The sequence below is a fragment of the Salinirubellus litoreus genome, assembly GCF_037335815.1.
GTDB lineage: Archaea > Halobacteriota > Halobacteria > Halobacteriales > Haloarculaceae > Salinirubellus > Salinirubellus litoreus.
Window position 1 is genome coordinate 447,422 of sequence record NZ_CP147841.1, and the last position, 113,912, is coordinate 561,333.

A 113,912-nucleotide genomic window follows, 5' to 3' on the forward strand; every position below is an offset into this window, starting at 1 on the left:
TACAGGCCAGCCAGACGCCGTCCTCGGCGCACTCCGGGGCCGAGTTCGCCGTTGGGAGTTCGAGGTCTGCCATTGACGGCGCGACGGGGAGCGCGGGCAAAAACCGGTCGGTTGTCCCGCCGGACACGGACCCCGAGGAGGACCTCGAACGGTCCCCCTCCCGTCGGGTCCGCGCTTGCGGGGACGATACCGGGCGAGTGGCACCTCCAAGTCCGGGTGACTTCTGCGAGCGGCCGGTCCCGTATCCGGCGACCCGCTACCTCGAACAGTAGCCGTGCTTCCGGATACACTCGCGCATCTCCTCCTCGGTGGCGTGCTTGTGGAGCGTCGTCGGCGTGTCGCAGTAGAAGTGCTCGCCGTCCCACCGGAGCGTCACGTCGTGGTCGCTGCCGAGGAACTCGGTTCGGACGACGATGCGGTTTCCCTCCCGGAGGCGCTCCACGAGCTCGTCCGTGGCGCAGTCGCCGGCGTCGATGACGGTCGGAGACACCATGTCAAGTGCTATCGTGGAGGTGCCACATGAGCGTTCGCCTCGACAACAGGTGAGCTTTATACGTCCCCGGCACGGCGAACTCCGTCGAGGAGCGCCCGAGACCGGCACACGGTCGGCGGCGGCTGGTCGGGCTCGGGTTCCGAACCCCGCCAGGTACGGCGTCGCTATCCGCCCGGCCGCTCGCTCACCGAAGGACTGACGCGGGCGGTCGCGTGGGGGACGTCACCGGGGACGACGTGAGAGACGGGTCGACCCCGAGGCGGTGTCGGAGCGTCACGCCCGGGGCTCGATCGGTGTCTAGAGCGAACCCGTACCGAAGTCGTCGATGCGCTCGTGGACGTAGGCGCACCACTCGTCGAGCGTCGCGTGCATCAGTTCGCGGGCCTCCTCGACCGGCGTGGCGGTGTACTGGTAGACGTGGCCCCCCGAGTCGAGTAGCCGACGCTGGCGGGACGCGAGGCCCTTCTCCCGGAGCGTCGCCAGCGAACGGTTCACGTTCGAACGGTCGCGATCGACGACGTCGGCGAGCTCCGCCACCGTGCTACTGGGCGCATCGAGTAACGCGAGGTAGGTCCGGGCCTCGTGGCGCTGGATGCCGAAGACGCACACCATCACCTCCTCGAACCCCGGCTCGTCGCCGAGCATGAGGTCGCGGAAACGCCCCGGGTCCGGGTCCGTGTTCATGCACTCGCGTTCGGAGCCGAGCGGCAAAATACCGATGGTGCCGCCCGCCCGCGTCACATGACCGTGCATTCGTGTGACATGGGCGCACAGGCGCACGAACGGGCCAGCGATATCCCACCGGGAACCCATCTCGAAGACGTCATGTCGACCGATACCGAGACACAGAGGGCGAGGGCGGTAACGGAGGGAACCGGCAGCTGGCGGGGTGCCGTCGTGGCCGGGATCGCCGGGGGCGCCGCCATGGGCGTCCTGATGAGCCTGATGAACTCGACCGTGCTCGCGGTGGCCATCCCGGGACTGTACGGCCTCGCGCCGCCGGCGAACGGGATCGCCGGCTGGTTCGTCCACCTCTCGCACGGTGCCGTACTCGGGGTCGTCTTCGCCGGACTCCTCTCGGTCCCGGCGCTCCGTGAGGTGACCGGCTCGGCGCTCCGGACCACGATCGCGGGTCTCGTCTACGGCGTCGTCATCTGGATCGTCCTCGCCGCGCTCGTGATGCCGGTGTGGCTCGGGGCCGTCGGCTTCCCGTCGCCGCCCCCGTTCCCGAACTTCGCCGTCCCGAGCCTCCTCTGGCACCTCGTCTACGGCGCGGTGCTCGGTGCCGTCTTCCCCGCCGTCGAGGGGCTGTAGCGGGTACCGGGAACCGGAGCACCGAACACCCTTGTACCGGGACCCCTTCGGGGGTCCCATGCCGACGGAGACCCGCCAGTGGCACCTGGCGGCACGGCCGACCGGCGAACCGACGCGGGACGACTTCGAGCTGCGGGAGACGACCCTCGACGAGCCCGGGCATGACGAGGTGCTCGTCCGTACGCTCTACCTCTCGGTCGACCCGTACATGCGCGGCCGGATGCGGGACGCCGAGTCCTACGCCGAGCCCTGGGAGGTCGGCGACCCGATGCGGGCGGGCGCGGTCGCGGAGGTCCTCGACTCGAACCACGAGGGGGTCGAGCCGGGCGACGTCGTCAACGGCGAACTCCCGTGGGCCGAACACGCGGTCGTCGACGGCGAGGAGCTCCGGACCGTCGACGACTCGCTCGCGCCCGTCTCGACCGCGCTCGGCGTCCTCGGGATGCCCGGCGCGACCGCGTACTTCGGGCTGACCGACGTCGGCGAGCCCGTCGCCGGTGACACCGTGGTCGTCAGTGGTGCCGCGGGGCCGTCGGTTCCGTGGTCGGGCAGGTCGCCCGCATCGGCGGCTGTGAGGTCGTCGGAATCGCCGGCAGCGACGAGAAGTGCGACTGGCTGGTGGAGGAGTTAGGCTTCGACGCCGCCGTCAACTACGACACCGAGGACGTCCGCACGCGCCTCCGCGAGGAGACCGACGGCGTCGACGTCTACTTCGACAACGTGGGCGGCCCGATCACCGACGCCGTCTGGCCGCTGCTCTCCGTCGGCTGTCGGGTCGTCGTCTGCGGACAGATCTCGCTCTACAACGCCACCGAGACGCCCACCGGCCCCCGAAAGCTCGGCCAGCTCATCCGGACCCGCGGGAAGGTCGAGGGCGTGCTCGTCCGTGATTACCCCGACTGGTCAGAGGCGTTCGAGCGCATCGCCGGCTGGATCCGCGAGGACGAACTGCGCTACCGGGAGACGGTGACCGAGGGGTTCGGGAACGCCCCCGACGCGTTCCTCGGGCTGTTCGAAGGGGAGAACATCGGCAAACAGGTCGTGCAGGTCGCGGAACGGGAGTGAACTGGACGTAGGTCGCTCGCCGGGCCCCGTATCCGGCACGCTGGCGTGCCTGCCGGTCCCGAGAATCGCGATCATCCCCGGATAGTCGCCGGGGCCTACCCGTGTTCCGAGGCTGTCTTCCCGATCTCGGCTCCCGTGACGGACTGTTCGGGGACTCCCGTCACTCCACACAGAGCTCCCCGATCGTCCGACACAGCACCTCGACGCCGTCGACGAGCGCGTCGACCGGTGCCCACTCGTCGACGGTGTGTGACTGCTCGCTCACGCCCGGCCCCCAGATGATCGCCGGGATCCCGGCGTCGTTGACGAAGTTCCGCTGGTCGGTCGCCGCGTCCTTGCCGTGGGGGTCCGTCTCGATGCCCGCGACGTCGTGGGCGTGTCGGCGGACGACCGTCGCGATCTCGTGGTCCGGGTCGATCTCCGCGGCCTCGTAGGTCCGCGTGCGCTCGATCGACACCTCGAACCCCTCCTCGCGGAGGCCGTCGAACAGCGTCTCCATCTCCTCGTCGAGGCCCTCGACGGATTCGGAGGGGAGGAACCGGCGGTCGAACGTCAGCTTCGCGTAGTCGGGGATGACGTTCTCCTTCGTGCCCGCTTCGAGCATCGTCGGCGTGCACAGCGACTCCCCGATCAGCGGGTGCTCGCGCTCGGCGATCTCCTCCCGGTAGGTGTCGATCGGCTCCTGGAACGCGAACAGCGCGTCGAGGACGTTCCGCCCGAGTCCGGGCCGACTCGCGTGCGCCGCGTCGCCGCGGACCTCCACCTCGTACCACGCGAGGCCCTTGCCGACGGTGTCGACGACGAGCTGTGTCGGTTCGAGGACGATCCCCCAGTCGCCACTCACCTCCTCGAGCATCGTCTCCGTCCCCGGCTCGGCGGTCTCCTCGCCCATGGCACAGGTCAGGACGACCCGCCCGTCGACGCCGCTCTCGTGTGCTGCCCGCAGGGCGAGCATCCCCGCCGCCACGCCGCCCTTCATGTCGCTGGCCCCGCGCCCGTAGACGCGGTTGCCCTCGCGCTCGCCGCCGAACGGGTCGTGCGTCCACTGCTCGGCGTCGCCTGGGGGGACCACATCGACGTGACCGTTCAGGATCAGCGTCCCCGCGCCCGGGTCGCCCTCGCCGACCTCGGCGATGACCTGCGGTCGCTCCGCGTCGGGGCGCTCGAAGAGGCGCGCGTCGATACCCCACGAGTCGAGACGGTCGACGATGAATTCCGCAATGGGTTTCTCCCGTCTCGGTGGGTTCTGCGAGTCGATGGCGACGAGGTCGGCGAGCAGCGCGGCCGCCTCGTCTCCGCTCACTCCGTGCTGGATGCGGTTCGGGTTACTCACACCCGGGCGGTGCGGGGGAGTCGTATAAAACACACGGGCAACGTGGCTGGCGTCTACGCGCCGGAGAGGAACGTCATCAGTCCCTTCTGTGCGTGGAGGCGGTTCTCGGCCTGGTCCCAGACGATGGCGTTCTCGGATTCGAGCGCCGCGTCGGTGACCTCCTCGCCGCGGTGGGCGGGGAGACAGTGCATCAGGTAGCGATCCCCGAGGAGTTCGGGCGTGATCTGGAAGCCGTCGAAGTCCTCGAGCTTGGTCGCGCGCCGCTCCTCCTGACCCATGCTGATCCAGACGTCCGTGTAGACGACGTCGCTGTCCGCGACGGCGGCCTCGGGATCGGTGGTCGTCTCGGGGGCCTCGCCGAGCTCGGCCGCCCGGTCGAGTACCTCGTCGGTCACCTCGTACCCGTCGGGCGTCGCCACCGTGAGGTCGATGTCGGTCATCGCCGCCCCGAGGACGAACGACTGGCAGACGTTGTTTCCGTCGCCGACCCACGCCACCGAGGCGTCGAACTCCTCGAACCGCTCGCGGATCGTCAGCAGGTCGGCGAGCGTCTGACACGGGTGGGCGTCGTCGGTCAGCCCGTTGATGACGGGGACCTCCGCGTACGACGCGAGCTCCTCGACGTCCGAGTGATCGAACGTGCGGGCCATCACGAGGTCGACGTACCGCGAGAGCGCCCGCGCGGTGTCCTTGACCGGTTCGCCGTGGCCGAGGTGGATGTCGTCCGGCCCGAGGAACACCGCGTGTCCCCCGAGCTGCGTCATCCCCGTCTCGAAGGAGACGCGAGTGCGGGTCGAGGGCTTCTCGAAGATCATCCCGAGGGACTGGCCCTCCAGCAGCGGGTGGAGTTTGCCCCGTTGCTGGCGCTCTTTGAGCTCCGTCGCGCGCGTCAGCACGTCGTGGAGCTCCTCGCGGGAGAGGTCGTCCACGTCGAGGAAGTTCCGGACCCCGCCGGCGGGGGCGGTGTCGGTGTCGATGCTGGTCTCGGTGCTCGTGTCGGTCCCGGTTTCGTCGCTCATATCAGCCTCCCGGCCGCGTCCGTGAGGACGGCGACCGCACGGTCCAGGTCGGCGAGGGGGAGCCGCTCGTCGGGCGCGTGGTCGAGATCCGAGTCGCCCGGGCCGTACGTGACCATCGGGCAGTCCCACTCGCCCGCGTAGATGTTCATGTCGGCGGTGCCGGTCTTGCGGACGAGCCGGGGGTCGAGCCCCTGCTCGCGGATGGCGACCCGGAACGCCCTCGCCACTTCGGTCCGCGGGGACTGCATCGTCGGGCGGACGCTGTCCTTCCAGTTGACGGTGCCGACCTCGGGGTCGAGTTCGCCGTCGGCGACCTCGCGGACCTCCTCGACGGTCATCGAGGGCGGGACCCGGAAGCCGACGTCCATCGTCGCCTCGACGGAGAGGCCGTCCTCGCTCGGGCCCCCCTCGAACCGCGTCGGCTTCGCCGTCACGCGCTCGAACACCGGGTCCCACTCGTCCTCGGGCTCGAACTCCTCGACCACGCGGTTCCACCAGTCCATCGCGTCCTGGATGGCGTTGTTCTCCGGGCGGGAGGTGTGGCCCGATTCGCTGGTCGCGAGGTACGTCCCCGAGAGGATCCCCCGGTAACCGAGCGTGATCCCGTCGGTGCCCGAGGGCTCGCCGTTCACGAGCGCCCCCGGTGCGTCGCGGTCCTCGACCAGGTGTCGGGCACCCCGCGAGTCGACCTCCTCGCCGACGACGCCGACGAACGATACACCTGTGCGGACCGCGGCGACCGCCATCGCCGCGAGCGGCCCCTTCGCGTCGACGCTCCCACGGCCCCAGAGGGCCGGGCCGCTCTCGCCCTCCTCGACCCGGACCGGGATGTCCCCCGGCACGGTGTCTATGTGCGAGGTGAGGAGGAGAGCGTCGTCGGCCGGCGCGCGGACGTTGCCGACCTCGTCGAGGTAGACGTCCCGGTCGTGGCCCTCGAAGAACTCGACGAGCGCCGCCGCGCAGGCCGCCTCCTCGCCGGTGGGCGAGGGGGTGGAGACGAGCCGTTCGAGCAGCTCGCGGGCCTCGGTGTCGGCCTCGACGAGGCTCGCGTCGCTCACGTCAGAACCTCCGCCAGGGCGTCGACGGCCCGGTCGACGTGCGCCTCCTCGATCACGAGCGGCGGGAGCAGACGGACGACCGTCCGGCCCGCCGGTAGCGCGAGCACCTGGTGGTCGATGGCGAGGTCGCGAAGCGCGCGGTTCGCCCCCCGCTTCACCTCGATGCCGACCATCAGGCCCGACCCGCGGACGTCCCGCACCGAGTCGCCAAGGGCGGCTTCGAGTTCCTCGCGAAGGTAACTACCCATCTCGTGGGCGTGAGCGGGGAGGTCCGACTCGACGAGCTCGTCGAGCGTGGCGTTCGCCGCGGCCGAGATGACGGGGCCGCCGGAGAACGTCGACCCGTGTGGGCCGGGATCCTCGGTGATCCACTCCCGGCAGAGCGTCGCGCCGAGGGGCAGGCCGTTCGCCAGCCCCTTCGCCGTCGTCAGCATGTCCGGGACGACGTCGTGCCGTTCGGCCACCCACATCGTCCCGGTCCGGCCGAGCCCGGTCTGTATCTCGTCGAGGATCATCGCCGCACCGCTCTCCTCGGTGTGCTCGCGGACCACCCGCAGGTACTCGCCGGAGGCGGGGTTGATGCCGCCCTCGCCCTGCAGGGGTTCGAGAATCACCGCGGCGGTCTCGTCGTCGACGGCTTCGGCGAGCGCCTCCGTATCGCCGTAGGGGACGAACTCGACGTCGCCGACGAGCGGCTCGAACGGCTTCTTGTACTTGTCCTTCCAGGTCGCCGAGAGCGAACCCATCGTCCGGCCGTGGAACCCCTGCGTCGTGGCGATGATCTTCGAGCGGCCCGTCGCGGACCGGGCGAACTTCAGCGCCGCCTCGTTCGCTTCGGTCCCCGAGTTGCAGAGCCACGTGTAGTCGACGTCGCCCGGCGCGAGCGCCGCGAGCTTCTCGTGGAGCTCGTCTCGCGCGGCGTGGGGGTACGACGCCTGGACGTAGAACAGCTCTCCGAGCTGGTTCGACGCCGCCTCAACCACCGCCGGGTGGGCGTGGCCGAGCGGTGTGCAGGCGTAGGAGGCCCCGAAATCGAGGTACTCCGTGCCGTCCTCGGCGTAGAGGTGGGCCCCCTCGCCGCGGTCGATACGTATCGGCTTCTCCGAGACGATGAAGTTGCTCATTGTACTGCCTCCGGGTGGATGTGTGTGCCGCCGCCTTCGAGCGCCGCGCGGACGGGCCGGTCGGCGTTCGCGTCCGCGACCACCACCTCGCGTGCTCCCCGCTCCAGGGCCTCCGTGGCCGCCATCACCTTCCGACCCATGAACCCCTCCGCGGCCGCTTCGAGTTCCGCGTACTCCTCGGGCGTCCCGATCGACTCGATCAGCGTCGAGGGGTCGTCGGGGTTCCGGTAGACGCCCGCGACGTCGGTCAGCGAGACGAGTGTCGCGCCGAGTTCGCCCGCCACCGCCGCCGAGGCGCGGTCGGCGTCCGTGTTCACTGCGGTGTACCGCGGGTCGGCGTCCTCGCCCTCGTCGCCGAGCATCGGCGGCGAGGCGACGGGGACGTACCCCTCCTCCAGCAGCGCTTCGAGGAGGTCGGCGTTCACCGCCCGGATGGTCCCCGAGTGGTCGCCGCGGCGGATCTTCTTCTTGCCGTCCTCGACGACCCGCACGGCCGACTTGCGGGGGCCGGCGAGGAGCGCGCCGTCGACGCCCGAGAGCCCGACGGCGTCCGCGCCCGCGTTCCGCAGGCCCGTCACGAGGTCCGTGTTCACCAGACCCGCCATCGCCATCTTGAACACGTCCATCGTCTCCTCGTCGGTGAACCGGCCGACGACGCCGCCGGGCGTCTCGACGTACTCGGGGTCGATCCCCATCCGTTCGAGCGTGTCGTCGACGGCGGTCGAGCCGCCGTGGACGACCGCCACCGGCTCGCCCTCCTCGGCGAGCGCGGCGATGTCCGCGAGCGCGCCCGCCGGTTCGACGGCGCGCGCGCCGCCGATCTTGACGACGACCGTCACACGGGACACCTCCGGATGGACGCGACGCTCGACCGACCAGCCGAACGGCCGGGAGGCGCGCCCGTGCGCCGACCCGGGGAAGGGCAGGGCTGTCCGGGCTGGCGGGCGGGACTGGAAGGGGCCGCGGTCTCGACGAAGGCGGGCGAAGTAAGCACCGCAGGCCGAAGGCCGAGGAGCGCAGCGAGCCCTCCGAGTCGAGACCGCGGGGGCTTCCGAGATGTTTCTGAAGTCGTCGTCATGGTCTGTGTATCGAAAATCTGCGTCGTACTCATGGTAAAACTCCACTAGGGCGCTCCGATGGGATGGAACCCCGTGAACTCCAGTCCCGCGCGTTCGTCGAACCCGAGCGCGACGTTGGCGGCGTGGACGGCCTGTCCCGCCGAGCCCTTCATCATGTTGTCGATGGCCGAGAACACCACCACGCGCTCGTTGCGGGGGTCGAGTTCGAACCCGACCTCGGCGAAGTTCGACCCGGCGACGGCCTTCGGCTCGGGGTAGCGGTAGACGGTCCCCCCGCCGGCGGCCATCCGGACGAACGGCTCGTCGTCGTACTCCTCGCGATAGGCCCCCCAGAGGTCGCCCTTCGAGACGGGTGAGTCGGGGAAGACGTGGCAGGTCGCGCTCGCGCCTCGGATCATGTCCACGGCGTGGACGGTGAAGGAGACGCGCGCGCCGAGGTACGCCTCGATCTCCGCCTCGTGGCGGTGGCCCGTCGGCGCGTACGGCCTGACGATCCCCGAGCGTTCGGCGTGGTGGCTCGCGGCGGAGCCCGTCGCCCCGCCCTCCGAGGAGCCGACCTTCACGTCCACCACTATCCGCTCGTCACCGGAGAGGATGCCGTCCTCGTACAGCGGCAGTAGTCCCAGGAGCGTCGCGGTGGCGTTACACCCCCCGGCGGCGATCAGGTCCGCACCGGGGAGGTTCTCGCGGTTGAGTTCGGGCAGCGCGTACTCCGCTTCGTCCAGTAGTTCGGGCCGCTCGTGGCCGTCGTACCACTCCTCGTAGTACCGTTCCTCGGGCAGACGGAAGTCCGCGGAGAGGTCGACCACGGTGTCGGCGGCGTCGCGGAACGCGTCGATCCGGCCCATCGAGACACCGTGTGGCGTCGCGGCGAACAGGACGTCGACGCTCTCCAGGTCCTCCGGGTCCGTGAACCGAACGTCGAGGTGCCGGAGGTTCGGGTGGACGTTCCCGAGGGTCTTGTTGGTGTACGACCGGCTCGTCGCCTGGACGAGCTCGAACTCGGGGTGGCCGTCGAGCAGGCGGCAGAGCTCGCCGCCGGTGAACCCCGACGCGCCGACCACCGCGGCCCGCGTCATCTCAGGCGGTCACCCCGGGGGCCTCCGCGGCCTCGACCTTCGCCTCCAGCCAGTCGACGACCGCCGCGGGGACGTCCACGTCGGTCACCGAGTCGAGCGCCTTGAACTCGACCGTGTGGTTCACCTCGTGGACGGTGTAGTCCTCGCCGGTCTCCATCAGATCCACGCCGAGGAGGCCGCCACCGACGGCGGCGCTCGCCCGCTCGACCAGGTCGCGCATCTCGTCGGTCACCTCGATGGCCTCGACCTCCGCGCCCTTCGCGGCGTTGGTGAGCCAGTGGTCGGAGGTGCGGGCCATCGCCGCGACCGGCTCGCCGTCGGTGGCGACCACGCGGATGTCCCGGCCGGGCTTCTCGACGAACTCCTGGATGTAGAACACCTTGTGCTCGTAGTGCCCGAGCGTCTCCTTGTGTTCGAGGATCGCCTCGGCGGCGTCACGGGAGTCGATCTTCGCCATCAGGCGACCCCACGAGCCGACGACCGGCTTCAGGACACACGGGTAGCCGAACGCCTCGATCGAGTCGAGCGCCGACTCCTTGGTGAACGCGACCTCGGTGTTCGGCGTCGGCACCCCGGCTTCCGAGAGGACGAGGCTGTTGCGCGCCTTGTCCGCACAGATGGCCGCGGTCTCCGGACCGTTCACCACCGGGATCCCGTAGCGGTCGACGAACCGCGTGATGTACCGCGAGCGGGAGGTGGCGAGACACCGATCGACGACGAGGTCACAGCCCTCGAACGACTCGGGGGCGTCGTGGATGCCGAACCGCTCCTTGCGGACGTCGATCTTCGTCACCTCGTGGTCGCGCTCGCGCAGTTCGGACAGGAGGAGCTTCTCGTCCCGGCGGATGCGCGAGTAGAGCACTCCCACATTCATACTCGTTCACCCGTGTCCGCGCAGGCGTGTGTACGTGTGTGCCCCTGGCCGGCCGTCGTCATGCTCACTCGCCCCAGTCCTCTTCCAGCTCGGGTGCCGTCTCGAGTTCGACGGGGTCGGCCCCCACCACCTCGAGTTCGGCACCGCAGGTCCCACAGTCGACGATCTCTCCGACTTCGAGGTCATCGTGCAGGGTCAGCTCGGCCCCGCACTCGATGCACTCTGCCATTGTACCCCCCACTCGGACCCTCTGGCACTTAAGCGCTTCGAACTTGTCAGAAGAATTTATAGAACAGACGCCACTCTGAGCGCCTCGAAGACACCACAACAGCGTATTCCGAACAGCGTTATCGGAATTCTGGTATTTCGTCCCCGGGCGGGGACGGGAGTCCCGGCGGGCCGCGGGCCGCGTCCGGGGCGCGAAGTCGCTCAAACATACCCGCTCACCTCGCGGTCGAGGCGGTCGGCGGCGTCCACGAGCGCCCCGTGGCGCTCGGCCAGCGTCTCGGTATCCGCCTCGTGGCGTTCTTCCGCCCGGTCGAGCGCGCCGGCCACGGCCTCCGGAGCGGGACCGCCGAACGAGTCCCGCGACGCGACGCTCTCGGTCGGATCGAGCGCCGTCTCGACCGCCTCGGGGTCGACGTGCGATTCGAGGGGCCCGCCGAGTACCTCGCGGGCGGCGGCGTCGAGCGCCGCGTAGTCCGCGCCGCCCGCGTCCACCGACTCGGCCGCGAGCGCGACCACCTCGTGGGCGGTCCGGAACGGTACCCCCGAGGACGCGAGCAGGTCGGCGATGCCCGTCGCCGTCGAGAACCCCTCGCCGGCAGCCTCCGCGAGCGCCCGCTCGGGCCAGTGGGCGGTCGCCACCGCACCGGCGACGACCGCCGTCGCCTCCGAGACGGCGTCGATGGCCGAGAAGGCGTGGCCGTGCGCCCGCTGGAGGTCGCGGTTGTACGCGCGGGGGAGCCCCTTCAGCGTCGTCAGCAGGCCGTTCAATCCCGCTGCCGCGTCGCCCGCGGTGGCCCGGACCAGCTCCATCGTGTCCGGGTTCACCTTCTGGGGCATGATCGAGGAGGTCGAGGCGTAGTCGTCGTCGAGTTCGACCAGCCCCCTGTTCGAGAACACCACGAGATCCTCGGCGATCCCCGACAGGCCGGTGGCGAGCGAGGCGACCGCCGCGGTCGACTCGACGAGGAAGTCACGCGCCGACGACGCGTCCATCGAGTTCTCGATCACGCCGTCGAATCCTAACAACTCGGCGGTCCGCTCGCGGTCCACGTCGAAGGTCGTCCCGGCGAACGCCGCCGCACCAAGGGGGGAGCGGTTCGTCCGGTCGTAGGCGTCGAACAGCCGCCCGGTGTCGCGCCGGAGCGCCGACTCGTAGGACAGGAGGTAGTGACCCACCGTCGTCGGCTGGGCGGGCTGGAGGTGGGTGAACCCGGGCATCACGGTACGGGGGTGCTCCCCGGCCACCTCCGCGAGCACTTCGCGCAGTTCGAGGGTACGCTCTACGGCGTCGAGGAGGTCCTCGCGCAGGCGGTAGCGCAGGCAGGCCGCCACCTCGTCGTTGCGCGAGCGGGCGGTGTGCATCCGTCCACCCACGTCGCCGACGCGCTCGACGACGGCCGTCTCGATGGCCGCGTGGACGTCCTCGCCGTCGGGGAGGGCGGCGTGTCCCGCCTCCTCCACGTCGGCGAGCGCGCCGAGTATCTCGCCCGCCGAGACCTCGTCGACGATGCCCTGTTCGGCGAGCATCACGACGTGTGCGCGGTCGACCGCGAGGTCGGCCTCGAAGATGCGCTCGTCCGATTCGAGCGAGGAGAGGAACCCACGGGCGGGGCCGCCGCTGAAGCGTTCGCGGCGGACGACGTCCGATCCGCCCGTCGCGTCCGACCCGCTCCCGGACTCCTCCTCGCTCATCTCACTCGTCCCCTGTACCGCCGTCGGTGACGGCCTCCGCGGACTCGCGCGCCTTCGCCGCGTCGAACACCTTGTTCGCCAGGCGCTCCTGGAAGCCGTGGTACTTCGCGACGCCCGTCGCGTCGTTCTGCTCGATGCCTCCCATCACGTCCTCGGTGTTGAACGAGGCGGCCTCCGCGGAGTAGACCGCGTACGGCGACTCGCGCCCGACGACGCGGGCCTGCCCACCTTCGAGACGGATCGTGACGGTGCCGGTCACGCGCTCCTGTGTCTCGTCGATGAACCCCTCCAGGGCGCGGACGAGCGGCGCGTTCACCAGCCCCTCGTAGCCCTTCTCGGCCCACTCCTGGTCGACGTAGGTCTTGAACTGGCGCTCCTCCTTCGTGAGGACGAGCGACTCCAGTCCCTCGTGTGCGGCCAGGAGCACCGTCGCGGCGGGGTGCTCGTAGTTCTCACGGACCTTCAGCCCGAGCATCCGGTCCTCCATGACGTCCGTGCGGCCGACGCCGTACGCTCCAGCCGTCTCGTTCAACGTCTCGACGAGGTCGACCGGCGAAGTCGCTTGCCCGTCCAGCGAGACGGGGTAGCCGTCCTCGAAGCCGATCTCGAGTTCGAGCGTCTCGCCCGACGGCGCGCTCGTCCACTCGTAGATCTCCTCGCCGGGGACGTAGGACGGCTCCTCGAGCTCCTTGCCCTCGACCGAGCGGCTCCAGAGGTTCGTGTCGATCGACCAGTCGCCCTCGTTACCCCCTTCGACGGGGAGGTCGCGCTCCGCGGCGTACTCCTTCTCCCATTCACGGGTCAGCCCCATCTCGCGGATCGGGGCGATGACCTCCATGTCGGAGTCGCGCCAGACCGCCTCGAACCGGAGCTGGTCGTTGCCCTTGCCCGTACAGCCGTGGGCGAGGCCGGTGCAGCCGTGCTCCTCGGCGACCTCGAGGATTGCCGAGGCGATCACCGGCCGCGCGAGGGCGGTCCCGAGCGGGTAGCCTTGATAGGTCGCGTTCGCGCGCACGCCGTCCATACAGAGCGCCGCGAACTCCTCCTTGGCGTCGACGACGTAGTGCTCGAGCCCGAGCGCCTCGGCCGTCTCCTCGGCCTCGGCGAACTCCTCCGCCGGCTGGCCGACGTCGACCGTGACGCCGATGACGTCGTCGTACCCGTACTCCTCCTCGAGTATCGGGACGCAGACCGTCGTGTCGAGCCCCCCCGAGAACGCGAGGGCGACCGTTCCGTTTCCGCTTTCGTCGTCAGCTGTCGTGTCCTGTGGCATGTGTGTCGTGTTGTTGTTCTGGTACCGCGTAGTTCGGTTCGGGCACCGCCAGCCGTGCGGCGTCGTCGAGAACCGGGCGAATCCGTCGGAGAAGTGATGTTGTGACTGGGCCTACCGGCCCGGTCGCGGTCGCGGGAGAAGGGCGAGGGACCGAGCGGCGACGCTCCTCGGATGAGCGCGCGCGGCACGGGGCTCGGTCGTCATGTACCTGTGTGGTAGCCGCAGAGACATACTAAAGGTTTTCCGTCGGCGAGCGCCCTGCTCCGCGCACACACGTCGCACGCGAGGACTGCCGAGGTCCCCCCACCACGTGGCCGGTCCCGACCTCCCCGGGATCCGAACTCCATGCGGCGGGCCGCGTCCCGAACCCGATCCTGGACGCGGCCGGCACGGTTTTGGATGGCGCGGACGACGGCGAGGTATGTTGCCGCGTTCCGACCGCGGGGAGCTCGACGTCGAGGACCTGCTGAAGGTCGTCCTCGTGCTGGTGATCGTCTACATCGCCGTCGACCTCGTGTTCGAGGTCGTCGACTTCGTGTTCGGGGCGCTCTCGAGCGTCGTCGGCCTGCTCATCCTCGTCCTCATCGTCCTCTGGTTCCTCGACTACATCTGACGGACGTTGTGACGATCGACCGGTGGCCGCCCAGGCGGTAAGGGCGGTCACCGGTGGCGGACGACGACCGTCCGTACGAATCCCGTCACGCCTTTGTCCGCCCGCGGCCGAACCCGGTCGTGAGCGAGAGCACGTACAGTCTCAACGCGCCCGTCCCGGCGGGGGTCGCGCGGCTCGCCGCCGGGCTGGCGAGCGAGTGCCGCACCGCGGACGTGCGCACGAAGCACTCGATGGTCGTCAAGCGGCTCCCCGAGGACGCGGGCCCGAACCGCCGTCCGAACGTCCGGGCATTCGCCCGCCGGGCGCGGGAGGCGCTCGCCGGGCTCGCCCCGTTCGCCGTGCGCGTCACCGGCGTCGAGAGCTTCGACCGGCCGACGAGCGGCACCGGCCCCGTCGTCTACCTCGCCGTCGAGAGCCCCGGCATGGAGGAGGCCCACCGGCGACTCTGCGAGGTCTTCGAGCCGCTCCCCGGACTCGAAGGGGAGGACTACGTCCCGCACGTCACCATCGCGCGGCGCGGGGACGCCGACCGCCTCGTCGGCCGGGAGGTCGATCCCGTCGAGTGGACCGTCGAGCGGCTCGTCGTCTGGGACGCCCACCGACGGCTGGAGGTCGAGACCGTCTCGCTCCCGGCCTGAAGGGCGCTCGGCCTCGATGATATCTCTGACCGGGACGGACTCCAGTCGCCGTGCTACAGCGCGCACGTCTCGGTCACGGACCCGGCTCGCGAGACGGCGTTCCCGTCGGCCGCGCGACCGCGATCCACGTCGGTTCAGTCGTCTTCGGTCGCCCCCTCGCGCTCCAGCTCCTCCCCACAGTGTGGGCACTCGTCGTACCGGACTCGGACGCTCGCCTCGTGGATCCCCTCCATCGCCTCCCGTACGCGTTCTTCGACGCGACGCTCGTCCTCGTGGGCGAGCTCGCGCCCCTCGATCTCGAGCAGGAACTTCGCCACCTCGGTGGCCTCCTACATCACGTCGTCGACCTCCTCGGCGGTCAGCAGCCCGGAGAAGGCCCCGTAGAGGAAGGTCGCGGCGGCCGTGTGCGTCTTCTCCCTGAACGAGTTCCGGGCGCCGTAGACCTCGGACGCCATGTAGGGTTCGGTGACGAACGGCACCATCTCGGACAGGTGTTCGCCGAGTCTCGTCATCTCGACGCCGGTCCCGGTGCGGAAGTCCGCGCACAGCGTGGCGATGGCCCACTCGCGGGCGGTGAAGTCCACGTACCTGTTCAGGAACTCGTTCACCCGGTCGTAGTCGACATCGTCGAGTTTCGGGTAGCGTCTCGGCTGGTCGGCTGCAGGATCCGCGTGCTGTTCGGGCATGGTGTGTTGGTTGCGGTTGCCCGCGCGCGTATCACGGGTCGAGGCCGCAAAACGTGCGCGGTCGAGGCTCCCCCCGATCCCGGTCGAAGGTGGAATGTCGCTGGTGAAGCCGTGGCCGTTGGGTCGACTTCCGCCGTACACGGCACACGGGCGATACCAGCCGTCGAGTGTGTCGAACGGGACGATCCGACGTGACGCTCGGCCAGCGAGCGCCAGCCACACCCGACTACTCGCCGGTAGGCCGTCACGGCCGCTCGCGTGACCCGAGAGCACGACCCGGCCGGTTTTTTCACCACCCCGCCCGACCCACGGGTATGGACGAGATCACGTTCGGCACCGACGGCTGGCGGGCCACCCTCGACACCTTCACCTCGCCGCGGGTCCGTGCGGTGGGACAGGCGGTGGCCGACTACCTCGAGAGCGAGGGCCACGGCGGCGAGACCGTCGCCGTCGGCTACGACGCCCGGGGGAGTTCCCCGGGGTTCGCCGACGACCTCGCGGACGTCCTCACGGGCAACGGCTTCGACGTCCTCCTCCCCGAGCGTGACCTCCCGACGCCGGCCGTCGCGTGGACGGTCCGCGAACGCGAGCTAGCGGGGGGGCTGATGCTCACCGCGAGCCACAACCCCCCCGAGTACAACGGCGTGAAGTTCCTCCCCGGTGACGGCGCGCCCGCGCTCCCCGAGGTGACCGAACGGATCGAGGCTAACCTCCGCGAGGCCGACCCGGAAGGGCCGGCGGGTGAGCGCCGCGAGGAGGACCTCGTGGGACCGTACCTCGACCACGCCGCCGAGTTCGTCGCGGACGTCGAGGGGGCGTTCGACCTCTCGGGGCTCCGGGTCTGTTACGACGCGATGCACGGCTCCGGTCGGGGGGTCACCGACGAACTCCTCGAACGGGCCGGCGCGGAGGTCGAGCGCCTCCGGACCGACCACGACCCCGAGTTCGGCGGGACCTCCCCCGAACCGCGGGCCGACCGCCTCGAACACCTCGTCGGGCGGGTCACGGACGGCGACGCCGACCTGGGGGTCGCCAACGACGGCGACGCCGACCGGGTCGCCGTCGTCACCCCCGAGGGGTTCGTCGACGCCAACCTGCTCTACGTCGCCCTGTACGACTACCTCCTCGAATCGCAGTCCGGTCCTGCGGTGCGGACCGTCTCCACCACGTTCCTCGTCGACCGCGTCGCCGAGGCCCACGGCGAGGAGACCTACGAGACCGCGGTCGGGTTCAAGTGGGTCGCAGACGCGATGCGCGAGCACGACGCCCTGTTCGGCGGCGAGGAGTCCGGCGGGTACGGCCTCACCGCGCACCTCCGGAACAAGGACGGCGTGCTCGTCGCGGGGCTGGCCGCGGCCGCCCACGCCACGAAGCCCGTCGAGGAGCGCCTCGCCGCGATCCGTGAGGCGCACGGCGAGGCCCACCAGGACCGCATCAGCGTGGACTGTCCGGACGAGCGCAAGGAGGCCGTCCTCGCCGCGCTCGCCGACGAACTCCCCGACTCGGTGGGGGGCGTCGACGTGAGCCGGGTGAACGACGTCGACGGGTTCAAGATACTGCTCGAGGACGGCTCCTGGTTACTGGTCCGGCCCTCCGGCACCGAGCCCAAACTGCGGGTCTACGCCGAGGCCGGGAGCGAGGAGCGGGTGGCCGAACTGCTCGATGCCGGACGGGAACTCGTCGAGCCGCTCGTCTGAGAACTCCGCTCTCAGGGCTCACCATCGTCCGCGTCGTCGGCGCAGTAGACCCCGCGGAGCCGTCCGTCCTCGACCGCGTGGACCTCGAACCCGAGCGACTCGTAGAACGGCCGTTCTCGATCCCTGAACTCGGCGACGAGCCGTCCCCGACGAGTCGCGGCGGTCTCGACCAGCGCCGTCCCGATGCCCTGTCCGCGCCGCGACCGGCGGACCGCGACCGCGACGATCTCCTCGCCGTCGAGGACGAGCGTGCCGAGCACCCGACCCTCCTCGTCGGCGACGAGCGTCGTCGTCGCGTCGCCGGTGAGGTCGGCGTCGAGGTCGAGCATCGCGCCGTCGAGGACGCCGAGGACCGCCGCACGTTCGTCGGACCGGGACTCGCGAACGCGCACGCGGCTCACCCGCCCTGCACCAGCCGGAGGACGGTCACGCGGTCCGCTTCGACGGGCGCGTCCTCGGGGACGGGCGTCCCGTCGACGAGCACCGAGACCTCGTGGACGGAGTAGCCGACCGCGCGCGCCACGTCGCCGTAGGTCGCGTCCGCCGGGAGGTCGAGGTCGTGCTCGCGGTCGCCGGGGACCGCACACGTGACGCGCATACCGGCCCGTGGGTTCGGAGGGGGGAAGAACGTGGCGTCGAGCGGTCGGGACGGCAGAACGGGATGGACGGCGGGCCGCGGGGTCAGTGGATCGGTCTCAGGCGGATGGTGCGCTCTCGCCGGCGTCCGGATCCGCGGGGTCGACCGGGTCGGTCCCCTCGCCCGAGCGCCCGCGGTAGGCCTCGTAGGTGACGAGCGCGAGCGCGCCGAGGCCGAGCAGGAACACCACGATTTCGACGAGTCCGCCGACGAGCGGCAGACGAACGCCGACCGCGACGGCGAGGAAGCCGACGAGCAGCGCCACCCAGCGGTTCTCGACGTCGGCGAGTTCGGTCAGCCACTCGCCCACGGCGAACCGGCCGTAGACGGTCCCGACCCACGCGACGACGGCGAACAGGAGCGCGCCGACCACCGTGATCGGGATGCCGATGATGGTGATGGCGAACAGCACGAGCGCCAGGGGGACACCGACGAGCGCGAGGAGACCCACGCCACCGGAGCGCAGCGGGTCGCTCACGGCCCGGTCGGCGACCCGCGAGGAGAACCCCGGGAGCACCAGCAGGAGTATCGCACCGAGCACGAGCCCCACGAGGAACCCGTAGACGTCGAGGATCGTCTCGCCGACGCCGCCCACGGGTTCGAACTCGGGCCCCTGTGCGATGCTCCGGTCGCGGACGACCCGGCCCTCGACGGTCCCCTCGTTGACGAACTCGCCGGCGTCGTAGCGCAGGTCGCCCGCGACGACCCCGGTCGAGCCGACGACGAGCGTCTCAGCGCCGACGGTCGCGTCGCCCCGGACGGTCCCGTAGATCGCGACGCTGCCGGCACCCGCATCGAGCGAGCCGACGGTGCCAGATTCGAGGACCGACACGTCGCCGGCCGCCCCGGAGACGCTCCCGTCGACGGTACCGGCGATCCGGACCGACCCGGCCGCGGCGCTCACATCGCCGCCGACGCGGGCCCCCTCGGCGACGAAGACGTCGCCGCCGAAGGCGTTCACGTTCCCGGTGACCGTCCCGCGGACGACGATAGAACCGGCGAAGGCGTCGAGGTCGCCGCGGACGGTCTCGTCCGGACCGACAACGACGGTACCGCCAGTACGGGTCTCGGCGGCCGCGAGGCCGGGAACGACCGACAGCGCGAGGGCGAGTACCAGAAGGAGCGCGAGCACGCTCCGAGAGGTTGGACGGGGGACGTTCATGACCGAACGTTCGTTCTCCGGCAGTTCTTATCCTTCTCCTTGGTGGACAATGGGTCGCGCGGCGTGGTCGCCCGGAGCCGACGTGCGGCGGCTCGGTCCGAGGGAGAGCCGGTGGGGGCGGCCCGTCTCGAGGCCTTTATGCGCGGACGGGGCCTCTCTCCACCCATGAGCGAGGCCACGGACGCCGACGCGCCGGCGCGGGGGCGGGAGGTCTGGATCGAGAAGTACCGCCCACAGCGGCTGGAGGATGTGGTGGGCCACGAGCACATCACCGAGCGCCTGCGGTCGTACATCCGGCGGGACGACCTGCCGCACCTCCTGTTCGCGGGCCCCGCGGGGGTGGGCAAGACCACCTCGGCGGTCGCCATCGCCAAGGAGGTCTACGGCGAGGAGTGGCGCGAGAACTTCCTCGAACTCAACGCCTCCGACGAGCGGGGGATCGACGTGGTCCGCGACCGCATCAAGAGCTTCGCGCGGTCGTCGTTCGGCGGGTTCGACTACCGCATCATATTCCTCGACGAGGCGGACGCGCTCACCAGCGACGCCCAGTCCGCGCTCCGGCGGACGATGGAGCAGTTCTCCAACAACACGCGCTTCGTCCTCTCGTGTAACTACTCCTCGCAGATCATCGACCCGATCCAGTCCCGGTGTGCGGTGTTCCGGTTCTCGCCGCTGGGCGACGAGGCCGTCGAGGAAACCGTCCGGGAGATCGCCGACGCGGAGGGGATCGAGGTGACCGACGACGGCGTCGAGGCGCTCGTCTACGCCGCCGACGGGGACATGCGCAAGGCGATCAACGGCCTCCAGGCCGCCGCGGTGCTCGGGGGAACGGTCGACGAGGAGGCGGTCTACGCCATCACCTCGACGGCGCGCCCCGAGGAGATCCGCGAGATGGTCACGCTGGCCCTCGACGGGGAGTTCACGGCCGCGCGCGCCAAGCTGGACGAGCTACTCGTCGACTCGGGCATCGCCGGCGACGACATCATCGACCAGCTCCACCGCTCGGTCTGGGAGTTCGGCCTCGACGAGCGCGAGGCGGTGCGGGTGATGGAACGCATCGGCGAGACGGACTACCGCATCACCGCGGGGGCCAACGAGCAGGTCCAGCTGGAGGCGCTGCTGGCGTCACTCGCGCTCGGTGAGTGACTCGCCCGCGACTCCCCATCGACTCGCCGTCGGGGAACCTGGACCCGACCGCGCCCGCGAGCGGTGACCCGGACCGCGCGTTCGGAACCCTTTTGGAACCAGTCGGCCGAACTGGACGGTAATGAGCGATCTCACGGAGGAGTACCAACTCGAGTACTTCCGGGAGGAGGGGTTCCACAGGAAGGAGTGTCCGTCCTGTGGCGACCACTTCTGGACACGCGACCCGGACCGGGAGCTCTGCGGCGAGCCGCCCTGCGAGGAGTACGACTTCATCGACGATCCCGGCTTCGACCACGAGTACACGTTAGAGGAGATGCGCGAGGCGTTCCTCTCGTACTTCGAGGAGCGCGGCCACGAGCGCATCGAGCCCTATCCGGTGGCGGCGAACCGCTGGCGCGACGACGTCCTGCTGACGCAGGCGTCGATCTACGACTTCCAGCCGCTCGTCACCTCCGGGCGGACGCCGCCCCCGGCCAACCCGCTCTGTATCAGCCAGCCCTGCATCCGGATGCAGGACATCGACAACGTGGGCAAGACGGGCCGGCACACGATGGCGTTCGAGATGATGGCCCACCACGCGTTCAACACCCGCGAGGACGCGACGGGCTACGCCTACGAGGGCGAGGTCTACTGGAAGGACGAGACCGTCGAGCTCTGCGAGGGGCTGTTCGCGGAGATGGGCGTCGACACCACGGAGGTCACCTACATCGAGGACCCGTGGGTCGGCGGCGGCAACGCGGGGCCCGCCATCGAGGTCATCTACAAGGGGCTCGAACTCGCCACGCTCGTCTTCATGTCGATGGAGGCCGACGAGGACGGCGACTACCTCCTGAAGGACGGCAACCGCTACTCGAAGATGGACACGTACATCGTCGACACCGGCTACGGGCTGGAGCGGTGGACGTGGATGTCCCAGGGTACGCCCACCGTCTACGAGGCCGTCTACCCCGAGATGATCTCCTTCCTGAAGGACAACGCCGAGCTCGAACACACCGAGGCCGAGGAGGAGCTGGTCCACCGCGCCGCGAAGCTCGCCGGCCACATGGACATCGACGAGGCCGAGGATCTCGAAACCGCTCGCGGCGACATCGCGGCCGAGCTCGACGTCGACGTCGACGAGCTCGAGGCGCTGATGGAGCCCCTGGAGGACATCTACGCCATCGCAGATCACTGCCGTACGCTGGCGTACATGCTCGGCGACGGCATCGTCCCCTCGAACGTCGGGACGGGCTACCTCGCGCGGATGGTGCTCCGGCGCACGAAGCGGCTGGCGGACAACGTCGGCGTCGACGCCCCGCTCGACGAACTGGTCGACATGCAGGCCGAGCGGCTCGGCTACGAGAACCGCGACACCGTTCGTGACATCGTCCGGACCGAGATCGAGAAGTACCGCGAGACGCTCGATCGGGGCGGCCGCCGGGTGCGCGCGCTCGCCGACGAGTACGCCGGGCGCGAGGAGCCCATCCCCCTGGAGGAGATCGTCGAGCTCTACGACAGCCACGGCATCCAGCCGGACATGGTCGAGGAGATCGCCGAGGAGCGGGGCGCGAGCGTCGAGATACCCGACGACTTCTACGCGCAGGTCGCCCAGCGACACGGCGGCCCCGCGACCGAGGAGACCGCCGACCCCTACGCGGACGTCCGGGACCGCATCGCCGAGCTCCCCGGCACGGAGAAGCTGTTCTACGAGGACCAGGGCCGGACGGAGTTCGAGGCAGTCGTCCTCGACGTCATCGATCGCGGCGAGGACGGCTACGACGTGGCGCTCGACCAGACGATGTTCTACCCGGAGGGCGGCGGCCAGCCCGCCGACGTCGGCACGCTCTCGACCGACGACGCCACGGTGGAGGTAGAGGACGTCCAGGAGGTCGACGGCGTTGTGCTCCACCGGACTGACGACGCCCCGGGGAAAGGCGAGTTCGTCCGGGGACAGGTCGACGGGACGCGCCGTCGCCGGCTGATGCGCAACCACACCGCGACCCACATCGTCGGCCACGCCGCCCGACAGGTGCTCGGCGACCACGTCAGACAGGCCGGCGCGCAGAAGGGCCTCGACAGGTCACGCCTGGACGTCACCCACTACGAGCGGATCTCCCGGGAGGAGGTGAAGGCCATCGAGCGCGTCGCCAACGGGATCGTCCGCGAGGACTCCCCGGTCAAGCAGGAGTGGCTCGACCGCAACGACGCGCAGGCCCGCCACGGGTTCGACCTGTTCCAGGGCGGGATCCCGCCGGGAACGCAGGTCCGGGTCCTCACAGTCGGCGAGGACGTCCAGGCGTGTGCGGGGACCCACGTCGCCCGGACCGGCGAGATAGGCACCATCAAGATCCTGGGAACCGAGCGGGTCCAGGACGGCGTCGAACGGATCACCTTCGCGGCCGGCGACGCGGCCATCGACGCCACACAGCGCGTCGAGGACGCCCTCTACGACGCCGCCGAGGTGCTCGACGTCGATCCAGAGGCGGTCCCGGACACCGCGGCGCGGTTCTTCGAGGAGTGGAAGGAGCGGGGCAAGCGCGTCGAGGAGCTCAAGGAGCAGCTCGCCGAGGCCCGCGCGTCGGGCGGTGGTGGCGGCGAGGAGGTCGATATCGGCGGGACGACGGCGGTGATCCAGCGGCTCGACGCCGACATGGACGAGCTCCGCGCGACGGCCAACGCCATCAGCGAGGAGGGGAACGTGGCGGTCGTCGGCTCCGGGCGCGACGGCGCGACGTTCGTCGTCGCGGTCCCCGACGGGGTGGGGATCAACGCCGGCGACGTCGTCTCGCGGCTCGCCGGGAAAGTCGGCGGCGGCGGCGGCGGCCCGCCGGACTTCGCCCAGGGCGGCGGCCCGGACGCGGACGCGCTCGACGACGCGCTCGACGACGCCCCGGACGTCCTCAAGCGCGTCCTGAACGCCTGAATCGCGGCCTCGCCCGATCCCCCTGGACCGACGTTCGCGAGGGATTTCTCCCGTCGGAGCCTACGGTACCCATGACCGTCATCGCCGAGTACGCCTTCCTGCCCGAGTCGTTCCCGCTCGGCGAGGCCGTCCGGGCCCCGCCGGGCACCCGGATCGAGCTCGAGCGGGTCGTCCCGACCGATCAGGGCTCGCTCCCGTACGTCTGGGTCGAGGGCGACGACCCGGACGAGTTCGTCGAGACCCTCCGCGTACAGCCCGCCGTCGCGTCGGTCGACGTGCTCGACCGACACGACTCAGCGGTTCCCCTCCGGGTCCGGTGGACGGGCGTGGAGAGCGTCGTCCGCTGGTTCGACCGGAGCGACGCGACGCTGCTCGAACTGGTCGGCGACGCGGAGGAGTGGATGCTCCGGTTCCGGGGTCGGTACGAGGACGCCGAGGCGTTCGACGCGCACTGTCGCGACCTGGAAGCGGCGTTCAAGCTACGCCGGCTGTACAGCCCGAGCGACGGGACGGCGGTGCTCGGACCGCGGGTCACGGAGACACAGCAGGAGACGCTCCGGCTGGCCTACGAGGCGGGCTACTACGAGGAGCCCCGCGAGACGACGCTCGGCGAACTCGCGGCCGAACTCGGCGTCGGCGAGCGGGCCGGCTCACGCCGGCTCCGTCGGGGCGTCCGGAGCCTCCTCGCCACCACGTTCGGGGACCGGTCTTCGGCCCGCGAGGACGTGTAGGCGTTCCCCATCGAACGAGCGTCGTGATACCGCGCGGTACCGTTCGGGACAGTGTCGGTGGACGACGGCCCCGGAATCTCCCGCGGTCGTCAAGCCGGAGGCCCCGCTCGACCTCCCCCCGTGGGCCCCGGGTCACCGACGCCGTGCGGCGAGGCGATCATCGACGGCGAGGCGTCCCGAGGTGGTACCCGGGAGAGCCCGATCGCCCAGCGCCCGGTAGCCGCTCCCGGAGCTCAGAACGGGAGACCGTCGAGCAGCGCGTCGATATCGTGCTCGTCGTTGAACGCGTGGACCGACGCCCGAACCGTGTTCGAGCGGGGGACGTCCCGGATGTGGACGTCCCGGTCGAGGAGCCGTTCGACGGTCCCCTCGGGGTCGTCGACCTCGAAAGCGACCAGGCCGGACTCGAACTCGCGGGGCGAGACGAGCCGTTCCTCGGGGATCCCCGTCTTCAGCCGGTCGGTCAGCTCGCGGATGCGCTCGCGTATCGTCCCGAGGCCGATCTCCTCGTGTACCGCGATGGCCTCGCGGAGCGCCGCGTACGGCGCGAGGTTGGCCGTCCCGACCTCGAGACGGCGGGCACCGTCGTGGTAGTCGAGGGGTGTCGCCGTCGAGTCGTCGACGCTCCGGTAGCCGACGTGCCGGGGGCGGAGCTCGTCGGCGAGGTCGGGGTCGACCCAGACGAACCCCGAACCCCAGGTCCCGAGGAGCCACTTGTGACCGGCGGCGACGACGACGTCCGCGCCCCACTCGCGGGGGCGGACGGCCTCCTGGCCGGGCGACTGGACGGCGTCGACGAGGACACGCGCGCCGGCGTCGTGGGCGACGTCGGCCACCTCGCGCAGGGGGAGGCGGCTGCCGTGGAGCCAGGAGATCGAGTTGAGACAGACCAGCTTCGCTCCGTCCACGGCGTCCTTCAGGTCGTCCATGTCCGGGCTACCGGAGGGACAGGCCACCTCGCGGACCTCACAGCCCTCCTCTTCGAGCCGGGCCCACGGGATGACCCCCGCGGGGTGTTCGAGATCCGTCCGGACGACGGCGTCGCCCTCGGCCCAGTCCATCGCGTTCGCCACGCGGGAGATCCCGTCGGCGGTGCTGCCGGCGAGGGCGATCTCGCTCGCCGAGGCGTCGAGCAGGCCGGCGACCGCCTCGCGCGTCGTCTCGTAGCCCTCGTAGGCCGAGACGTACGGCCCGGGGTCGATCGTCGCCTCGTGCTCGTGTCGGGCCAGTTCCTCGCTCGCCGCGCGGACGATCCGCCGGGGCGAGGGACCGCTCGCTCCCGTGTTCAGGTAGACGCACTCCTCGCAGACGGGGATGTCCGCACGGAGCTCTTCGAGGTCCATGTGGGCCGTTCGGCCACCGGTCCCTTATGCCTGCCTCAGTGCGCGAGGGTCGGTCGGGTCGGCGTGGATCACGGCAACGCGCGGAGTCGGGCCGCGAGCGTCGACCTCGTTCGAGGGAGGCGGCGATTGCGTGACGGGGAACGCGAAGGGAGCAGGAGGGGTTGGGGGTACGCTTTTGTGCCCGGTTTCCGCTACCGGGGACATGGCGACAACGATTGAACTCGACCCCGTCTCCGAGCCCGAATACGGCGTGACGGTCCACCAGGACCTCGGCGTCGAGGTCCGCGACGGCACGCGCCTCTCGACCGACGTCTACCGGCCCGCCGATTCGGACGGGGAGCCCATCGACGATCCGAAGCCGGCGCTGCTGGTCCGGACACCCTACGACAAGCGCGATCGGACCCGGATGGAGGACCACGGCCGGTGGTACGCGAAGCGGGGGTACGTCGTCGCCATCCAGGACGTGCGCGGCCGCTACGCGAGCGAGGGTGAGTTCTACCTGCTCGTGAACGAGCCCGAGGACGGCTACGACACCGTCGAGTGGCTCGCCGATCGGCCCTACTGCGACGGGCAGGTGGGGACGATGGGGACCTCCTACATGGCGTGGGTCCAGAGCGCCCTCGCGACGCTCGACCCCCCGTCGCTCTCGGCGATGTTCGTCAACCAGGGGGCCGCGAACGGCTGGGAGGCCGTCCTCCGCCACAACGGGGCCTTCGAGATGCGCTGGCTCACCTGGGGGCTCACCATCGGCGGCGGGTTCGCCAGGCGCGCACTGGAGGATTCCGACGTCCAGCGGGCGCTCGCGGACGTCGACACCCGCCGGGTGCTCGAGAACGAGCCCGTTCTCGCGGGACAGTCGCCGCTCCGGCACATCCCGGACTACGAGACCTGGGTCCGGGAGCTGATGACGACCCCCGGCGACGACGAGCTCTGGGACTCGCGGGGGCTGAATTTCACTAAATACGCGGCGGAGAGCGCGGACGTCCCGACCGTCTACGCGGGCGGGTGGTACGACTCCTACACGAAGGCCACGAGCGATAGTTTCCGCACGTTCTCGGAGGCCAAGGGGAGCGACCACTACCTGATCGTGGGCCCGTGGACCCACGGTGGGGTCGCCTCCTGGAGCAAGCCCTACTCGGGCGAGGCGTGGTTCGGCGAACCCGCCGTCACCGCGTACCTGGAGACCCGACTGGCGTTCTTCGACCGCTACCTGAAGGGCGAGGAGTGCTGGGACCGCGACCCGGTCACGTACTTCCGGATGGCGGCGGGCGAGGAGCCGACGACGGCGACCGGGACCGGGTCGGGCAAACTCCGGCACGGCGGCACCTGGGCCAGTGCGAGCGACTGGCCGCTCCCGAGTACGGAGGAGACGCGCTACTACGCCCACCCCGACGGGACGCTCGCACCCCACGAGCCCGACGCCGAGGAGGCGAGCACGACGTACGAGTTCGACCCCGCCGATCCGGTCCCGACGCTCGGCGGGAACTGCTCGTCGTACTACACGTTCGAGCAGCGAGAGGAGACGATCGAGGAGCTCCCGCTCGCCGACCGGCCGACGCTGAGCATCACCGGGAGAGGCGGGTTCGACCAGCGGACTCGGGAGGGTACGTTCGGGGCGGACCCGCCGTACGGTCCGCTGGAGGAGCGCGACGACGTGCTCGTCTTCCGGACGCCCCCCCTAGACGAACCGGTCGAGATCGCCGGACCGATCCGGGTGAGGGTGTACGGCTCGACGGACGCTCCCGACACGGACTTCACGGCGAAGCTGATCGACGAGTACCCCTCCAGTCCCGATTTCCCGGGCGGGTTCGCGCTCAACCTCTGTGACTCGGTCTGTCGGGCGAGGTACCGGGGCTACCGACGGGAGCCCGATCCCGTGGAGCCCGGCGAGGTGTACGCGTTCGACATGGAGCCGTACCCGACGGCCAACCGGTTCGCGGCGGGCCACCGAATCCGACTCGACGTCTCCTCGTCGAACTACCCGCGGTACGACGTCAACCACAACACCGGGGAGTCGCCGGGCGGCCGGGAGCGGCGCGTCGCCACCAATACCGTCCACCACGACGCAGAGCACCCGACGCACGTCGAGTTGCCGATCCGGCCGCTCTCCGGGGAGTGAACGTGCCCGGACGGCCGATCGCCGCGTGCGGCTACGCGTCGGGGTAGGGGACGTCGAGTTCGTCGCCGTCGTCGGGGACGAAACACCGGCCGTCGAACGCCTCGCGGGCCTGGCGGGCCAGCGGCGCGACGTCGCCGGCGTACCGGGAGGAGACGTGCGTGAGCGCGAGCCGCTCCGTGCCCGCTTCGGCGGCCACTTCGGCGGCCTCCCGCGCCGTGGAGTGACCGGTCGGCCCCGCCCGTTCGGCCCAGTCGTCGGCGAACGTCGCGTCGTGGATCAGGAGGTCGGCACCGTCCGCCGCCTCGACGGTCGCGTCCGCGGGACGCGTGTCGCCCGTGTAGACCACCCGCCGGCCGGGGCGGGGCTCGCCGACGACCTGTTCGGGGCGGACGACCGTGCCGTCCTCGAGTTCGACCGGCTCGCCCCCGTGGAGCGTCGAGAACTTCGGGCCGACCGGGACGCCGAGTTCCTCGGCCCGCTCGCGGTCGAACCGACCCTTGCGGTCGTCCTCGACGAGGGCGAACCCCACCGAACGGGTACGGTGTTCGGTCTCGAACGCCCGGACCTCGAAGCCCTCGCCGCGGTAGGCGACGTCGCCCGGCCCGACCTCGTTGATCCGGATCGGGAAGCTCGGGCGGGTCGCGCTCCCGTCGATGAGACTCCGGATCGCTCGACGCTCCCCGTTCGGGACGTGAAGCGCGATACTCGCCTCGCGGTCGTTGAAGTCCCAGGTCTGGAACAGGCCGGGGATGCCGAGCGTGTGGTCGCCGTGGGTGTGCGTGACGAACAGGTGCGAGACGTCGAACCCGGTGCCAAAGCGCATCATCTGTCGCTGGGTCCCCTCCCCGCAGTCGAAGAGGAGGCGCTCGCCCTCCCGGCGGACGAGGACGCCACTCGTGTTCCGGCGGACCGTCGGGACCGCACCGCTGGTCCCGAGGAACGTCACGCACAGGGACATACCTCGACCTGCGGGGCGGACCGGTTATACGCCCTTCGGAACCTGGCATCCGGGAGCGAGTTCGGGCTTGTGCTTCGTCCTCTAAGCGGGATAGTGAGGCGGGTGTGCTGGGGGAGAACAGCGGAGTGAGCGGACCAACAGCAGGCGATGACGGGGGGAGGCGAGGGGTGTCCGACCCGCGGGTACCGGGGGCCCTGGGGCTGACAGGCGGTGTCCGGTCGCATTCGGCGGGGGGCGACACCACGCTCTCGCGAGACCCCCGCGACGGTCGTCAGGTCACACCGGGGGGTGGTCGCGGTCTCCTACGAAAAGGTGAGGGGGCTACTCCATCTCGACGTAGGTGAACCAGTCGTCGTGATCGTCCGTCCGGCGCTCGACGACGTCGAAGAACCGCGACTGAATGTCCTCGGTCACCGGCCCCCGGGAGCCGTCGCCGATGACGTTGTCGTCGACGGTCCGGATGGGGGTGACCTCCGCGGCGGTCCCGCTGAAGAACAGTTCGTCGGCGGTGTAGAGCTGTCCGCGGCCGATGCTCGCCTCGTCGTGGACCGTGTAGCCGAGGTCACGGGCCAGCTCGATGACCGTCCGGCGGGTGATCCCGTCGAGGATGGACTCGGAGAGCCCCGGGGTGTAGATCTCCCCATCGTTGACCATGAAGATGTTCTCGCCGGGACCCTCGGCGACGTCCCCCTCCTTGTTGAGGACGATGGCCTCGACGTAGCCGTTCCGGCGGGCTTCCTCGCCGGCCAGCATCGAGTTGATGTACGGCCCGGTCGCCTTGACGTTCGTCGGGATCTGCGAGGAGTGGTGCTTGCGCCAGGAGGAGACCATCACGTCGACGCCCTCCTCTAGGGCCTCCTCGCCGAGGTAGGTTCCCCAGGGCCAGCAGGCGATCATGGTCCGCGTCGGGCACTCCTTCGGGGAGACCCCGAGCGAGTTGTAGCCGTAGTAGACGAGCGGGCGGATGTAACAGGATTCGAGCTCCTGCCGGCGGATGAGCTCGGTCGTGGCCTCGGTGAGTTCCTCGGGGTCGTGCTCGATGTCGTGGTCGAGGGGCCGCGCGGACTTGTAGAGCCGGTCGAGGTGCTCGTCCCAGCGGAACAGCGCGGGGCCGCGTTCGGTCTCGTAACAGCGGACCCCCTCGAACACCGCCGTGCCGTAGTGGAGGCTGTGTGTCAGGACGTGGACCTGCGCCTCGTCCCACGGGACGAACTCCCCGTCCATCCAGATCGTATCGACGTCCATCTCGTCGAATCCCATACCCGGGGGTCGGTGGCCCGCGTAATGAGTGTTGACGGTCCGTGCCAGGGCGTAACGGACGTCCCGACCGGGTGAAGGGGAGGAGAGAGGGAGGGGAAGGGTGAGAAGGTATCAGCCCAGCCGCTCGACGAGGGCCGACCCCTCGACGTAGACGAGGCCGTGTCGCTCGGCGTACGCCCGGGCGTCGGCCGGCGAGCGAGCGCCCCCGGTCTCGTCGTCGAGCATCTCGCAGACGACCACCGCGGGGGGTCGGTCGGCGGCTGCCGCGAGCGCGATGCCGAGCTCGGTGTGGCCGCGGCGGTCGGCGAGCAGGTCCGGCGCGGCGCGCAGGAGGTGGACGTGGCCCGGCGCGCGGAACGTCTCCTCGAACGTCCCCCGATCGGGGGCGGCCGCGAGGGCCCCGAGTTCGGCGATGGTCAGCGCGCGGTCCTCGTCGGTGATGCCCGTGAACGTGTCCCGGTGGTTCACCGTCAGCGAGAACGACGACCGCTCGTCGTAGCCGAGTTCGTGATCGGCGGTCAGCGGGTGGTCGAGCGACTCCTGGATGAACGGGAGCCCGAGCGTCTCGCTCACCGAATCGGAGAGGGCCACGCAGACGAGGCCGCCGGCGTCGTTTCGCATCCGGGCGACCGCGCGGGCCGTGACCGCACCCGCGGGGTAGATGAAGTCCGTCTCGCCCTCCCGGTCGGCGGCGTCGTGGACGAGGATCGGTTCGCCGCGGCGGAACGCCGCGACGGCACGGCCGACCGGGTCCGTCGTGTCGACCTCGGCGTCGACCGCCTCGGCGTCGGTGCGCCCGGGCATCACGCCGCACCCCCGTCGCCGCCGTCCTCGACGTGGACGGTGACGTGGTCGCCGTCGTCGAGTCCGAGCGCGTCGCGGAGCTTCTGCGGGGCGATGACCTCGAGCTGGTCGGCCCCGTGGTGGGTCCGCTCGGGGGCGATGACGTGCGCCCGATCGAAACGCTCGCCGTCGGGCGTCTCCAGCGCCGCCGGCCAGCAGAACGCCGGGCCGTAGGTCCGGTCCTCGCCCTCCCAGCCGTCGATGGGGACCGGGTCGATGGCGTCCATCCGGGCACGCGCCCGGACGCTCTCCTCGTCGAGGTCGAGGTTGAGCGTCCCGGCGAACGGCGCGTAGCCGAGCCGCGACTCGAACTGCTCCATGTACCCCGGCAGGGTGATGTAGTGGCGTCCCTCGCCCATCCCGCTGGTGACGACGCCCGACAGCGAGACGCCGGCGTCCCGCTCGAAAATACGGCGGTAGTCGGCGTACTCCCGCTGGAGGGCACGCTCGCCCTCCTCGGTCACGCCGACCCGCTGGCCGTCGCTGAGTATCTCCCGGTCGAGCAGGCCCGCGTCCTCGAGGCGCTGGAGCCGCCGCGAGGCGGTCTGGTTCGAGGCCTCCAGCCGGTCGGCCAGCCCCGCGCAGGTCACCGTGGTGCGCTCGCCCAGCGCACCCTCCAGCGCGAGGAGTTTGAGCACCGCCAGCTCGTCGTGGCCGACGGCGTGCCCGGTCCGTGTTCCCATGTCCGGAGCGAGGAACTACCGCGGCATAAGCGTAACGAACGTGGGGAGCATTCCACATCTGGTACGATGTAGGGGTGCGTCCCAACCCCTCCAGTCTACCAGGGGTTCGCCCTCGACTTGAGTCCACCGACGGCGACGAGGAGCGATCCCGGGGCTCTCAGGCGTAGGGGTTCCGCCTCCAGAACTCGCTTCCGCCCTTGAGTTCGGGGACCCAGGTGTCCTCCTCGCGGGCGAGCAGCGCCACACGGGAGGCCTCGACCTCCCGGAGGACGTCGTGGTCGGGGAGGTACGTGCCGAGCTCACGGGTGAATTCGACGACCCGCTCGTGGGCGGGCATCGCCGAGCGGTCGAGCCGACCCCGGGAGTGCCCGACGTGCATGTACGCCTTCACCTCGACGAAGTCGGCGTCGGCGCGGTCGCACATCGCCGCGTACCACTCGGGGTGATGGTCGTTGATCCCCCCCACGAGCGTCGTCCGGATAACCGTCCGGGTCTCCTCCTTTCCGGCGAGGACGTCGAGCGTGTCGATCAGCCGGTCCCAGGCGTCCTCTTCCATCGCCCCCACCGTCTCGCCGAACGTCTCCCGATCGGCCGCGTCGACGCTCACGTACAGCTGGGTCGGGTCACACCGTTCGAGCACCTCGGGGCGCGTCCCATTGGAAACGAGGAACGTGGTGATGCCGCGTTCGCCGAACGCCTCGATCAGTTCGGGCAGGTAGGGGTAGAGCGTGGGCTCGCCGTCGAGCGAGATGGCGACGTGTCGTGGCTCCATCGCCTCCTCGAACACCGTTCGGGGCACGTCCTCGTTCCCGCCGAACCCCGAGAGGAGCTTCCGCTGGAGCTCGATCGAGGCGTCGACGACGGCCTCGGGGTCGTCCCACTCGACGCCGTCGAGTTCGTAGGCGTGGCCCGCGTGGTCCCGCCAGCAGAACACGCACCGCTCGTTGCACTTCACCACCGGGGTCATCTGGATACACCGGTGGCTCTGGATGCCGTAGAACGTGTTCTTGTAACACCGGCCCTCCCCACGCATGGCGTTCGCGGTCCACCCGCAGGTCTGGGCCGCGGTGTGGTTGACGTGGTGATAGTCCGGGTCGTCGACCTGTCTGGGCCCGGAGTCGCTCATTGCCACCATGGGAGCGGGTCGAGGCTTAAGGGTTCTTCTCTCACTGGTCGTGGAGACGAGGATCGGCAGACGAGAGAGGAGAGGGAGAACAGACCGTCACTCCGGACACAGAGAGGCCGTAAGGTCGGGCAGTCGGCGGAGGCAGTCATACGGATGGTTGTAGTCTTTTACCGGTGGCCGCCGACCCCGTCCGGGCGATCACCGGTACATCGTTACAACCGTCCGTATCAGACAGGGTGCCGGAGTCGCCACGAATCCGTCGCGGGATCGATCCGGTGCGGTTCGGCCCCGCGGTCGTCGAGGATTCCGGCGTGGTAGAGGATCGCCTTCAGCTGGAACACGGTGGGCGAGTGGTAGACGTGCCCGTCGGTCAGTTCGCCGATACGCAGTTCGCCGTCCGCGTCCAGCACCCGGGAACGGGCGTCGTCGGTCCCACGGACGAACAGTTCGACGGCGAACGTCGGGTGGTGGACGTGGAGCCACTCGACGAGGTCGACGAGCGTCGGGTCCGGGATGCCGTCCGCGTGCATCTGCTGGAGCTCCTCGACGAGCAGTTGTGTCGCCGGATACGCCCACACGACCCGCCGGACGAGCAGACCCCACTCCGGCGCGAGGTCACAGAAGCGTTCCCGTGAGCCCCGCCACTCCTCGAAGGCCCGGAGTGCCTCGTCGACCGACCCGTACCGGTCGAGCGCGAACCGGACCGCCTCGCGGCCGAGCGGCGTGAGCTCGACGCGGTCGGGCCGCTCGTCGATCAGGCCCAGGAACGCGGCCCCGCGCCGGGCGTCGCTCACGGCCCGGACGACCCGGTCGGCGAGCACTACGTCGGTCTCGTCGGGGTGGTACAGGGCGAGCGGATACGCGATGTAGTTCTTGGGGTGGTTCAGCCCGAACGACCGATCGGCGACGCCCTGCGCGCTCGCCTGGAACCGGATGGCGGTCGCCTCGTCGGTCGTTCGGTTGCCGATCACGCGGGGGATCTCCATCGGCTCGACGGTTCCGTCCGTGCCGACGCCGAGAACCCCGACGTTCAGCTCCCGCGCGAGCGTCCGGTCGGTCTCCGTGACCGCGTCGGCGGGGGCGGCGAGGTACGCCGCGTTCGCCTCGCCGAGTCGATCGTACGCCTGTACGATACCACGCTCCGTGTCCACCCCTCTGTCCGTATACCCCTTCGCCTCGACGACGACCAGCGGGGGCTCGTCGCCGAACCGCTCGACCGCGAGCCACTCGGACTCCAGTTTCCGGACGCCGACCAGGTCCGGGTAGCCGCCGCCGATCCGGACGTGGTTGAACGGGGCGAGCGCCTCGCGGACGGACCGCTCGACGCGCTGGTCCGAGCGCCACGCCTCGGCCGAGAACTGCGTGTCGACGACGGCGTACGTGTCGGGCTCGTCGGGGTCGGGGAACAGCCGTCGCTTGGCGTGGGCGAGGACGTGCGGTTCGGTGAGGCCGGTCGCCGCGCTCGCCATGCCCCGGCTTCACCGACGGCGCTCAAAAGGGTTGAGGACGATCCGCGGGGGAGAGTTCGATGCGGGAGCCGTGACAGTTGCCGAACGGCCGGTGACGGCGGGCACTCCGACGGCGCTCGTTCGTTGTCGTAGAAGAGGAGGACTCACAGCCAGAGCAGCAGCCACAGCGCGGTCATCCCGATCCCGACCGTCGCGAGCAGGTTCTCCGTGTACCAGGCGACGCCGAAGGCGAGGAGTCCCGCGACCAGCCGCTCGTTCCCGGGCCCGATGGTGACGCTCCCCCCGCTCAGGAACAGGTTCGGCGCGACGAGCGCGGCCAGGACGACCGGTGGGACGAACGGGGTGATCCGTTCGAGCGTCGGCGGGAGGCCTCCCAGACGGTCGATACCGAGCAGGAACGACGCCCGGAGGGCGAAGGTGACGAGGCTCACGCCCGCGACGACCAGCCAGACGTTCGGTACCTGCGCCGCCGTCACGCGGATCCCTCCGACGGACGGGACTCGGCCAGCACGCCCACGGCGGTCCCACAGAGCACGGCGGCGAGCAGCCCGAGGTTCACGGGCAGTCCGGCACCCGCGACGGCGACGACGAGGGCGCTGCCGGCGGCCAGCGCGGTCGGACCGTTCTCGATCTGCGGGGCAAGGAGCGAGACGAACACCAGCGTGATCGCGAAGTCGAGCCCGAGCCCGTCGCCGACGACCTCCCCCACGAGCGCGCCCACGAGCGTCCCTCCGACGAGCGCGGCGACGAGTGGCAGGCTCACGCCGACGAGGTACCACCCGCGGTGGCCCTCGTCCGGACCGACCGCCTCGAACCGGGCCTCCGCGAGCGCGTAGTTGAGATCGAACAGCGGGTAGGCGATCACCGCCCGCCAGGACCGGGAGAGGTGGCTGACCTTCGGGGCGAGCGAGGCGCTGAAGATCACGTACCGGAGGTTGATCAGGACGATCGTCGCCAGCACGACCCGGAGCGTCGCCCCCTCCCGGAGCAGCTCCACGGCCGCGAGCTGTGCCGTCCCCGCGAACGCGAACAGCGACAGGGCGGTCGCCGAGAGCGGGGTGAACCCCGTCCCGACCGCGGTCGCCCCGAACAGCATCCCGACGGGAACGATCGGCGGGACGGCGGGGGCCACGGCGCGGAGCCCGGCGATGCACTCTGAGGTGTCCATCGCGAGTACCCGCGACGGCCACGAGTAAAAACCGGCGGACAGGTCCATCGGTACCCACGTTCGGGACGGGTGACTGACCGGGTACCGCTACTCCCTGTCGTCCGGAGTGAGAGCCGGGATCCGCCCGCGCGGGCACTCACTCGTCGACGGCGTCCTCGAAGTGCGCCTTGGCTTCCCTCGCCCCGTCCTGGAGGTAGGCCACGTCCACGCCGACGGTCATGAAGTCGACGCCGGCGTCCAGCCACCGGTCGATCCCCTCGGCGTCGAGCGCGAGCATCCCGACGGGAACCTCCGCCTCGTCCGCGGCCTCGACGGCCCGGGAGAGCGCGTCCCGGAACGCGTCGTCCTCCCACTCGCCGAACGCCCCCACCGAGGCGGAGAGGTCGCCCTGACCGACCTGGATGGCGTCGACGCCGTCGACGGCCAGTATCCCCTCGATGTTCTCGACGGCCCGCTCCGTCTCGATCTGGACGATCGTCGCGATCCCCTCGTTGGCGTTCTCGAAGTACTCCCCGAAGGTCCGGCCGTACCCGGAGGCCCGGGCGGGGGCCGCGCCGCGCCGGCCCTCCGGCGGGTAACGCATCGCTTCGACGATACGTTCTGCCTCCTCGGCGGTCTCGACCATCGGGAACATCAGCCCGGCCGCGCCCATGTCGAGGGCGCGCTTGATCCGCCCCGGGTCGTGGTCCGGGAGGCGGACGATCGGTGCGGTTCCGCCGTCGCCCGCGTCGGTGGCCCGGATCATCGACTCGAGTTCGTCCACGCTTATCGAGGTGTGCTCGGTGTCGATCACGACGAAGTCGAAGTCGAGGCCGGCGCTCGTCTCCGCGATTGCGGGGTGGGCGAGCGAGATCCAGTTGCCGACGACGGGTTTGCGGGCGACCAGCGCCTCTCTGAAATCGGGGTCCATGGAGCCGACGTTGCTCCAGCGGGTAGCAAAAGGGTTTATGAGTCCAGTTGACAGACCGCTACGCCAGGGGGACCGGATTTCGATGGATCGACCCGGAAGGGGGGGACGGCGGGGTGAGGTGGGACGGAAGGGGGCGAAACGGCCCCGGAGAGTACTTATCACGGGCGCTCTCGAACCGGGGGTCACCGATGGTGTCCGGGACGGAGTACGCGGACGTCTACGAGTCGTTCGACTGGGAGTCGGTGCTCGAAACGTACGACTGGGACGCGCCGGACGAACTGAACATGGCTCACGAGGCCTGCGACCGCCACGCCGGGTCCGGCGACGTCGGGTTCGCGTGGGTGTCCGAGAGCGGGGATCTCACCGAGTACACGTTCGCCGAGCTCCGGGACCGATCCAACCGGGTGGCCAACGTGCTGACGGAACTCGGCGTCGAGCGGGGCGACCGGGTGACGACCCTCCTGCCGAAGATCCCGGAGACGATCGTCACCGTCCTCGGAATCTGGAAGACGGGCGCGATACACGTCCCCCTGTTCACGGCGTTCGAGGAGGCGGCGCTGGAGTACCGCATCGAGGACTGCGAACCCGAACTGCTGGTCTACGGTGCCGACTACGGCGCGACGGTCGACTCGCTCGACGCCGCGGCGGACATCGGGAGGGTCGCGGTCGGAGTGAGCGAGACCGGGGACGACACCCACTCCTTCGAGACCCTCCTCGCCGACCAGTCCGCGGAGTTCGACGTCGTTCGAACGAGTATCGACGACCCCTCGACGATGCAGTACACCTCCGGGACGACCGGGCGGCCGAAGGGCGTCGTCATGACCCACCGGGTGCTCGCCACGCTCTACCCGCACACGAAGTACGCGCTGGACGTGAACGAGGACGACCTCGTGTGGGGTGCGGCGGACCCGAGCTGGTCGTACGGGCTGTTCACGACCGGGTTCGCGCCGATGGCGCTCGGCGCTACTCGCTTGCTTCACGCCGGCGAGTTCGACGCCGAGCGCTGGGTCGGGATCCTCGATGAACACGACGTCACCGTCCTGGGGGCGGTCCCCAGCGCGTACCGGGGGATCATCGCGGCCGGCGAGGACGTGCTCGAAGGGCGATCGTTCGAGAGCCTGCGGGTGTTGAGCAGCGCCGGCGAGCCGCTGAACCCCGAGGTCTACGACTGGTTCGAGGACCGGCTGGGCCTCCCGATCCACGACACGTACGGGCTCACGGAGGCGGGAATGATCGTCAACAACTACGCCGGGCTGGACGTGGAGACGAGAGCCGGCTCGATGGGCAAGCCCTGCCCCGGGTTCGAGGTCGACCTGCTCGACCCCGAGACCCGCGAGCCGGTCGGAATCGACGAGATCGGCGAGGTCGTCGTGAAGCCGCGAGAGTGGGTCCTCATGGACGAGTACTGGGGGATGCCCGAGCGGACGGAGGGGGCGTTCTACGACGGTTGGCTGCTGACCGACGACCTCGCACGCCGGGACGAGGAGAGCTACTACTGGTACGAGGGTCGCAGCGACGACGTCATCATCTCCTCGGGCTACCGGATCGGCCCCTTCGAGGTCGAGAACAGCCTCATGGAGCACCCGGCCGTCGCCGAGGCCGCGGTGATCGGCGTCCCGGACGACCAGCGCGGTCAGATCGTCAAGGCCTACGTCGTTCCCGTAGAGTTCCCGGCGGACCCCGAGGGGACGCTCGACGAACTCCAGTCCCACGTCAAGGAGCGACTCGCGAGACACGCGTACCCCCGCGAGATCGAGTTCATCGACGAACTCCCGACGACCGCGACGGGGAAGGTCCAGCGGTACAGGCTCGAGGAGCGCGAGCGGACGTAGCCCCGCGGGGCCGTTCGGAACCCGTCGAGGTCACTCCCCGAACGCGCTCGCCAGGTCGTCCGCGAGGTCGTCGACCGCCTCGCGCGCCCGCGACAGGTCCGGCTCGACGAGCATGCTCACGAAGCCGTGGGTCATCCGCTCGTAGTTGCGCACGGTCGTCTCGACCCCGTCCGCGTCGAGGCGCTCGGCGTAGGCCAGCCCCTCGTCGCGCAGGGGGTCGAACCCAGCGGTGACGACCGTCGCCGGCGGCAGGTCCGTGAGCGAGCGCGCCCACATCGGGGCGGCGTAGGGGTTGTACGCGTCCACGTCCCGCGCGAGGTACTTCTCCCAGAACCAGCCCATCGCCTCGGCCGACGGACCCCACTCGGCGTTCTCCGGGTAGGAGTCGTACGCGAGGGTGTGGTCGGTGACGGGGTAGATCGGAACCTGGTAGGCGAGCGAGGGACCGTCGCGGTCGCGTGCCATGAGCGCGACGACGGTGGCGAGGTTCCCGCCCGCGCTGTCGCCGGCGACGGCGACCCGCTCGGGATCGACCCCCAGTTCGGCCGCGCGCTCGACCACCCAGGCCGTCGCGGCGTAGGCGTCCTCGGCGGCGGTGGGGAACGCGTGCTCGGGGGCGAGCCGGTAGTCTACCGAGACGACGACCGCCCCCGACGCGTTCGCCAGCGCCCGGCAGAGCGGGTCGTGGGAGTCGATACTCCCGACGACCCACCCGCCGCCGTGGAAGTAGACGACGGCCGGCTGCGGTGCCGCGCCACCCGGTTCGTAGATCCGTATCGGGACCTCCCCACCGGGTACCTCGATCGCGCGGTCGCGGACGCGGGCTACCTCGTCGGCCCGTTCGGGCGGGACGTGCCGACCGCGCCGCTGGGCTCGCGCCGCCTCGGGCGAGAGGGTGTGCGTCGGCAGTTCGTGCTCGCGGGTTCGTAGCGCCTCGATCAGCTCGGGGTCGGGCTCGCCGTCCGGCATGGCCCTCCCACGCTCGGCACTCACAAGAAACCGTACCGTCGGCCGGGGATCCTCGGATCGACCCCGCCCAGCGGCGTTCGAACCCCGAGATCGAAGGGGGTGGTCGCGAGGCTAGCTCGCGGTCAGTCGCCGGCCGCCACCGACGTCCGGCCGCCGCCGGAGTCCGACCAGACGAGGTGGCCGATCAGGAGCGCGACGAACGCCCCGCCGACGCCCATGAACGTCGCCGGGACGCCGAGGAAGCCGCCGCTGAGGTCCCAGCCGACGCCGAGGAGCGTGCCGACGACGATCGACGCGATGATGGCGTTGCCGGCCACCCCCGTCCAGTAGAGCCCGAGGTAGATCGGGATCAGGAACGCGCTCGTCAGCAGGATCGCCCGGAACGTGTACAGGGTGATGATCGTCCCCGGGGGGTTGACCGCCATCGCCGTTGCGGTCACGCCCCAGAAGATCGTCGCGATGCGCGAGACCTTCATCAGCTGCTGGTCGGAGGCGTCGTCGGCGTACCAGTCGTAGATGTCACGGGCGGTCGTCACGCCCGTCGAGTGGAGCCGCGTGTCGGTCGTCGAGAGGATCGCCGACATCACCGCGAGGATGACGACGATGCCGATACCGGTCGGGAGGTAGTCGGTGATGAAGATCGGGAACGCCTGGTCGACGTTCTCGAAGCCGGCCAGCCCGGCGTTGTTCAGCGCGACGGTGACGCCGCCGCCCAGCAGGATCAGCGCGCTGTAGAACACCGAGAGGATGAGCCCACCGAACGCGAGGTGGATCTTCGCCGTCCGGATGTCCTTCGTCGCGTTGATACGGATGATCGTCCCCTGGGCGGTGAAGATCGTCCCGAAGAACGCCACCAGCGAGCCCGCCAGGCCGAGCAGCGTGTACGCCCCGTCGCCGAGCGGCATCGTGTTGGCGGCGCTGAGCTGGGTGAACTGCGTGTTGATCGCCGCCAGGCTCCCCTGGTCGATGATGATGAAGACCAGCGCGGCCAGAACCGTCGTGACCATCACCGTCCCCTGAATCAGGTCGGTCCAGGCGACCGAGACCAGCCCGCCCATCACCGTGTAGGCGACGAACACGAACCCGATCACCCAGATCATGTACCGGTAGGGGACGCCCGTGATCGTCGTGACCAGCAGGCTCGCGCCCACCAGCTGCATGATCAGGTAGACCCAGGCGTTCGCCAGCAGGGGGACCGCCGCGATCGGGCGGGCGATCTCCCGGCCGGTCAGGTCCCGGATGATGTCGGGGAAGGTGACGTGGTCCAGTTCGCGTACCTTGTGGACGACGAAGTAGAGCGCCGAGATCCCGAGCATCAGCCCGAGGACGATCCCCGTGAGGATCGAGTAGCCGCCACCGTAGACCGAGCCGATGAACCCGATCACCGACACGGCCGAGACGAAGTTCGCGACGTACGACCACGTCGCCAGCCACGGGCCGAGCCGCTTCCCGTAGACCCAGAAGTCCGCGACGTCCGTCGTCTTCGTGTACCCCCACGCGCCGATCCCGAGGACGATCAGCAGGTAGACGATGAACGTCCCGAGGTAGAACTCGTTAACCGCCATCGCTCGACCCTCCTTCCTCCGCCGCCCGCCCACGAATGGTCTCGTCGACCGGTCGGCCCATGATGATGTGGACGACCGTGTAGTGTATCGCGCCGATGCTCCCTGCGAGTAACGTCAGGACGAACACGACGAACATGTCCGTCGGCATTCCGAGCACAGACATCTGTTGTCACACCCGCCCGGCGTTGCCTATCGTGTGGTAATAAAATTACTGCTAACGGTCGCTGCGACGACGTGATCCTCCGGAATACGTTTTTATATCCGCCTTCGTTCGGAACGAACGATCAAGAATAGCCGAGTGTTTCGAATAATTGCCCATAGAACTACCCTTTAACGTGGACACTGCGAGATACGAGATACCGTGTCAACAATGGACTTTTACCGGAGCGATCCCTGCCCCCTCCCGACCGTGACCGCAGAGGCGCCGCTTTCGGCGTCGGTGACCCTCTACCTCCGCACCGGCGCCCCGATGGCGGCGCGCGACCGACAGGGCAACGCCCGGGCGCGAGTCGAGGCCCTCGCCGACGAGGGGCTCCTCCCGGACCTCGATATGGAGGAGTGGCCCTCGAAGGCCATCGTCCCGAACGACGGACCGACCGACCCCGCCGTGGAGACGTACGACGAGTTCGCCGACGTAGTCGCGGAGCGGTCGGACGTCCACCTCGACCCGTTCTTCGAGGACCGACCCGGGGTCGGGCGGTCGGACCGGGTCGTCGTCCTCCCGGTGGCCTGTATCGCGGTCCGGCGCGAGGGGACCCTCACGGGACTCTACCCGTGCTGGAACGGGGGGAACCACGAGGCCGTCGAGGACGGTCTCGCGGCGCTCGAATCGGGCGAGGACGTGGAGAACCTGCGATAGGGCGCGTCGACGGTCGCATTAGACTGAACTCGGACGCGGGACCGAAGCAGGAGAGCGGAGGCGTGCTTAGACGCCCGTGGAGTACCGCAGGATGCCGGCGATGCCGCCGAAGGCGGTGAGGAGCTGTTCGCCCTTCTCGAAGTCCGTCGAGATGAACTTCGTCTCCGAGCCGCGCTGGTCGGCGAGCTCCATCAGGTGGTCGATGACGTCCTCGCGCTCCTCGACCTCGGCGGCTGAGCCGTCCTCGCAGGTGTGTTCGGGGGTCGAGTGTCTCCGATCCACGACCTCGAACTCCTGGCGGTCGCCGCAGTCGTAGATCACGACGTCCTTCCGGAGGTCCTCGCTGATGAGCAGGCGGTCGACCGCGCCCATGTTGAGGTTCTTGCGGGTCTGCTCGAAGCCGTAGGTCGCCTTCCCGCCGTCGTGGAGCTCCTCGAAGAACTCCTCCATCTCCCGCTTGTCCTTCATCACCTCGTGGTCGGCGAGCACGTCGCCCGCCGCATCCACGAGGTCCTTCAGCCCGGACTCGTCCGTGTATGAGACGTCGAACTTCCCGAGGACGATGTCCCCGAGCTCGTGGTGGAGGTAGTCGCCGTCGAGGAACTCGTCCTTGGTGGGCGAGGGGCCCCCCACCAGGATACCGTCCATCTCGTGGCGCTTGTCGACGAACAGCTCGTTGGCCATCCCCGCGACCTCCTGGTAGAAGTTGTCGATGGCCTCAAGTCGGAGGCGGGCGAACCGCTGTGCGGACTGGCCACCCTTCCGCTGCTTGCCGGGGACCAGCGAGGTCGTGGACTTGACGGCCTCGACGCGCTTGCCTTTCAGCCAGCCGACGTTCGCCTCCCGCCGGTCGAGGACGATCAGCCCGTAGAGCCCCTTGTCCGCCAGCATGTTCTCGAGGGGCTCGGTGAGGAACTCCGAGTCGCAGTGGTAGCGGAACGACTCGACCGGATCGGGCGGCGACTCGAGGACCCGGGTGACCATGTCGGTCTGGCCGCCGCCGGTGTCGAACGCCCCCGAGAAGATCACCATCCCCCGCTCCGGCGGGTAGGTGTCGTAGTAGCGCAGCCGGTCCTTGATGCTCGTCAGGGCGTCCTGCACGGCAGTTCGAGTCTGCTTGGACTTGATGTTCGAGGCCTCCGAGTGCTCCTGGGTGACGTGCTGGACCACGTCGGACACCTGCCGGTCCTCGGGGATGTAGATGGAGACCAGCTGGGTGCCCGAGCCCTTGTAGTCCTTGAGCTCCTCGATCACCCGCTTGAACTCGTACTTTTGTTTGTCGGACTGCTCCTGCTCCTGCTTACTCATCGGTGGAACTAGGCCGAACGGCCCTAAGTAACTGTTGGGGCCGCTGCAACGAGCACGGTCGGTTCTCGACCGGGAAGGGACGAGGGGGCGGGGACGACCGGACGTTCGAACCCTCCGCCGTCCCCGGGTGACCCGGACCCCCGGTAGTTTCATGTCGATACGAACGATAACTTGATACTATGGAGGTCTACGTGGTGGCGGGTGGGGGCGGGTCCGGCAGGACCGCGACAGCGCTCAACCTGACCGTCGCGCTCCGCGGAGCGAGCCGTTACGCGGCCGTTCTCGACGCCGACCTCTCCGGGAACGTCGCCTCGCTCCTCGACGTCACGTTCGACACCACGATGGGGGACGCGGTAGCGGGGGACGCGAGCGTCCGGGCGGCGACGGTCGAGTGCGGGCTCTCGGCCGACGACCTCCCGGCGGACGATCTTGCCGACTACCGGGAGGCGCTCGCCGTCGACCGGACCGGGTTCCGCACCGGCGCTGTCGAGGAGAGCGACCCGGTGACCGCCGAGGACGAACCGGACACCGACACGGTGCCGGTCGTCGGCGGCTGGCACGATCGGGCGGATCACCTCTCGGCCGACGCCGAGGCGCTCTCGTACGCCCTCGGCGACCTGTCGATGGCCTACGAGGTGCTCGTCGTGGACGTCGGTAACGGCCCGGCGGCCGAGTCGCCGCTCCTCGGCGAGGCCACCGGCGTCCTCGCGGTGACGACGCCCGACCGGGCGGCGTGCGAGGCCGCGAAGGAGGACGCGACGGCCTGCGCCCGGGAACGGGACGGCGTGCAGGTCGTCGGCGTGGTCATCAACCGCGCCGGCGAGGACACCAGCATCTCCGACCTGACCGACCGGGTGGGCGCGAAGGCGCTCGGCGTCGTTCCGGAGGACGCCCGCACCGCCGCGCTCGAACCGGTCGCCTTCACCCTCCCCGGGAGCCCGGCGGCGGCGGCCTACGAGCGGCTGGCGGACGCCGTACTCGACTGGGACGGTACGTCGGGACTGCTCGGGCCGACGCCCGCGAACCGACGCGACGGCCCCGCCGGCTCCGACGTCGCCACCGACGGCGACGGGTCCGAGCCGGACGAGGAGGGGTCGGGAGGGTTCCTCTCGCGGTTCCTGGGCAGGTAAACGGGAACCCCTTTCACCTCCCGGGGCCAGATACGACCATGGTCGACACGGAGCCCGACCCCTCGATCCCGCTCTCCTGGATCGTCATCTTCCTGTTGCTCACGCTCGGCCTGGCGGCCGCCGGCGTGCTGTTCGTCGGCGGGAGCCTGTTCGGCGGGGGCTTTCTGGTCCCCGCCTATCCGCTCTGAGCGAGCGGGACGCGCCGACCGCCGTGCGTGCAGGGACGCGTACAGACCTACATCGAGTCCGGCGCGGCGACGCCGAGCAGGCCGAGCGCGTTCGCCACCGCGTGCCGCGAGGCACGTACCAGCGCGAGGCGCGCCTCGCGTAACTCGCCGTCGGCGCGGAGGACTGGACACTCCCGGTAGAAGGCGTTGAACGCCTCGGCCAGTTCGCGGGTGTAGGTGGCGACGCGGTGTGGTTCGAGTTCGTCGGCCGACCGCTCGACCACGCCCTCGAACCGCGCCAGCGTCAACAGCAGTTCGCGCTCCTCCGGGGCGTCGAGCGTCGAGGCGTCCGGGGGCTCCTCCGGGACCGCGCCCGCCTCCCCGGCCTCGTCGAGGATCCCACAGCACCGCGCGTGGACGTACTGAACGTAGGGGGCCGACTGGGCCTCGAAGTCGAGCGCCTCGTCCCACCGGAACGTGATCGACTTCGTCGGCTGTTTCGAGACGATGTCGTACCGGACCGCGCCGATACCGACCACCTCCGCGATGCGCTCGACGTCCGTCTCGGTCAGGTCGTCCTCGCGGAGGCGGTCCTCGGCGCGCTTCTCGTACTCTTCACGAGCGCGCGCGACGGCCTCGTCGAGCAGGTCGTCGAGGTCGACGCCCGTCCCCGCCCGGGTCGACATCTTCCCCTCCGGGAGGTTGACGTAGGAGTAGATGACGTTCTCGAGCTGTGAGACGTCGTTGCCGAGCAGGTCGAGCGCCGCCCGGAGCTGGTCGGCCTGGAGCTTGTGGTCCTCGCCGAGCACCGTCACCGCGCGGTCGAACGCCTCGAACTTCCACTCGTGGTGGGCCAGGTCCCGCGTCGTGTACAGCGAGGTGCCGTCGGAACGGACGAACACGAGGTTCTTCTCGATGCCGTACTCGGAGAGTTCGAGCTGCCAGGCGTCCTCCTCGTAGACGCTCTCGGGCAAGTCCTGCAGGCGATCGACCACCTCGTCGGTCGAGCCGTCGCGGATGAACCGCGTCTCCTTGACGAACTCGTCGAAGTCGGCGGGCAACCGGAGCAGGCACTCGTGCATCCCCGAGAGCACCCTGTCGACCACCTCGCTCACCCGCTCGTAGGTCGCCTCGTCGCCCTCCTCCAGCCCCTGCATGATCGCGGCGATCTCGGCCTCGGCGGCCTCGACCTCCGCTTCGGGACCCTCTTCGAGAAACTCGTTGCCCCTCCGGTAGTAGCGGACCATCTCGTACTCCGCGCGGTCGCGCTCGGGCTCCGGTAGCTCGGACTCCTCGAACGTCTCGTAGGCCCAGGTGAACACGGCCATCTGCCGGCCGGCGTCGTTGACGTAGTAGTGTCGCTCGACGTCGTAGCCGGCGAAGTCGAGGACGTTCGCCACCGCGTCACCGATGATCGGGTTCCGCGCACGGCCGACGTGCACCGGTCCGGTGGGGTTCGCGGAGGTGTGCTCGACGACGACCGACTCCCTTCGCGGGTCGAGGTGGCCGAACGACTCGTCCTGTCCGGCCGAGAGCGTCGCGTCGAAGTACGCCTCGCTCGGGTGGAAGTTGACGTACGGCCCCTGCGTCTCGACCCGATCGACGTAGGTGAGCGAGTCGGGATCGATGGCGTCGGCGATCTCGCCCGCGACCCGCGGCGGGGGCGCGCCGGCCTCGCCTGCCAGCCGGAACGCCACGCTCGACGCGAGTACCGCGGGGACGTCCGACGGCGGCTGTTCGATGCCGAGGTCGTCGGTCGGGTAGCCGGCCCCCGAGAGCGCCCCGGAGAGCGCGTCCGCGACCTCGTCGCGGAAGGCGATGAACATGACCGGGGGTTCCCGTGGGCCGACTAAATCGGTGTCGGGTTCGCGCTCGTGCTCACTCCGGTCCCGTCCCCGGCTCCGATCCCGTTCCGACCTCTCCGGTCGGCTCCGATCCCGCTCCCGCTTCCGTCTCCGTCTCCGTCTCGGTATCGGTTCCCGTTTCCGCTTCGGTCTCCGGCTCCGTCTCCCGGTCCATCAGCTGTTCGAGCTGGTGGCGGCGCTTGCCGATGTCGATCGCCGGCTGGACGCTTCCCGCGGTGGCGAGCCGGTCGAGGGTGAGGAGCGGATCGACGCCGGCGGCCTCGGCCCGCTCGAACAGCGCCTCGATACTCGAACGGTTCAGCGCGAGCGAGTCGAGCCGCCCGATGGCAATGGCGAGGGGGATCGACGCCTCCGGGGACGTCGGGAACGGCTCCAGCTCGCCGAAGTCGGGGTCCCCACCGGACTCGGTGGGGTGGAGTCTGAGACAGCGGATGCAGAGCCCCGCGTGCGGGACGGGCTTGGGGAGGTGTTCGCGGAGGTCCTCGGGCACGTCGAAGGACACGACGGTCCCGTTGCAGGCTGGACAGTTCATACCCGGTCGAACGACCCCCGGGGAGAAGAAAGGAACGGGACTGACGAGACCGACAGGACGGACGGGACGCCGGGAGCGAGAGCGGCGAGCCCGTCGGCCAGTGGACGTCTCCGGCGTGGGCGAGCCCGACGACCGACGCTCGGTGGGTCGGGTGGCAGGGGAGTCACACCCGGTAGCCCAGGGCTCGAAGCTTGTCCTCGACGTCGTCCTCGTCGACGCTTACGCTGTTGTCCGACCGCTCGCCGACGATATCCTTCCGCTCGCTGAACTCGTGGACGAACCACGGCACCTTGACCAGCTGCTCGGTGTAGACGGCCCCCGGATGATCGTATATCCGGAACGGTATCGGCCACGCCCTCTCGCCCAGCATCTCGCCGTGATCGGCACTGATCACGGTCTTCCCGGGGAGGGATTCGAGCAGGTCCTCGACGTGGTGGAGGACGAGTTCCAGCGTCGAGCGATACGCTTCGATCACCTCCCGACGGGACCGATCACGCCTGAACGGCGGACGCGAGTCCCGGAGGTTCGACAGCGAGGGGACCCTGAACGACTCCTCCCCGTCGGCCGTGAAGTACGGGGAGTGTGGCTGGAGGTAGTGGACGATCAGCCGTTTGTTCGGGTACTCCTCCGCCGTGTTCTTCGCGATCCGGGTCACGGTGGACGGATGATTCAGCAGGCCACCGTGTGCGTCCCCGTCGATCGGTGCCGAGACGAAATCGTGTATCTCGGCGTTTATGTCGTCCTCCAGTCTCGCGTACCACTGGTTGTCCGAGACGTAGACGACGTCGTCCAGCCGCCTGTCGGAGAAGTTCCCCCTGACGAACTCGTTGCTCGTGCTACCCCTGGAGATACGGTGTTCCAGCTCGCCGGGGAGGGTACACGCGTTCGAGAACTCGTCGTACCGGCAGGCGTCGAGCAGGATCAGGTTGTCCCAGTCCTCCTCGAAGATATCGACACCGTCCGGGTTGTAGTCGTATCCGCTCCGATGGTAGGTGTACCGCTGCACGCACGCTATGTATTCCGATTTCAGCGTCCTGATGGGGTGCAAAAGCGGATAGAACCGGGATCGGATCTCCTCCTTCACCAGCTCCGGATTCCGGATCCCCTTCTTTATGTCGGATAGGGAGTACATCGGTGCTCGGTGTCGTGTTCCGTCGCTCGCAGTTGAGTACCGTTCCTCGTCAGTCTTTCCCCACATCGGACGACACTGTCGGGCGGTCCTCGTGGCGCGAACCCCTCCCCTGACAGCCTCGTGTTCCGAGACGATCCCGTGCCATGAGTTCGTCGGAGACCCCACACGGGACACCTCCGACAGCCGGCACCGTTCCGTCCGGGTCCGGACACCGGGCCGAGCCCGTCCGCTCGGAGAGCCGGTACGGATCGATCTATTACGGAAGCGCGTGTCGGATCGGATATACCGTTCAACTTCGGGGCGGCCGCGCCGGAGGAGGAGTACGTCTACGGAGCCTGCCGGCCGGCTCACCCGGGCGGAGCCCCGGGGACGACCGTCGACGACTGGCTCGCGTTCGTCCGAGAGCGGGGGATCGAGCGGGTCTGCTGTCTCCTCGACGAGGAGCACCTCCGTGGGTACGACGACCTGCTCGACCGGTACGGACGGGCCTTCGGAGCGAGAAACGTCCACCACGCGCCGATCGGCGACTACGGTCTGGTCGACGGGGCGGTCTTCCGGAACGGCATCCTGCCGTTCCTGCGCGGATCGGTGGACGCGGATCGGCGTGTCGTCGTCCACTGCTCGGCCGGCTCGGGGCGCACCGGGCACGTCCTCGTGGGATGGCTCGTGGCCGACCGTGGCTACGGGGTCGAGTCCGCGATCGGGACCGTCGAGGGTATGGGACGGAACCCCCTGGAGGCACCCGGGACGGAGGCGAGTGACCTCGTCGATCTCTTCGAACGCTAACACGACAGGAATGGACGGGTCGTCGGCGTCGGACTCCGCGATTCGATCTCGGCCGGTCGTTCGTCCTCACGTCCCGATCGGGCGGGGAAACAGCGGACGTTTCGCTCGTACCGGGCGGTTCTCGCAGTCGCCACGGAGCCCGTCCGAGCGGTCGTTCCGCCCAGGCTTCCCGGGACAGGAGTCGAGGACGGGACGCGTACTCAGTCGTCGGCGGTCAGCGGCTCCTCGGCCGGCTCGCCGCCCTCCTTCGCGGCCTCCTCGGCCTCCTCGCGCTCCTTCTTCGCCTTGATCTTCTTCATGCGGAAGATCTCCTCGCGCTCCTGCTCCTCCAGCTTCTGCTCGATGTACTCCTGGTTCTCGTAGAGCTGGGGGAGGAGCGTGAACTCCAGGGCGTTGACGCGGCGCTTGGTCGTCTCGATCTCCTCTAACATCTTCTTCATCGCCGTCTCGACCTCGGCGGCGAGGATGACCGACTCGACGAGCTCCTCGTAGGCGTCGGCGGCCTCGTCGATGCGCGCGCTGGATCCGAGCAGGCCGTATCCCCGCTCGTCGAGGTTCTTCTTCACCTTCGAGGACTCGATCTGTGGGACGACCACGCCCATGATGTTCTTCGACTGGGTGGTGATCTCGGGGTGTTCCTTGAGCGCGGCCGCCGCGCCCCGGACGGCGACGTCGCCGTCCATCGCCCGGGCCATGTCGATAGCCTGCTGGGCGCGGTCGTAGTCGTCCTCGAGCTCCGAACGGACGTCCTGGGCCTGGTCCAGGATGTCCATGAACTCCATGATGAGGCCGTCGCGCTTCTTCTCTAAGGTGTCGTGCCCACGCTCGGAGAGGTCGATCCGGTCCTCGATCTGCATGAGGTTCTTCCGGGTGGGTTTGACGTCCTCGGCCATTGGCGGTGTCTTCTCGCCCCAGTCGGATAACTGTTTACGGTCCACAGCGGGGATCGCCCGATCCCGGGGACGGCGTGCGCCGGGGGCGCGAAGGGTTCGCCCGCCGACTACGGTCGGCTATCGCGGTCGGGATTATCCGGGACCCATATGACAGAATATAAATTTAATTCAAGATATATTTATCTCCCCGTGAGACGTACGCCGGTCGTGTCAAGCAGTATCATTTCGAGGCGAGCACTGGTTCGAGCGATGCCGCTGGTCGCGGTCGGACTCGCGGGCTGTACGGGGACCGGTGTGGGACCGGGCGGGAACGATCGGATCGACATCGAGCCGCCGGGGACGGTCTCGCGGGTCACCCAGCTGGACAAGGCGGCGGTGGTCCACATCCAGTCGGTCGTCCGCGGGACGGCCGTCTGGCCGTCGTTCTCGCTCACCCAGGGCGGGGCCGGGACCGCCGGGAGCGGGGGGAGGGGCCGGGAGCCTCGTCGGGACCTGGCAGGGGGCCGGGGAGACCGTGACGTTCGGGACGAACGGCCAGTTCAGCGGTACCGTCGCCCAGGGTGGCGGGTTCGCCGGGCTGTACAGTGTCCAAGGGAACGCCCTCGTCCTGCAGTACACGTCGCCGACGCCGGCGACGGCGCAGGTCCAGTACGTCGTCTCGGGGGACGCCCTCCAGCTCACGGGGGCCGATGGCGTCTCCTACCAGTACCAGCGCGTCGGCGGGGGCACGGGGGGGGACGGGCACGGGGACGGCGGGCGGGGACCTCCTCGCCCAGGTCTCCAACCTCGAGCTGACGCGGGAGACCGGCGGGAGCGGCCGTATCGAGCGCGAGTCGCTCCGGACCGGATCGAGCGGCTCGGGATTCATCGTCTCGCCCGACGGCTACATCGTCACCAACGCACACGTGGTGTTCACCGGTAGCGACCCGCAGCAGCTCCTCCTCCAGAGCCTCGCCGGGCAGCTCCAGGCCGACCTCGTCGAGGAGGTCTCGTCGTACTACCAGATCCCACAGGAGGAGCGCGAGCAGGCGATCGAGATCCTGTTCACCAAGCTCCTGAACTACTTCCAGCAGAACGGGCAGATAACGGACGTCTCGATGGACCACTTCGTCCTGAACGGCGTGGCCGCCCCCGGCGACGACCTCCAGGTCAGGGCCTGGCCCGCCGTGAAGCGCAAGGAGGGGACGGTCTACGAGACGGTCGGCGGGGAGACCACCTGGGGACGCGACGTCGCCGTCATCAAGATCGAGCGCGACGACCTCCCGTCGGTCACGCTGGGGGACTCGGACGACGTCGAGGTCGGCGAGGGCGTGTTCATCATCGGTTATCCGGGGTTCAGGCTCGAGCAGTTCTTCAACGCCGACGAGACGCTCGAACCGACCGTCACACAGGGCGTGGTGAGCGCAAAGCGGACCCTGCGGACGGGCATCGAGGCCATCCAGACCGACGCCGCGATCAACCACGGCAACAGCGGCGGCCCCGTCTACAACATGGACGGGGAGGTCATCGGGCTCGCGACGTTCGGGGCCGGTCCCGAAGTCGGCATCGAGGCGATCAAGTTCGCGATGCCGATCGACCTCGCGAAGGAGTACCTGCGGGAGCTCAACGTCGAGAACAGCTCCGGGGAGATGGACCGGGCGTACGAGGAGGCGCTCGCGGCCTACTGGGAGGGCGACTGCGGGCGGGCGACGGAGCTGCTCGAGGACGTGCTGACGCTCTACCCCGGTCATCCCTACGCCGAGGAGTACATAAACGAGTGCGAACGCGCGACCGGGCAGTCGTAAGCGGGAACGCGGCGCGGACGGTTCGGGCGCCGTGCGAGCGAGAGCAGCGACGGGAAGCGACGAGAGCGGATCGGAGAGGCGGCGAGTCGTGGCCTCTCGGATCGTCGGTCAGTCGTCCGCGCTGGCCTCGACGGTCTCCTCCTCCTCGCTGCCGCCCTCGTAGTACTCCTCGATGAGGTCCTCGTCGATCCGGTTGAGCTCGGCCTCCGGGAACATCGAGAGGAGATCCCAGCCGATGTCCAGCGTCTCCTCGATGGCGCGATTGGTGGTGTACCCCTGGTCGACGAACTCGCTCTCGAACCGGTCGGCGAAGTCGAGGTACTGGTTGTCGCGCTCGGAGAGCGCCTCGCGGCCGACGATGTTCACGAGGTCGCGCAGGTCCTCGCCCTCCGCGTAGGCGGCGTAGAGCTGGTCGGAGACGTCGGCGTGGTCCTCGCGGGTCAGCCCCTCGCCGATCCCGTCGTCCATCAGCCGCGAGAGGCTCGGCAGGACGTTGATCGGCGGCTGAATTCCTTGAGAATTGAGGTCGCGGTCGACGTAGATCTGCCCCTCCGTGATGTACCCCGTCAGGTCGGGGATCGGGTGGGTGTCGTCGTCGCCCGGCATCGTCAGGATCGGGATCTGCGTCACGGAGCCCTCGCGCCCCTCGATGCGGCCGGCCCGCTCGTAGAGGGTGGCGAGGTCGGTGTACATGTACCCGGGGTAGCCACGGCGACCCGGAACCTCCTCGCGGGCGGCCCCGATCTCCCGGAGCGCCTCGCAGTAGTTCGTCATGTCCGTCAGGATCACCAGCACGTGATAGCCCTGGTCGAACGCGAGGTACTCGGCGGTGGTCAGGGCGAGCCGCGGCGTGATGGTCCGCTCGACGGCCGGGTCGTCCGCGAGGTTCATGAACACCACGGAGCGCTCCAGCGCGCCGGTGCGTTCGAAGTCGTCCATGAACTCGTTTGCCTCCTCGGCCGTGATACCCATCGCGCCGAAGATGACGGCGAACTCGCTCGCGTCCTCGCCCTCCTCGGCGGCCTCCTCCGGGACGGTGGCCTGGCGGGCGATCTGCAGGGCGAGCTCGTTGTGCGGCAGGCCCGACCCCGAGAAGATCGGGAGCTTCTGGCCCCGCACCAGGGTGTTCATGCCGTCGATGGCCGAGACCCCAGTCTGAATGAACTCCTCGGGGTACTCCCGTGCGGTGGGGTTGATCGCCGCGCCGACGATCTCGCGCTCCTCCTCGGGCTCGATCTCCGGGCCGCCGTCGATCGGGTCGCCCGACCCCGAGAGGACACGCCCGAGCAGCTCCTCGGTGAGCGGCATCTGCAGGGTCTCCCCTAAGAATCGCACCGCGGAGTTCCGGTCGATACCCTCGGTTCCCTCGAACACCTGGATGGCGACGTACTCGCTGGTCGACTCGAGCACCTGTCCCCGGCGGACGTCGCCGTTCGGCGTCTCGATCTCGACGATCTCGTCGTAGCCGACGGGCTCGTCGACCTCGGCGAACACCAGCGGACCGCTGATCTCCGTAATGGTCTTGTATTCCTTCTGCATCTCAGTACTTCTCCCTGAGCTCCTCGGTGATCTCTCCTTCGACCTCGGCGATGAACTCCTCGTACTCCTCCGCCGTCGACATCCGGTTCAGCCGCGGCGCGGCGTCGATGGACTGTATCTCCTCGACCGGGACGCCCGCCTCGAGCGCCCGGAACGCCTCGTCGTTGTACGTCTTGATCGCCTCGAGCATCCGGCTGGTCTTCTCCGGCGGGCAGTAGCGGTCCACGTCGTGGAACGCGTTCTGCTGGAGCCACGCCTCCCGGAGGTAGCGCGCCACCTCGAGGGTGAGCTGCTGGTCCTCCGGCAGGGCGTCTTTACCCACGAGCTGGACGATCTCCTGGAGCTCGCTCTCCTCGTCGAGGGTGTCGATGGCCCACTGGCGAGTCTCGGCCCAGTCGGCGGCGACGTTCTCGGCGAACCAGGGGTCGAGCTGCTCGCGGTAGAGCGAGTAGGACTCGTCCCAGTTGATCGCCGGGAAGTGCCGGCGCTCGGCGAGGTCGGCGTCCAGCGCCCAGAACGTCTTCACGATGCGCAGCGTGTTCTGGGTGACCGGCTCGGAGAAGTCACCGCCCGGCGGCGAGACCGCCCCGATGACCGAGATCGACCCCTCCGACCCGTTGATGTTCTGGAAGTAGCCGGCCCGCTCGTAGAACTGCGAGAGCCGGGCGGCCAGATACGCCGGATAGCCCTCCTCGCCGGGCATCTCCTCGAGCCGCGAGGAGATCTCCCGCATGGCCTCGGCCCACCGCGAGGTGGAGTCGGCCATCAGCGCCACGTCGTAGCCCATGTCGCGGTAGTACTCCGCGATGGTGATGCCCGTGTACACGCAGGACTCGCGGGCGGCGACGGGCATGTTCGAGGTGTTGGCGATGAGGCACGTCCGGGCCATCAGCGCGTTCCCGGTCTGTGGGTCCGGCAGTTCCGGGAAGTCCTCGATGACCTCCGTCATCTCGTTGCCGCGCTCGCCACAGCCGATGTAGACGACGATGTCCGCGTCGGCGAACTTGGCGAGGCTCTGCTGGGTCACCGTCTTCCCGGAGCCGAACGGCCCCGGGATCGCGGCGGTTCCGCCCTTCGCGAGCGGGAACAGCCCGTCGAGGATGCGCTGGCCCGAGACCAGCGGGGTGTCGGGCGTCATCTTGTCGACGGTGGGCCGGGCCTCGCGGACCGGCCACTCCTGGCGCATCGTCACTTCCTCGCCCGTGTCGAGTTCGACCACCGTGTCGGTGACCGTGAACGATCCCGGCTCGACGGCGGTGACCTCCCCACCCTCCGAGTCGGGCGGGAGAAGCACCTTGTGTTCGATGCTCTCGGTTTCGGGTACCGTCCCGAGGACGTCCCCGGCCTCGACCTCGTCGCCGACCTCGACCTCGGGGGTGAACTCCCACTGCTTGTCGAGGTCGATACCTGGCGCGTCGACCCCGCGGTCGAGGAACGCACCCATCTGCTCTTCGAGGACGTCGAGCGGGCGCTGGACACCGTCGTAGATGCTGTCCATCATCCCCGGCCCCAGGTCTACGGTCAGCGGTTCGCCCGTGTTCGCGACGGGTTCGCCCGGCGCGACGTCGGAGGTCTCCTCGTACACCTGGATGGTGGTGAGGTCGCCCTCGATCTCGATGACCTCGCCCATCAGCCCTTCCTCGCCGACGTAGACGACGTCGTTCATCCGGGCGTCGAGGTCCGTGGCGACCACGACCGGGCCGCTCACGCTCTCTATGACACCTTCGTCCGTGGTGTCGATCTGTGTTGCCTGACTCATGTTAATCCTCCGCCATCAGGTCGATCCCGATGGCCCGCTTGATCTGCTCGCGCAGGCCGCCGCTGCCGGCGTCGCCGCCGAGCGTCACCAGCACCGGTTCGACGCTCGTCTCGACGCGCCGCCGCACGTTCCGCGAGAGGAAGTCGAGGTCGTCGCCGTTCATCACCACGATGCCGACGTCGTCGTCCTCGAGCATCCCCTCGACGGCCTCGTCCAGTCGCTCGTCCTTCTCCTCGGGCGGGACGTTCGCGAACTTGCGTACGCCCGCCAGCCGGAAGCCGGTTGTGAACTCCGGGCTCCCGATGACGCCGATCTCCTGGCTCATTGGATCACCAGCTCCTCCTCGATGCGCTCGTCGTCCAGCCCTGCCTCCTGGCCCCGGGCGATCGCCCGGATGTTCTCGACCTCGCGCTCCTTGGCGAGGATGTAGGCGAGCACGGGACAGATCGACAGGGGGTAGCGGTTCGAGAGCTTGTCGGAGTACTCGAGCAGCGCCACGTCGAGGGCGTGCTCGAACTCGACGAGGCTCTCGGCGGATTCGAGCCGGTCGAGCGCCGCCGAGAGGTCGTCGCCGTACGGCGAGTCCCGGACGCGCGCGACCAGTTCGTCCATGTTCCCGACCAGCGTCCGCAGTTCGGCCGGGTCGAACAGCCGACCGCCCTCGATGAAGTAGTCCGCCGGGTCGATGTCGACGCCCGACCGGGCGATGCGGAGCCCGTTCAGCACGTTCCGGAAGTCGATCTCGGCCCGGACGAACTCGATGTAGAGCTCCTCCGCGCGGTTCGGGTCCGCCGGGAGGTCCCCGGCGAGGTTCTCGTAGAACGCCCGGTCGACCGCGTTCTCGAGGGGGACGAGCACGTCCGTCTCCTCGTAGTCGTCGTACGCCGCCTCCAGCCCGTCGCCGAACATCGTCCGGTCGAGCAGTTCGACGACCTCCTCGATGGATTCGGCGGCCAGCAGCCGGTCGAGCCGCTCGTCGGAGATCTCGCCGGCCTCGATGAGGTCGTCCTCGACGGCCTGTCGGTCGGCTCCCGAGTAGATGCCGCGCAGGACGGTCTTGACGTTCCACGCGTCGAACTTCCGGAGGTAGCGGGCGATGTACCCGTACAGCGGGCCCTCGGCCCACCGCAACAGGTCGTCGAAGTGCTTGGCGAGGTTGCGGTTCAGCGCGTACTCGATGAGGTCGACCCCCGAGTAGCGCGACCCGAGCGCGTTCATCTCCTCCTCGTACTCCGACTCCTCCATGAAGCGGGCGATCTCGCCCGTCCCCATCCGGACCAGCTTGCGGTAGTCGTCCTCGTCGAACAGGGACGCCCGCCGCGAGCGCACCCTGGCCGTGACGTACTCGTAGTTCGAACTCCCCTCGGTGACGCTCATTGCTCGAACAACCTGTCGGAGATCTCCCGGAGGTTCTCCTCCCAGACCTCCTCGAGCACGGAGTCGAACGTGTTGTTCACCCTGACCCGGGAGGCGTCGCTCTCGACGACCACGCCGCCGAGACAGTCGTACTCGCCGGCGTACTCGAACCCCTCGTAGTCCGCGAGGATGCCGACGAGGATCGGCTGGTCGGCGGCCCGACCGTACACCCGGACGGAGTCGACGTCCTCGAACTCCGTGGCGGCCGCGTCGAGCAGCGACCGGGTGAGCTCCTCGCGGGTGTCGTCGTCGAGGCCCGCGATGGTCGACTCGACCTCCTCGCGGACCTCCGTGAGCACCGAACGACGGGCCTCGAGTCGGGCCTGCTTGGCCTCGAGCTTGGCCGAGGAGAGCGTCTGCTCGCGCTCCTGTTCGATCTGTCGTTCGACCTCGCGCTCGGCCTCCGCCCGGATCTCCTCGGCGTCGGCCTCGGCGTCGGCGACGATGCTCTCGGCCCGTTCGTCGGCCTCCTCGCGGATCTCGGCCGCGCGTGCGCGCGCTTCCTCCCGTATGTCCTCGGTTACGGTTTCAAGACTCATCGATGAAACTGGGCTAAACGGCTTAGTTCGGGACGATGAAGACGACGACCAGCGCCAGGATCACGAGGGTCTCGGGCAGGACCGTCAGGATGAGACCGCGACCGAACATGTCGTCGTCCTCCGCGACCGCACCGACCGCGGCGGCACCGATACCTCGCTCGGCATACCCCGCACCGAACGCCGCGAGGCCGACCGCGAGCGCGGCCGCGGCCTTGTTCGGAATGGCCGGTGCCGATGCTTCTGCCTGTAGTGCGATAACATCGAGGGCTGCAGCGACGAATGCGATTGGTTCGATCATGATTTGGTAGTTCCTTCTGGCTGCTCTCCAGACGGGAGGACATGACCGGACAGACCCAATAAAACTTCCCAAATCGCCCACGTCGACCCGCTAGCCGTACACGCATCTGTCTGACCCCCCTCGGCGTCGTTTGGCGAGCGGAACGAGGACCGTCGCAGCCGACCGAAAAGGCAGCGGGACCGGCGGTCAGTCAGTCCTCGGTCGTGTACTCCCGGTCGTGGCCGAACGGCGAGAACGGGCGGCCCCCGCCTTCGAAGAACTTCCCGAAGAACTCGACGTACTCGAGCCTGACCGCCTGCAGACCGGCACTCGTGATGCCGAGCACCAGCACGAGCACGTGCCCGAGCACCAGCACGACGATCCCGAGCAGGGCGGCGAGCGCGCCCGAGTGGACGAGCCCGGGGAACATGACGTTGACGACCTCGTAGCCGTGGAACATCACCGTCTCCCCTGCTGCGGGAGCCTCCGGCATCCCGCCGGTTCCGAAGTGCCAGGCCTCGACCGTCTCGCCGCCGTGGGTCTCCTCGGTGACGTACACCCCGAAGAACAGGAGGTTGACCACGAACGCCATCCCGGCCTTCGCCAGCAGCACCGCCGCCAGCCGGGTGTACGACAGGACGTTCACGAGCACGTTGAGGAACTCGACTCCCTCGATCGGCTCGCCGTACACCAGCATCACCAGCCCCACGAAGAACAGGGCGAGAGCCACGAACCCGACGACCTCGGGGAAGCCGGCGAAGCCGAACTCGAACGGATGACCGTTGAAGACGCTGTCGGAGCCGTAGAGCAGGCCGGGGGCCGCGCCAGTCGGTGGCGCACCGGCGAAGATCCAGGTCCACAGCCCGAACATCATCAGCAGCCACGAACCGCTCTCGAGCATCGCATCGCCGAAGCCGTGGCTCAGGTTCTCGTAGAAGTCGAAGATCCACCCGATCGTCAGGTGGACGACGCCGGCGAGCAGGCTGATGACCAGCCAGCCGAGCGCGTAGTCGCTGTACTCGGGCGAGAGCCCCTTGTGCAGCGGCGGTGAGCCGCCGAAGAGGATCTCGCCGAGCTCGTGCAGGCCGAAGAACTCGCCGTAGAGGATGCCGAACAGCATCGTGAACCCGCCCGCCCAGAGGCCGATGCCGCCGAGCGCGCGGATCACGTCGCTCTCGAACCGCGAGTACAGCACGTAGCCCAGCGCGACGTAGATGAGCCCGTAACCCAGGTCGCCGATCATGAACCCGAAGAACAGCGGGAAGGTGAGGAACAGGATCACCGTCGGGTCCAGTTCGGAGTACTTCGGCCGGTTGATGATCTCCACGAGCGCCTCGAACGGCTTGGCCGGCCCGGGGTTGTCCTGGATGACCGGCGGTTCGCCGCCGCTCATCGGGCGGTCGGACCCGTGACCGCCGTCGGATCGCAGATCCGACGTGGATCGCCTCGCTTCGCTCGTGCGGCCGCCGTCCGAACGGAGATCCGTCGATTTCCCGCCGTCCGCGGCCGTCGGCTCGCCGCCGGGGTGGTCGCCGCCGACCTCCTCGCGGCTGGTGTGGTGGCCCTCGCCGTCGTAGTCCGCGCGTTCGAGCTCCTCGACCTCGACGTGGTCGCCGACCGCGTCCTGGAGCCCCTCGACGAGGTCCACGAACCGTTCGGTGGGGATCCAGCCCTCGGCGACGAACGCGTTCTCGGTCGTGGCAAAGGAGAGGGGTGCCTCGCGCTTCTGGACCTCGATGGCGAGCTGTTCCTCGGCCGCGAGCAGGAAGCTCGACGCCTCGACGCGGACCTCCTCTAGCTGTCCCTCGACGTTCGAGCGCTTCGACTCGAGCTCGCGTCGGCGCTGTTCGAGCGCGTCGACGTACGCGGCCGGGTCGACGGCGTCGCCGTCGCCGACCTGGCGGACCGTCTCGACGTCCGGGATCTCGACGGCGGAGAACCGCGCGCTGACGAGCGCGTCCGAGAGGTCGACCGCGGGGTAGGCGAACACGGCGAGGGCGTCCGAGTCCCCGTCGCCGGTGAACACCTGGTACTGCCCGACCTCGGACAGATGGGCCAGCTCGCGCCGGACCGTCGACTCGTCGCCCTCGCCGACGGCGACCGAGAGGTTGTCGTAGCCCGACAGCAGGTCGAGGTCGATGCCGAGTTCGACGAACGGCTCGACGGCGTCGATCCGCTCCTCGACCGACCGGAGCTCGTCGGTGATCTCGTCGCGCCGGTCGTCGAGCTCGTTGACCCGCTGGCGCACGTCCTCGAGTTCGGTCTCGAGCTCCTCGTCGGAGACGATGCGGGCCGGTCCGGCGTCCTCCTCGTCGACGTCGAGGATGGACTTCAGCGACCGGACGGTCACGAGCTTCTCGGCGGCCTGGTCGGCTCCCCGGATCGGATCGCCGGGGGCGAACCCCTCCCAGCCGCCGTCGTAGTCGGTCACGTCGACGACGTTGAGGTCGTGGACCGCCTCGATCGCGTCGTCCATCACGCGCTTGGATCCCGTCACCGAGACCCGGGACATTCGCTCAGGTCTGAGCATGCACCGCCTCCTCGAAGAGGTCCACCACGTACTCGACCACCTCGTCGGTCCGCTCGCCGGCGCTCTCCTCGAGCGCCTCGCGCTCGGCCTCCCCCTCGGCGAGGACGGCCTCCTGTTCCCGTTCGATCTCCGCCCGCGCCTCGGCCAGGCGCTCCTCGCGCATCCCCTCGGCCTCCTCGCGGGCCTGCTGGCGGATGCGCTCGGCCTCCTCGCGGGCCTCTGCGATGCGTTCCTCCCGGTCGGACTCGGCCTGGGCCACGATCTCGTCGGCCTCGGCCTCCGCCTCCTGTATCCGGTTCAGAACCTCTGGCCTCGCCATGTTCTAATCGTCCGACGTTTGCGTCCACCGCGTATATGGTAGTTGCGAATCCGCGCGTGCCCGCCGGCCGGTCGGTGACACTGGAAGCGTGACCCCGGACGACGGCCCGATTCGCGTGCCCATCACCGGCCGACGCCGCCACGAACGGTGCCGAATCCGGGGGTGTTATGCCCGGGGGACGACTACCCGCCGGTGATGGGCATCCTCGAGAACAAGGCGCGGGCACGCCTCTTCTACAGGTACCTCTCGAAGGTGTACGACGAGGTGAACCCGTTCATCTGGAACGAGGAGATGCGCGATCGGGCCCTGGAGTGGTTCGACGTCGGCTCCGAGGACGTCGTCCTCGACGTCGGCTGCGGGACGGGGTTCGCCACCGAGGGGCTCCTCCAGCACACCGAGCACGTCCACGGCCTCGACCAGTCGGCTCACCAGCTCGAACGGGCGTTCTCGAAGTTCGGCAGGCACGGTCCCGTGAAGTTCTACCGCGGGGACGCCGAACGTCTGCCGTTCGGGGACGACACGTTCGACGCGCTCTGGTCCTCGGGATCGATCGAGTACTGGCCGAACCCCGTGGCCGCCCTCCGGGAGTTCCGTCGGGTCGTGAAACCCGGCGGGACCGTGCTCGTCGTCGGGCCGGACTACCCCAGATCCACGCTGTTCCAGCGCCTCGCCGACGCGATCATGCTGTTCTACGACGAGGAGGAGGCCGACCGGATGTTCACGGAGGCCGGCTTCGAGACGTTCGAACACCACATCCAGCAGCGACGCCCGGGGAGCCCTCGGGCCATCACGACGGTCGCGACCGTCCCCAGGGGATCCGAGGACGGGCGCGGGGGCAAGGAGGCGGCCGAGACGGAGGCGACGGGGACGGCCGACGACCCCGTCGAGGTCTGATACGGATTGTTGTGGTCTTTTACCGGCGATCACGGACCCCGTTCGAGTGATCGCCGGTAAATCGTTACAACAATCCGTATGAGTCGTCGATCCGCACTCACGCCCGGGCCGACAGCGTCGCCACTCGGCGGTCGCCGACCGAGACCTCGATCACCACCCGATCACCGGGAGCGATCCCGGGCGCGTTCGTCGACGCGAGCCGCAGGCTCGCCCGCTCGCCGGCGCTCCAGTCCGGATCGGCGGCGACGTTGAACGGGCCGGTCGGACCGGCCCGGAACCCCCGCGCCGCGAAGAACGGGATCGGCGGCTGGTGGTCGAGTGGCGTCCCCGCCACGCGGACCCGGAGCGTGAGCCGGCGGGCGTCGAGCGGCGCGCCCGCACGGTGGACGAGCGTCAGCCGGTCGCCCCCGGGGTCGACGGAGAGCGACAGGGCAACCGGACCCCGGTCCCCGGCGACCTCGTCGGTCGTGTCGAGCGCGGTGACGGTGACCCCCGCCACGGCCGCGAGCACGACGGTCAGCGCGACCAGGAGGACTACCCCGAGGACGGGCGCGAGCGCTCGTCCGTCGGACGGTGGTCGGACGGCACGGGCGCGGGTCACGTGCCGGGGTGCCCCCGGCATGGTACGTAAATCTCAGGTCGTGCGTTCGGGGAGCAGCGGACCGACGGTGACGTTACCCTGGCCCTCGGCCCCCACGGCCACGGTGTACGCCTCGCGCGGGGCGATGGTCCAGAGCTGGCCGTCCGACCCGGTCGTTCCGACCCGCGCACCGTCGACGAACACGGTCGCGTCGACCGGTTCGCCGGTCGCGTTCGAGCGGGCGTCGACCGATAGCGGACCGCCCCCGTGGGTCCGATTGACCGCGACGGAGAGCCCCGCCGAGCGGTTCACGACCGGCTCCCCGGTCGGGATCTCCGAGAGGTCCTTGAACTGCACTTCCCTGAACACCTCGCCCGTGGCCCCGTCGATGTAGACGACGAGGTCACCCTGGGTCGCGGTGCCGTGAGGGTGGTCGACGGTTACCGAGTAGACCCCCGCGCGGTACAGGTACGGCTCGCCGGTCCGCAGCCCGGTCGAGGTCGGACCCGCGTTCTCGAACGTCCAGGGGTAGAGCTCGCTCGCCCGCTCCCGGGCCGCCCCGAGGTCGTAGCCCCGGTCCGTGCGGAACCCGTCGGTCCCGTCGGAGTCCCTGGCGGAGGGAAGGTAGGCCTCACGGACGTACTGCCGGTTGAACTCCGAGCCGGTCACCGTCGCGAGGACGACCCCCGTGTCCGACGTCTCGACGAACACCCGGATCGGGTCGCTCTCCCCGCGCATGGCGGCGGCGACCCGGTCCCGGACCGGTCCACGGAGGCCGACCAGTCGTGTCTTCATTTCGGCGATCCGGGCCGGTGACACCGGCGGGTCGCGCATCGAGTCGACGTGCTCGTACAGCTGCGTGAGCGACCGGGAGAGCTCGTCGGCGCGCGCGTCGACCGCGGCGAGCTCCCGGAGGTACGTCCCGGCGCTCATCTCGCCACCGTTGAACGCGGCCAGCGCCCGACGATCGCGGCGTTCGACGGCCGTAACGCGGTTCTCGAGGCGCGCGAGGGCGACCTCGACGGCGGCCTCGCGTTCGACCGTCGTCCCCGCGGCCGTGAACGACTCGACGAGCGTGAGATACGAGTATCGACCCTCGATCTCGGCCCGGTCGACCGTGGCCGCCCCCGCCGCGTCGATGTGCGCCGACGCGAACTCGGTTCGTTCGATCTCGGAGACGGGGATGGCGAGGTACCCAGTGGTGTTCCGCTGGCCGGTGATCGGCAGGCCGGTGGCGTTCAGACGCGACGCGGAGTCGTTCCCGGTCTGGGTGACCGGAGCGGTCGCCGGGATCGACGACGAGGCTCCGGCGTCGAGCGGGAGGGCGGCCGCCGGCGAGAGGACGAGGAGGAGGGCGAACGTGACCGCGAGTGCGGCCGTGCGAGGACCGTCCATGATCGTGGATAGGTGTCCCGAACCAAAAGTCCGTCCGTCGGGACCGGTGACGAGAGTGAGGGAGAGAGAGCCCGCAGACGCCGCGTAGACCGCCGAATCCGGCGAGAGACGCGCCGTTCACTCATGGAAAGCGTTTTGCCCCGCGAACGTGAGCCTTCCGACATGCGGTTCGGGCCGCCCTCCACGCTCCTGCTGGTCCTCGCGCTCCTCCTCGCGCTCGCTGGTCCGGCCGGCGTCGCGGCGGGTGCGCCAGCCACCGCCCCCGAACCCGAGCATCCCCGCCTCCAGTCCGGTGCGGTCGAGCCGAACGAGACCGTCCTCGAGCTGACCGTCGACGCCGACGGCGACGCCCGCTGGACGGTGACCCACTCGTTCGACCTCGCGGACGCGAACGACACGCGGGCGTTCGACCGCCTCGCCGAGGAGTTCGAGCGCGGCGAGGTCGGCGGGCGCTACCTCGCGACGATGGAGCGGGCCCGCGAGGCCGCGAGCGAGACGACCGGTCGGGAGATGGCGATCCGGAATGTGAGTCGGGAGGCGACGGTCGTCAACGGCACCGGCCGGCTGACGACCACGTTAACCTGGACCTCGTTCGCGCGGGCGAGCGGCGACACCCTCCGGATCGGGGACGCGTTCGGGCTCCCGTACGGGAGCTGGCTCCCCGGGCTGGCGTCGGACGAACGGCTCGTCGTCACCCCGCCGGACGGCTACCGGATCGACAGCGCGCCCTCGGCGGACTCGTTCCGGAACGGCTCGCTCGTCTGGGAGGGCCCGACCGAGTTCGAGTCGGGCTACCTCTCCATCACCTATCGGGAGGTGACGGCTCCGCCGAGCCCCCAGGGCGGGACCAACGGGACGGAGACGCCGCTCCCCGGGCTCTTCGAGGAGTGGCTCCTCCCCGTCGTCGGTGGGGCGTTCGCGCTCGGCCTCCTGGCGCTCGTCGCCTACCTGTTCCTCCGCGAGGAGGGACCGCCGGACCCGGCCGTCGAGATGAACGGCGGGGTCGACGACGATGGAACCGAATCGAGCGACGCGGAGCCGGACGGGACGGTCGAGCCCGCCGAGCCGGTCGAGCCCGGGGGCGGAGCCGATCCGGATTCGGGTTCGGAGCCGGCCGACGAGGACGAAGGGGACGTCGACCCGGAACTCCTCTCCGACGAGGAACGGGTCGAACGGCTGCTCGAGCGGAACGGCGGACGGATGAAACAGGCGAACATCGTCCAGGAGACCAACTGGTCGAACGCGAAGGTCTCACAGCTGCTCTCCTCGATGGACGAGGAGGGCCGCATCGACAAGCTCCGGATCGGGCGCGAGAACCTCATCACCCTCCCGGGCGAGGAGCCCGGCGAGTTCACCGAGTAGGGGGCCGTCCGGACGAGCCCCACCGGCCCCATCTGACGCAGGGGACGGTCTGCCTCTGCCGTGTCGTCCGCGGCGTGTCCGGCGAACGGGCCTCTCCTTCGCCGTCCGGTTCCGGCGAGAGCTGTCCCGTTCGGAAACGCTTATCCGCCGACGAACGCGACGTGTGATCGACTACAGCCATGAAGATACTCGTCACCGTGAAGGAGGTGGCGGAGGTCGAAGACGAGTTCGAGATCGACGGGCTCGACATCGACAGCCGCTACCTGGACTACGACCTCAACGAGTGGGACGACTACGCCGTCGAGGAGGCGGTCCGGATCTCCGAGGAGAGCGACGACGTGGAGGTCGTCACGGTCACCATCGGTCCCGAGCGGAGCGAGGAAACCATCCGGATGGCGCTGGCGAAGGGCGCGGACCGCGCGCTCCGGATCTGGGACGACGACGTCGAGGCCGCCGAGTTCCTCGACGTCCGCACGAAGGCCGAGATCCTCTCCACGGTCGTCGAGGAGGAGGACCCGGACCTCGTGCTCACGGGGGTCCAGTCGGGCGACGACGCCTACGGCGGGACCGGCGTCGCGCTCGCCGAACGGGTCGGCTACGAGTGGGCCGCCGTCGTCAACTCCCTCGACCTCGACGAGACCGCCCACGTCCACCGCGAACTCGAGGGGGGCATCGAGGAGCTGACCGACGTCGAGCTACCCGCCGTCCTGACCATCCAGACGGGTATCAACGAGCCCCGCTACGCCAGCCTCCGGGGTATCCGCCAGGCACAGCGCAAGGAGCTCGACGTGAAGGGGCTCTCCGACCTCGGGTTCGACGCCGGCGTGCTCGAGACGCCCGTCGATCGCACCTCGATGTACGAGCCCGAGTCCGAGAGCGATGCCACCATCTGGGAGGGCTCGGCCGACGAGACGGCGAACGAGCTCGCCACGTTCCTCCGCGAGAAGGGGGTGGTCGAGGGATGACCGACGTACTCGCCGTCACCGAGTCCCGACGGGGGACCCTCCGTGACGTCTCATACGAGATGATCACGGCCGGCCGGGGGCTCGCGGACGACCTCGGCGGCGAGCTCCACCTGCTCGTTATCAACGGCGACGTCGGGACGTTCGCCGACGAGCTGAACCGCGAGGGCGTCGACGCCGTCCACACGGTCGACGCGGGCGAGGAGTTCAACCACGGCGTCTACACGCAGGCCATCGAGGCGGCCTACGGCGAACTCTCGCCGACGGCGCTGCTGATGCCGAACACGGTCAACGGGCTCGACTACGCCCCGGCCGTCGCCGGCTCGCTCGACCTCCCGCTCGTGACCGACGTCGTCGGGTTCGACACCGAGGACGGGATCGAGGTCACCCGCGAACAGTACGGCGGGAAGGTCGAGACCACCTACGGGATCGACGCCGACTCCTACGCCCTGACGATCCGTCCCGCCGAGTGGCCCCAGGCGGAGGGGACGGGCGACGCGACGGTCGAGGCGATGGACGTCGAGATCGACGAGTCGCGGATCGGGACGACCGTCAACGGCTTCGAGGAGGTCGCCGGCGGCGACGTCGACATCACCGAGGCGGACGTGCTCGTCTCCATCGGGCGCGGCATCGAGGACGAGGAGAACCTCCCGCTGGTCGAGGCACTCGCCGACACCCTCGACGCGACGCTGTCGTCCTCACGACCCATCGTCGACAACGGCTGGCTGCCGAAGAACCGTCAGGTCGGTCAGTCGGGCAAGGTCGTCACCCCAGACGTCTACATCGCCATCGGCATCTCCGGGGCGGTCCAGCACGTCGCCGGCATGAAGGGGAGCGACACGATCATCGCCATCAACAGCGATCCGAACGCCCCCATCTTCGACCTCGCGGACTACGGCATCGTCGACGACCTGTTCGAGGTCGTCCCCGAACTCATCGAGGAGTTCGGCGGCGAGGCCCCCGAGGTCTGAGTCCGATCCCCAGGACCTCCCATTCTCCACCCGTCGAGCCGTGGCTCACCCCGGCGGCGAAGGGCGGTACGGTCAGGGGAGGATGACACGCAGAGGGGACTCCCCCGGCCGCGAGTCGGCGAGCTGGGATCCCCGAACGCGGCTGTGGATCGCGGTGGGGAGAGAACCCGACAGCAGATTCGAGATCCGACCCGGCTCCCCGGAGCCCGGAGTCGTCCGTGAGCGACCCTCGGAATGCCCACGCCTTTTCGAGGTCGACCGCTTCCGTCACCTACTTGCCCGGACCGGCCGTCTATTTAAGCGATGGAGTACCTCGAGCGCCGCCGGGCCCGCATCGAGGAGCGGCTGGAGTCGGTTCTCGACGACGTGGAGCCGGCGGCGCTGGCGGAACAGGTCCGGCACGTCTCGCTGTCGGGGGGCAAGCGCGTCCGGCCGACGGTGACGGTCCTCGCCTGCGAGGCGGCGGGCGGGGATCCGGGGCTCGAGGGCGACACCACCGGAACGGCGCTCGACTTCGCGGTCGGGATCGAACTCGTCCACAACGCATCGCTCGTCGTGGACGACATCATCGACCGCGCGGCGCTCCGGCGCGGCGTGCCCGCCGCCCACGCCGAGTACGGCCACGGGACGGCGATCATCGCGAGCGACGGCCTGCTCGGCGAGGCGTTCGCGCTGTTCTCCGCCGACGAGGAGGCGATGCAGGCCGTCGCGGAGGCGATGGTCGAACTGGGCGAGGGGGAGGCGACCGAACTGGTCGACCGGCCGACCGACGAGGCGGAGTACGTCGAGCTCGCGCGCCGGAAGACGGGGGCGCTGTTCCGCGCCGCCGCCGAGCTCGGAGCGATCGCCGCCGACGCCGACCCCTACACCGTCGAGTCGTTCGGGCGCTACGCCGAGCAGGTCGGCATCGCGTTCCAGATCCGCGACGACGTGCTCGACGCGACGGCCGACGCCGACGACCTCGGCAAGCCGACGGGACAGGACGCCGAGATGGAGCGGCCCTCGCTCGTCCGCATCACCGACATGAGCCCCGAGGAGGCCAACCGCCGGGCACAGAAACGGAGCGCCGACGCACTCCGGGCGCTCGACGCCGTCGACACGGGGGACTCCCGCGCGATGGACTACCTGCGTGACCTCGCGGAGTTCGTCGTCGTGCGCGAACGATAGGCCTCACTTACACGCCCGTTGCGCGGTTTCACGGGTCGTGATCGGGGCCGAGTTCGACGTCCGAGAACACGAACCGGGCACCCCCGTCGGCTCCCCCGGTGACGGCGACGTCACAGCCGTGGGCGTCGGCGACCCGTCGGACGATGGCGAGGCCGAAGCCGGTCCCGTCCTCCGCCGTCGAGTATCCGGGCTCGAACACCTCCTCGCGCTCCTCGCGGGGGATGCCGGGGCCGTCGTCCTCGACGCGGAACTCCGTCTCGCCGGTCGGTCCGATCCGGACCGTGGGGTCGTCGACTCCGTGCTCCAGCGCGTTACCCAGCAGGTTCTCGAGCGCGTGTCGGAGACGGTCGGGATCGGCTCGGAGCCGGAACGGCTCGTCGACCTCGAGGGTGGCGTCCGCGTCGGCGGCACCGACCATCCGCCAGCACTCCTCGGCGAGCGACGCGGCGTCGATCCACTCGAGGTCGTCGACGGTACGCCCCTGCTGGGCGAGGACGAGCGTATCGTCGACGATGGACCCCATCCGATCGATGGCGTCGGCAATCGGGTCGAGGTGCTGGTCGCAGTCACACTCGTCCCGTGCGAGGCTCACCCGGCCCTGCGCGACACTCAGCGGGCTCCGCAGGTCGTGGGAGACGATGCTCGCGAACTCGTCGAGCCGCTCGTTCTGCCGACGGAGCTCCTCCTCGTACCGCCTGCGCTCGGTTACGTCGCGGGTCACCCCCGCGACGCGGGTGATCTCGCCGTCGTCGTCGTAGATCGGTCGTCCGCGACTCCACACCCACCGCCGATACCCCTGCTCCGGGTTGACGCGGTACTCCACCTCGCTCGGCTCACCGCCGGAGATCCGCTCCATCGCGGCCCGGAGCGCCTCGCGGTCGTCCGGGTGGACACCCTCGAGGAAGTCCGTCCCGTCCCGTTCGAGGACCTCCGTCGACCGGCCCCACAGGTCCTCGTAGGCGTCGTTGACGAAGATCACCTCCTCCCAGTCGTCGGAGAACATCCACACCACGTCGGAGGTGCTCTCGAACAGCTGCGCCAGCATCCGCCGCTGTTCGTCCGGGGCGGGCTCCTCCTCCATGCCGGGTACCTCGTCGACGGAGCCACAAACCACTGACGACCCCGTCAGTAAACATCGACACTCGACCACGCGGTGTGTCAACGCCGCTCCCGTCGGTCCACCCTTACGGCCCCCGAGGCGAGGATGCACGCCCGGCGGCGTCCCCGAGCGTCCGGCACGACGTGGTGAACCGCTCGCAGTTACCGACCGAGGGGCCGGGCCGTGACAGCACGCTCCCGGGCCTACTGTGCGGCCTCGACGTCCGGCGGGCGTGGGAAGCGCTGTTCGGCGACGGCGAACGCGAGCGTGCTCATCACGCCGAGCAGCGTCCCCCCGGCGAGCGCCGCGGCGAGGTACGACAGTTCGACCGCGCCGAGGAAGAACGCCGCGAGCGCGTGGGCGACGAGCGCGATAGCGAGCACGTAGAACGGCGCGTTGAGGTAGCGCCAGCGGAACCCCCCCGAGAGGTACTCGTCGGTGATCCGCCCGAGCGAGGCGATGACGCCGGCGGCGGCGACCCACTGGACCGCGCCGTAGACGGCCGCGGCCGCGATGACGCCGACGGGGAGTTCCGGGCTGCCGGCCCGGACGCTCTCGACCGACTCGACACCGCTGAACCCCCCTACGAGGAAGAGGGCGGCAGCCACGAAGTAGGTGACCAGCTGGACGCGCCCGCCGTACAGCGCCTCCCGCACGCCCTCGAACGCGTCGTCGACGGTCTCCTCGAGGCCGAGCCCGCGGGCGAGGACGTAGAGCCCCAGCAGCGCGGAGACGGCACCGAGCGTCGATCCGGGGAGCCCGATCGAGTCCGCGAGGATGGCGATGGGGTAGATCAGGAGCAGGATGCCGAGCGGGACGAGTATCGTCCCGCGCGTCTCGGGGTCGTCGAGCACCTGCTTCATCGTGTAGTACATCGACTCCAGGTTCTGGGCCTGCCGGACGACCACCCGGCGGACGCCGTCGATTGGCACCCGCGAGCGGATGACCGGGACGACCGACTCGTCCTGTGCGCCGTCGGTGACGACGAGCGCGCGGACGTCCTCGCCGGTGGTCAGGGAGGCGAGGACGGTGTCGACCTCGTCGCCGACCTTCCGGTTGGCGGCGACGTCGCTCCCGGCGGTCCCCGTGACCGCGGCCACCTCGACGGCCTCGTCGTCGATGGAGTCGTAGAGGTGGATCCCGGCGAACATCACGTTCACGTCGGAGTCCTCGGGGTCGACGGTGGCGAGGTCGGTCGCCGCCCGCTTTACGGCCTCCCGGCCGATGACCGGCGTCCGGTGACCGGTCTTCCGACCGAGGTCGTCGTCGAGGTCCACGCACAGTACGAGCAGCACGGCTCGGATCGTGCTACGCCCTCCCCGGTTAACCCTCTTTCGCGTGCGTCACCTGGTGACACGCTTCCGGGAGCGACGTATCGCACGCATCACCTCCACGAGACTGCGCGCCGATCGTCACTCAGGTCGCTCCCCACGTCCAGCGCGAGTCGAGGGCGTAGCGGTAGACCCCCGAGATGGAGACCGCGACGAGGTTCGCGACGAGGTACATCAGTCCGAGGGCGTCGACGAAGACGAACAGCAGGCCGGCCTGGATCGGGATGGCCGACCCGCGGACGAGGTTGGTCCGGAACAGCCCCCCGAGGAACGGCCGCAGGCCGTCGTTCGAGCGGTCGCGGAACGTCCAGGCGTTGTTGATCACGTACTGGGAGAGGATGGTGATCTCGATGGCGACCACCGTCGCGAGGAGGTAGTAGAGGTCACCGACCTCCACGAACGCCCAGAGGAGCGCGGTCTGGAGGCCGGTAGCGAGGACACCGACGACACAGAACCGCCAGAGGCGGTCCGTGGCGAGTCCGTCGAAGGGGTGCCCTACGGAGACGGACATACGTCTACGTTCGACTCATCCCATAAATCATCTCCCGTTCGCGGCGGTACCTGCCCGTTCGTCGCCCGCGCCGACACCGGGGGCGGGGCGCACACTACCAGTTCACGCCGTGTTCGGCCGGATCGGCGCTCGATCCCGGCGCGGATCGGTGGCGCTGGCGTCCGCGATACCGAGGGTGGAGACTCTCACGACGATGGGGGCCTGCGGATGGCGACCGGCTTCGGTGTTCCGGGGCCGGTACACTGTGACGACGGGTAGGCGACAGGCTTCGAGAGCCGTTTGAGTCACCCGAAGGCCCTTCGAACCGCCCACCGCACCCTCGACCGAGACCACTCGCGAGGGTGGTCGGAGTTCGAACGGCCCTCCACCATGTACGCACGCAGGACTGCGGCGCTCCTCGTGCTCGCGACCCTGCTGGTCGCGGGCGCGGGGGTCGCCACCGCGACGGGTGCATCGCCGGCCGCACAGGCCGAGAACGCGACGGTCGACCACGACGGCGAGGCCGCGACGCTCGTGACCGGTCCGAACGCGACGGTCACCGGGGAGACGTCGCTGGAGGCGGGATCGAACCTGACGGTCGCCATGAAGTCCTCGGGCGAGAGCCCGTTCCTGTTCACGAACGCGACGACCGTGCGCGAGGACGGGCGGTTCGTCGCCACGTTCGACCTCTCGGAGGTCACGGACGGGACGAACGCCACGCTCACGGTCCGCGCGGACGGCGAGCGGCTGACCGAGGTGCCCACCCGGCTCGTCGCCGAGTCGACGCCGACGGCGAGCCCCACCCCGGCGACGGGGTCGCCTACCCCTGCGAACACGAGTTCGGGTGACGGTCCCGGTTTCGGTGCCCTCGCGGCGGTCGTGGCCGCGGTCGGAACGGCGCTGATCGTCAGCCGGCGAGCGTAGCCGGAACGGACGATCCGTCGGGACGAGACGCACGACTTTTCCCCTCTCGTCCGGTATCGGGGACAAGCGAATGATATCGAAGGGCTGCGAGCAGTGTGCCAAGGGCGGGAAGATGGTCCTGTTCGTCTACGGCTACTGCGACCAGCGCGACTGTTTCTACTGTCCCCTCGGCGAAAACCGCAAGAACGTCACGACCACCTACGCGAACGAGCGGGTCGTCGAGGAGGACGAGGACATCATCCAGGAGGCGAAACGGATGGACGCGCTCGGCACCTCGATCACGGGCGGGGAGCCCCAGGAGGCGATGGGGAAGACGACGCGGTACCTCCGCCTGCTGAAGGAGGAGTTCGGCGAGGACCACCACACGCACCTCTACACGGGCATCACCGGCGGCCGGGAGAACATGCGGCGGCTCGCCGAGGCCGGCCTCGACGAGATACGCTTTCATCCGCCCTACGAGCAGTGGGGCGACCTCCACGGGACGGAGTGGGAGGAGATCCTCTACGTCGCCCGCGAGGAGGGGCTGACCCCGGCGTTCGAGATCCCCGGTATCCGCGCCGAGCCCGAGTTCCTGGCGTTCCTCGACGAGGGCGCGGCGGAGTTCTGTAACATCAACGAGTTCGAGATGTCCGAGGGGAACTACCGGCGGATGCAGGAGGAGGGGTACGAGCTCCGCGAGGGCCACATGAGCGCCGTCGAGGGCTCGCACGGCATCCTGGAGGAGATGGGCGACCACCCGAAGGTCTACTTCTGTACGAGCGTGTTCAAGGACGCCGCCCAGCACCGCAACCGGCTCAAGCGCATGGCGGAGAACGTCCGCCGGTCGTTCGACGACGTGACGGACGACGGGACGCTCGTCTACGGGAAGGCGTGGGTCTCGGAAGCAGAACTGGATGCACTGGGAGTCCCCGAGGAGTTCTACACGGTGAAGTCGAACCACGTCGAGATGGCGTGGTGGCTCCTCGAGGAGATGGTCGATGAGGGCGACCTGGAGCGGGGGGAGGTCGTCGAGCAGTATCCGACCGTCGACGGGACGGTGGTCGAGCGGACGCCGTTGGACGGCGGGACCGCAGGGAGCGAGGCGACCGAAGCCCCGGAAAGACGAGCGGCGACCGCGGGGAGCCGGGAGTAGCGGGGCCGCAGCGACCGCAGGGAGCGAGGCCCCGGTGAAACGAGCGGGGAGCGTAGCGACCCGCGAGTGGCGAGGGTGCAGCGAGCGAAGCGAGCGAGCCTCGAACACACGAGTGGCGACCGCAGTACCGTAAGCAGCGAAGCGCAGACGACGGCGATCGCCCCGGAGCCGCGAGGGGGAGCGTAGCGATTCCCAGTGTTACCCGAACTCGACGCCCCGTATCTCGAAGCGCGCGCCGCCGTCGTCGCTCTCGGAGAGGTCGATGGTCCAGCCGTGGGCCTCGACGATCCGTTCGACGATGGCGAGGCCAAACCCGGTACCCTCCTCCGAGGTCGAGAACCCGTGTTCGAGTATGCGGTCCCGCTCCTCGGGCGGGATACCGAGGCCGTCGTCCTCGACGTAGAGCCCGTCGTCGAGGTCACCGACGGTCACCACGACGCCGGCCGAGGCGTGCTCGACGGCGTCGTCGGGTCCTGCCCGACTGCCCGTGGAGCCGTGCTCCACGGCGTTTCGAGCGAGGTTCTCGACGACCTGTCTGAGTCGGCTCTCGTCGGCCAGGACGACCCGGTCGGTCTCGATCCGGAGGGTGGCCCCGTCGGTCCGGACGCTCGCCCAGCTCTCCTCGACGATCCCCGCGAGACGGACTCGCAGCGGGTCCTCGACCGTCTCGCCCTGCCGGGCGAGCGTCAGCACGTCGTCGATGAGCCCCTCCATCCGGGCGGCGGCCCGTCGGCAGGCTGTGAACTGCTCGGGGTCGCCGGTCTCCTCGGCGAGGTCGAGCGATCCCTGGAGCACGTTCAGCGGGTTCCGGAGGTCGTGAGAGACGATCGAGGCGAACTCCTCGAGCCGCTCGTTCTTGCGGGCGAGGCGCTCGTTGGTCCGCTGGCGTTCGAGCTCGTAGCTCACCCACTGCGCCATCAGGTCGACGAGGGTTACCTCCCAGTCGGAGAACGGCTCCGTACGGGGCTCCTCGTCGTAGAAGCAGAACGTCCCGTAGACGTCGCCGTCGACGAGGACCGGCGCTCCGAGGTAACAGGAGATGCTCCACTCCGTGTGGCCGGCGCGTTCGGCGAGGTCGGCGTCGCCCGCAACATCCTCGATGACGAGCGTCCGTTCCGTGGCGACCGCCCGCTCGCAGTTCGTCGCGGACAGGGGGACCGTGTCGCCGGCCGCTATCTCGCCGCCGGGCGACCGCACGTGCTCGAAGACGTACGTCCTCCCGTCGATCCGCGAGAGCGTCGCGTAGCCGGTCCCGAGCACGTCCCGCCCGATTTCCATCAGTTCCCCGACCTGCTCCTCGAACGACCGGTCCACGTCCGAGATGACGTCGTAGAGCTCGCGGAGTACGCGCTCGCGGGATTCGATCTCCTCGGCCTGGCGCTGCCGTTCCGTGACGTCCCGAAAGAAGACCGAGAGCCCGCTCCCGGAGGGGTACGCCCGGACGTCGAACCAGATCTCGAGGGGTTCGTAGTACTCGCGGAAGGTGACGGCCGCCTGTGTCCGCATCGCCTCGTGGTACTTCTCGTAGAACGTCGTCCCGACGGCGCCGGGGATCTCCGCCCAGAGATCCAGGCCCTCCATCGCGGCGGCGGGAACGTCACGACCCATGGCCGCCGAGAGGATATCGGCGGCCCGGTCGTTGACGTACGTGAGTCGCCACTCCGTATCGACGGCGAAGAACGCGTCGGTCATCCGGTCGAGGACGGCTCGCCGTTCGCGCGCGCTCGCCCGCCGGTCCGTGACGTCCCGTCCGATACCGCAGAAGCCCGGCCCCGCACCCATCCCCTCGGCGATCCGGGCCGTCCGGAACTCGTAGGGGATCCGCTCGCCGTCGCTCGTCACGACGGACGCCTCGACTCTGGTCCGACCGGTCTCGAACGTCTCGGCCACCGCCGCCATCACCCGTCGGACGTCCTCGCCCTCGAAGAAGTCCGCCGGGCTCATGGAGGCGAGTTCCTCGTCGTCGTAGCCCGTCACCTCGACGACCGCCCGGTTCCACTGGTGGAAGCGCCCCCGCTCGTCGAACGTGAAGAAGAGGTCGTCGAGCGTGTCGAGCAGGGAGCCGGCGAGCCCGCCCGAGATGGTGCTGATGGAACGTTCTGACATGAGAACCCCGCACGTACCGCCGTCCGTGATCGATCTATTGGGGGTGGGCTTCGGATATAAACCCGAGGAGTGAATCGTCGACGGATCCCGGGACGTTCGCCGATCCAGGGGCCGGCCGGATCCCGTCGGTTCCCTGGACGTCGGTCGATCCGTGTTCACCCGTCGCCGCACCAACCCTTATCACGGGAACCCGCCCAATCGCGTGTCGTATGGCAGAGTTCACCGTGGTCCACAACGGATCGACCAACCTCCCACTGAAGCGGACCGGCGAGGACGGGCTCGTGATCCCCGACGCCACGATCGCGGAGCTACACGAGGACTGCCGCCGGGTGCTCGAAGACCAGGTGCGCCACGGTGTGCTCGCCGAGGAGTACGGGTTCGACCGCATCAGCTACACCGAACACCACTTCCAGCTGGCGGGTGCGGAGTTCAGCCCGAACCCCCTCATGACCGAGATGGCCGTCGCCGCCCGGACCTCCGAGATCAGGCTCGTCCAGCTGGCGAACATCGTCAACTGGCACGACCCCATCCGGTTCGCCGAGCAGACCGCACAGCTCGACGTGATGAGCGGCGGCCGGGTCGAAGTAGGTGTGGGTCGTGGCTATCAGCCCCGGGAGAACGAGATACTCGGCCAGTACTGGGGCGGGACCGTCCAGGACCAGGAGAAGAACCGCGTCGCGTTCGACGAGAAGCTCGAGATCATCCGGAGAGCCTGGACCGAGGACGCCTTCTCGTACACGGGGGAGTACCACTCGATCCCCCCGAAGCACACCAAGTGGCACCACGAGCAGGAGCGGCGCTACCTCGAGGACGAGGCCTCCGAGTACGATCTGGAGGACTACATCGACTGGAAGGAGGGCGACCTCTACTCCTCGGGGCTCTGGTCACCGGTCGTCTCCGGCGGGTCGACGCTGACCGGGCTGTCGGTGTTCCCTCAGCCGGTCCAGGAGCCACACCCCCAACTCTGGCAGCCGGTCACCTCCTACCGGTCGGTCCGGTACGCCGCCGAACACGGGATGAACGGCATCTCGTTCGGCGACCCGAACGTGGGCAAGAACATGGCCCGCTACCACGAGGCCGCCGAGGCGGCGGGCTGGCCCGACCACCGCCCGGAGCACGACGGCGAGCCGTTCGAGTTCGGCTGGGACGAGGAGCGGGGGCGGGGGCTCGCCACCGGGCTCTGGGTGTTCAACACCGAGGTGGCGAGCGAGGAGACGTTCGAGCGGTGGAAGCTCGGGCTCGAACACGGCTGGGACTACTTCGGCCCGTTCGGGTTCAACCGCGCCATCACCGGCGACGTCGACGAGCGGGCGACCGCCGAGGCGATCATCGAGAAGGGGGTCGCCATCGTGGGTGACGGCGAGGAGATCGTCGACGGGATCGCCGCGCTGAAGGAGGAGACGGGGACCCACGACCTCCACCTCGGCATCTTCTTCGAGTCGGCGGGGGTGGACGGCGAGGTGGCCGACGAACAGCTCCGGGCGTTCGGCGAGGAGGTCATCCCGTACTTCGAGGACGAGGGCTGAGCCCGACCGGGAACGTCCTCCGTCTCGGGCGGGTGGACACCCCGGCCGAGGGTGGCGTCGAAAGACCCAATCCGGTCCGCTCGATCCAGTACATAGATGACCTCCCTCGCCGGGACCGGCATCTGCTTCGACATGGACGGTGTGCTCGTCCAGTCGGAGGAGTTCTGGGTCGCGGAGCAGCGCACGCACATCCTCCCCACGACCGCTCCGGACGACGACATCCCGGTGTCGGCGATCACCGGGCGGAACTACCGGGAGGTCTACGACGATCTCGTGGCCGAGTACGACGTCGCGGTCTCCCGGGCGGAGTTCGAGGCCCTGTTCGAGTCCGCGGGGGAGCGCATCTACGGCGAGCAGGCGCGGCTCCTCGACGGGACCCACGACCTGCTGTCGACGCTCGCGGCGGAGGGTGCGGCCCTCGCGCTGACGACCTCCTCGCCGCACGCCTGGATCGCGCTCGTCGACGAGCGCTTCGGGCTGACCCGCCACTTCGACGCGGTCGTCAGCGCCGACGACATCGACGGCCCGGGGAAACCAGCGCCGGGGATCTACGAGCGGGGGGCCGCCGAGCTCGACCTCCCACCGGAAGCCTGCGTCGCCGTCGAGGACTCGACGGCCGGCGTTCGGGCCGCGGTCGACGCCGGGCTCTACACCGTCGGGTTCCGGGGCGACGGGGACGAGGCCGACCTGTCGGCGGCCGACGAGACCGTCACCGGCATCGACGAGCTGCGGGCGGCGCTGCTCGACAGTTAGTCGACCCGGATCGCCACCCGGTTGCGCGTAGACGCGTCTCCCTCGCCGGGTCGTGGTGCCGTTCGTACCGGACCGCCTCGCGGACGGGAGAGCGCCCGAGAATCCGACGACCGTGCTCATAGGGATCGTCGTAGTCGTTCATGGATTTCCCGCCGAGAATCACGCCCCGTGACCCACGTCGAACGGTCGAATCCTCCGGCTGGCTACGATGATCCCCATCAGAACCCCGCCCGCTCCGCGAGGAACGCCCCGACCGCCTCGTTGAACGCCTCGGGCCGCTCGAAGTTGACGGAGTGACCCGCCTCGTCGATCGTCGCGGTCGTGACGTCCTCCATGCGGTCGGCCAGTGCTTCGACCGCGTGGGGCGGCATGAACGGGTCGAACTCGCCGGCGAGAGCGAACGTCGGGACGCCGGCGAGCCGATCCGGGTCGGTCTCGAACGACTCGACTGCCGGGTGCACCTCGTCGAACGACGGGTGCGCGTGGCGGTTCAGTTCCGCGATGGATTCGGAGAGGAACGCCCGTTCGGGGTCGAGCGGGTCGGGATCGGGGACGGTCCCGGCCTCCGCGAGGAGTTCCGCGTGACGCTCGCAGGGCAGGAGGCCGGCAGGCGTCCCCGAGAGGACGAGCGCGGCGACCCGATCGGGGTGGCGGGTGGCGAACGCGGCCGCCGTCCACCCGCTCATCGAGTGGCCGACCAGGGCGACCCGGCCGTCTCGCTCGTCGACCAGATCACCGAGCACCGCCTCGAGGTCGTCGACGAACGCCGACGGACCGGGGCCATCGGGCAGATCCGTCGAGAGGCCGAACCCCCGCTGGTCCGGCGCGAGGACGCGGTGCGACTCGGCGAGAGTCGGGACCTGCTGCCACCAGGAGAGGTGGTTGCCGCTGAACCCGTGGAGGAGGACGACCGGCGGCCCCTCCCCGTTGATCGAGCAGAACAGATCCGTCCCGTCGACGGGGACACGTTCGAGCATGGTGGGGAGTGAGGCGGCGGCCGACGGCTTAGAGCTGGTGCCGCGGCGCGGTCGCGTGGGTGACGTGAGCGTGACCCGCCCGCCACGCCGTAAGTCTGCCGGGGGTAGCAAGCTATTAATGCCGGCACGCGGAAGCCCCTGCCGACCAGCTCCTGGACGGATGCGAGCGGGGGCGAGTGGTCGCCCGTCCGGTCTCGCCGTCCGCCGGACGAGCGCGGAGTCCGAATCGGACCCTCGGTCGACACCCGACGGCGTGCCGACGACGACAGCACTCGGCCGCCGGGTCGCGCCTCGCCGCTCGCTCCGGGGACCGCGGGGGGCGGTACTCCCCGACCGCCCCGCCCGTAGTAACTTCGGGTATCGAAGCGCTGGATTTAACCGTCGTAATCGTAATTCGTGTGGTATGAGCCACCGTGACGAACGCCGCTCGCTCCCCCTCTCGACCGATCTCGTCGAGCGGGTCGAGCGCCGCCTGCCCCGGACCGACTTCGAGACGCCCGAGGCGTACGTCACGTACGTGATGGAGGAGGTGCTCTACTACGTCGAGTCGGAGACCGACGAGGAGTTCGAGCCCGTCGACGAAGCCGACGTGAAGGACCGCCTCCGGTCGCTCGGTTACCTGAACGAGTAGGATGAGCTGGCCGTCGGTCTCCGTGGTCATCCCGACGAAGGACGCCGGTTCGGAGTTCACGGAGCTCCTCTCGCGGATCGCCGACCAGGACTACCCCGCGCCGGTCGAGGTCGTCGTGGTCGACTCGGGCTCGACCGACGGGACTCGCGATCTGGCGCACGAACACGGCGCGACGGTGCGTCGCATCGCCTCCGACGAGTTCCACCACGCCCGGACCCGGAACTACGGGGCCGAGTGTGCCTCGAACGAGGTCGTCGTATTCACCGTCCAGGACGCCCGCCCGCTGAACGAGCGGTGGCTCCGGTCGCTCGTCGGCGCGCTCGACGGGGACGGCGTCGGCGTCGCCTACGGCCGACAGCTGGCCTACCCGGACGCCAAGCCGATGGACCGCTTCTTCTACGAGTACTTCTACCCGGCCGAGCCACGGACGATCACCCCGGACCAGGTGTCGGACTCCCGCGAGTTCTACCTCCAGAACGTCTTCGTCTCGGACGTCACGGCCGCGGTCCCCCGCGAGGTCTGGTCCGCGGTGCGGTTCGACCCCGACACGCCGATGTCCGAGGACAAGGAGCTCGCAATCCGGCTGCTGGAGGAGGGGTACAGCCTCCGGTACGACCCGACGGCGGCGGTCTACCACTCCCACGCGTACACGCTCGACAGCCTGTTCCAGCGGCGCTACGACGACGGGGCGGCCTACGCCGACATCGTCCCGGACGGCGAGCGCGCCTACATCTCGAACGGGCTCACCTACGTCGCCGCGGAGATCAGGCACCTCCTCTCGAACGGCGAGTGGGAGTGGCTCCCCTACGCGATCGTCTACGACGCGGTCCACTTCCTCGGCTTCCAGCTGGGCCGGCGCGACGGCCGCCTCCCGCAGCCGGTCAAGCGCGCCCTCGGGGTGGTCTGAGTGGCCGTCGAGAGCGTCCTGCTGGTCACCGTCGACGCGCTCCGGGCGGACCACTGCGGGTTCATGGGCTACGGGGGGGCGACGACGCCGTTCCTCGACTCGCTCGCCGACGAGTCGCTCGTCTTCGAGTCGGCGTTCGCCGTCGGGCCCGGCACGCCCTCCTCGTTCGCCTCGCTGTTCTCCTCGCGCTATCCCCTCGAATTCGGCGGCTACGAGGAGTTCTCCGCGACGCGACCGTCGCTCCCCGAGCACCTCGGTCGGCGGGGGGTGACGACCGCCGGCGTCCACTCGAACCCCTACCTGTCGAGACACTACGGCTACGACCGTGGGTTCGACCACTTCGAGGACTCCTTCGAGGAGACCGACGAGCCGGGGCTGTTCGACCGCGTGAAGACCGAGGCCGGGGCGCTGCTCTCGCGCAGCGAGACGGCCTACCGCCTCGGCCGGCGGCTGTTCCTCGCCGTCTTCGACGAGGAGAAGCCGTACGTCGACGCGACCGAGACCACCGACCGGCTCCTGGACTGGCACGCCGACGCCGCCGGTCGGTCGTTCGCCTGGGCGCACTACCTCGACGTCCACGGGCCGTACCTCCCGCCGGACGAGTACCTCGACAGCGACCTCCCGCCCTCGCGGGTGGAGGCGCTGAACGAAGCGCTCGCGGCCGGGGAGAGCGATCCCGACCTGACCGAGCGGGACCTCGCCGACCTCGAAGCGCTGTACGACGGCGAACTGCGGTACGTCGACGCCGAGCTCGAACGGCTGTTCGGAACCCTCGAAGGGCGCGGGCGGCTCGGCGACACCGCCGTCGTCGTGACCGCCGACCACGGCGAGGAGTTCATGGACCACGGCCACCTGGGCCACCACCCCCACCTCTACGACGAACTCGTCCACGTCCCGCTGCTGGTGTGGCTCCCCCCCGAGGCGCGGGGGTCGTTCGACGTCGACACGAGCGGTCGGACCCCGGGGCAGGTGAGCCTGCTCGACGTCGCACCGACCGTGACGGACCTGCTCGGCATCGAACCCGACTCGCGGTTCGGCGGCCGGTCCGCGCTCCGCGAGTCCGGCCACCCCGTCGTCTCGGAGGTGTCGAACCCGCACGGCGTGCTGAAGGTCGACGAGCGGTTCCGGAGGCGGTCGGTTCGCGAGGATGGGTGGAAGCTCGTCGTCGGGCCGGACGGCGAGGAGCTGTACGACCTCGCGGCGGACCCCGGCGAGCGGGAAGATCTCGGCGATGAGCGACCCGACCGGACGGCCGAGCTACGGACGACGCTCGCCGAGGAGCGCGGGATCGACCCGGGTACGGTGTGACCGTGCGGGTCACGTTCGTCCTGCCGAGCGACGCCTCGACGGGCGGGGTACGCGTCGTCTACGAGTACGCCGATCGCCTGATAGCGCGCGGACACGAGGTGACCGTAGTGGTCCCGCAGGTGCCGCCCTACCCGTTTCGACTCCTCCGCGAGCAGGGGCCGCTGACGGTCGCAGGGAAGGCCCTCGACGCCTCCGGTTCCGGTGGCGGAACCGGGTGGGGGACCGATGCCACCCTCGTCCGGGTACCGATCCTCCGCCGGCCGTTCCTCGACCGGGTGCCCGAGGGGGACGTCGTGGTCGCTACCAGCTGGCGGTCCGCGCCCGCCGTCTCCCGACTCCCCGCCTCGGCGGGACGGCCGTTCCACCTCATTCAGCACTACGAGGCGTGGAAGCTCTGGGACGACGAGCGGTGCTGGCGGCGCGCCGAGCGGCTCGCCGACCGGCGGGACCTCCCCGTTCCGGCCGCGATGGCGGCGGTCGATCCCGGTCTCCGGCTCCGCGGGTACAAGCGCCGCGTCGACGACGCCCTCTCGCTACCCACCCGGAAGCTCGTCGTCACCGAGTGGCTCGGAACCGCGCTCGACCGCGTGTTCGACCAGCGCTCGACGCGGATCCCGAACGGCATCGACCACGGGACGTTCTACCCCGATCTCGGTCCCGAGGACTCGGCCGACACACTCCGCGTCCTCGCGCCCTACCGGACCGCGGCGTGGAAGGGGACCGCCGACGCCGTCGGGGCGTTCCGCCGGGTCCGGCGCGAGCGCGATGACGTTCGCTTCGGGATGTTCGGACCCTCGGGCGGGGAGTCCGACCTCCCCCCGTGGGTCGAGTTCCACGGTCGCGTCCCCGACTCCCGATTGCGGCGGCTCTACTCCGAGGCGGACGTATTCGTCTTCCCGTCGTGGGCCGAGGGGTTCGGCCTCCCGCCGCTGGAGGCGATGGCCTGCGGGACGGCGGTCGTCTCGACCGACGTGGGGATCGTCCGCGAGTCGGCCGACGGGGGCATCGTGCGGGTCCCCCCGCGGGACCCGGCCGCGCTCGGCGAGGCGCTCGCCGGGCTGCTCGACGACCCGGAGCGACGGGCGGCCGTCGCGTCCGCCGGTCGTGGGGTCGTCGACAGGTTTAGGTGGCGAGATTCCGTCTCCGCACTCGAAACTGCCCTCGCGAACGGCGACAGCGCGGTCGACACCGGAGACCGCGACAGCGCGGCCGGTCCAGGCCGCGACAGCGCGACCGACCCGGACCGAGACGGTGCGGTCGAGTCCGCCGCCGACGCCGGTCGCGGAGGGCCCACTGACGGCTCGGGTGATACCAGGTGAAGCGTAGCATCGTTCTCGTCACGCTCGACGCGCTCCGGGCGGACCACTGCGGATACGTCGGGTACGACCGGCCGACGACGCCGACCATCGACCGCCTGGCGAGCGACGGTCTCGCCTTCGAGACCGCCGTCGCGCCCGGGACGAACACTCCCTCCTCGATGACTGGGATCTTCACCGGACAGCACGCCGCCCAGGACGTCGCGTTCGCGCCCGCGAAGGCATGGCGGCGCGACCTCCGGTACCGTACGACGCTCGCCCAGCGGCTCTCCCGTCGGGGGTACGCGACGGGGGCGGTCCACCCACAGGTCCACGCCTCCAGGCACTTCGGGTTCGACAGCGGGTTCGACCACTTCGAGGACTTCCTCCCCGCAGAGGGAGAGCGATCGCTCCAGAACGCGCTCCTCCGGCGTATGTTCGCCGGGAGCGGTCTGTTCTCGACCCTGCGAAACGTCCGGAACGTCCTCGCGCGCGACGAGGCGCTCACGCCCTGGGAGGAGTACTACGACGACGTCCTCGGGTGGGCGACCGACCGGGACGGACCGTTCTTCCTCTGGACGCTCCTGCCCGACACCCACTTCCCGTACCTCCCGCCCGCCGAGTACCGGCGCTGGAGTTCTCGGAGGGAGATGTACCGGGCGAACTACGACTGCTACCGCCACATCGGCGACACCGACGTCGACCTCTCCGAGCGAGCGCGACGGCGTATCGTCGACACGTACGACGACACGATCCGGTACTCCGACGCGTTCGTCCGCCGGCTCCGCGAGGACCTCGGGGATCGGGGGATCGATCCGGTGTTCGTCGTCCACGCCGACCACGGGGAGGCGTTCGGCGAACACGGCACCTACGGCCACCTCGCGTACCCCTACGAGGAGGTGACGCACGTCCCGCTCGTCGTCCACGGCACGGAGGAGACGGGCCGGGTCGAACGGCCGTTCTCGCTGCTCGACCTCCCCGATCTCCTCGTCGCCGTCGCGGACGACCGGCCGCTCGCCGACGTGTACGGTCCCGGTGGTGCCAGCCACGGATCGAGCGGTGACGTCGCCGCAGTCCGGGAGAACGGCGGGGCCCCGCGGGGGCGGGAGGACGGCGGACTCCACGGACCTCCCCCGTGGGCCATCACGCAGGTCCGCGACGACGGCAGGCAGGTGACTGCCATCCGCCTGCCGGGGTGGAAGTACGTCGACCGCGGCGGGGAGGAGGACGATCAGCTGTTCGCGCTGGCGGCCGACCCCACGGAACAGCGGGACGTGAGCGACGACCACCCGGAACTCCTCCGGGCCTGCCGGCGGCTCCGGGACGCACAGTCCGTCGCGAACGCCGAACGGGACGCCGTCCACGGGGCGTTCGACCGGCTGGAGGCCTGACGGTGGCGTCCACACCGGGGAACGCGACCGAAACGGGGACGACGACGGTCCCCCTCCCGGCCCTCCCGGGGGTCTCGGTCCCGCGAACGCCCGCCCTCGTCGCCGTCCTGAACCTCGCGCTGCTCGCCCTCGTCGCAGTCCCCGAGGGCGACGGGCCGGTCGGGGCCGTCCGGGCCGTCTTCGCCGTCGCGTACCTCTCGCTCGTGCCGGGGGGGCTGGTGGTCGGGCTGCTCGACCCCGAAAGCGCGTTCGGGACGGTCGAGCGGGGGCTTTATGCGCTCGGCCTGAGCCTCCTCTCGCTGATCTTCGTCGGCCTCGTCCTGAACACCGGACTCCCGTTCCTCGGGGTGGACGCGCCGCTGCGGCCCGTTCCACTCGCGCTCGGGCTCGGCGTCCTCACGACGGCGCTCGCCGCCGCTCACCAGCGCCGGGGGACGGATCCCCTGTCGTCGCTCCCCCGACCGCCCGGTGGCGTCCGGGAGTGGCGGGTTGTCCTTGCCTTCGCGCTCCTCCCCGCCGTCGCGCTGGTCGGGGCGTACTCGAACCGCGTCTTCCTGACCAACCTCCCGTCGATGGTCTTCCTCCTGCTGGTCGCGGCGCTGCCGTTCCTGTTCGTGAGGGGCGTGATACCCGAGCGGCTCCTCCCGTTCTGCATCTACGCGACCGCGGTGGGGCTGCTCGTCTTCGGCTCCCACCACACCCCGTTCATCTCCGGCCGGGACGCAAACTGGGAGTACTACTTCGCGAACCTGGTCCTCGAGCGGGGTCGGTGGGACCCGGCGATCAACTTCAAGGCGGACGTGATGCTGGGTATCTCGCTGATCCGCCCGAGCTACGCGATGGTGAGCGGGCTGTCGCTCACGGGCGTCTACAAGTACACCTCGCCGCTCCTGTTCGCGGCGGTGCCCGTCGGCGTCTTCCACCTCACCCGTTCGCGACCCTGGACGTCGGTCACCGTCGCGTCGCTCTCGGCGTTCCTGCTCGTCTCGTTCTGGAGCTTCTACGTCAAGCTCTCGCACAACTACCGCCAGCAGCTCGCGATGACGTTCCTCGTGCTCCTCGTGATCGCGTGGGGGCGGACGCGCGGGACGGGACGGGCCGCCAGGACCGGCGCGCTCCTGCTCGTCGCGTTCGGATTCGGCCTCACCGTCAGTCACTACGGGACGGCGTTCATGTTCATGGCCCTCTCGGGGTTCGTCGCGGGCGTCGCGCTCGCCGTCGTCCTCCTCGACGACCGCCTGGAGTGGTTCGAGGACGCCCCCCGGAAGCTCCCCCTGGTCGCTCTGGGGGCGTTCTTCGTCCTCGGGATGACCTGGTACATGTACATCGGGAGCGGCATCCTCTTCAACCAGTTCTCGCGCATCGGCGGGAAGATACTGATCGACCTGTTCGGGCTCCGGACCAGCCTCAGCGCCACCGGGGGATCGGGAGCCCGCTGGGTCACCCGCGACCTCTACTCGATTTCCTACGAGGTGTTCCGGTGGCTGAACTACGTGACGGCCGGGTTCGTCACGGTCGGGTTCCTCGCGACGGTCGTCCGCGACCTCCGGGCCCGGACGCTGGCCCGACTCGAGTACGTCGTGTTCTCCGCCGGGTGTGGCCTCCTCCTCGTCACTGCCGTGCTGTTCCCCTCGGCCAACCCCATCGACCTGGCCCGGCTCTACCCGGTCACGCTGTTCTGGATCGCCCCGCTCTGTATGGGCGGCGGGCTGCTCGTCCTCCGTGGGGTCGGGCGCGCCCTCGGTGGCGGGCTCGGCGGGGCCACCGGAACCGACCGCAGACACCTCGCGCTCGCCGCGTTCTTCGCCGTCTTCCTGCTCTACTCGAGCGGGTTCGTCCCCGCCGCGACGGGGGAGTTCCAGTACAACGAGGCGCTCGTCGTCGAGGAGCACCTGGAGGACCCGACGATCATCGCCGACAGCAGCGCCAGTACGCTCCTCGCACGGGACGTCGCGGGTGCCCGGTTCCTCGCCGACCATCGCGAGATCACCTACCCGGTCCTGACCGACTTCTCGGGGGTGTTTCTCTGGAGCTACGGCGAGGTGCCGAGACAGGACCGGTGGCCGCCCGTCGAGAGCGCCACGCGAGTGAGTATCGGCGGCCAGTCCCCGGCCGAGATCCCCGAGGACAGCTACGTGTTCTTCCGCCCGGTCAACACCGAGCGGGGTATCCTCGTGGCGAACGTCGGCTCGGCGAAGTACTCCGGAAGTGAGAACCACGTCGCTGCCGCCCCCTACATCCACGGCGTCGGCGCGCGGAAGGCGCTGGTCTACTCGAACGGGGGCGCTCGCATTTACGTCTGAAACCCGGAGATCCGCCCCCGGAGTCCCGCGTCCCCTCACCGACCGAGCGCTCGGAGCACTCGACGGAGAACCGACAGCTCCCAGCCGGCCCAGACCGCCACCGTGACGCCCAGCCCGCCCAGGACCGCCATCTCCGGGAAGTGCATCCACGGCGGCAGGATCCACCGGACGGCCGCGATCAGCGGGGCGGGGAGGATCGTCCAGAGGATGCGGCCGGGGCTGATACCGCCGGATCCTCCGGCGTCGGATTCCGAGTTGCCGGTCGACGGTTCCCCGCTACCGGCACCCGTCGGCTCGACCGCCGGCCCGTCCGCGCTCTCGGGCCCCGTCTCGAGTCGCTCGGCCTCGTAGGGGCGGTGGGCGGGGACGCTCCAGACCACCTCGCCGTCACCGTCGACCTCGATCACCCGATCGTTCCGCGTGTCGGTGATCAGGGTGTGTCCGTTCGGGAGCCGGTCGGCGTCCCGCGGCCAGGAGAGCCCCGCCGAGTACGTCCAGGTCCGCTCCCACTCCCCCTCGGTCCGGTGGTACTCGACGATCCGGTCGTTGTCCGAGTCGGCGACGAGTAGCGACGGGCCGCCGTTCTCCGGGGCGATGTAGTCGGGGTTGTGCTGCTCGTGGAGGGTCCCGTGGGCGTCGTCGGAGCCGAGCGTCCAGTTCGACACGACGCCCGTCTCGCGGTCGATGCGCACGACCTGATCCATATTGCGCACGCTGGCGAGGATGTCGCCGTCGGGGAGCTGCTCGACGTCGTTCATGTGGGTCCAGTCGCCGTCGGGGTCGCCGCCGGCCGAGGGCGGGTACGCGTCCCGAGCGTCCCAGGTCCAGACCGTCTCGCCGGTGCTCACGTTCACGACCTGGACGCTGTCGCGGGCGATGTCGGCGACGGCGTACTCGGTCGGCGAGAGCCGGTCGACGTCGTGCCACCGTCCGCCGGTCGTGACGTTCGTGTAGAGCCGCCGGACCTCCCCGGTCTCGAGATCGACCGTCTCGATGGCGTTCAGAGTCCCGCCTCCGGGGTTCGGGTACGTCGCGACGTAGACGATCCGGTCGTCGGAACCGGGGAGCGGGTCGACGTCCCAGTAGTCGTTGGCGTCGTCGTCGAAGTACCGGACCCGGCCCGCGGCGTCGTAGACGATCATGTCGCCGTCGTCGCCCTTGAGCATCGACGCCCGGACCGACTGCGTGGTGACGACGGTCGTCCCGTTCCGCGGTGCGACCATCGGCTCGCGCTCGGAGAGGGGTCTGTCCATCGCCGCCTCGAACCGCTCGGTGCCGCTCGTCGCCTGGTAGGCGCGGTACTCGCCGGCGAGGTAGAGGGCTCCCCCGAGGACCAGGACGAGGACGACGAGACGGACACCGGTCGACCGTTCCATCGTCCGATGGATATCCGAGAGGCTTATTAAGCCGTTGGGACTGCCGAGGGAACAGCGCGGAGCCGGAAGACTGAACCCTTTTGTTCGACTGCGGCGAACGAGCGGGCGTGAGCGACCCGGACGACGAGGGAGATTCGGACCCCGACGGCGGCCCGAACGCCGACCTCGGCGCGTTCGTCGGGACGAGCGCGGCGGCCGAGGAGTCCTACGTCGTCGACGTCAAGCGGTCGGCCCGCCGCGCCAGCGCGGGCGCGGGCGAGTGGGTCCGTGACGAGGGGCGGGTCCGCGAGTTCGACTCGAAGGACGAGGCGCGAACGTGGGCGGCCGGGCTCGACGGTGACCGAACGGTGTGGATACAGGACGCGGTCCCGCACGACCCTTCGGGCGTCGACGGCTACCTCGTCGCCCGACGGTACGACCCCGAGCGGAGCCGCGCCCGCGAGCAGACGGCCGCCACCGCACAGACCCCGCTCGGAAGTCGGGAGTGAGCCCGCCGGTTCTCAGCCCCGGCCGCCGGCCAGCCTCGCGGCCGCCGGCAGCCCGCGCAGCCGGAACATCGAGAGCGTGCCGAGCGCCGGACCGATCGCGAGTGGCGATCGAAACGGTACAGTAAGTTGCAACGTCGGGGGCTAGCCGTATCTCTCTTCGCGAGTCCCGTAGCACGCGATACGGCAGGCTTACTCCGATCAACGCCCTTTATTCCGGCTTTACTCTATCGGTTGCGTCCAATAAATTGATTAGATCGTAGAGGGTTGTTCCCCCGTGAGGGATACAACTGGCTCGACTCCTGAGAGGCGATAGAGATCCATATATGAGCTCTAATATCGTTCTGATCGTTCTGGATACTGCACGGCAAACGACCGTCCAGCGGCTACTAGAGAACGGGGATCTCCCGGCACTGGAACGAATCGCGGAGGAGGGGATACAGTTCACCTCGGCCGCTGCGAACGGGGCTTGGACACTCCCGACGCACGCTTCGCTGTTTACGGGGAAGCGAATCAGTCGGCATGGAGCACACGCCGGGAGTAAATATTTCGACCCAACGGGCTGGACGCTTGCCGAACGCCTCTCCTCGGTGGGCTACCGAACCCTCGGAATATCCGGAAACGTGTGGGTGAGCCCGGAGTTCGGGTTCGACCGGGGGTTCGATAACCTCTCGATGAAGTGGGATCGCTTCTGGACCAGCGCGGATCTCTCTTCGGTTTCATCGGCGACCGACACTCGGACCAAAGTCGAAGAGTTGCTCAACCAGATGACTGTCACGAACACGCCAGCGACGCTTCTCAACTCGCTATACGCTACCCTCTTCTCGAATCGAAAGGACGACGGGGCGGAGAACAGCACTCGACGGGCGATGAAATGGTTCCGGTCGAAAGGACGGGATAACCAGCCCTTCTTCTTCTTCCTCAACTATATGGAAGCCCATCTGGAGTACGATCCGGTCCCGAAGTATCGGGAGCGATTCGCCACTGGTGTAGACGAAGAACGGATCGAAGCTATAAATCAGGACCCCTGGGAGTACATCCTCGGAAAATCTCACCTCTCCGACGAGGATTTCCGGATACTCGAATCGCTCTACGAAGCCGAAATCGCGTATCTCGACGAGCGGATCGGGCAGCTGTACGATACACTCGAACAACTGGATCTCCTCGACGAGACAGCGATCATCATCGTCGGCGACCACGGGGAGAACATCGACGACCACGGGATGATGGATCACCAGTACTGTCTCTACGAGACGCTGATGAACGTCCCACTCCTCGTTCGTCCCCCGGGTGGGGGAGAGGGGAAGACGGTCGAAGGGATCGTGGAGACGAGAGACGTTTATCCGACGATCCTCGATCTCGCTGGTATTCGGGAATCGGACGACACGGAGGTCTCGAACAACAGCCTCCTCGCATCACCGGAGAGGGAGTACGTGATCGGCGAGTATCGAGCGCCACAGCCGTCGATGGACGCCCTGGAGTCGCAGTACGGAAACCTCCCACGATCGATGCGGGAGTACGACAGGGCTCTGAGAAGTGTTCGCGTCGGGGATTGGAAGCTCATCGAGGGATCGGATGAGACCGTAGAACTGTACGACCTCGGTGAGGACTGCGGCGAGACAGTCGATCTATCGACCGAACACCCCGACACGGTCGCCGAACTCTCGGATATACTCGATAGCGAAGATATTCCGATATCCCCCGCATCACAGGGACGAGTGGAAATGAGTACGTCGAGTCGGAGCCGGCTCGAGGACCTCGGCTATCTCTGAGTACGGGTCTGCCCCGACCGGAGTGCGGATTATCCGTGCACGATAGGCCTACCGACTACGTATCATTTGATCCAGGAACCGCCACCCCAGGCACGGCTATCAACCAGGGCACACCTCTGCCGAACGGCGTCGACGGCTACCTCGTCGCCCGACGGTACGACCCCGAGCGGAGCCGCGCCCGCGAGCAGACGGCCGCCACCGCACAGACCCCGCCCGGAAGCCGGGAGTGAGCCCGCCGGTTCTCAGCCCCGGCCGCCGGCCAGCCTCGCGGCCGCCGGCAGCCCGCGCAGCCGGAGCATCGAGAGCGTGCCGAGCGCCGGACCGATCGCGAGTGGCGCGAACGCCCACCGCCACCCGACAGCCTCGACCACGACCGGGACGAGCTGGATGGAGACGGTCGTGAGGAGGAAGCCGATGGCTGTCTGGAGGGTGAGCGCCGTCCCGACGTAGGAGGACTCGGCGAGTTCGGAGACGGCCGCCGAGAACTGCGCGGAGTCGGCGACGACCGCGAACCCCCACACCAGCACGAACGGGACGAGCACGACGAGCGAGGAGCCGAACAGGAACCCGGCGACGAGACAGGAGAGCCCGCTGACGACCATGCTCGTGATCGTCACGGTCGTCCGGCCGAACCGGTCGGCGGCCGAGCCCGCGAGCACGGCACCGATCCCGCCGACGGCGATGGTTCCGAACGCGACGAGCGAGGCCAGCGCGGAGCTCCCGTCACCGCCGCCGTTCGCCGCGACGCTCGCCACGATGAACGCCGGTATCCACGTCCAGACGGCGTAGAGCTCCCACATGTGCCCGAAGTAGCCGCCGTTGGCCAGCATCGTCCCCCGGTCCCGGAGGATTCGACCGATCGCGCCCGGATCGAAGGGGGCCGCGGGGGCCTGGTACGGTCCAGGCTCGACCAGCAGGGCCAGCAGTCCCCCGAGGGTGGCCAGTCCAGCCGCGCCGTAGAGCACCACCCTGGGCTGGCCGACGCCGCCGACCGCGCGGATCAGGTGCGGGAGCGCCGATCCGATGGCCAGCGAGCCGACCAGCGCGCCGATGGCGAACCCCCGTCCCGCCCTGAACCACCCGGCGAGTATCTTCATGCCGGGGGGGTAGACGCCCGCGAGCGCGACCCCCGTGAGGAATCGGAGGGCGATGGCCGGGAGGGCCGCGTCCACGAACCCCGCGATGGCGGCGGTGAGGGCCGCTCCCGCTACCGCGGACCCGGCGACGAGGTGGCGCGGCCGGACCACGTCCGAGAGCGTCAGCACCGACGAGAGGAGCGCCCCCGCGACGAATCCCAGCTGAACGGCGGTAGTGAGCCAGGCGGTCTCCCCCGCCGTGAGCCCCCACTCGTTCGCCAGCTCGGGAGCCGCCGCGGTCGCGGAGAACCAGAGGCTCATGGCGAGCAGTTCGGCGACCGCGACGAGACAGAGCGCCCGCCACCGCGCGGACCGCCCCCTGCTCCATCCACCTCCCGTCGTCCTCGTTTCGTCCGTCGATCGAGCCATCTACGGGGGCCACGTCGGGGGGTGGTATCAAGTCCGGTGCTCCCCGGCCCGGCACTTATGGCCGGACGGCCGGAGGGAGGGGTATGTCCGGGACCACCGAGGACGAGTGGGAGTTCGCCAGGCTCGAATCCGACGGCCACCGCGCGGACGTGATCATCGACCGTCCGGAGAAGCGCAACGCGATGGACGAGGCCGTCCTCCGCGACCTGACGGCGGCGGTCGAGGCCGTCTCGGGGATGGAGGACGTCCGGGCGATGGTGATGCTCGGCGAGGGACCGGTGTTCTCCGCGGGGATGGATCTCGGGATGATGCGCGACCGGCCGGACGAGGGCGCACGGGAGCTGTTCCCGGAGCTCCTCGCGGCGATCGAGAACACGAGCGTGCCGACGGTCGCGGCGGCCAAACGGGCCGCCCCCGCCGGCGCGTTCGAACTCACGCTCCCCTTCGACTTCCGTATCCTCGGTACCGAGGCCCGCTACGGCGTCCTCGAGGTGAAGCTCGGGACGTTTCCGCACGGCGGCGCGACGCAGCGGCTCCCCCGGCTCGTCGGGCTCTCGAAGGCCAAGGAGATCGTCCTCACCGGGGAGTTCGTCGACCCCGAGGAGGCGCTCTCCTGCGGGCTGGTCCACGACGTCGTCCCGGACGCGCGGGTCGACGCCCGCGCCCGCGAGTTCGCCGACGACCTCTGTGCGAACGCGCCGCTCGGGATGACCCGCGCGAAGCGTGCGCTCGACGCCGCGTTCGAGACCTCACTGGAGGAGGGGCTCGAACTCGAGCGCGAACTCGCCGCCGAGATCGAGGACAGCCGCGACTACCGGGAGGGGTTCGACGCCCGCCTCGACGGGCGCGAGCCGGAGTTCGAAGGTCGATGATCGAGGCCGGCGGAGTGTACCGGCGCGTGGCGGACCCGAAGTGACCGGGAGCGCGGGACTTTTGCGCTCCGGACCGCTACGTCGAGTATGACCGACGCGGAAGTCCGCCTGAGCCGCAAGCAGGCGTTCCTCGCCATGCTCCCCTTCCTGCTCCTGGGGGTAGCAGACGTTCTGCTCCTCCTGTTCTGGGGGCTCGACCCGCTCTGGGGGTTCATGATACTCCCGCCGATCCTGGCGATCAGCGTCCTCGCGTGGATCGCCTTCCGGAGCGGGTTCGCCCGCGACCGACCCGGCGAGCCCGACGAAGTGGGAACCGACGAGACGTACTGACCTCCCCCGCATCGACCTCCGATCCCGTCCCCGACGCCGCGTCCGACGCGCGTCTGCCGGGACCTGAAGTGACCGGCGGCGCGACACCACGGTGATGTCAGACCGACCAGTCCAGTGTCCGACCTGCGGGTGGACCGGCTCGAACGACGACCTCGACGGGGACGACTGTCCCGCCTGCGGGACGACCGTCCGCGCGGCACACTGAGTAGCGACGAGGGGAAGGGTCGAGTTGAGCGACTCGAACACGGTGGGGATGGCCGAAGGCGGAAGCTCTTAGCGGGCGAGCCCCGAGCCCCGGGTAGTGGAACGCGCTCGCCGACCCGGTCGTGCCGTCGTCGATCTCCTGGATCGGTTCGGGGTCATCGAGGCGTCGCGGTTCCGCGCGACCGTCGACCTCGCGTGGCCGCGGATCGTCACCGGGTTCGCCATCATGTCCAAGCGGACGGTCGACCTGGCGATCGTCGGCTGGGCGCTCGGCTCGACCGCCGTCGCCGGGCTGACGCTCGCCAACGCCTACTGGATGCTCGGGAAGTTCGTCGTCCTCGGGCTCGCGGGCGGCACCATCACGCTCGTCTCGCAGAACTACGGCGGCGGCGAGGCCGATCGCGCCTCGCTGGTCGTGAGACAGAGCCTCGTCGTCGCCGTGGCACTCTCGGTGCCTATCGCGGCCGCGTTCGGTCTCGGGGCTCGACCGCTCGTCTCGCTGCTCGGGAGCGACCCCACCGCCGTCGGCTACGGGGCGGCCTACCTGGTCGTCGTCGCCCCGGGGCTCGTCTTCGAGTACTGTAACGTGATCTCGAGTCGGACCTACGCCGGTATCGGGGACACCACGACGCCGATGGCGATCCGAGCAGGCGGCGCGGCGCTCAACGTCGCCCTGAGCGCGCTGTTCGTCTTCGGCGCGGGCCTCGGCGTCGCGGGGGCTGCCCTCGGGACCACCGTCTCGACGGCCCTCGTCACCGTCGCGTTCGCGTGGGGGATGACTGGCCGGAGCTACTTCGGGCGCGGGGCGAGCCCGGTCCCGATCACCGGGTCGAGTCGGGTCTTCGACCGGTCGCTCGTCCGACAGCTCGCGACCGTCTCGGCCCCGCTGATCGCCCGTCGTATCGGTCAGGGACTGGTAGTGTTTCCCCTGCTGGCCATCGCGGCGACGTTCGGGCCCGTGGTGGTGGCGGCGGTCGGCGTCGGTCGGCAGGTCCGCGCGCTGCTCAACAGTTTCACGTGGGGGTTCTCCATCGCCAGTTCGACGCTGGTCGGCCAGGCGCTCGGCCGCGACGACGAGCCCATCGCGGAGGCCTACGGGTGGGAGATAACCCAACTGTCGGTCGTCGTCTACGTCCTCGTCGCCGTCGTCACCTTCGCGGTCGCCCGGCCGATCGCCTCCGTGTTCGTCGAGGGGAACGATATCAGCCTCGCGACGGCGTTCGTCCGCGTGGCCGCCCTCAGCGTCCTCCCGCTCGGTATCGACGGCTCGGTGACCGGCGCGCTCCGCGGGGCGGGCGATACGAGAGTCCCATTCCTCGCCACCATGCTCGGGCTCTACGTCTTCGCGCTCCCGGTCGCCTGGCTCGGCACCGTCACCGCGCTCGGCGTGCTCGCACTCCAGGCCGCACTGCTGGTGGAGACGGCCGTCCCGATGGTCGTGAACGTCGTCCGGTTCCGCTCGAATCGCTGGAAGGCGGTCAGTCGCTCCTACCGTCCGAGCGCCGGTGACTGAGTTCGTCGCCGACCGGGTAGACGTGGTCGGACGGGCCGACCCCAGTCACCTCGAAGCGCGCGCCGGGACCGTCCACGAGCTGGATGTCCCAGCCGTGGGCCCGGCAGATGGTCTCGACGATGGAGAGGCCGAACCCGGTGCCGTCCTCGCTCGTCGTGAACCCGTGCTCGAAGGCGTGCTCGCGATCGTCCTCGTCGAACCCCGGGCCGTCGTCGGTGACGTAGAACCCGTCCTCGAGCGGGCCGACCGTGACCGTCACGCTAGGAGCCGCGTCGGCACCAGCGCTATCGTCGGTACCCGTGTCACCGGCCGCCGGCCGATCGCTCGTGGAGCCGTGCTCCACGCTGTCTCCGTGAGCACTGCGAGCGGAGGTTCGTCGAGCCCCGTGCTCGACGCTGTCGCCGGACTGCGTCCGGCTGCCCGTGGAGCCGTGCTCCACGCTGTTCAGGAACAAGTTCTCGAGCAGTTCGCGGAACCGTGCGCGGTCGGCGGAGACGCGCTTCGGGGGACCGGGGAGTTCGAGCATGGTGTCCGGGTCGCGTTCCTGGGCGACGAACCAGGCGTCCCGCGCCGCCTCCGCGAGGTCGACGAGTTCGGTCCGGCCGACCAGCCGACCCTGCCTGGCGAGCACCAGCAGGTCGTCGACGTACGACTCCATCCGCTCGATCGCCTCCTCCGCGGCCGCGAGGTGCCCCTCCTCGCCGGTCTCGCGCGAGAGGCCGATCCGCCCGGAGACGACGCTGAGCGGGTTCCGCAGATCGTGGGAGATGATGCTGGTGAACTCGCGGAGCCGGTCGTTCTGCCGCGCCAGCTGTCGCTCGTAGCGGTGCTGGTCCGTGTGGTCCTGGAGTATCGCCCCGACGAGCATCGACACCCCGTCGTCCTTTTCGACCGACACCAGGTGCTCCTTGACGTAGATCTCCTCCCCGTCCCCGGTCGGCCGCCAGCCCTCGTAGTCGGTAGCCCCCGATCGGACCGCCGTCTCGAGTAACCCCTCCGGGACGCCCATCTCGACGTCGTCCTCGGAGAAGAGGGTGGCGTACTCACGGCCGACCATCTCCGCCGGCGAGTAACCCGTGATTGACGCCGCGCCGTCGTTCCACGTCAGGATCTGTCCCCCGGATTCGAGCATGTAGAGCCCGTAGGCGATCCGGGACTGGATCATCCGCCGGAACTGGCGGTCGGGGAGGACGTCGCCGGTGTCGAACTGCCGGAGGTCCTCGAGTCGGGCGGCGAGTCGCTCCGGCCAGCCCTCCGCCTTCGTGACGTAGTCGGTGACCCCCGCCCGGATGGCTGCCGAGGCCACGTCCTCGCTCCCCCGCCCGGTCAGGAGGACGAACGGGATCTCCCCGAACCGGCTCTTGATGGCCGTCAGGAGGTCGACGCCGGTCATATCGGGCATTCCGTAGTCGGAGACGACGACGTCGACGTCGGTCCCCTCCAGACGGTCGAGCGCATCCACGGCGGACTCGGCCGTCAGCACGTCCATTCCCGCCAGCTGCTCGACGGTGGCGACGATCGCTGACAGCATGTCCGGATCGTCGTCGACGACCAGAACCCTCGTCGGTGGATTTCGCATGATTTCACAACGCTCGCTCCTGCTGGGCGCTACCGACTGGCACCCTCAGCTGTAATCAGTCCGATCTCACTTCGAATAAATATAAATCTTTATATGAAATATTTCATATTATAATCACCAAGCACCGAACGGATAGCGATGGGGCACTCCGGCGATCAGCCGATACCACGCGGTCGCAGATGGTCTTCGAGGAGGGTACGCGACCCCCGCCGGAGTCGGCCGCCGGTCGCCCCCATCGAGGGGTCGAGGTGCTGGGTCACGTCGGCCAGGGACGCCTCCCGCGGTCCGGCGAAGTAGCCGAATTCGTAGGCGGCGACCAGCGCCTCGCGCTGAGGCGGCGTCCGCGTGGATCTCACTCGGTGACCGACCGGATTCCGCTGTCGCTGTTGCCGACCGCGTCGGTGACCGTCACCCGGACGTAGAACGTCCGTCCCTTCGCGTGCTTGACAGTGAACGCGTCCGTACCGCTGTCGCGTCCCTCGCTCGCGGTCGTCGTTGAGGAGGCGACGACCGTCCCGGAGGGGTCGAGCACCGCAACGGTCACCGTGTCGAGGTCCCGATCCGGATCCGAGACGCGCCACTCGGCGGTGATCTCGGCGTGCGGGTTCGGCGAACCGGCCTCCGTCACCGAGTAGGAATCGACCGCCGGAGCGGCGCTGGCGGCGTCCGTGGTGAACCTGACCGTGTTCCCCGAGGCGGTATCGCCACCCGACCCCGCGGCGACGGCGCGGTACTCGTACTCGATCCCGGCCGAGAGCCCACCGATCTCGGTCACGAACGTCCCCGTGGTCGAGAGGGTCCGCGCCCCCGTCGTGTTCCACGAGGAGGCACCCACCGCCCGCCACGCGAAGTAGCAGTCGGCCGCGCTCGCCCCACCCAGATCGGACAGTTCCCCGGCGAACCTGGCCGACGTGGCAGTGACGCTCGTCGCGCCCAGCGTGGAGACGGCCAGCCCGCCGTCGCCGCCGCCGTACGGCCCCTCGCCGAAGCCGAGCTCCCCGTAGTTGCCGCTCGCCGCACGGGCGACGTTTGTTCCGACCGCGATCCCCGTCGCCGAGGCGGCCACCCCACCCAGGAGTTTCAGACACGACCGACGACCGATGTCGGATCCGTTTCGCGTTTCGGTACGACGGCTGCACGCTTCCGTGGTAGGGGACCCACCGCTTTCCATCGCTCCCGGCTTCAGAGGGACGGATATAGCATTTAATTCCAGGATCAAAATGTAGTAATTAAATTGAAATAGGACCTCTCCGATCGCCGCGGGATCCCGGCCCCACACGGGTCAACCCGGGAGGTGACCATCCGTCTTTCCCCCCGGTCATATCGTGATCGCGGGGGGATCCGGTCGACGACCGCTGATCCCCTCGCGGGCGTCGAGACGAACACTCAAGCAGCCGCCACCGAAGCGGGTGACATGGGCACGAGACCGATCCGGGGCCCCATCGAGACGCCCGACGGTATCGTGGTCCCCGGGCCACACGGGGTCGCGGACGACGCGAGGAACGCCGTCACGGAATCCGGCGTCTCCCTCGTGGAGAGCGACGGCGAGGCGCTCCTCGTCGACACCGGACGCCGACGGGAGCCGACGGGGTCGCCCGCGATCGACATCGTCGAGGAGCGCATCGATCGGCGTGGACTCGACCTCTCGACGGTGGTACTCACCCACTACCACTACGACCACGTCGGCAACGCGGCGGCGATCGTCGAGCGACACGATGCCGAGGTGGTCTGTCACCCGGCCGACCGGCCCGTAATCGAGGACCCGACGAGACTGACCCTGACGGAGCGCCTCGAATCGTTCGGTGGCGACCCCCAGGAGGTAGCGAGCGAGCTGTGTCTCTCCGGCACGGAGTCCCTCACCGCGGACGCGTCCGTCGTGGACTCGCTCTACCCCGGTCCGACCACCGTGCCTCGGACCGTCGACGACGGCGACACGCTCCCGGTCGGCGGAACGGACGTCCGGGTGATACACACCCCGGGGCACACTCCAGGACACCTCTCGCTCTACGTCCCCGGGACGCGGAGCCTCTACCTCGGTGACGTGGGATACTGGCCGACGCCGCTCTCGCCGCACCCGGTCGGTCGCGCCGGCGATCAACTGGCGAGCGTAGAGCGGTGTCTCGACTTCGAGACCGAGTACCTGTTCCCCGGCCACGGCCTCCCGCGCTGTGGAAGCACGGACGCCGAGGACTACCTGCTCGACGCGCTTCTCCGGGCGCGACAGCTGGAGGACAGGCTGCTCGTCCTGCTCACGAGGCACGGTCCGCTGACGGTCCCCGAACTCCACCGCGAGACGTTCGTCCTCACGTCGAGGAACGACTTCGACGTCGGGGGCCGGTACGTCAACGCGTTACACTGCGTTCACGCCTACCTCCGGCGACTGGTCGACGCCGGGTTCGTCGAGCGGATCGAGCGCGACGGGACGATCGCGTGGCGACCGACCGAGAGGGGCCGTCGACCCGAAGCGGAGGTCGCGGTGCGCGAGTCGGGGGGACCGCTGACACTCGGCGACGTGCGGAACGGACGCTGAGTCGACAGCCAGTCCACCGACGTGAACGGACTGGCACCGACGGAGAGAGACGCCCGGGGTGCGATCCGCGCCGGATGAGCACGCGAGGTGCTCGCCGGGATCGCTCACCGATATCGCCGGTCGTCGACGGCGGAGATCCTCGCGTCGTCCGGACCTCGCTACTCGCGACAGAAGCGCCGAAGGAGAGATTTGAACCGGAGCCACGTCGTTCCCGTCGCTCGCGGCAGGGTTCAGATCGCGAACGGCGATACCCCCGACAGTGCGAGCGATACGAGCGTCGCTCGCACGTCGTCTACTGGAGCGCCGAGGGAGAGATTTGAACCGGAGCCACGTCACTCCCATCAGTCGCTCGTGGCAGGGTTCAAATCCCGAACCGCGACAGTCGCTCGCGTGGTGGCGAGCACACGAGGTGCTCGCCGTAATACTCGCGACAGAAGCGCCGAGGGAGAGATTTGAACTCCCGTGTCCTGAACGGACAGTTGCTCTCGAAGCAACCGCCTTGGCCGGGCTAGGCTACCTCGGCTCGATAGTAACTGGGTCGGTAGTGAGTTTAGGGATTTCGGTCTCGTGCCGTCCGCGCCTCGACCGGTTCCGACGGCTCCCCGTTCGCCTCCGGTCGCGATGCAGCGGACGACTGCTCGGGCCCCGTGCGCCACCGGAACACGAACACCGTGTTCCCGTTGTCCTCGGTCCACGCCTCGGATTCGACGGGCTCGTCGGTGATCCGGGCGAGCCCGACGCCGAGGAGCGACCGGATGGGGTGGTCGAGGCGGGCCGCATCCCCCAGGACGCTCCCCGCGACGCGGAAGCGCATCCGGTTCTCCGACCCCTCGGAGACGTCCAGGTCGACGACCTCCGCCCCGATCGAGAGCTCGAACAGTTCGACGACGGCCTCGCGGAGGACGACCGACGCGGACTGGACGCTCCCCGGAAGCGCGCCGTCCGTCCGCTCCAGCAGGGCGACGAGCTCGTTCCCGGTCGGTTCGAGCAACAGCGCGTAGTGGTCGTCGACGGTGACGACGGTCGAGCCGAGGGCATCGGCAGGCGGGACCGGGTCGTCGAGCGACCGGGAGAGGTAGAGCCGGACACCGAGTGACTCGTCGTCGGTGGGGACGTACCGCGACGTCTCCGCGACGCCGAGGCGCGAGGCGATACGGGTCTCGTTCTCCCAGAGCGTGTCGTAGATCGACCGGCCGACCGACGCCGAGAGGAACCACTCCTGTACGAGCACCCCGAGCAGCACCGCACCGAACGCCCCCGTCCCGGCGATGCCGATCAGGACGTCCCTCGAATCGGGATACAGGACCGTTCCACCCGCGGCCGCGGCCGCGATGAGGAGGAGGAGCACCACCGCTCGGCGATAGGTTACCTTCGGACCGGTGACCGATCGGAGGCGCTCGTTCTCGGTCTCCAGTTCCCGGTTCCGCTCCTCGAGCGCTTCGATCCGGTCCCCGGGTTCGTTCTCCCCGGAGGCTACCCGGTCCGAACGCGTACTAAACTCGGAGGCCATCTCCACCTTCCGCCGTACGCCTGCTGTACGGGCCGGACGCGACGGCGAGAACGGGCCCGAGGAGCGCCGCGGGGAGCGCCGAACGTGACGAGAGGCCGGGGCTCGATCCCCGCCTCCCGAACTGCCGAGTCGAACTCATTGCGTTCGGGTTCTACCCGGGGGTAGTTGAGCGTGCTGGTGATGTTGAACCGCGTGTCGTCGGTAGACGGGGCCGGAGGGGGCTCCGGAAGGGGAGGGGTATCGGAGGCATCGATCGGACGTCACCGTCGGTCCGCGAGGCCGTCGAGCGCCCCCCACTCGTAGGCGGCGGGTCGATTCCCCGCAGTCGCTCGTCTCGGCCGTCCGTCCCCGATGCCCGGCCAGCCGGACCGGGTCACGTCGACACCGACTGGATCGCGTACAGCTGTGCGTACGTCCCGTCGTTCTCCACGAGTTCCTCGTGGGTCCCGCACTCGGATATCCGACCGTCGTCGAGAGTGTAGATCCGGTCGGCGTTCCTGACCGTCGACAGCCGGTGGGCGATGGCGATCACCGAGTAGTCCCGGTCCATCGTCTCGATGGCGTGCTGGACGTCTCGCTCCAGGTTCGAGTCGAGGTCGCTCGTCGCCTCGTCGAGCACCAGCAGGTCGGCGTCCTCCAGCAGGGCCCGCCCGAGTGCGACACGCTGTCGCTGCCCCCCCGAGAGGCGAACGCCGTCGTCGCCGAGCTTCGTATCGAGTCCCTGAGAGAGGTCGTCGAGGAACTCGTCGATCTTGGCGATCTCACAGACGCGCTCGATCTCGGCCCGGGAGGCGTCGCGGTTGCCGATCGTGAGGTTGTACTCGAGCGTGTCGTCGAAGATGTACGGGTTCTGCTGGACGACCGAGATCCGGTCGCGCCACTCGCGGATGTCCATCTCGTCGATCGGGATCCCGTTCGCACGTATCTCCCCCCGGTCGAGCGGATACATCCGCAGCAACAGGGAGACGATCGTCGACTTGCCGGCTCCCGACTGGCCGACGAAGGCGACGAACTCGCCGTCCTCGACCTCGAAGTCGATCCCCTTGAGGACGTCCTCCTGGTCGTAGGAGAACCAGACGTCGTCGAACTCGACCTCCTCGACGCTCGCCGGGACCTCCTGTGACCGCCCGCTGGGTTCCTCGAGCCGGCCGAGTTCCTCGATGAACTCCTGCGTTCGGACGAGGTGTGGAAGGTCGTTCTCGACCTGGTAGAACCTGCTGTTGACCCGGCTGGCCGTCGGGCCCAGTCGGAACATCGCGAACAGGAAGACGCCGAGCGCCCCCAGCGAGAGGTTGGCGAAGGTGAGCGCGACGTAGATCAGGACGAACACCGAGACGGCGACGAGCAGGCTGTAGAAGTTGTCGATAGCGGCCTCGTTCCGGCGGAGCGCGACCCGGGCTTCCGTGTACTGGTCCACCGCGTTCCGGAAGTCCTCGAGCAGCTCCCCGGCGACGCCGAAGATCCGCACGTCCCGTATCCCCTGGGTCCCCGCCTGTGCCGCCTCCTGGCGGCGCTCGTTCGCCTCGGCGACCTCGTCACCGAGGTCGTACCCCGGCTCGATGACGTGGCGCATGAAGACCGTTATCCCGCCGAGGACGCCGAGCGCGAGGACCGTGAGCTGCGGGGAGATGGCGAAGGCGATCATCAGGTAGACCATCGCGAGGAACGCGTCCTGGATGACCTGGACGCCCCGCTGGATCACTCGACCGGCGTAGTAGGTCTGGGTGACGATGGCGTTCAGGATGTCGTCGGACCCCTCCTGGTCGAAGTACTCGATCCGGGCGTAGAGCGCGTTGTCGAACGCGCGAACCTGGAGGTCGCGCACGTAGTAGGTCCGGAGCGCCTCGCGGAACCAGGCCACGACGAAGCTCAGGGTGTACCGGAGGGAGATCACGGTGGCGACGCCAGCGACGACGTACGCGAGCGTGAATGGGATACCCAGCGTACGGTAGGCGGTGACGAACAGCCCGAGGACCCCGCTGGCTTCGGTGCCAGGGGACTCCGACTGGATCAGCTCGACGACGGGGAGGATGAATCCGAGGCCAGCACCCTCGAGAACCGCCGCGCTGAGGCCGAGCACGATGATGAGAACGGAGAACCGCGGGTCGAACTGGGCGACGTCGAGCAACGCGTCGATCTTCTGTCGTCTCGTAACGGCGTCTGAGTCGGTGTCGGACATTTGCAGAGGGGATGAGAGTACTAGGAGTGTCTCATCGGCACGTAAATAAGCTCGTTGTTACTCCGATCTCGACTCCTGTGTCGGGCGAGCGAGCCGGACGATACGGGTAGGTAGAGTTCGCGCCAATCGACGACGTCGTCGCGATCGCCCGTCCATCGCGGGGTGCCCGGCTTCGCCGTCGTCAGGCTCACGTCTCGCGAAACCGGCCAGTCAAGCCGAAGCTCGCGAGCGATGGATGGGATGTCGACCGGGCCGCCCTCTCGAGGGGCGACTGTGCCAAGCGCACGATCCGTTCGGGAACCCGGATCACCGGCGGATATCTCTCGATCACCGGACGAACCTCGGGGAGCACGCCCCTGCCGGGGATGGCTCAGTTGAAGCGGGTCCCTCTCTTCAGGTAGGTGTTGTAGAGGTCCTGGGTCGCGTGGTACATCCGACGCCCGAATATCGAGGAGACGAACGAGCCGATGAGCTTCGGGTCCGGGGAGTCACTGTAGGAGAGCGCCTTCGCGAAGCAGAGTATGGCTTCGAGCGACCACTGTCGCTGGTTTACCAGCCTGGTACCCCTGCTCTGGTACGCCGCTCGCATCGCGTGCTTTCTGACGCCGTCGTCGAACCGGTCGTAGAGCTGATCGAACTCCTCGACGATGCTGAATATCTCGTTCGAGAACTCGAGTTTCGACGAACGATGATTCCCCGAGTCACCCTTGACGAGCAGGATCTCGTCCACGAAATCGAACTCGGTCAGCGTGGCCGCGCGGATCTTCAGGCCGAGGTCGTCCCCGGCCTCGCGGTCGGCGAGGGGGAGCAGGTCCCGCAGGAGATCCCCTCTGAACAGCAGGGTGCCCGTCTGGCACGGGTGGAGTTCGCTGATCCGGAGCGCCTGCTCCAGCACGTCTCCCCGGTTCTCCTGTTTCGGGAAGACCAGGTCGCCGTTCTCCTGCTGGAGACCACAGTAGACGACGCCGACGGACGGGTTCGCCTCGAAGACGTCGATCTGTTTCTCGAGCTTCGTGGGAAGTATTCGGTCGTCGTCGTCCAGTAGCTGGATGTAGTCACCGGTCGCCGCCTCGATCCCCGTGTTCCGGGTTGGGTTCCCCCCCAGGTTCCGTTCGTGAGCGATGTAGTGGACGTCGTACTCCGTGGCGACGGACTCGGCGTGTCGCTCCCCCGAGTCGTCGACGACGACGATCTCGACCGGATCGTACGTCTGGTCGCGGGCGCTCTCGATCGCCTTCGGCAGCTGATCGTTTCGATAGTACGTCGGGATGACTACCGACGCGAGGGAGTTGCTCGTCATCCGGGGGTTCGAACTGTCAATATATCAGATTCCTGTGTGACTGTTCCCGTACCTCGGTGCTGTTCCGGTAGGGGACGTACGCCGAGTGGCGGGGGGTGTTTCTAATCCGGGGACCACCGCTTCCCACCTGTCATGCCTTGGTATCGGTACGACTTCGGATAGAAGTCGTTTAGCTGTTTTGGCTCGGTTGAGTCGTGTATCCGTCGCCGGGGGCGACCGCGGGGTCGGCTCCGACGGGCCGACGGTACACTACTCCCGGAGGGCGTCGGACGACCCCTCTCCCAGATAGTTGTAGAGACGGTCCACCCTACAGAGGTCTCCGAACCGGACATCTGGCTTGCGATGCCCGCTCGTAGAGACGAGGCGACCGATGACCGCTCGTCGGCGGATCGTGGCCGCGCTCGTTCGACGCCGAGTGAATGGATCGTACCGATACACCACGGCGAGACCAGAGCTCGTGTCGTCCCCCCGACTACACCTGGTAGCGGGAAGGTCCCGTTGGACGACTCCGTACGGAGAGCGGAGGATATCCTGATAACCCCGGGGGTCGTTGGTTCGACCGTCCACAGTCATGCGCCAACGTCTCCAGTTCATTACGCTTGTCGTGCTCGGCTTCTCGCTCTTGCTCGCGCTAGCCGCCGCCCTGGGACCGTTCGAACCCGACCTGTTATTCATCGTCTCCTTCATGCTGTTCGTCGCCATCGTCGAGCTGACGGCACCCGACGTCATCACCATCCCGTGGCGACGGAAGCTGGGCTGGTTCACCGTGCTCGGTCTGCTCGTATCGAGCGTCCTGCTCAGCCGCCGAGTCCTGGAGATCATCCCGGACGGCAGCCTCTTCCCCTGACGGGCGCGCTTCGGAACGACCGTGCCGGCTTCCACGGACAGGTCTCTCCAATCGGATCCCCTTCCCCGAGCACTACCCTTCCCTGATGCGAGTGTGAGATCCGGAATCGAACGTGCGCAGGCCGGGGAGGTGATCGAGCGACAGGGTGGTTCACTCGACCCCGCTCGCCGGGGATCTCGCGGGTCATCGGAATGAGTACACCGACACCTTTCTATATTTTCGCAGGCGAATGGTAGCTACTGGATGGATAACCGTTCGCCCTCTGCTGTATCCTCTCTCGTCGACGAGTCCTTTGCGAGGCTTCGGTTCGAGCCACGGCGCGGATCCCGTACCCGATGGTGGTCGGGATCATGAGGCCATCGACCGTCGTGCGGAGCCTGCCGATCGACATGAAGATAATCTCCGTATTTACACTTCTGGCTACCGGCGCGGCGATAGCGCCGGGGGTCAGTGACTCGCCGATCCGTCTCGTCCTGGGCTTCGTCTACGTCTTCTTCGTGCCCGGCTACGTCCTCACGGCCGTCCTCTTCCCGCGGACCTCCGAACCGGTACCCGACGAGTTCGAGAGCCTCCTGGGTCCGATCGACAGGAACTTCACCGGGCTGGAACGCGGTTGCCTGTCGGTCGGGCTGAGTATCCCGATCGTCGCCCTTCTGGCGCTACTGATCAGCGCCAGCCCCTTCGCCCTCTCGCTCGTCGTCCTGCTCGTCGCCCTCGGAGGGTTCACGCTACTCGGCACGGCGGTCGCGACCCGCCGCCGTCTCCGGCTACCGGAGGAGAACCGGTTCGAGCTCGACCTCCGATCCGGATGGCGGGAAGCGATCGCCGGGGCCGCCGAGATCCGGTCGGACAGGATCATCAACGTCCTCCTGCTGCTCAGCGTGCTGCTGGCGAGCGCGAGCATCGCCTACGCCGCGACCACGCCACGCGACAACCAGGAGTACACACGGTTCTACCTCCTGTCCGGGAACGGCGGGGGCGAGCTCGTCGCGGACAACTACACTGCCGGGCCGAACGGGACGGGGGACGTCGTCGTGGGGATCGAGAACCACGAGTACGAGCGCGTGAACTACTCGACGGTGGTCCTCCTCCGACCGGTCACTACCGACGGAACCTCGACGACGGCCGAACCCGGCAGGGAGGTCCTCCGATACGACACGACGCTCTCTCACAACGAGACCGGACGGACGCGGGTCGACGTTCCCCCGACGGATCGGGACGGCGACTACCGTCTGGAGTTCCTGCTCTACAGGGGTGACGTCCCCGGGGACCCGACCGCCGAGAGCGCGTACCGCCACACACACCTCCTGCTCGGTGCGAGCGGCGGTGAGGGATCGGAGGAGGTGACGACCGATGCGTAGACGCCGCTCGGGTCGGTGGCCCGTCTCCCGGGCAGTCGCGCGCGATAGAACGACCGCGACTCCAGAGACACCATGTCCCCGAACGTAAGCTTCCGGGTCGGGCTCACGTACTTCTTCTCCCTGGTAGCGTTCGTCGTCTTCGCCTCACACCAGACCTCGCAGGTGTTCCCCTGGTTGCCCCTCGGCCTGCTCGGAGCCTCCGTGATCGTTCTGGCGCTGGACAGCAGCTTTCCGTACAGGATCCTGCTGGCAGTCGCGGCGGCCTGTGGATTCATCGCGTACATATTCTGGTTCGCACATCCATCCCTTCTGAACATGGACCCCGACAAGGTCGCCGTCGCCGTACAGCGGGTGATCGAGTTCGGCGGGGTAGAAGGGCTGTCCGACTACGCCTTCTACTCGGCGATCCCCGCGTTCCACGTGTTCGTCAGCAGTGTCGGGATCGTCCTCGGTATCCCCGGCAAGGAGGCGGCGATCCTCTTCGGTATCGTCACCCCGATGATCCAGGTACTCGGTGCCGCGACCCTGGTCGGGAGGGCCTACGGCGAGCGGGCGAGAACGTACGCGGTCGTGATCGCCATGGTCTCCACGTCGGTTCTCTACTACGCGATGGCTCCGATCCCACAGCTCTCGGCCGTCGCGCTCTGGATGCCGTTCCTGATCCTGTTCGACAAGTACGTTCGAACGAGATCCAAGGCGCACCTGGTCGGGATGCTGGTCACGGTTTCGGTGCTCATCTTCACGCACAAGCTCGCGATGGTCCTCGCTCTGGGAACCGTCCTCTCCGCGGGAGCGATCCACGTCTTCAAGACCAGATTTACCCGAGACATCGGGGTCTTCCGGCCGTACGTGACAATGTCGATACTCACGGGATTCATGTTCTCGCTCCAGAACTTCTGGCTCACCACGTTCGGGCGAGCGATACTCACCGACAAGTTGGACGGTCTGTTCGACGAGGAGGTAGGTGCTCCTGATCCCGTCGACGCCTCGTCCTATCTGGCAGTCCGCCCGCTACCGAGGATACCGGAGGTGATCGTCGGGAACGGCGACTGGGTTTTGATTACGGCTCTCGCTGGCGTCTGCTCGCTCACCCTCCTGCGATCGAGTATGAGACGGCTCTACCGGAACACGGTACTCCTCGGCGCGAGCGTATTCGTGGGCATGCTGATGGTCGCAGGCTACGTCGCTCCGGACAGCTCCGCTCCGCTCCGAGTGCTGTTGTTCGGGACGATCCCGTTCGCCGTGGTCATAGGAGTGGCCTTATCGGGGGCCGCCGCTCGTCTATCGGGGAAGACGAGACATGTCGCCACAGGGGTAGTGATGATACTCGTCATCAGCCAGCTGTTCGTCACTGGTGCCGTCCCCGACCACCCGTACGAACCCCGTGAGTACCTGACTCCACAGGAGATCGACGGCAAGGAGTGGGCCAACGAACACGTTACTGACGAGGTCCACGCTGACTTCTTCTACGCGCGTGAGATCGTCGACTTCGACCGCCCGGACCAGACGTACGTCACGGGGCCAGGAGCGACCGCCAGGGGGTACTCCACGATCATGACGTCGTATCTAGAGGGGACGGTCGCCCAAGAGGGGCACGCCTACGTCCTCTATCGAACCCAGTACGATATCTACCAGACCCAGGGGGCGTGGAGATTGACGTGGGACCCGGAGTCGGAACTCGACAGCACGGACAACCGGGTGTTCGACAACGGGGGTGCCGTACTGTACGACGATCCGAGCCAGGTCAACGCGAGTGCTGGCGCTCCGTCGTAGATCCCGCTTCCCCCCAGTAGATCGATCGCGAGGCTGAAACTCGGTTCACCGAGGGATCCGCTACCGCTGGATCGGGAGTCGCGTCCGCAGCTCGCTCAGTGTCAGTTCCCGACTGGCGAAGAGCGCTCCGAAGTAGAGGAGCGCCGAGAGCACGACGGTGATGACGATCCGGTCGGGGACGAACGTCTCGGCGACGACGATCATCACGAGGGTCGCTGCTACGGTCCGACCGACCGTGAGCCAGGGGAGAGTCGACGGGAGTATATCCGCCACCCGATAGATCGTGAGACCGGCGATCAGGACGAACGTCAGGACCGTCGCGACAGCCGCACCCATTATACCGAAGCTCGGTATCAGGACCGCGTTGATCAGTATGTTGGCGACCGCGCCGGCCCAGATGATCTTCGCTCTCAGAGCCGTCTCCTCGACCGCGTCGAGTATCGTCCCGGTGAGCCGCTCGATCCCGCCGATCGTGATCCCCAGCGCGATCACGCCGACCAGGTAGGGGGACGGCGTCCCCTGACCCGCGGTCAGTATCGAGATGACGTCCGGACCGATGAGGAACATCCCGCCGGCCGTGGGGACGGCGATTATCAGGAAGTATCGCGTGCCGGTACGGAGGTAGTTGGCACACTTCTCGTACCGGTTCTCGTCGATGAAGTCCGAGAACTCGGGGAAGAACGTCTGCTCGATCGGTTTGACGTACATCGACATCGCGACCGCGATCTGGTACGCGATCGAGTAAACGCCGACGGCCGACGCTCCCAGGAAGAACCCGATCATGATCCGGTCGACGCGCGAGGAGACGTTGCCGGCGAGCGAGGAGATGGCGACCGGGACGGAGTACTCCAGGTTCGCCCGCAGATCCGGGAACGAAGGAATCGTGATCCCGACCTCCCGAACGATCTGTAGCTGCAAGACCCCGAGAAAGGCCGCTTCGAACAGGACCATCGAGGTGAACAGGCCGTCGAGGCCCAGCCCGAGCGCGTAGACGCTGATCGCGACGGCGGTGATGTCACCGTAGGCTCTGATCCCCTCGACGGCGGAGAACACCTTGATCCTCGAATCGATCCGGAAGTAGTTCTGTGCGGACCGGAAGACCGTCCGGATCAGGATCAGGAGCGCGCCGATCCGGAACGCCGACGCGTATCCCGCGTCGCCGAGAGTGAGCGTCGCCAGTTGTTCGGCGAAGACCGCCACAACGGCGGTGACGACCAGCGTGCTCAGACTCGCGACGACGAGGAGCGAGTAGTAGAGGTCCGCGGTGTCAACGGAACGTCTCCCGTAGCGGACCAGACCGGCGTGCAGTCCGAGACCGAAGATCAGCTCCAGCAGGCTCGCGATCGACAAGATCTGTGTGTACGCACCGAACGCGTCGACACCGAGGCTTATCGTGATCAGCGGGATGAACACCAGGCCACGCAGGCGGATAGCGACGTTTATGACCCCGCTGAACAGCACGTCGGAGGTCGTCTTGCCGATCTTCATCGGTTATGTTCCCGGCGACACGAACCCGTCAACCCGTACGACCAGTACCGACACTGGTAGCGGTACCGGCGGAGAGGGTATAATCGGTTCGTTCCGCCGATCCGGGAGCCGAGTCGGCCGGTAGAATCACATCAACAGCACGATTATACCTCGCAACCCGCTGATTTACACATGGACGACATCATCACAGTCACGGTCGATAGTCTGCGGGCGGATCATTGTGGTTGGCAGAGCGACCTCGACATCACTCCGAACCTGAGCGAGCTCGCGGCGGAGTCGCTCGCGTTCACGTCCGCGATCTCGCCCGGACCGCGTACCCTCTCGTCGGTCCCGGTAACGCACACCGGCGTCCCGTTCGCGGTGACGAACCACGACACCTCGAAGTACGGCGAGCGCGTCGCGCGGATACGTAATCACATCCGGGAGTTCGAGACCGTGAGCGAGGCGATGCAGGAGGAGGGATACACGACCCTCGCGTTCACGGCGAACCCCTGGACGTCCGTCGACAACGAGTTCGATACGGGGTTCGACCAGTTCCACGAGGTCGGCCGGACCGGTGGCTCGGTCGAGCGGGTTTTCAGGGGGACGCCGCTCGAGAGGGTGGCCAGGGCGTTCGACCACTGGTTCTACAGCGACTCCTGGTTCTGCACGTGGCGAAGCTTCTACGACGAGGCTATCGAGGCGATAGAATCGGTCGACGGACCGGTGTTCACCTGGATCTTCCTCCTCGACACGCACAACCCGTACCTCGTCCCCAAACAGGACCGAGAGGAGACCTCGACGTTCGAGATGTACTCGGCCACGGTCCGCGCGAACGACCCGCTCAACCGGACCGAGGGGAAATCACACTACAAGACCTCTCTCAACGAGGGAACGCTCCGATCGCTGAGGAAGGCGTACCGTGACGGCGTGCGCTCGGTCGACGCGTTCATCGGTCGGCTCCGATCCGACATCGACGAGGAGACCGTGCTGCTCGTCCACTCCGACCACGGCGAGTCGTTCGGCGAGCACGGGACCTACGGCCACCAGCCCGTCCTCTACGAGGAGAACGTCCACGTCCCGCTGCTGTTGTACGACGGCGAGGTCGAGGGGACCGTCGACGACGTCGTCTCGACCGTCGTGATACCGGATATGGTGCTGTCTCACGCCCGCGGCGAGGAGGTGGATCACACGGACTGGACTACGGAGTACGCCGTCTCGCGGACCGAGAGCGACAGCGCCATCACCATCCGTGGGGACCGCTGGAAGTACATCAGGGGAACCGACGGGGTGGAACTGTACGACCTCTCGAGGGACCCGGGAGAGACGACGGACCGCAGCGAGGAGGAATCCGACGTCGTCTCGGAGTTCGAACGGAGACGAGAGGAGTACCTCGAATCGCTTCCGGCGCCCCCCTCCGCGACGGGATCCATCGAGAGCGAGGGGATGAGAGACCACCTACAGTCGCTCGGATATCTTCAGGAGTAGGGACCTCGGGACCGCCGAACCCGGAGGACCCGATCGGCCTCTGCGGTGGATCGTTTTGACTGAGGAGGGTAGCTCCGGCGTGATAGACACGCGAGGGCTGTACGGGCACCGGAATCGCCGTTCGTCGGATCGAGAGTGATCCCCTCGTCTCGACCGGAACGGGAGGTCAGGGTATTTTCGGTGGAGACACCGGAGACCGGCCGGACACATCATCTCATTGGCGTTGGCTCGGGCGACCGACTACCGAACGGCTCACGGGATGAGTTCGGTCCGTCGTCTATTTCGAAATTTATCGAGCTGGAGCTGAAGTCCAAATAACGCCCCGATACAACCAGCAACGGAAAGGTACAACCGACTGGCAAATGCCCCTGAACGACAACTTCGTCAACCTCGGAGTTCGTGAACGAGGTCGACGCGTTCGCCGACTCCCCGAACCGACGGGCACGATCTCATCCAGGGAAGCGTCACGTAAATATCTGGTACGCGAGGATCGGACTACCTATCGGGACACCGATGAGGTATGGGAGGCAATCACCGGCTCCGGAGCGAAGCGAATACAGGGAGAACATCGGTGAGTTCGGCGTTCACCTGCTGGATCGGAAGACGAGGGCAACCCACGGAGCGGGCTCGCCAGTGAGATCTAGTCGGCGCTGGACAGAGGGAAGGGCTGGTGGAGTGTCGACAGACCCCGGAATTCGTCACCTTCGTGTCGCAGCGAGTCGCCGGTACAGATCGGCGTGTTTCCTCGCGGCGACGTCTCCCGAGAACCGTCCGTCGACCCGCGTACGGAGCCTCTCACCCCGACGAGCAGCCCGTTCCGGGGCCGAGAGGAACGCGACTATCCGATCGGCCAGCTCGGACGGTTCCCCGACGGAGACGGTCGGGTAGTCCTCACCCAGCGCCTCGACGAACGGGGCGATATCGGTCGTGACTATGGGTCGGCCGAAAGCCATCGCTTCCAGTAGCCCGATACTGAACCCCTCGAACCTCGACGGGAAGGCGATCACGTCGGCGTGGTAGTAGACGGCGTAGGGGTTCTCGACTTTCTCCAGGAAGACGACGTTCTCCCGGACCCCGAGGCGGGTCGCCTGGGTCTCCAGTTCCGCCTTCATCGGACCCCACCCAGTCATGACGAGCTTCGAACCGGGGAACCGATCGACGATATCCGGCAGAGCGGCTACGAGGTCGTGCTGACCCTTCTTCTTGCTGAACCGGGCCACGTTAGCGACCACCGACCCCCCTCCGCGTATCCGATCCCCCCACGGGAGGTCATCCAGCGGTACCTCCCCCTGCTGTCTGACCGCCTCCGCGTCGATGCAGTTGTGGATGACCGCCTTCTCCGCACCGATCCCGTACGTCGGTGGAAGGGAATCACGGACCGCGTTCGAGACCAGAACGACCGCGTCACAGAGGTGGGACGTCGGATAGTCCATGAGCTTGGCGAATCCGGAGTGTTCGGTGTATATGTTGTGGACGGTAGACACGACGGCAGCGCCCACCAGTGAACCGATCGGACGGCCGAGCATCGATGCCGGTGCCATGTGGGTGTGAACGATGTCGGGATCGTAGTCGGCGATAGCGCGGTAGAGTGAGATGGGCTGTTCTATCTCGGGGAACCCGTCCCCGATCCGCTCCACGGTGTATCCCAGTCCACGGAGTCGCTCGACCGACTCGTCGTTGCCGCCGAGATAGCCGATTCGAACGTCGATGTCGGAGTCGTGGAGATGCTCGCAGACGTTGTAGATCACCTGTGGGACACCGCCCGCGCCCAGCTGGTTGCTCAACATATAAACCCGTGGTGTAGAACTCATCGATCGTAGTATCAGATCACGGTACCCGGGGTTAATTGTTGCTCTCATTCGATCGGCGGTGCTGCCTCGGAGAGGTGCCACTCGAACTCAGAGGTAGCCGAGGTCAGCCAACCGGTCCTCGACCGCCGTCTCGTCGGTTCTCGTCTCGATCTCCGGCTCGTACGAGTGAGTATCCGTTGCCGTCGTCTCCACCCAGGGGACGGTCTTGAGGGCCGGATGGGGGATCCCGCCGATGTGCTCGTACAGTCCGAGCTCCCCGAACATCTCGCCGTGGTCGGCGGTGATGACGACCCGGTTCGCATCCAGATTCTCCAGGAGACGTTCGACGTTCGAGAGGACGTATCGGAGGTTGTCCAAATATCGCTCCCAGACGTCGTCCCCGTCCGCGCCCGCTCGCAGCGCCTCGAAGGGTTTGTGATCGACCTCGTCGATGTTCCCGTCCGCGTCGATGTGGCCGAGATACGGAGCGTGGGGCTGCATGTAGTGGACGAGGAGACGGTTCGCGTCGCTCCGGCGGGCCGTGTGGATAGCGTAGTCGGTCACGTCCTCGGCGGTCGTGACGCCGAACGACTCGTTGGCCCCGAGACCCCCGATACTCTCGAACGTCTCGAAGTCGGACTGGAGGACGGTATCGCGGGCCATCAACCGCGAGAACATCTCGTGCGATTCGAGGAACGACTCCTTCGTCGCGGTCCAGAACCCCCAGTCAACGTCCTCGGTGAGCACGGTATCAACCCACGAGTTCGCGCTGACACAGGCGGTGTCGCGTATCTCGTCCCGGTATCGTTCGGTGAACGTGTTCGAGATCCACTCCTTGGACGTGCTCCCCACGCTGACCACTCGTTCGACGTCCTGGATGAAATCGTACTCCGGTGCGACCTCCCGCATGGCGTCGACGCGACAGGCATCCAGGACGATCAGCGCGTCCCACTCGTGATCGTATATCTGCCGCCCGACGGGATATCGGGCGGTGAACGTCATCCACGGGAGGAAGTAGATCGCGTACAACTGCCTGGTCAGCCGGTCGGAGTAGATCCGTTGCCGGAGCCTGCTCGCCAGTCTCCCCATATCAGATAGGACGACCGCTCGGCCTTTATTATACCTACCGTGTCGGTTGCCAGCTGTAGTAGCGTTCGGTGACCCGCCGGGAGACGATCGGTGTCCGATCCGTTGTCGTCCGAGGGGCTGAAACGGGTTCCGAACGGCACTGTGGGTGCGAGAAGGACGGGTCCCGACGGCGTTTTCTCCTCCGGTATAACCGACAGTACCATCTGTTCCGTCTCCGATTGGGAGGGTAATGTCAGACGACGTCGTCCTCATCGGCCTCGACGGTCTCGGGTGGGACGTCCTCGAGCCGGCCCTCGAGGCGGGGAGGCTCCCCACGCTCGCGGCGCTCCGCGAGGAGGGGGCGAGCGCGGATCTGGAGAGCACGCACCCGCCGTGGACGCCCTGTGCGTGGCCGTCGCTCCAGAGCGGGCGGAACCCCGGCGCACACGGTCTCTTCGACTTCTTCACCCGCGACGGCTACGAGAAGCGGCTCGCCGACCGGCGCGACGTCGACGCGCCGTACCTCACGGACGTCGCGGCCGCCGAGGGACGGTCGGTCGTGAGCATCAACTTCCCGGTCACCCACCCGGTCCCCCGATACGACGACGGGGCCATCGTCCCGGGCTACATCGCGCCCGAGGACGCGCCGTTCCACCCGGAGGGCATCCGGGAGGCCTACGAGGACGAGTACGGCGAGTACGTCATCTACCCCGAGTACGGTGCCGAGGACGACGCCGTGGAGGGGTACATCGACGTCGCACGCGGTCGCCGTGACATGGCTCGATTCCTCGACGAACGGTTCGACTGGGACCTGCTCGCCGTCCAGTTCCAGGTGACCGACTCCGTGTTCCACGACCTCGAGGACCCGGCGGAGCGGTTCGAGGTCCTCTCGGCGGTCGACGGGTTCGTCGGCGACATCGTGGACCTCGGCGAGGACCCGACGGTCCTCGTCGCCTCCGACCACGGGATGGGCGACTACCACTGGACGTTCTACGTCAACGAGTGGCTCGCGGAGCACGGCTACTGCGAGACGACCGAGGGGGAGACGGAGTACTTCCGGACCCGGAAGTCGGAGCTGAAGGGCGAGGAGGGAGAAAAGGAGTCGGCGGTCACCGATCTCCTCGGGGCGGGGATGTCGGCCGCCTCGAAGGTCGGGCTCACCCCGAACCGCGTCCACTCGGCGCTCGATTCCGTCGGGCTCGCGCGGACGGTCGAGCGGCTCCTCCCGGAGTCGGTGCTGGTCTCCGCACAGAACCGGACCGTGGACTGGGAACGCTCCGACGCGTTCCAGATATTCTTCAACAGCCTCGGCGTCCACCTCAACCGCGCCGGGCGCGAACCCGCCGGGACCCTCTCGGAGTCGGAGTACGAGGCGCTCCGCGACGAGCTGATCGAGGAACTCGGGAAGATCCGTGATCCCGACGGCGAACTCGTGTTCGACGAGATCAAGCGCAAGGAGGCGGTCTACGACGGCCCGCACCTGGAGGACGCCCCCGACCTGCTGCTCTACCCGCGGGACTACGACTACGACGTCAGCGGCTCGATCGTCGGTCCCTTCCGGCGCTACGAACACCAGAACCACAGGCCCGACGGGATACTCGTCGCCGCCGGGCCGGCGCTGGCCGACGCGACGCTCGACCGGGCGTCGATCCTCGACGTCGCCCCGACGCTGGCCTCGCTGCTCGACCTTCCGCTCGACGGCGACCGCGACGGATCCGTCCTCCCGGTCTGCCAGCCGTCGGCCGAGGAGGTGTCGTGGCGGTCGATCGCCGACATCGACTACGGGTCGGCGGGCGGAACCGACTCGGACGTCGAGGAGCGGCTGGCCGATCTGGGCTACATGGAGTGAACAGGGCGCAAGCGGGGTGTACGGGATAGGGCGCTACGACACGACGCGGTCGTAGATCTCCCGCGTCCGGCGGGCGGCGGTCTCCCAGGAGAACTCCCGTTCCGCTCGCTCGCGTGCGGCCTCGCCCCACGCTCGCGCCTCCTCGGGGTGGTCGAACGCGTACCTGAGCGCGTCGGCGAGGGCCGCCGGATTCCGTGACTCGACCAGGTAACCCGTCTCGCCGTGGTCGACGAACTCGGCGATCCCCTCGACGTCGCTGGCGATGACCGGACGGCTCGCGGCCCACGCCTCGAGGAGCGTCAGCGGGTGGCCCTCCCACACGGAGGGGAGGACGAACAGCTCGGCGGAGGCGTAGTACCCGGGGATCTCGTCCTCCTCGACCCGACCGGTGAACGTGACGCGGTCGGCGACACCGAGCTCTACCGCCAGTTCCCGCAGCTCCTCGCCGAGCGGTCCCTCGCCGACGACCACCAGCTCCGCGTCCGGATAATCGGTCGCGATGTGGTCGAAGGCGCGGACGAGGTCGGAGACGCGCTTCTTCGGGGCGAGCCGGCCGAGGAAGACGATGCGGCCGTCGACCGTCGGTTCGTCGACGTCGAACTGGTCGAGGTCCACCCCGTTGGGGATACAGCTGACGTTCGACTGGGTCCGCTTCAGCAGCCCGATGTGCTCCTCGTTGACCGAGAT

104 protein-coding genes, 1 tRNA gene and 1 pseudogene (2 of these 106 running past the window's edge) are annotated in these 113,912 nt (G+C 68.9%); 42 read left to right on the forward strand and 64 right to left on the reverse strand.

Annotated features, from left to right (window positions below):
• The 3 genes from thrC to WDJ58_RS02320 all read right to left on the reverse strand — a co-directional run.
• Positions 1-73 carry the beginning of a threonine synthase gene (gene thrC, locus WDJ58_RS02310; protein WP_338916012.1) on the reverse strand. Its footprint begins 1,232 nt before the window's first position, so 73 of the gene's 1,305 nt are visible here — the first part of the coding sequence; the start codon lies at positions 71-73; its stop codon lies beyond the left edge, outside the window.
• Positions 74-256: 183 nt separating this feature from the next.
• Positions 257-493 (reverse strand): hypothetical protein, encoded by a 237-nt coding sequence (locus WDJ58_RS02315; RefSeq protein ID WP_338916013.1) that lies wholly within the window; start codon positions 491-493, stop codon positions 257-259.
• A gap of 297 nt (positions 494-790) precedes the next feature.
• The gene (locus WDJ58_RS02320; protein WP_338916014.1) at positions 791-1,177 is read right to left on the reverse strand and encodes a helix-turn-helix domain-containing protein; all 387 of its coding nucleotides are present in this window, start codon (positions 1,175-1,177) and stop codon (positions 791-793) included.
• 141 nt (positions 1,178-1,318) lie between these two features.
• Here WDJ58_RS02320 and WDJ58_RS02325 point away from each other — a divergent pair, with 141 nt between their 5' ends.
• Positions 1,319-1,807 (forward strand): histidine kinase, encoded by a 489-nt coding sequence (locus tag WDJ58_RS02325; protein WP_338916015.1) that lies wholly within the window; start codon positions 1,319-1,321, stop codon positions 1,805-1,807.
• Between the two features lie 58 nt (positions 1,808-1,865).
• Positions 1,866-2,872, forward strand: a pseudogene (locus tag WDJ58_RS02330) (NADP-dependent oxidoreductase).
• A gap of 160 nt (positions 2,873-3,032) precedes the next feature.
• Here WDJ58_RS02330 and WDJ58_RS02335 read toward each other — a convergent pair.
• The 10 genes from WDJ58_RS02335 to WDJ58_RS02380 form a co-directional block, all read right to left on the reverse strand.
• Positions 3,033-4,205, reverse strand: a complete 1,173-nt coding sequence (locus WDJ58_RS02335; protein ID WP_338916016.1) for a M20 family metallopeptidase — start codon at positions 4,203-4,205, stop codon at positions 3,033-3,035.
• Positions 4,206-4,258: 53 nt separating this feature from the next.
• Positions 4,259-5,224 (reverse strand): ornithine carbamoyltransferase, encoded by a 966-nt coding sequence (argF, locus tag WDJ58_RS02340; protein ID WP_338916017.1) that lies wholly within the window; start codon positions 5,222-5,224, stop codon positions 4,259-4,261.
• On the reverse strand, positions 5,221-6,282 hold the full coding sequence (locus WDJ58_RS02345; RefSeq protein WP_338916018.1) for a [LysW]-lysine hydrolase: 1,062 nt from the start codon (positions 6,280-6,282) through the stop codon (positions 5,221-5,223). Before WDJ58_RS02345 ends, argF begins: the two co-directional genes overlap by 4 nt.
• Positions 6,279-7,406, reverse strand: a complete 1,128-nt coding sequence (locus tag WDJ58_RS02350; RefSeq protein ID WP_338916019.1) for an aspartate aminotransferase family protein — start codon at positions 7,404-7,406, stop codon at positions 6,279-6,281. The genes WDJ58_RS02345 and WDJ58_RS02350 overlap by 4 nt, the downstream gene beginning before the upstream one ends.
• Positions 7,403-8,245 carry an acetylglutamate/acetylaminoadipate kinase gene (locus WDJ58_RS02355; RefSeq protein WP_338916020.1) on the reverse strand — a complete coding sequence of 281 codons (843 nt, stop codon included), beginning with the start codon at positions 8,243-8,245 and terminating at the stop codon, positions 7,403-7,405. Before WDJ58_RS02355 ends, WDJ58_RS02350 begins: the two co-directional genes overlap by 4 nt.
• A gap of 284 nt (positions 8,246-8,529) precedes the next feature.
• Positions 8,530-9,564 carry an N-acetyl-gamma-glutamyl-phosphate reductase gene (gene argC / locus WDJ58_RS02360; protein ID WP_338916021.1) on the reverse strand — a complete coding sequence of 345 codons (1,035 nt, stop codon included), beginning with the start codon at positions 9,562-9,564 and terminating at the stop codon, positions 8,530-8,532.
• 1 nt (position 9,565) lies between these two features.
• A complete protein-coding gene (gene lysX, locus WDJ58_RS02365; protein WP_338916022.1) occupies positions 9,566-10,438 on the reverse strand; it encodes a lysine biosynthesis protein LysX in 873 nt (290 codons plus the stop codon).
• 64 nt (positions 10,439-10,502) lie between these two features.
• Positions 10,503-10,667, reverse strand: a complete 165-nt coding sequence (lysW, locus tag WDJ58_RS02370) for a lysine biosynthesis protein LysW (protein ID WP_338916023.1) — start codon at positions 10,665-10,667, stop codon at positions 10,503-10,505.
• Positions 10,668-10,867: 200 nt separating this feature from the next.
• Positions 10,868-12,358, reverse strand: a complete 1,491-nt coding sequence (argH, locus tag WDJ58_RS02375) for an argininosuccinate lyase (RefSeq protein ID WP_338916024.1) — start codon at positions 12,356-12,358, stop codon at positions 10,868-10,870.
• 1 nt (position 12,359) lies between these two features.
• Positions 12,360-13,631 carry an argininosuccinate synthase gene (locus WDJ58_RS02380; protein WP_338916025.1) on the reverse strand — a complete coding sequence of 424 codons (1,272 nt, stop codon included), beginning with the start codon at positions 13,629-13,631 and terminating at the stop codon, positions 12,360-12,362.
• Between the two features lie 421 nt (positions 13,632-14,052).
• Between WDJ58_RS02380 and WDJ58_RS02385 the strand changes: the two genes are divergently transcribed.
• Entirely contained in the window at positions 14,053-14,244 is a 192-nt protein-coding gene (locus WDJ58_RS02385; protein WP_338916026.1) for a DUF7554 family protein, read from the forward strand.
• 119 nt (positions 14,245-14,363) lie between these two features.
• Positions 14,364-14,882: a 2'-5' RNA ligase family protein gene (locus tag WDJ58_RS02390; protein ID WP_338916027.1), complete on the forward strand. Its 519-nt coding sequence runs from the start codon at positions 14,364-14,366 to the stop codon at positions 14,880-14,882.
• A gap of 134 nt (positions 14,883-15,016) precedes the next feature.
• Here WDJ58_RS02390 and WDJ58_RS02395 read toward each other — a convergent pair whose 3' ends face one another.
• On the reverse strand, positions 15,017-15,199 hold the full coding sequence (locus WDJ58_RS02395) for a hypothetical protein (RefSeq protein WP_338916028.1): 183 nt from the start codon (positions 15,197-15,199) through the stop codon (positions 15,017-15,019).
• Positions 15,200-15,211: 12 nt separating this feature from the next.
• A complete protein-coding gene (locus tag WDJ58_RS02400; protein ID WP_338916029.1) occupies positions 15,212-15,568 on the reverse strand; it encodes a DUF5806 family protein in 357 nt (118 codons plus the stop codon).
• 314 nt (positions 15,569-15,882) lie between these two features.
• Between WDJ58_RS02400 and WDJ58_RS02405 the strand changes: the two genes are divergently transcribed.
• Positions 15,883-17,265, forward strand: coding sequence for a phosphoglucomutase/phosphomannomutase family protein (locus WDJ58_RS02405; RefSeq protein ID WP_338916030.1), 1,383 nt, complete (start codon positions 15,883-15,885; stop codon positions 17,263-17,265).
• 11 nt (positions 17,266-17,276) lie between these two features.
• On the opposite strand, the gene WDJ58_RS02410 is transcribed toward WDJ58_RS02405, so the two are convergent.
• The 3 genes from WDJ58_RS02410 to WDJ58_RS02420 form a co-directional block, all read right to left on the reverse strand.
• Positions 17,277-17,666, reverse strand: a complete 390-nt coding sequence (locus tag WDJ58_RS02410) for a GNAT family N-acetyltransferase (protein WP_338916031.1) — start codon at positions 17,664-17,666, stop codon at positions 17,277-17,279.
• Entirely contained in the window at positions 17,663-17,863 is a 201-nt protein-coding gene (gene samp2 / locus WDJ58_RS02415; RefSeq protein ID WP_338916032.1) for a ubiquitin-like small modifier protein SAMP2, read from the reverse strand. Before samp2 ends, WDJ58_RS02410 begins: the two co-directional genes overlap by 4 nt.
• 97 nt (positions 17,864-17,960) lie before the next feature.
• Positions 17,961-19,064: a bactofilin family protein gene (locus WDJ58_RS02420; RefSeq protein WP_338916033.1), complete on the reverse strand. Its 1,104-nt coding sequence runs from the start codon at positions 19,062-19,064 to the stop codon at positions 17,961-17,963.
• Positions 19,065-19,229: 165 nt separating this feature from the next.
• Between WDJ58_RS02420 and WDJ58_RS02425 the strand changes: the two genes are divergently transcribed.
• From WDJ58_RS02425 to WDJ58_RS02435, 3 genes are all read left to right on the forward strand, one after another.
• Positions 19,230-20,210, forward strand: a complete 981-nt coding sequence (locus tag WDJ58_RS02425; RefSeq protein ID WP_338916034.1) for a replication factor C small subunit — start codon at positions 19,230-19,232, stop codon at positions 20,208-20,210.
• A gap of 121 nt (positions 20,211-20,331) precedes the next feature.
• Positions 20,332-23,112 carry an alanine--tRNA ligase gene (gene alaS / locus WDJ58_RS02430; RefSeq protein WP_338916035.1) on the forward strand — a complete coding sequence of 927 codons (2,781 nt, stop codon included), beginning with the start codon at positions 20,332-20,334 and terminating at the stop codon, positions 23,110-23,112.
• Positions 23,113-23,183: 71 nt separating this feature from the next.
• A complete protein-coding gene (locus WDJ58_RS02435) occupies positions 23,184-23,843 on the forward strand; it encodes a bacterio-opsin activator domain-containing protein (RefSeq protein ID WP_338916036.1) in 660 nt (219 codons plus the stop codon).
• Positions 23,844-24,076: 233 nt separating this feature from the next.
• Here WDJ58_RS02435 and WDJ58_RS02440 read toward each other — a convergent pair whose 3' ends face one another.
• Positions 24,077-25,186, reverse strand: coding sequence for an aminotransferase class V-fold PLP-dependent enzyme (locus tag WDJ58_RS02440; protein ID WP_338916037.1), 1,110 nt, complete (start codon positions 25,184-25,186; stop codon positions 24,077-24,079).
• Between the two features lie 202 nt (positions 25,187-25,388).
• Here WDJ58_RS02440 and WDJ58_RS02445 point away from each other — a divergent pair, with 202 nt between their 5' ends.
• The gene (locus tag WDJ58_RS02445) at positions 25,389-27,305 is read left to right on the forward strand and encodes a CocE/NonD family hydrolase (RefSeq protein WP_338916038.1); all 1,917 of its coding nucleotides are present in this window, start codon (positions 25,389-25,391) and stop codon (positions 27,303-27,305) included.
• Positions 27,306-27,336: 31 nt separating this feature from the next.
• On the opposite strand, the gene rnz is transcribed toward WDJ58_RS02445, so the two are convergent.
• From rnz to WDJ58_RS02490, 9 genes are all read right to left on the reverse strand, one after another.
• Positions 27,337-28,263, reverse strand: coding sequence for a ribonuclease Z (gene rnz, locus WDJ58_RS02450; protein WP_338916039.1), 927 nt, complete (start codon positions 28,261-28,263; stop codon positions 27,337-27,339).
• A gap of 321 nt (positions 28,264-28,584) precedes the next feature.
• The gene (locus WDJ58_RS02455) at positions 28,585-29,523 is read right to left on the reverse strand and encodes a branched-chain amino acid transaminase (RefSeq protein WP_338916040.1); all 939 of its coding nucleotides are present in this window, start codon (positions 29,521-29,523) and stop codon (positions 28,585-28,587) included.
• A 111-nt stretch (positions 29,524-29,634) separates the two neighbouring features.
• Entirely contained in the window at positions 29,635-30,327 is a 693-nt protein-coding gene (gene ribB, locus WDJ58_RS02460) for a 3,4-dihydroxy-2-butanone-4-phosphate synthase (RefSeq protein WP_338916041.1), read from the reverse strand.
• Complete coding sequence (locus tag WDJ58_RS02465; RefSeq protein ID WP_338916042.1) at positions 30,327-31,049, reverse strand: DUF120 domain-containing protein; 723 nt, start codon at positions 31,047-31,049, stop codon at positions 30,327-30,329. Before WDJ58_RS02465 ends, ribB begins: the two co-directional genes overlap by 1 nt.
• Before the next feature lie 157 nt (positions 31,050-31,206).
• Entirely contained in the window at positions 31,207-32,175 is a 969-nt protein-coding gene (twy1, locus tag WDJ58_RS02470; RefSeq protein ID WP_338916043.1) for a 4-demethylwyosine synthase TYW1, read from the reverse strand.
• Positions 32,176-32,402: 227 nt separating this feature from the next.
• Complete coding sequence (locus WDJ58_RS02475) at positions 32,403-33,644, reverse strand: hypothetical protein (protein WP_338916044.1); 1,242 nt, start codon at positions 33,642-33,644, stop codon at positions 32,403-32,405.
• 143 nt (positions 33,645-33,787) lie between these two features.
• Positions 33,788-34,120: an AzlD domain-containing protein gene (locus WDJ58_RS02480; RefSeq protein WP_338916045.1), complete on the reverse strand. Its 333-nt coding sequence runs from the start codon at positions 34,118-34,120 to the stop codon at positions 33,788-33,790.
• Entirely contained in the window at positions 34,117-34,812 is a 696-nt protein-coding gene (locus WDJ58_RS02485; protein WP_338916046.1) for an AzlC family ABC transporter permease, read from the reverse strand. The genes WDJ58_RS02480 and WDJ58_RS02485 overlap by 4 nt, the downstream gene beginning before the upstream one ends.
• 136 nt (positions 34,813-34,948) lie before the next feature.
• Entirely contained in the window at positions 34,949-35,722 is a 774-nt protein-coding gene (locus WDJ58_RS02490) for an HpcH/HpaI aldolase family protein (protein ID WP_338916047.1), read from the reverse strand.
• Positions 35,723-35,910: 188 nt separating this feature from the next.
• Between WDJ58_RS02490 and WDJ58_RS02495 the strand changes: the two genes are divergently transcribed.
• Positions 35,911-37,554, forward strand: a complete 1,644-nt coding sequence (locus tag WDJ58_RS02495) for an acyl-CoA synthetase (RefSeq protein ID WP_338916048.1) — start codon at positions 35,911-35,913, stop codon at positions 37,552-37,554.
• A 30-nt stretch (positions 37,555-37,584) separates the two neighbouring features.
• Here WDJ58_RS02495 and WDJ58_RS02500 read toward each other — a convergent pair whose 3' ends face one another.
• From WDJ58_RS02500 to WDJ58_RS02510, 3 genes are all read right to left on the reverse strand, one after another.
• A complete protein-coding gene (locus WDJ58_RS02500) occupies positions 37,585-38,523 on the reverse strand; it encodes an alpha/beta hydrolase (RefSeq protein ID WP_338916049.1) in 939 nt (312 codons plus the stop codon).
• Positions 38,524-38,645: 122 nt separating this feature from the next.
• A complete protein-coding gene (locus tag WDJ58_RS02505) occupies positions 38,646-40,088 on the reverse strand; it encodes a sodium:solute symporter family protein (RefSeq protein WP_338916050.1) in 1,443 nt (480 codons plus the stop codon).
• Positions 40,078-40,251, reverse strand: a complete 174-nt coding sequence (locus WDJ58_RS02510; protein ID WP_338916051.1) for a hypothetical protein — start codon at positions 40,249-40,251, stop codon at positions 40,078-40,080. The genes WDJ58_RS02505 and WDJ58_RS02510 overlap by 11 nt, the downstream gene beginning before the upstream one ends.
• 246 nt (positions 40,252-40,497) lie before the next feature.
• On the opposite strand from WDJ58_RS02510, the gene WDJ58_RS02515 reads away from it, so the two are divergent.
• Positions 40,498-40,947, forward strand: a complete 450-nt coding sequence (locus tag WDJ58_RS02515) for an HTH domain-containing protein (RefSeq protein WP_338916052.1) — start codon at positions 40,498-40,500, stop codon at positions 40,945-40,947.
• Positions 40,948-41,013: 66 nt separating this feature from the next.
• Here WDJ58_RS02515 and prf1 read toward each other — a convergent pair whose 3' ends face one another.
• A complete protein-coding gene (gene prf1, locus WDJ58_RS02520; RefSeq protein ID WP_338916053.1) occupies positions 41,014-42,255 on the reverse strand; it encodes a peptide chain release factor aRF-1 in 1,242 nt (413 codons plus the stop codon).
• A 179-nt stretch (positions 42,256-42,434) separates the two neighbouring features.
• On the opposite strand from prf1, the gene WDJ58_RS02525 reads away from it, so the two are divergent.
• Together WDJ58_RS02525 and WDJ58_RS02530 are read left to right on the forward strand one after the other, a co-directional pair.
• Positions 42,435-43,385 carry a MinD/ParA family ATP-binding protein gene (locus WDJ58_RS02525; protein WP_338916054.1) on the forward strand — a complete coding sequence of 317 codons (951 nt, stop codon included), beginning with the start codon at positions 42,435-42,437 and terminating at the stop codon, positions 43,383-43,385.
• A gap of 38 nt (positions 43,386-43,423) precedes the next feature.
• Positions 43,424-43,573, forward strand: a complete 150-nt coding sequence (locus WDJ58_RS02530; RefSeq protein WP_338916055.1) for a hypothetical protein — start codon at positions 43,424-43,426, stop codon at positions 43,571-43,573.
• 47 nt (positions 43,574-43,620) lie between these two features.
• Here the strand turns inward: WDJ58_RS02530 and argS are convergent, their stop codons facing one another.
• The 3 genes from argS to WDJ58_RS02545 all read right to left on the reverse strand — a co-directional run bounded on the left by argS (position 43,621) and on the right by WDJ58_RS02545 (position 47,081).
• Positions 43,621-45,378 carry an arginine--tRNA ligase gene (gene argS / locus WDJ58_RS02535; protein ID WP_338916056.1) on the reverse strand — a complete coding sequence of 586 codons (1,758 nt, stop codon included), beginning with the start codon at positions 45,376-45,378 and terminating at the stop codon, positions 43,621-43,623.
• 52 nt (positions 45,379-45,430) lie between these two features.
• Complete coding sequence (locus WDJ58_RS02540; protein ID WP_338916057.1) at positions 45,431-45,949, reverse strand: DUF6276 family protein; 519 nt, start codon at positions 45,947-45,949, stop codon at positions 45,431-45,433.
• Between the two features lie 163 nt (positions 45,950-46,112).
• The gene (locus WDJ58_RS02545; RefSeq protein WP_338916058.1) at positions 46,113-47,081 is read right to left on the reverse strand and encodes a hypothetical protein; all 969 of its coding nucleotides are present in this window, start codon (positions 47,079-47,081) and stop codon (positions 46,113-46,115) included.
• A gap of 282 nt (positions 47,082-47,363) precedes the next feature.
• On the opposite strand from WDJ58_RS02545, the gene WDJ58_RS26310 reads away from it, so the two are divergent.
• Positions 47,364-47,867 carry a protein-tyrosine phosphatase family protein gene (locus tag WDJ58_RS26310; protein WP_380661548.1) on the forward strand — a complete coding sequence of 168 codons (504 nt, stop codon included), beginning with the start codon at positions 47,364-47,366 and terminating at the stop codon, positions 47,865-47,867.
• A 200-nt stretch (positions 47,868-48,067) separates the two neighbouring features.
• Here WDJ58_RS26310 and WDJ58_RS02555 read toward each other — a convergent pair whose 3' ends face one another.
• On the reverse strand, positions 48,068-48,760 hold the full coding sequence (locus tag WDJ58_RS02555; RefSeq protein WP_338916060.1) for a V-type ATP synthase subunit D: 693 nt from the start codon (positions 48,758-48,760) through the stop codon (positions 48,068-48,070).
• A 689-nt stretch (positions 48,761-49,449) separates the two neighbouring features.
• Between WDJ58_RS02555 and WDJ58_RS02560 the strand changes: the two genes are divergently transcribed.
• On the forward strand, positions 49,450-50,544 hold the full coding sequence (locus WDJ58_RS02560) for a S1C family serine protease (protein WP_338916061.1): 1,095 nt from the start codon (positions 49,450-49,452) through the stop codon (positions 50,542-50,544).
• Between the two features lie 108 nt (positions 50,545-50,652).
• On the opposite strand, the gene WDJ58_RS02565 is transcribed toward WDJ58_RS02560, so the two are convergent.
• The 8 genes from WDJ58_RS02565 to ahaH form a co-directional block, all read right to left on the reverse strand.
• On the reverse strand, positions 50,653-52,083 hold the full coding sequence (locus WDJ58_RS02565) for an ATP synthase subunit B (protein WP_338916062.1): 1,431 nt from the start codon (positions 52,081-52,083) through the stop codon (positions 50,653-50,655).
• A gap of 1 nt (position 52,084) precedes the next feature.
• A complete protein-coding gene (locus tag WDJ58_RS02570; RefSeq protein WP_338916063.1) occupies positions 52,085-53,842 on the reverse strand; it encodes an ATP synthase subunit A in 1,758 nt (585 codons plus the stop codon).
• 1 nt (position 53,843) lies between these two features.
• Positions 53,844-54,167 (reverse strand): V-type ATP synthase subunit F, encoded by a 324-nt coding sequence (locus WDJ58_RS02575; RefSeq protein ID WP_338916064.1) that lies wholly within the window; start codon positions 54,165-54,167, stop codon positions 53,844-53,846.
• Positions 54,164-55,219 carry a V-type ATP synthase subunit C gene (locus WDJ58_RS02580; RefSeq protein WP_338916065.1) on the reverse strand — a complete coding sequence of 352 codons (1,056 nt, stop codon included), beginning with the start codon at positions 55,217-55,219 and terminating at the stop codon, positions 54,164-54,166. Before WDJ58_RS02580 ends, WDJ58_RS02575 begins: the two co-directional genes overlap by 4 nt.
• The gene (locus WDJ58_RS02585; protein ID WP_338916066.1) at positions 55,216-55,797 is read right to left on the reverse strand and encodes a V-type ATP synthase subunit E; all 582 of its coding nucleotides are present in this window, start codon (positions 55,795-55,797) and stop codon (positions 55,216-55,218) included. The genes WDJ58_RS02580 and WDJ58_RS02585 overlap by 4 nt, the downstream gene beginning before the upstream one ends.
• 22 nt (positions 55,798-55,819) lie before the next feature.
• Positions 55,820-56,095 carry a F0F1 ATP synthase subunit C gene (locus WDJ58_RS02590; RefSeq protein WP_338916067.1) on the reverse strand — a complete coding sequence of 92 codons (276 nt, stop codon included), beginning with the start codon at positions 56,093-56,095 and terminating at the stop codon, positions 55,820-55,822.
• A gap of 190 nt (positions 56,096-56,285) precedes the next feature.
• Positions 56,286-58,604, reverse strand: a complete 2,319-nt coding sequence (locus tag WDJ58_RS02595) for a V-type ATP synthase subunit I (protein WP_338916068.1) — start codon at positions 58,602-58,604, stop codon at positions 56,286-56,288.
• Positions 58,591-58,923 carry an ATP synthase archaeal subunit H gene (ahaH, locus tag WDJ58_RS02600; RefSeq protein WP_338916069.1) on the reverse strand — a complete coding sequence of 111 codons (333 nt, stop codon included), beginning with the start codon at positions 58,921-58,923 and terminating at the stop codon, positions 58,591-58,593. Before ahaH ends, WDJ58_RS02595 begins: the two co-directional genes overlap by 14 nt.
• Positions 58,924-59,118: 195 nt before the next feature.
• On the opposite strand from ahaH, the gene WDJ58_RS02605 reads away from it, so the two are divergent.
• Complete coding sequence (locus WDJ58_RS02605) at positions 59,119-59,817, forward strand: methyltransferase domain-containing protein (protein ID WP_338916070.1); 699 nt, start codon at positions 59,119-59,121, stop codon at positions 59,815-59,817.
• A 97-nt stretch (positions 59,818-59,914) separates the two neighbouring features.
• Here WDJ58_RS02605 and WDJ58_RS02610 read toward each other — a convergent pair whose 3' ends face one another.
• Both WDJ58_RS02610 and WDJ58_RS02615 read right to left on the reverse strand, forming a co-directional pair.
• Entirely contained in the window at positions 59,915-60,418 is a 504-nt protein-coding gene (locus tag WDJ58_RS02610) for a type IV pilin (RefSeq protein ID WP_338916071.1), read from the reverse strand.
• Positions 60,419-60,451: 33 nt separating this feature from the next.
• Positions 60,452-61,792, reverse strand: a complete 1,341-nt coding sequence (locus tag WDJ58_RS02615) for a DUF7096 domain-containing protein (RefSeq protein ID WP_338916072.1) — start codon at positions 61,790-61,792, stop codon at positions 60,452-60,454.
• Positions 61,793-61,954: 162 nt separating this feature from the next.
• Here WDJ58_RS02615 and WDJ58_RS02620 point away from each other — a divergent pair, with 162 nt between their 5' ends.
• The 4 genes from WDJ58_RS02620 (at position 61,955) to WDJ58_RS02635 (ending at position 66,254) form a co-directional block, all read left to right on the forward strand.
• The gene (locus WDJ58_RS02620) at positions 61,955-63,154 is read left to right on the forward strand and encodes a helix-turn-helix transcriptional regulator (RefSeq protein ID WP_338916073.1); all 1,200 of its coding nucleotides are present in this window, start codon (positions 61,955-61,957) and stop codon (positions 63,152-63,154) included.
• 179 nt (positions 63,155-63,333) lie between these two features.
• Positions 63,334-64,119, forward strand: a complete 786-nt coding sequence (locus WDJ58_RS02625; RefSeq protein ID WP_338916074.1) for an electron transfer flavoprotein subunit beta/FixA family protein — start codon at positions 63,334-63,336, stop codon at positions 64,117-64,119.
• Entirely contained in the window at positions 64,116-65,087 is a 972-nt protein-coding gene (locus WDJ58_RS02630) for an electron transfer flavoprotein subunit alpha/FixB family protein (RefSeq protein WP_338916075.1), read from the forward strand. The genes WDJ58_RS02625 and WDJ58_RS02630 overlap by 4 nt, the downstream gene beginning before the upstream one ends.
• Before the next feature lie 303 nt (positions 65,088-65,390).
• Complete coding sequence (locus WDJ58_RS02635; RefSeq protein WP_338916076.1) at positions 65,391-66,254, forward strand: polyprenyl synthetase family protein; 864 nt, start codon at positions 65,391-65,393, stop codon at positions 66,252-66,254.
• Between the two features lie 28 nt (positions 66,255-66,282).
• Here WDJ58_RS02635 and WDJ58_RS02640 read toward each other — a convergent pair whose 3' ends face one another.
• The 3 genes from WDJ58_RS02640 to WDJ58_RS02650 form a co-directional block, all read right to left on the reverse strand.
• Positions 66,283-67,335, reverse strand: a complete 1,053-nt coding sequence (locus WDJ58_RS02640) for a sensor histidine kinase (protein WP_338916077.1) — start codon at positions 67,333-67,335, stop codon at positions 66,283-66,285.
• 221 nt (positions 67,336-67,556) lie between these two features.
• Positions 67,557-68,648 carry a DUF373 family protein gene (locus WDJ58_RS02645; protein ID WP_338916078.1) on the reverse strand — a complete coding sequence of 364 codons (1,092 nt, stop codon included), beginning with the start codon at positions 68,646-68,648 and terminating at the stop codon, positions 67,557-67,559.
• A gap of 121 nt (positions 68,649-68,769) precedes the next feature.
• Positions 68,770-69,195, reverse strand: coding sequence for a GtrA family protein (locus WDJ58_RS02650; protein ID WP_338916079.1), 426 nt, complete (start codon positions 69,193-69,195; stop codon positions 68,770-68,772).
• A 369-nt stretch (positions 69,196-69,564) separates the two neighbouring features.
• Here WDJ58_RS02650 and WDJ58_RS02655 point away from each other — a divergent pair, with 369 nt between their 5' ends.
• A complete protein-coding gene (locus WDJ58_RS02655; RefSeq protein ID WP_338916080.1) occupies positions 69,565-70,098 on the forward strand; it encodes a BGTF surface domain-containing protein in 534 nt (177 codons plus the stop codon).
• Between the two features lie 70 nt (positions 70,099-70,168).
• A complete protein-coding gene (locus tag WDJ58_RS02660) occupies positions 70,169-71,230 on the forward strand; it encodes a radical SAM protein (protein ID WP_338916081.1) in 1,062 nt (353 codons plus the stop codon).
• A gap of 198 nt (positions 71,231-71,428) precedes the next feature.
• Here WDJ58_RS02660 and WDJ58_RS02665 read toward each other — a convergent pair whose 3' ends face one another.
• Positions 71,429-73,336: a PAS domain-containing protein gene (locus tag WDJ58_RS02665; RefSeq protein ID WP_338916082.1), complete on the reverse strand. Its 1,908-nt coding sequence runs from the start codon at positions 73,334-73,336 to the stop codon at positions 71,429-71,431.
• A gap of 209 nt (positions 73,337-73,545) precedes the next feature.
• Between WDJ58_RS02665 and WDJ58_RS02670 the strand changes: the two genes are divergently transcribed.
• Entirely contained in the window at positions 73,546-74,862 is a 1,317-nt protein-coding gene (locus WDJ58_RS02670; protein WP_338916083.1) for an LLM class flavin-dependent oxidoreductase, read from the forward strand.
• A gap of 96 nt (positions 74,863-74,958) precedes the next feature.
• The gene (locus WDJ58_RS02675; protein WP_338916084.1) at positions 74,959-75,615 is read left to right on the forward strand and encodes an HAD family hydrolase; all 657 of its coding nucleotides are present in this window, start codon (positions 74,959-74,961) and stop codon (positions 75,613-75,615) included.
• A gap of 218 nt (positions 75,616-75,833) precedes the next feature.
• Here WDJ58_RS02675 and WDJ58_RS02680 read toward each other — a convergent pair whose 3' ends face one another.
• Positions 75,834-76,592 (reverse strand): alpha/beta fold hydrolase, encoded by a 759-nt coding sequence (locus tag WDJ58_RS02680; protein WP_338916085.1) that lies wholly within the window; start codon positions 76,590-76,592, stop codon positions 75,834-75,836.
• Between the two features lie 403 nt (positions 76,593-76,995).
• Here WDJ58_RS02680 and WDJ58_RS02685 point away from each other — a divergent pair, with 403 nt between their 5' ends.
• The 6 genes from WDJ58_RS02685 to WDJ58_RS02710 are packed head-to-tail and all read left to right on the forward strand — an operon-like array spanning position 76,996 to position 84,427.
• Complete coding sequence (locus tag WDJ58_RS02685; RefSeq protein WP_338916086.1) at positions 76,996-77,223, forward strand: hypothetical protein; 228 nt, start codon at positions 76,996-76,998, stop codon at positions 77,221-77,223.
• A gap of 1 nt (position 77,224) precedes the next feature.
• The gene (locus tag WDJ58_RS02690) at positions 77,225-78,130 is read left to right on the forward strand and encodes a glycosyltransferase (RefSeq protein ID WP_338916087.1); all 906 of its coding nucleotides are present in this window, start codon (positions 77,225-77,227) and stop codon (positions 78,128-78,130) included.
• Positions 78,131-79,438, forward strand: coding sequence for a sulfatase (locus WDJ58_RS02695; protein WP_338916088.1), 1,308 nt, complete (start codon positions 78,131-78,133; stop codon positions 79,436-79,438).
• Between the two features lie 2 nt (positions 79,439-79,440).
• The gene (locus WDJ58_RS02700; RefSeq protein WP_338916089.1) at positions 79,441-80,757 is read left to right on the forward strand and encodes a glycosyltransferase family 4 protein; all 1,317 of its coding nucleotides are present in this window, start codon (positions 79,441-79,443) and stop codon (positions 80,755-80,757) included.
• Positions 80,754-82,124: a sulfatase gene (locus tag WDJ58_RS02705; RefSeq protein ID WP_338916090.1), complete on the forward strand. Its 1,371-nt coding sequence runs from the start codon at positions 80,754-80,756 to the stop codon at positions 82,122-82,124. The genes WDJ58_RS02700 and WDJ58_RS02705 overlap by 4 nt, the downstream gene beginning before the upstream one ends.
• A gap of 2 nt (positions 82,125-82,126) precedes the next feature.
• A complete protein-coding gene (locus WDJ58_RS02710; RefSeq protein WP_338916091.1) occupies positions 82,127-84,427 on the forward strand; it encodes a DUF2206 domain-containing protein in 2,301 nt (766 codons plus the stop codon).
• A gap of 35 nt (positions 84,428-84,462) precedes the next feature.
• On the opposite strand, the gene WDJ58_RS02715 is transcribed toward WDJ58_RS02710, so the two are convergent.
• Entirely contained in the window at positions 84,463-85,803 is a 1,341-nt protein-coding gene (locus tag WDJ58_RS02715) for an aryl-sulfate sulfotransferase (RefSeq protein ID WP_338916092.1), read from the reverse strand.
• A gap of 107 nt (positions 85,804-85,910) precedes the next feature.
• Between WDJ58_RS02715 and WDJ58_RS02720 the strand changes: the two genes are divergently transcribed.
• The 3 genes from WDJ58_RS02720 (at position 85,911) to WDJ58_RS02730 (ending at position 88,290) form a co-directional block, all read left to right on the forward strand.
• The gene (locus WDJ58_RS02720; protein ID WP_338916093.1) at positions 85,911-86,291 is read left to right on the forward strand and encodes a hypothetical protein; all 381 of its coding nucleotides are present in this window, start codon (positions 85,911-85,913) and stop codon (positions 86,289-86,291) included.
• 323 nt (positions 86,292-86,614) lie between these two features.
• A complete protein-coding gene (locus tag WDJ58_RS02725; RefSeq protein WP_338916094.1) occupies positions 86,615-88,060 on the forward strand; it encodes a sulfatase in 1,446 nt (481 codons plus the stop codon).
• 35 nt (positions 88,061-88,095) lie between these two features.
• Positions 88,096-88,290, forward strand: coding sequence for a hypothetical protein (locus WDJ58_RS02730; protein WP_338916095.1), 195 nt, complete (start codon positions 88,096-88,098; stop codon positions 88,288-88,290).
• Positions 88,291-88,302: 12 nt separating this feature from the next.
• On the opposite strand, the gene WDJ58_RS02735 is transcribed toward WDJ58_RS02730, so the two are convergent.
• Positions 88,303-89,565, reverse strand: a complete 1,263-nt coding sequence (locus WDJ58_RS02735; RefSeq protein ID WP_338916096.1) for an MFS transporter — start codon at positions 89,563-89,565, stop codon at positions 88,303-88,305.
• Positions 89,566-89,648: 83 nt separating this feature from the next.
• Here WDJ58_RS02735 and WDJ58_RS02740 point away from each other — a divergent pair, with 83 nt between their 5' ends.
• The 3 genes from WDJ58_RS02740 to WDJ58_RS02750 all read left to right on the forward strand — a co-directional run bounded on the left by WDJ58_RS02740 (position 89,649) and on the right by WDJ58_RS02750 (position 92,484).
• Complete coding sequence (locus WDJ58_RS02740) at positions 89,649-90,437, forward strand: enoyl-CoA hydratase/isomerase family protein (protein ID WP_338916097.1); 789 nt, start codon at positions 89,649-89,651, stop codon at positions 90,435-90,437.
• Between the two features lie 87 nt (positions 90,438-90,524).
• Complete coding sequence (locus WDJ58_RS02745; protein ID WP_338916098.1) at positions 90,525-90,767, forward strand: hypothetical protein; 243 nt, start codon at positions 90,525-90,527, stop codon at positions 90,765-90,767.
• Between the two features lie 301 nt (positions 90,768-91,068).
• Positions 91,069-92,484: an MATE family efflux transporter gene (locus WDJ58_RS02750; RefSeq protein ID WP_338916099.1), complete on the forward strand. Its 1,416-nt coding sequence runs from the start codon at positions 91,069-91,071 to the stop codon at positions 92,482-92,484.
• Here WDJ58_RS02750 and WDJ58_RS02755 read toward each other — a convergent pair.
• The 3 genes from WDJ58_RS02755 to WDJ58_RS02765 form a co-directional block, all read right to left on the reverse strand.
• Positions 92,450-94,063, reverse strand: coding sequence for a response regulator (locus WDJ58_RS02755; protein WP_338916100.1), 1,614 nt, complete (start codon positions 94,061-94,063; stop codon positions 92,450-92,452). The genes WDJ58_RS02750 and WDJ58_RS02755 overlap by 35 nt on opposite strands.
• A 155-nt stretch (positions 94,064-94,218) precedes the next feature.
• The gene (locus WDJ58_RS02760) at positions 94,219-94,419 is read right to left on the reverse strand and encodes a helix-turn-helix domain-containing protein (protein WP_338916101.1); all 201 of its coding nucleotides are present in this window, start codon (positions 94,417-94,419) and stop codon (positions 94,219-94,221) included.
• Positions 94,416-95,129, reverse strand: a complete 714-nt coding sequence (locus WDJ58_RS02765; RefSeq protein ID WP_338916102.1) for a hypothetical protein — start codon at positions 95,127-95,129, stop codon at positions 94,416-94,418. Before WDJ58_RS02765 ends, WDJ58_RS02760 begins: the two co-directional genes overlap by 4 nt.
• Positions 95,130-95,477: 348 nt before the next feature.
• Here WDJ58_RS02765 and WDJ58_RS02770 point away from each other — a divergent pair, with 348 nt between their 5' ends.
• Positions 95,478-96,593 carry an MBL fold metallo-hydrolase gene (locus tag WDJ58_RS02770; protein ID WP_338916103.1) on the forward strand — a complete coding sequence of 372 codons (1,116 nt, stop codon included), beginning with the start codon at positions 95,478-95,480 and terminating at the stop codon, positions 96,591-96,593.
• 437 nt (positions 96,594-97,030) lie between these two features.
• On the opposite strand, the gene WDJ58_RS02775 is transcribed toward WDJ58_RS02770, so the two are convergent.
• From WDJ58_RS02775 to WDJ58_RS02790, 4 genes are all read right to left on the reverse strand, one after another.
• A tRNA-Ser gene (locus WDJ58_RS02775) sits at positions 97,031-97,116 on the reverse strand.
• A 27-nt stretch (positions 97,117-97,143) separates the two neighbouring features.
• On the reverse strand, positions 97,144-98,103 hold the full coding sequence (locus WDJ58_RS02780) for a hypothetical protein (protein ID WP_338916104.1): 960 nt from the start codon (positions 98,101-98,103) through the stop codon (positions 97,144-97,146).
• Positions 98,104-98,476: 373 nt separating this feature from the next.
• Positions 98,477-100,282 (reverse strand): ABC transporter ATP-binding protein, encoded by a 1,806-nt coding sequence (locus WDJ58_RS02785; RefSeq protein ID WP_338916105.1) that lies wholly within the window; start codon positions 100,280-100,282, stop codon positions 98,477-98,479.
• A 370-nt stretch (positions 100,283-100,652) separates the two neighbouring features.
• On the reverse strand, positions 100,653-101,582 hold the full coding sequence (locus tag WDJ58_RS02790; RefSeq protein WP_338916106.1) for a glycosyltransferase family 2 protein: 930 nt from the start codon (positions 101,580-101,582) through the stop codon (positions 100,653-100,655).
• Between the two features lie 571 nt (positions 101,583-102,153).
• On the opposite strand from WDJ58_RS02790, the gene WDJ58_RS02795 reads away from it, so the two are divergent.
• The 3 genes from WDJ58_RS02795 (at position 102,154) to WDJ58_RS02805 (ending at position 105,563) form a co-directional block, all read left to right on the forward strand.
• Positions 102,154-102,429, forward strand: a complete 276-nt coding sequence (locus tag WDJ58_RS02795; RefSeq protein WP_338916107.1) for a hypothetical protein — start codon at positions 102,154-102,156, stop codon at positions 102,427-102,429.
• A 350-nt stretch (positions 102,430-102,779) separates the two neighbouring features.
• Positions 102,780-103,790 (forward strand): DUF1616 domain-containing protein, encoded by a 1,011-nt coding sequence (locus WDJ58_RS02800; protein ID WP_338916108.1) that lies wholly within the window; start codon positions 102,780-102,782, stop codon positions 103,788-103,790.
• 72 nt (positions 103,791-103,862) lie between these two features.
• Complete coding sequence (locus WDJ58_RS02805) at positions 103,863-105,563, forward strand: hypothetical protein (RefSeq protein ID WP_338916109.1); 1,701 nt, start codon at positions 103,863-103,865, stop codon at positions 105,561-105,563.
• Positions 105,564-105,623: 60 nt separating this feature from the next.
• Here the strand turns inward: WDJ58_RS02805 and WDJ58_RS02810 are convergent, their stop codons facing one another.
• Positions 105,624-107,051, reverse strand: a complete 1,428-nt coding sequence (locus WDJ58_RS02810) for an oligosaccharide flippase family protein (RefSeq protein WP_338916110.1) — start codon at positions 107,049-107,051, stop codon at positions 105,624-105,626.
• Positions 107,052-107,222: 171 nt separating this feature from the next.
• Here WDJ58_RS02810 and WDJ58_RS02815 point away from each other — a divergent pair, with 171 nt between their 5' ends.
• Positions 107,223-108,518, forward strand: a complete 1,296-nt coding sequence (locus WDJ58_RS02815) for a sulfatase-like hydrolase/transferase (protein WP_338916111.1) — start codon at positions 107,223-107,225, stop codon at positions 108,516-108,518.
• Positions 108,519-109,216: 698 nt separating this feature from the next.
• Here the strand turns inward: WDJ58_RS02815 and WDJ58_RS02820 are convergent.
• The gene (locus WDJ58_RS02820) at positions 109,217-110,305 is read right to left on the reverse strand and encodes a glycosyltransferase (RefSeq protein WP_380661550.1); all 1,089 of its coding nucleotides are present in this window, start codon (positions 110,303-110,305) and stop codon (positions 109,217-109,219) included.
• Between the two features lie 111 nt (positions 110,306-110,416).
• A complete protein-coding gene (locus WDJ58_RS02825) occupies positions 110,417-111,397 on the reverse strand; it encodes a hypothetical protein (protein ID WP_338916113.1) in 981 nt (326 codons plus the stop codon).
• Between the two features lie 229 nt (positions 111,398-111,626).
• Here WDJ58_RS02825 and WDJ58_RS02830 point away from each other — a divergent pair, with 229 nt between their 5' ends.
• A complete protein-coding gene (locus tag WDJ58_RS02830) occupies positions 111,627-113,225 on the forward strand; it encodes an alkaline phosphatase family protein (RefSeq protein ID WP_338916114.1) in 1,599 nt (532 codons plus the stop codon).
• Between the two features lie 33 nt (positions 113,226-113,258).
• On the opposite strand, the gene WDJ58_RS02835 is transcribed toward WDJ58_RS02830, so the two are convergent.
• Positions 113,259-113,912: the 3' portion of a glycosyltransferase family 4 protein gene (locus WDJ58_RS02835; protein ID WP_338916115.1), read on the reverse strand. Its footprint extends 489 nt past the window's final position; 654 of the gene's 1,143 nt are visible here — the last part of the coding sequence; the start codon falls outside the window, past its right edge — the gene reads right to left on this strand; the stop codon is at positions 113,259-113,261.

Bases quoted from the DNA above. Each gene is read 5' to 3' on its own strand.
- WDJ58_RS02315 (WP_338916013.1), bottom strand. From the start codon at position 493: ATGGTGTCTCCGACCGTCATCGACGCCGGCGACTGCGCCACGGACGAG.
- WDJ58_RS02320 (WP_338916014.1), bottom strand. From the start codon at position 1,177: ATGAACACGGACCCGGACCCGGGGCGTTTCCGCGACCTCATGCTCGGC.
- WDJ58_RS02325 (WP_338916015.1), top strand. From the start codon at position 1,319: ATGTCGACCGATACCGAGACACAGAGGGCGAGGGCGGTAACGGAGGGA.
- argF (WP_338916017.1), bottom strand. From the start codon at position 5,224: ATGAGCGACGAAACCGGGACCGACACGAGCACCGAGACCAGCATCGAC.
- WDJ58_RS02350 (WP_338916019.1), bottom strand. From the start codon at position 7,406: ATGAGCAACTTCATCGTCTCGGAGAAGCCGATACGTATCGACCGCGGC.
- argC (WP_338916021.1), bottom strand. From the start codon at position 9,564: ATGACGCGGGCCGCGGTGGTCGGCGCGTCGGGGTTCACCGGCGGCGAG.
- lysX (WP_338916022.1), bottom strand. From the start codon at position 10,438: ATGAATGTGGGAGTGCTCTACTCGCGCATCCGCCGGGACGAGAAGCTC.
- lysW (WP_338916023.1), bottom strand. From the start codon at position 10,667: ATGGCAGAGTGCATCGAGTGCGGGGCCGAGCTGACCCTGCACGATGAC.
- argH (WP_338916024.1), bottom strand. From the start codon at position 12,358: ATGAGCGAGGAGGAGTCCGGGAGCGGGTCGGACGCGACGGGCGGATCG.
- WDJ58_RS02380 (WP_338916025.1), bottom strand. From the start codon at position 13,631: ATGCCACAGGACACGACAGCTGACGACGAAAGCGGAAACGGAACGGTC.
- WDJ58_RS02385 (WP_338916026.1), top strand. From the start codon at position 14,053: ATGTTGCCGCGTTCCGACCGCGGGGAGCTCGACGTCGAGGACCTGCTG.
- WDJ58_RS02400 (WP_338916029.1), bottom strand. From the start codon at position 15,568: ATGCCCGAACAGCACGCGGATCCTGCAGCCGACCAGCCGAGACGCTAC.
- WDJ58_RS02405 (WP_338916030.1), top strand. From the start codon at position 15,883: ATGGACGAGATCACGTTCGGCACCGACGGCTGGCGGGCCACCCTCGAC.
- samp2 (WP_338916032.1), bottom strand. From the start codon at position 17,863: ATGCGCGTCACGTGTGCGGTCCCCGGCGACCGCGAGCACGACCTCGAC.
- WDJ58_RS02420 (WP_338916033.1), bottom strand. From the start codon at position 19,064: ATGAACGTCCCCCGTCCAACCTCTCGGAGCGTGCTCGCGCTCCTTCTG.
- WDJ58_RS02425 (WP_338916034.1), top strand. From the start codon at position 19,230: ATGAGCGAGGCCACGGACGCCGACGCGCCGGCGCGGGGGCGGGAGGTC.
- alaS (WP_338916035.1), top strand. From the start codon at position 20,332: ATGAGCGATCTCACGGAGGAGTACCAACTCGAGTACTTCCGGGAGGAG.
- WDJ58_RS02435 (WP_338916036.1), top strand. From the start codon at position 23,184: ATGACCGTCATCGCCGAGTACGCCTTCCTGCCCGAGTCGTTCCCGCTC.
- WDJ58_RS02440 (WP_338916037.1), bottom strand. From the start codon at position 25,186: ATGGACCTCGAAGAGCTCCGTGCGGACATCCCCGTCTGCGAGGAGTGC.
- WDJ58_RS02445 (WP_338916038.1), top strand. From the start codon at position 25,389: ATGGCGACAACGATTGAACTCGACCCCGTCTCCGAGCCCGAATACGGC.
- rnz (WP_338916039.1), bottom strand. From the start codon at position 28,263: ATGTCCCTGTGCGTGACGTTCCTCGGGACCAGCGGTGCGGTCCCGACG.
- WDJ58_RS02455 (WP_338916040.1), bottom strand. From the start codon at position 29,523: ATGGGATTCGACGAGATGGACGTCGATACGATCTGGATGGACGGGGAG.
- ribB (WP_338916041.1), bottom strand. From the start codon at position 30,327: ATGCCCGGGCGCACCGACGCCGAGGCGGTCGACGCCGAGGTCGACACG.
- WDJ58_RS02465 (WP_338916042.1), bottom strand. From the start codon at position 31,049: ATGGGAACACGGACCGGGCACGCCGTCGGCCACGACGAGCTGGCGGTG.
- twy1 (WP_338916043.1), bottom strand. From the start codon at position 32,175: ATGAGCGACTCCGGGCCCAGACAGGTCGACGACCCGGACTATCACCAC.
- WDJ58_RS02475 (WP_338916044.1), bottom strand. From the start codon at position 33,644: ATGGCGAGCGCGGCGACCGGCCTCACCGAACCGCACGTCCTCGCCCAC.
- WDJ58_RS02485 (WP_338916046.1), bottom strand. From the start codon at position 34,812: ATGGACACCTCAGAGTGCATCGCCGGGCTCCGCGCCGTGGCCCCCGCC.
- WDJ58_RS02490 (WP_338916047.1), bottom strand. From the start codon at position 35,722: ATGGACCCCGATTTCAGAGAGGCGCTGGTCGCCCGCAAACCCGTCGTC.
- WDJ58_RS02495 (WP_338916048.1), top strand. From the start codon at position 35,911: ATGGTGTCCGGGACGGAGTACGCGGACGTCTACGAGTCGTTCGACTGG.
- WDJ58_RS02500 (WP_338916049.1), bottom strand. From the start codon at position 38,523: ATGCCGGACGGCGAGCCCGACCCCGAGCTGATCGAGGCGCTACGAACC.
- WDJ58_RS02505 (WP_338916050.1), bottom strand. From the start codon at position 40,088: ATGGCGGTTAACGAGTTCTACCTCGGGACGTTCATCGTCTACCTGCTG.
- WDJ58_RS02510 (WP_338916051.1), bottom strand. From the start codon at position 40,251: ATGTCTGTGCTCGGAATGCCGACGGACATGTTCGTCGTGTTCGTCCTG.
- prf1 (WP_338916053.1), bottom strand. From the start codon at position 42,255: ATGAGTAAGCAGGAGCAGGAGCAGTCCGACAAACAAAAGTACGAGTTC.
- WDJ58_RS02525 (WP_338916054.1), top strand. From the start codon at position 42,435: ATGGAGGTCTACGTGGTGGCGGGTGGGGGCGGGTCCGGCAGGACCGCG.
- WDJ58_RS02530 (WP_338916055.1), top strand. From the start codon at position 43,424: ATGGTCGACACGGAGCCCGACCCCTCGATCCCGCTCTCCTGGATCGTC.
- argS (WP_338916056.1), bottom strand. From the start codon at position 45,378: ATGTTCATCGCCTTCCGCGACGAGGTCGCGGACGCGCTCTCCGGGGCG.
- WDJ58_RS02540 (WP_338916057.1), bottom strand. From the start codon at position 45,949: ATGAACTGTCCAGCCTGCAACGGGACCGTCGTGTCCTTCGACGTGCCC.
- WDJ58_RS02545 (WP_338916058.1), bottom strand. From the start codon at position 47,081: ATGTACTCCCTATCCGACATAAAGAAGGGGATCCGGAATCCGGAGCTG.
- WDJ58_RS02555 (WP_338916060.1), bottom strand. From the start codon at position 48,760: ATGGCCGAGGACGTCAAACCCACCCGGAAGAACCTCATGCAGATCGAG.
- WDJ58_RS02560 (WP_338916061.1), top strand. From the start codon at position 49,450: ATGGCGTCTCCTACCAGTACCAGCGCGTCGGCGGGGGCACGGGGGGGG.
- WDJ58_RS02565 (WP_338916062.1), bottom strand. From the start codon at position 52,083: ATGCAGAAGGAATACAAGACCATTACGGAGATCAGCGGTCCGCTGGTG.
- WDJ58_RS02570 (WP_338916063.1), bottom strand. From the start codon at position 53,842: ATGAGTCAGGCAACACAGATCGACACCACGGACGAAGGTGTCATAGAG.
- WDJ58_RS02575 (WP_338916064.1), bottom strand. From the start codon at position 54,167: ATGAGCCAGGAGATCGGCGTCATCGGGAGCCCGGAGTTCACAACCGGC.
- WDJ58_RS02580 (WP_338916065.1), bottom strand. From the start codon at position 55,219: ATGAGCGTCACCGAGGGGAGTTCGAACTACGAGTACGTCACGGCCAGG.
- WDJ58_RS02585 (WP_338916066.1), bottom strand. From the start codon at position 55,797: ATGAGTCTTGAAACCGTAACCGAGGACATACGGGAGGAAGCGCGCGCA.
- WDJ58_RS02590 (WP_338916067.1), bottom strand. From the start codon at position 56,095: ATGATCGAACCAATCGCATTCGTCGCTGCAGCCCTCGATGTTATCGCA.
- WDJ58_RS02595 (WP_338916068.1), bottom strand. From the start codon at position 58,604: ATGCTCAGACCTGAGCGAATGTCCCGGGTCTCGGTGACGGGATCCAAG.
- ahaH (WP_338916069.1), bottom strand. From the start codon at position 58,923: ATGGCGAGGCCAGAGGTTCTGAACCGGATACAGGAGGCGGAGGCCGAG.
- WDJ58_RS02605 (WP_338916070.1), top strand. From the start codon at position 59,119: ATGGGCATCCTCGAGAACAAGGCGCGGGCACGCCTCTTCTACAGGTAC.
- WDJ58_RS02615 (WP_338916072.1), bottom strand. From the start codon at position 61,792: ATGGACGGTCCTCGCACGGCCGCACTCGCGGTCACGTTCGCCCTCCTC.
- WDJ58_RS02620 (WP_338916073.1), top strand. From the start codon at position 61,955: ATGCGGTTCGGGCCGCCCTCCACGCTCCTGCTGGTCCTCGCGCTCCTC.
- WDJ58_RS02625 (WP_338916074.1), top strand. From the start codon at position 63,334: ATGAAGATACTCGTCACCGTGAAGGAGGTGGCGGAGGTCGAAGACGAG.
- WDJ58_RS02630 (WP_338916075.1), top strand. From the start codon at position 64,116: ATGACCGACGTACTCGCCGTCACCGAGTCCCGACGGGGGACCCTCCGT.
- WDJ58_RS02635 (WP_338916076.1), top strand. From the start codon at position 65,391: ATGGAGTACCTCGAGCGCCGCCGGGCCCGCATCGAGGAGCGGCTGGAG.
- WDJ58_RS02640 (WP_338916077.1), bottom strand. From the start codon at position 67,335: ATGGAGGAGGAGCCCGCCCCGGACGAACAGCGGCGGATGCTGGCGCAG.
- WDJ58_RS02650 (WP_338916079.1), bottom strand. From the start codon at position 69,195: ATGTCCGTCTCCGTAGGGCACCCCTTCGACGGACTCGCCACGGACCGC.
- WDJ58_RS02655 (WP_338916080.1), top strand. From the start codon at position 69,565: ATGTACGCACGCAGGACTGCGGCGCTCCTCGTGCTCGCGACCCTGCTG.
- WDJ58_RS02660 (WP_338916081.1), top strand. From the start codon at position 70,169: ATGATATCGAAGGGCTGCGAGCAGTGTGCCAAGGGCGGGAAGATGGTC.
- WDJ58_RS02665 (WP_338916082.1), bottom strand. From the start codon at position 73,336: ATGTCAGAACGTTCCATCAGCACCATCTCGGGCGGGCTCGCCGGCTCC.
- WDJ58_RS02670 (WP_338916083.1), top strand. From the start codon at position 73,546: ATGGCAGAGTTCACCGTGGTCCACAACGGATCGACCAACCTCCCACTG.
- WDJ58_RS02675 (WP_338916084.1), top strand. From the start codon at position 74,959: ATGACCTCCCTCGCCGGGACCGGCATCTGCTTCGACATGGACGGTGTG.
- WDJ58_RS02680 (WP_338916085.1), bottom strand. From the start codon at position 76,592: ATGCTCGAACGTGTCCCCGTCGACGGGACGGATCTGTTCTGCTCGATC.
- WDJ58_RS02685 (WP_338916086.1), top strand. From the start codon at position 76,996: ATGAGCCACCGTGACGAACGCCGCTCGCTCCCCCTCTCGACCGATCTC.
- WDJ58_RS02690 (WP_338916087.1), top strand. From the start codon at position 77,225: ATGAGCTGGCCGTCGGTCTCCGTGGTCATCCCGACGAAGGACGCCGGT.
- WDJ58_RS02715 (WP_338916092.1), bottom strand. From the start codon at position 85,803: ATGGAACGGTCGACCGGTGTCCGTCTCGTCGTCCTCGTCCTGGTCCTC.
- WDJ58_RS02725 (WP_338916094.1), top strand. From the start codon at position 86,615: ATGAGCTCTAATATCGTTCTGATCGTTCTGGATACTGCACGGCAAACG.
- WDJ58_RS02735 (WP_338916096.1), bottom strand. From the start codon at position 89,565: ATGGCTCGATCGACGGACGAAACGAGGACGACGGGAGGTGGATGGAGC.
- WDJ58_RS02740 (WP_338916097.1), top strand. From the start codon at position 89,649: ATGTCCGGGACCACCGAGGACGAGTGGGAGTTCGCCAGGCTCGAATCC.
- WDJ58_RS02745 (WP_338916098.1), top strand. From the start codon at position 90,525: ATGACCGACGCGGAAGTCCGCCTGAGCCGCAAGCAGGCGTTCCTCGCC.
- WDJ58_RS02755 (WP_338916100.1), bottom strand. From the start codon at position 94,063: ATGCGAAATCCACCGACGAGGGTTCTGGTCGTCGACGACGATCCGGAC.
- WDJ58_RS02770 (WP_338916103.1), top strand. From the start codon at position 95,478: ATGGGCACGAGACCGATCCGGGGCCCCATCGAGACGCCCGACGGTATC.
- WDJ58_RS02780 (WP_338916104.1), bottom strand. From the start codon at position 98,103: ATGGCCTCCGAGTTTAGTACGCGTTCGGACCGGGTAGCCTCCGGGGAG.
- WDJ58_RS02785 (WP_338916105.1), bottom strand. From the start codon at position 100,282: ATGTCCGACACCGACTCAGACGCCGTTACGAGACGACAGAAGATCGAC.
- WDJ58_RS02790 (WP_338916106.1), bottom strand. From the start codon at position 101,582: ATGACGAGCAACTCCCTCGCGTCGGTAGTCATCCCGACGTACTATCGA.
- WDJ58_RS02795 (WP_338916107.1), top strand. From the start codon at position 102,154: ATGCGCCAACGTCTCCAGTTCATTACGCTTGTCGTGCTCGGCTTCTCG.
- WDJ58_RS02800 (WP_338916108.1), top strand. From the start codon at position 102,780: ATGAGGCCATCGACCGTCGTGCGGAGCCTGCCGATCGACATGAAGATA.
- WDJ58_RS02805 (WP_338916109.1), top strand. From the start codon at position 103,863: ATGTCCCCGAACGTAAGCTTCCGGGTCGGGCTCACGTACTTCTTCTCC.
- WDJ58_RS02810 (WP_338916110.1), bottom strand. From the start codon at position 107,051: ATGAAGATCGGCAAGACGACCTCCGACGTGCTGTTCAGCGGGGTCATA.
- WDJ58_RS02815 (WP_338916111.1), top strand. From the start codon at position 107,223: ATGGACGACATCATCACAGTCACGGTCGATAGTCTGCGGGCGGATCAT.
- WDJ58_RS02820 (WP_380661550.1), bottom strand. From the start codon at position 110,305: ATGTTGAGCAACCAGCTGGGCGCGGGCGGTGTCCCACAGGTGATCTAC.
- WDJ58_RS02825 (WP_338916113.1), bottom strand. From the start codon at position 111,397: ATGGGGAGACTGGCGAGCAGGCTCCGGCAACGGATCTACTCCGACCGG.
- WDJ58_RS02830 (WP_338916114.1), top strand. From the start codon at position 111,627: ATGTCAGACGACGTCGTCCTCATCGGCCTCGACGGTCTCGGGTGGGAC.